Origin of the sequence: Enterobacter sp. SENG-6 (assembly GCF_001605945.1) — a bacterium.
Classification (GTDB): Bacteria; Pseudomonadota; Gammaproteobacteria; order Enterobacterales; family Enterobacteriaceae; genus Enterobacter; species Enterobacter cloacae.
The window spans coordinates 1-115,343 of sequence record NZ_LOMM01000055.1 but is presented as its reverse complement, the minus strand read 5'-3'; the positions used below and the strand labels follow the sequence as shown (position 1 = coordinate 115,343).

Genomic DNA, 115,343 nt, shown 5'->3' with positions numbered 1-115,343 from the left:
TGCCGGTTCTCTCAAGGCAGTCGAGGATTTCCCCGCGCGCGGCCTCTTTGCGCATGCCCCGGTGCAGGGAGAGCACCTCGTAAAGCTGTTTTTCCAGGGTATGCAGCGGGTTGAGTGAGACCATCGGCTCCTGGAAAATCATCGCAATTTTATTGCCGCGGACGCCCCGCAGGGTCTGTTCGTCGGCGTGCAGCAGCGAGCTGCCGTGAAACAGAATATCTCCTTGCGGGTAGCTCACTGGCGGAGACGGGAGCAGGCGCAGAATGGAGAGTGCCGAGACGCTCTTGCCGGAGCCGGATTCCCCCACCAGCGCCAGCGTTTCGCCACGCTGGATCTGCAGCGACAGATCGCTGACCACGGTGCGCGTCTCACCCTGTTTCGAAAAGGCAATCGACAGATTCTCGATACTGAGAAGGGGCTGCGTCATGTTACACCGCCTTGTTGGGATCGAAGGCGTCGCGCACGGCTTCGCCAATAAAAATCAGCAGCGAAAGCAGTACCGCCACGGAAAGAAAGGCTGTAATGCCCAGCCACGGTGCCTGCAGGTTGTTTTTGCCCTGCAGCAACAGCTCGCCGAGCGAGGGGGAACCGAGCGGTAGCCCGAAGCCCAGGAAATCGAGCGAGGTGAGGGTGGTGATGGAACTGCACAAAATAAACGGCAGAAAGGTCAGTGTCGCCACCACGGCGTTCGGCAGCATATGGCGGAAGATGATCCCACGGTCGCTCACGCCCAGTGCCTGCGCGGCACGAATATAGTCAAAATTACGGGTGCGCAGAAATTCTGCGCGCACGACGCCCACCAGCGCCATCCAGCCAAACAATACGGTGATCCCCAGCAGCCACCAGAAGTTTGGCTGCACCACGCTCGACAGCAGGATGATCAGAAACAGCGTTGGCATACCTGACCACACCTCAATCACGCGCTGACCCCAGAGGTCAATTTTACCGCCATAGTAGCCCTGGACGGCACCTGCCACCACGCCCATCACGCTGGAGAAGAGCGTCAGCATCAGCCCAAAGAGGATCGAGATTCGGGTACCGTAGAGGATGCGCGCCAGCACGTCGCCACCGTTGGCATCCGTTCCCAGCCAGTTTTGCGTGGACGGGGGAGAAGGGAAGGGGGTCGTGGTGGCGAAATTGATACTGTTGGCGCCAAAACGGATCGGGGCCCACAGTGCCCAGCCGTGTTGATCAATCTGCTGGCGCAGCCACGGATCCTGATACTCCGCCGGTGTTGCAAACGGGCCGCCAAAGTCACTTTCACTGTAGTTATTAAGCACGGGCACATACCAGCGGTCGTTGAAATGCACCAGCAAGGGTTTATCGTTGGCAATCAGCTCTGAGCACAGGCTTAACACAAACAGGACGGCAAAAATCCATAACGACCAGTAGCCACGACGGTTATGGCGAAAACGGGCCCAGCGGGCCTGATTGACGGGGCTTAAACGCGGCATCATCGGCCCTCAAAATCGATTCGGGGATCGACCAGCGTATAGCTGATATCACTGACGATATTCAGCAGCAGGCCAATCAGGGTAAAAATGTAGAGTGTGCCAAACATCACCGGATAATCCCGCGACACGGTGGCTTCATAGCCCAACAGCCCCAGACCGTTAAGCGAGAACATCACCTCAATAAGCAGCGAGCCGGTAAAAAACATACTGATGAACGTGGCAGGAAATCCGGCAATCACCAGCAGCATGGCGTTGCGGAACACGTGCTTCCACATGATCTGTTTTTCACCCACGCCCTTCGCGCGGGCGGTGACGACATACTGTTTGCGGATTTCATCAAGAAAGGCGTTTTTGGTCAGCATGGTCAGGGCGGCAAATCCGCCAATCACCGTTGCCAGCACCGGCAGCGTGATGTGCCAGAGATAGTCGGTGATTTTCTGATACCACGGCAGGGTGCTGAAATCGGCGGATACCAGCCCCCGCAGCGGGAAGAGATCGAAATAGCTGCCGCCGGCAAAAAAGACAATCAGCAGCACAGCGAACAGAAACGCCGGAATGGCATAGCCGATGATAATGAACGTGCTGCTCCAGATATCAAAACGGCTGCCGTTGTAGACCGCTTTGCGGATCCCAAGCGGAATGGAAACCAGGTAGATAATCAGCGTTCCCCACAGTCCCAGGGTGATCGACACCGGCAGGCTTTGTTTGATCAGGGTTAAGACCGAGGCACTGCGGAACAGGCTATCGCCAAAATCAAACCGGACGTAATCCCACAGCATTTTGAAATAGCGCTCGTGAATCGGTTTATCAAAACCATAGCGATGGGTGATCTCGGCAATCACCTCCGGATCCAGCCCGCGGCCGCCGCGATAATGGCTTTCGCTGATATTCCCCACGCCCGTTCTGGCATGGCTTGCGCCCATTCCTTCTCCGCCAGCGCCGGGCATCCCGCCGCGGGTGCCAAATTCAATGGCCGCAATCGCCTGATCGACCGGCCCACCGGGGGCGATTTGCACAATAAAAAAGTTAATAGTGATGATGGCCCACAGGGTTGGGATGATCAGCAGGAGACGGCGGATTAGATACGCACCCATGATGATTCCTTATCGCCGCTCAGCTGGGAGTCTGGCGGCTTTGTTAACGTCATACCACCAGGTATCGAAGCCCAGCGAATAGATCGGGCGCACGGCAGGCAGCGAAAATTTGTCCCAGCGGGCAAGACGATCTTCACCCATATACCACATGGGCAGCATGTAGTAGTTCCAGGTTAACACTCTGTCGAGGGCGCGTCCTAATGGCAGGAGCTTCTGTTTATCGCCCTGTGCCGCGACGATCTTTGCAATTAGCGCGTCAACGATCGGGCTTTTTACCCCCGGCGCATTGTACGAGGAGTCGATGTAACTGGACGCCCAGGAAATCTGCAGGTCGGAGCTTGGCCAGGGCTGCGCGGGCCACAGGCTCTGCATCATATCGTAATCCCGGCTGCGCTTGCGGTTGGTCAGCTGGGCGATATCCACCTGGCGTATGTTCATTGTGATCCCCAGCCGGGCCAGGTTGTGCTTAAACGGCAAAACCCACTGATCGTTTGCCCCTGACGCGATCAGTAGCTCGAAGCTCAACGGTTTTCCCGTTTGGGCATTGACCCGTTTTTGATTTTTCAGGACCCAACCGGCCTCATCCAGCAGTTTGCTGGCTTTCAGCAAATTGTCACGATCAAAGCCGTTGCCATCGGAGGTGGGGGGATCAAACACGGTGGTAAACACTTCCGGCGGCAATTGTGCTTTGAAGGGGGCCAGCAGCGTCAACTCGTCGGCATTGGGGTAAGCGCGCGCCGCGTATTCGGTATTCTGAAAATAGCTGTTAGCGCGGCTGTAGGCGCCATAAAACAGCGCCTTGTTCATCCACTCAAAGTCAAAGGCCAGGGTAATGGCCTGACGTACCCGGCGGTCGTTAAACACCGGGCGCTGAATATTAAACGCCAGCCAGCGCGTGTCCTGGGCAGAGCTATTTTTGTGCTCGTCCTTGACGATGTAGCCTTTGGCGAAGTTTTTACCGATATAGCGCGTGGCCCAGTTTTTGGCGCTGCTCTCCAGGCGTAAATCGAAGGCTCCGGCCTTAAAGGCCTCAAAAGCCACGTTATCGTCCAGGTAGTAATCATAGCGAAGGGTGTCGAAATTCCAGCGCCCCCGGTTTACCGGCAGGTTGGCGGCCCAGTAGTCTTTTACCCGGGAGTAGACCACATACTGCCCCATGCGCCAGTCGGTGATGCGGTACGGGCCTCCTGCCAGCGGCGGTGTGGAGAGCGGGTCGCTCAGCTTATGGGCTTTCCAGAACGATTCAGGCATTACGGGCAGGGAGAACAGGCTCAGCATATTCTCTTTATTCGGCTCGCTCAGCTCAATGCGCACGGTGAGCGGTGCGATGGCCCTGACCGACGCGCCTTTGTAGACAATACGGAACTGGGGAACGCCTTCAGTCATAAATTTATGAAACGTAAAGGCGACATCGCTTGCCCTGACCGGCGAACCGTCATGAAAACGCGCCCGCGGGTTAAGCGAAATTTCCGCCCAGGCAAAATTATCCGCATACCGCACGTTTTCGGCGATCAGCGGATAGTAGCTTCCGGGCTCATCATCAGAGGTGACAAACAGGGTATCGTAGAGAGATTCTGTGCGCGCCGCGGCCACACCGCGCAGGGCAAAGCGGTTGAAGTTATCGAACGTGCCGGTGGCAGAGAGCGTCACATTCCCGCCTTTCGGCGCGGCAGGGTTGACGTAATCATAATGGGTGAAATTCACCGCGTATTTCGGTTCACCAATCACCGCAAACGCAACGTCTTCTTTGATGGTTTGCGCCTGGCTGGACAGGGCCGTCAGTGCCAACAGCAACAGTATGAAGCGCATAAACATCTCGCGACAGCTCCCTCTTTAACAGACCGGCTCAGTTAAGCTGAATAATAAGTGACGTCACGGGCAATGTGAAATTATTCGCCAGCGTGCGTCAGGTCGGGCCGCCACTCACGGAACTGCTCCAGCGGCATCGGACGGCTAATCCAGTATCCCTGCAGGAAGTTAACGCCATGTTCGCGCAGCCAGGCCGCCTGTTCCGGCGTTTCCACGCCCTCTGCGACGGTGGACATGTTCAGCCGTCTTGCCAGCATCAGTACGGCATCAAGCACCGGTGAGGTGACGGTTTCTGTCCCGATGGCGTTAACAAAACCCCGGTCGATTTTGATGTAATCCATGGTGAAATGTTCAAGATAGATCAGCGCACTGTGGCCGGTTCCAAAATCATCGATCGCTATCTCAAACCCTTCGTTGTGCAGCCATTCGAACAGGTTGTTGGCTTCACGGTGGTTGAGCATGTCGCGCTCGGTAATTTCCAGCACCAGCTGGAAGTGATCCGGCGGCAGTAACTCTTTAAAAGTGCGCATATCATCTTTAAAGCTGTCGGCGTGCAGATGCCCCGGCGCAATGTTGATACCGAGTTTTGCGCCCGGCGGTAGCTGGGTCTGTAATACCGGCGCATCGTGAATGATAAGGTCAAACAGATGCAGCGTGAGCGGAACAATCAGCTGCTGCGCTTCAGCAAAATTGATAAACGCATCAGGGGGGATCTCACCCATGGTGGGGTGCTTCCAGCGCATCAGGACCTCAACCCCCCGCATTTGCAGATCTTTTGCATCCACCACGGGCTGATAGACCACATAAAACTGGCCGCGCTTAATGGCGCTAAGGATCTCTTTGCCGGGATTTACGCGGATGGTGAGGATATAGAAATTCAGCGATCCTGCCGCAATGCCGCACACCAGCCCAAATAAGAGGGCGTAGAGGATTTCGTCGCTTGTCCACTTTTCAGCGTACAGCTTAATGGTCAGCGGCACGGCCTTAAGCGTGGCGGTACGCTCGGGCACGGCATGTAAATCTTGCGCCCTGACCAGGGTACTGGACATGGTGGACAGCGCCATATCACCGATGATGATGGCAATCCCTGCGAAGTCGTCCTGGCGCGCGGTATAAAGCAGGTACGGGGTCAGATTGAGATTAACTGACGTAAACACCCCGCCGTCTTTAACCAGAGGGTTTCGGTACCAGATGGCAATGGCGGGTTTATTCGGCAGCATAGGCGTGCCCGGCAGTAATGCCATATCAATCTTCTTGTTGATGTGCAGCTCAGGTATAAGGGCTTCCATCGGCGTATCCATCGGCCCGGTGGCCGACGAGCAGAAGGCGATTTTGTCCCTGACCAGCAAGAACGCGCGCACATTGAGGCTGAAGGCCGCGCGCGACGTCAGCTCGGCATTGACGTCATGGCAGCTGTTCAGCGTGAGGGGCTGAAGAACATCGATAGAGGTTTTCAACTCTTCGAAATAGCTCTCCATGTAGAGGCTCACATCGGTAATCAGGGTGTCGAACCGGACTTCCCGCTTGTGGTAACTCCAGAAAAATTGCAATGAACCCAAAAGCAGGGCAGTGACCAGACCTGTAATAATACTGAGGAACAGTATCTTGCGATGACTGGAAAAGTAGCGGGTGAACATAGACGTCGTGATTCCTGAATTGCCGCTGGATGTATTCAGTGTAACGGGCAAAAAAAAACACCGCCGAAGCAGTGTCTTTTTTTCATCATATCGCCAGCCAAGGGAAACCCGCGATACAATCATCATATTAACTGCGGGTCAGTACGCGACGCGCTTCGTTGTAGCGCTTCTTCCAGTATGGCTCGTTCATGCTGGAAATGGTCACACCGCTGCTGGTGGAGGCATGCACAAACTGGTCATTACCAATATAGATGCCGACATGTCGACCCGTTGAACCGGCACGGAACAGAACTAAATCACCGGTGCGCAGTTTTGTACGTGAAATCGACTTACCCACTTCCTGCTGTTCGTAAGTTGAACGCGGCAGGTCTAACCCAAACTGCTCACGGAAGGTACGCTGTACAAAGCTGGAACAATCGATACCTTTTTTGGTGCTGCCGCCCAGACGGTAACGCACGCCTTTCCAGTCAGCATACTGGTCCATAATACGGGACTTCACGTCCAGATTACGTACCATATTTTCAAATTCATCCTGAGAAGCTTGCAGTGACGAGGAATCTTCCATTCCCACAACACGCGTCTCAGGATGCATGTTCTTTGCGGTGTTCGATGTACTACATGCAGACAACAGTACCGCAACTGCTATCGCCGGGATCCCCCGCAAGATATATCTCAAAATCGGTTGAGATTTGACCATTTTGTTTATTTTCCCTTGAAGTCCTTAACGACAAATATCGTTATAAAAATGCCAAACGTGACGAGACTAATTATCTGTTCACAATGAGACAATTCTTTCTGGTCACATTTGTGGCGCAGCGCACAAATTTATTCACCAAGGAAATAATTATCTCTATGGGGCAAAACGAGTTCGAGATTAACCGATTGCCAGGGCTATTGCGAGTAAAAAAAGCCTTTTTTTTATAAGAAATTGTGATACAGAAAGTAAAAATCCGACATTGCTTAAAATGCAGTCAGATCCGGCGCTTAATCATGCAATTGATTCATTTTTATCATGAAAGAGATGACGGGAAGATGACAGTGCGAAACGATCGTGGCGGGAGATCTATCAGGGATCGCAATGATCCCTGATAGCGGACGTTAATTTTGGTTAATTATTTGTTTAATGCTTGTTGCTTTTTACCCGGCAGATAGCGATCGAACAGGGCTATTATCCGGTCGCTCAGCGGTGTCATCAGGCACCACGGTAACGCGACCAGCGCAACAGAGAGCGAGCCCACGGCAATATCGGTGAACCAGTGTGCGCCAATCATTACGCGAGGGAAGGCGAAAACCACAAAAATAATCAGGGCTATGGCAAACGCCTTCCTGCCGAAATAGCGCAGCATGACTGCACAAAAAATAAGCAGCATCATGCCGTGATCGCCAGGGAAACTGGCCTTCGAGGCATCTTTCGTTGGAATATGCAGTAGTTCGCTGACGCGATAAATATCGGTAAAGAACAGCGTTGGGCTTGAGCGCTTGACCGGAATAATAGCCGTAGCCAGCTGGTTAATGGCGACAGCCAGCAGCAGCATCATCAGACCAATAATCATAATGCGGCGACGCCCGGTTTTGTCCTCTTTCAGCCAGAAAGAGAGCATCAGGCAGCCCATCGCCACCAGCGAACAGCCGTCAAACGCGCGGTTGTTGGTAATCGCCACCAGCCACAGGAAGGCATCACTCTTCACCAGAGCCTGGTTAAAGAAATGGAAGATGGCAGAATCCAGCGGAAACCAGAAACCGTGATCCACCGGGATATACCAGGAGAAAAAGAGCGCCAGTCCGGCGACATTGAGCAGCAAAATCAGGGGAATTCGAGTTGTCATAACATTCAGCATACAGGGAAATCAGGGGCAACGTTAGCCGCCCGAACTTAAACGAAGCTTCAACAGGCTGGACTGCAGGGCATTCCAGTCGGCGTTAACCGCACTAATTAACTCTATTCGGCTATCCGGGGGCGCAACATTCTGCGTTTCAATAAAGAAATCTTCACCCTGACGGTTGATGCGCACCAGGCCGTCGGGGGTGCGCATAATCCCCTTAACGCGATCGACCGGCGCCAGTCTTGCCCACTCAAGCACGCCTATGGTGTCGAAAACGGTGTCGGCATCAAAGATCCACCCGCAGGCCTGATGACCCTGACCGCTGTTGAGATTACGTCGCCAGCGCTGGTGTTCCGGCAGGCTCAACGCCGCCAGACCCTGCTTTGCGGGATGACTATGCGCATGCTCCGCACTGGCTGGCAGCTCGGTGAGGTTCAGGCGAGGCAGGTCGAGCAGGGCGACATCTATCTTCCCCTGAGTGGTTTGCACCCGCTGACGGTTGCCCCCGAAATGTTGCCACCAGGCATCGAATGCCGCCTGGCTTTCAGCCGTGGCCCGATCTTCTTTATTGGCGACGATAATATCTGCGCAGGCGAGCTGATCGCGGAAGTTGTCGTTGGCCACCGCTTTTTCATCCAGCAGCTGTCGCGGGTCGAGCAGGCAAAGCGTGGCGCGTAAGTCTATCCACGGCTCGTAAACCGGCGCGGTGAGTAAATCAAGAATTTGCTTCGGGTGGCCAAGCCCCGTCGGTTCAATCAGCAGGCGGTCGGGTTTACCCTGACGCAGCAGCGTGTTCAGCCCCACCTGCATGGGCAGGCCATTCACACAGCACATGCATCCGCCCGGGATCTCTTTGATCATGGCGCCGCTGTCAGACAGTAACGCGCCATCAATACCCACTTCGCCGAATTCGTTGACCAGCACGGCCCATTTTTCTGCCGGATCTTTATTGGCCAGCAGGTGGAGAATTGAGGTGGTTTTCCCGCTACCGAGAAAACCGGTAATAAGGTTGGTCCTGGTCACGTGCGCTCCGGTAGATAATTGTGATGATGTAACAATTATCTCTTATCCTGACGAAAAAAGGGCGCAATGAGAAGAGGAAGGGCAAACGGAGCGCATGTCCGTTCGCCTTAAGCGCAATAAACGTTAAAGATTTAACGTTTCGATAACAGCCTGGCGCGCCCCGAGGCGGGCAATACGTTGGTATGCCTGGTTCACCGCCTTGACAAAACCATGGTTTTGCGCGAGATCGTGACCAAAGACTTCGCTCAGCGTCAGCAGAGCGTTTACGCGGTTTGCGTCATTGCTGGCTTCAACCTTCGCACGGATTTTGTCGCTGAGCGGATCGCGGACATCAATCGTATTGCCTTGTTCATCTGTACCGCTGACGTAGCGGATCCAGCCCGCCACGCCCAGCGCCAGCAGGGGCCACGCGCTTTGACGCTCCAGATGAATACGGATCCCATCCAGCATGCGCTGGGGCAGCTTTTGACTGCCGTCCATCGCAATTTGCCAGGTACGGTGCTGCAGTGCCGGGTTGGCAAAACGGTCGAGCAGGCTGTCGGCGTAAGCCGTCAGATCAACGTCGGTGATACGTAGCGTAGGGGCCTGTTCATCCAGCATTAACCGCCGCGCGGCCTGACGAAACGCCTCATCCTCCATACATTCATTAATGTGCGCATACCCGGCGAGATAGCCCAGATACGCCAGGAAGGAGTGGCTGCCGTTCAGCATACGTAATTTCATCTGTTCCCACGGCAGAACGTCCTGCACCATCTGCACGCCTGCCACTTCCCACTCCGGGCGTCCGGCGACAAAGTTATCTTCCACGACCCACTGAATAAAGGGCTCGCAGCTGATGGCGCACGGATCTTCCACACCGAGTTCCTGCGCGACCTCCGCCAGCGAGGCATCGGTGGCGGCGGGCACAATCCTGTCAACCATTGTTCCCGGGAAACTCACATGGGTATCAATCCATCCGGCCAGGTCTTCAGAGCGTTTCTGCGCCATGCCGAGCACGGCATTTTTCACCACGTGGCCGTTATCCGGGATGTTATCGCAGGAAAGCACCGTAAAGGCGGGTAAGCCGCGTTCACGGCGGCGGTGGAGCGCTTCGACGATGATCCCTGGGGCGGAATGGGGCTCCGTCGGGTTTTCCAGATCGTGAACGATCCGGGTGTTTTGCAAATCGAGTTTCCCGGTTGCGGGGTCGATGCAATAGCCTTTCTCAGTAATGGTGAGGGAAACAATTGCCACCTGCGGCTCGCAAAATTTCTCAATGATGGCGGCCAGCGAGTCCAGTTTTGCGTTCAGGCATTCATGCACGGCTCCAGTGATAATCGGCTGCTTGCCCTCCGCGCCTTTCTCCAGCACGGTGAAGAGGTGATCCTGCGCCCGCAGCTGGCTCATCAACACGTCGCCGCTGAACAGGCTGATCTCACAAATGCCCCAGTCGCCTCCTTTGGCATTCAGCACCCGATGGGTTAATAACGCCTGATGCGCACGGTGAAAAGCACCAAAGCCGAAGTGAACGATGCGCGAGCGCAGAAGCGAGCGATCGTAGCGCGGCTGCTGAACATGGGCAGGAAGCGAGGTGGAGGCAATTGTCTTCATGAAATACACACCTGATTAACCATTAATTAACAATGTCAGTGTAAAGTTATATGACAACAAAGAGAATTGGTAAGCCGTAAATATCGCCGTTCTGTGAGTTCGATCAATCAATCTGTGGCGCTGTATTGACCCCCTTCATTAAACATGTATGGTAGTCGTCATCGCAGTAACAAATATTGGTATAACAACTTTGGAGGATGGGCAATGGAACAAACCTGGCGTTGGTACGGGCCGAACGATCCAGTTTCTCTTGATGATGTGCGTCAGGCTGGCGCAACGGGTGTCGTCACGGCGCTGCATCATATTCCGAATGGCCAGGTGTGGCCGGTAGAGGAGATTCAACAGCGTCAGGCGCTGCTGGCAGAAAAAGGCTTAACCTGGTCTGTTGTGGAAAGTATTCCCGTTCACGAAGATATCAAAACCCATTCTGGGGAGTATCAGACCTGGATTGCTAACTATCAGCAGAGCATCCGCAACCTGGCGGCCTGCGGCATCGATACCGTTTGCTATAACTTCATGCCTGTTCTTGACTGGACGCGTACTGACCTTGAGTATCAGCTGCCAGACGGTTCCCGAGCGTTGCGTTTTGATCAGATCGCCTTCGCGGCCTTTGAGTTACACATTCTGAAACGCCCTGGCGCGGAAGCCGATTACACGGCCGACGAGCAGCAGCAGGCGCGCGAATGGTTTAACGCAGCAAGTGAAGCAGACATAGAAAAGCTGACCCGCAATATCATCGCGGGCCTGCCGGGTGCAGAAGAGGGCTACACGCTGGATCAGTTCCGCGCCCGTCTGGCAGAGTACGGCGGCATTGATAAAAATCAGCTGCGCGAAAACATGGCGTACTTCCTGCGCGCGATTGTGCCGGTCGCGGAAGAGGCGGGCGTGCGTCTGGCCGTGCACCCGGACGATCCTCCGCGTCCCATCCTCGGCCTGCCGCGTATCGTCTCAACCATTGAAGATATGCAGTGGCTGAAAGAGACGGTCGATAGCATCTATAACGGCTTTACCATGTGCACGGGCTCGTACGGCGTGCGTGCGGATAATGACCTGGTGCGGATGATTGAAACCTTTGGCGATCGTATTCACTTCACGCATCTGCGTGCGACCTGCCGTGAAGAGAACCCGAAAACCTTCCACGAAGCGGCGCACCTGAGCGGTGATGTGAATATGGTGGCGGTGGTGGATGCCATTCTGGCGGAAGAGGCACGTCGTAAACAGGCTGGCGATTTACGTCCTATCCCGTTCCGCCCGGATCACGGACACCAGATGCTGGACGATCTGCGTAAGAAAACGAACCCGGGCTATTCGGCGATTGGCCGCCTGAAAGGGATGGCAGAAGTGCGCGGCGTAGAGCTGGCGCTGAAGATGACGAAGTATCCTGAGCTTCTGTAAGTGCTGTTGCCCGGTGGCGCTACGCTTACCGGGCCTACAAAAAACCGGCCTGAGAGCCGGTTTTTGTGTTTTTGTAGATCGGGTAAGGCGAAGCCGCCATCCGACAAAAGCCGCACTCAGTCAGCACGACCCATATAGCGTTTTTCTTCGATATGGATGCGGATTTTCTCACCCGCGGACAGGTATTCAGGTACCTGCACCACCAGACCGGTGGTCAGCGTCGCGGGTTTGTTACGCGCACTGGCGGACGCGCCTTTGATACCCGGTGCCGTTTCAACGATTTCCAGATCAACCGTCTGCGGCAGTTCCAGCGCCAGCAGCACGCCGTCCCAGGTCAGAACCTGCATATCCGGCATACCGCCTTCAGGAATGAACAGCAGCTCTTCTTCAATCTGATCTTTGGTGAAGATGTACGGGGTGTAATCTTCTTTATCCATGAATACATATTCGTTGCCGTCGATATAGGAGAAATCAACATAGCGACGGGTCAGAGTGACGGTATCAACGATATCGTCACCTTTGAAACGTTCTTCCACTTTAAGGCCGGTACGTACATCGGCGAAACGCATTTTGTACAGCGTTGCTGCACCACGGGCGCTCGGGGCCTGAATATCGATATCTTTCACAATCAGCAGTTTGCCGTTGTAATTCAGTACCATACCTTTCTTAATTTCGTTCGCTCTTGGCATTGCAGTAATCCTGTCTACGGGAGGTAAAAAATATCGCGCCAAATTACTCGTGCGCGGCCTTTCAGGCAAGCGGAATTCGTGGCTTTTGCTATCAATACATAAAAGGTGTTACTGTGCGCCCGATACCCGACTGCGCGGGTCTTTCACCGATAGAGAGCATTTATGGATTGTCGTCCCGATTGCGGCGCGTGCTGTACCGCACCGTCCATTTCCAGCCCCATTCCAGGAATGCCGGAGGGCAAGCCTGCGAATACCCGCTGCGTTCAGCTCTCTGAAACCAACCTGTGCATGATCTTTGGCTCGCCTCTGCGCCCGAAGGTCTGCTCCGGGCTGCAACCCTCCGCAGAGATGTGCGGCAACACGCGCGCGCAGGCGATGACGTACCTGCTTAATCTGGAAGCACTCACCGCACCTTAAACGTCTTTAATTCTTGTCAGGCACGCTATCGTCAGGGTGCACATCACCAGCGCAATCCAGAACACCGTGTGATAGTTCCAGATTTCAGCCACCACGCCGGCCATTGAGCCTGCGATAATCCAGCCCACGCGGGTGGTATTAGTATAAAGGGTGGTGGCAGAGCCTGCCTGGCCCGGCATCAGATCCTGGAAATAGAGCATGCCAATTCCGGCGAGTATGCCGATATAGATGGCGTTCAGCAGCTGTAAAGCCAGCAGCAGCCCCGGCGTATGAACCGTCAGCATTCCAACATAGAACAGTAGCCCGGCGACGGCGGCGATACGCATCAGAAAACGTTTCCCGAAACGCTTCGCGTAATAGCCAGCAATCAGCATGGTGGGGATTTCAAGCCCGGCCGCGGTCCCCATCATGATGCCAGCAAGCTTCTCGGGCAGATGCAGCTCATCAATAATAAACAGCGGCATATTAATGATATACAGGCTGTTTGTGCCCCACATCAGCGTACAGATAATAAAGAGGAGCAGGGCGTCACGACGGTTACGACGCGGTGCCTCCAGCACGCCTGTTGCCACTTTTGGCTCTTTACGCATCGACGGCAGAAAGAACCACACCATGGCGCCACACACCACAAAGGCCACTGCCGCACTCAGGTACATCACCGTAAAGCCAAACCCCATCGCCAGCGCGTAAGCCAGCGGCGGGCCAATAACCCACGCCAGCGATACTTGCGCACGCAGAATAGAGCTGAACATCACCGCTTCTCGCCCGGTATGGTCGGCATGCTCACGGGCAAGGGCGAACATCTGCGGATTCGCCGTTGAACCGAAACTGCTCAGAAACACCCCGATAAACAGCAGAACAAAATAGTTGCGGTTCCAGGCAAACAGGACGCAGGCGAGCATCCCCAGCAGACAGCAAAAGACGATCAGGCTTTTACGATCGCCTTTTTTATCTGAACGCCCCGCCAGAAACTGGCTCACCAGGATGCCGATAATGGCGCTTCCGGTAAAGAAGAAGCCCACCATCGCCGGACGCGCATGGACTTCATTGGTCAGGAACAGGCTCAGCGTAGGGGTCTGCAGCGCACCGGCGATGCCGGTCAGGAAGGCAACAATTAAAAATGCCGTTGAGGTGAAATCAAAGGGCTTCGGCGAGACGGCGGCGGGCGTGTTATGCATGTTTCACAGTCGGTGAGTTTCCAGGAGACGCGGAGTGTACGTCGCGAGTCAGAAAATAAACAGAGGGTGAGGTCAATTTCGCCACGAATAATCAAAATGGCATTTCATATTCGCGTGCAGCTGACCTTAGCTGAAACTGATTTGCTGACCGTCAGCAAAATTCAGCTGAACGAGAAAGAAATGTGCTGCATCTCTAAATTCTGCAATCAGAAATGTAACTTTCCTTGCAACGTCTTGCAGAAAGCGCAAGACTTTTTGAAACGTTTCAGCGCTATCTTGTTTTAACAAACGGAGCAGGCTAGCGCATTTTTTCTCAGTGAAGCTGAAACGATTCACTTTCAGCAGGAGAGGAGAACCATGTTCCAGTTATCTGTACAGGATATCCACCCGGGCGCTCAGGCCGGGAACAAAGAAGAGGCCATTCGTCAGGTTGCCGCTGCCCTTGTGCAGGCCGGCAATGTGGCTGAAGGCTACGTCAACGGCATGCTGGCGCGTGAGCAGCAGACCTCGACCTTCCTCGGCAATGGCATCGCCATTCCGCACGGCACCACAGACACCCGCGATCAGGTGCTGAAAACCGGCGTTAAGGTTTATCAGTTCCCGCAGGGCGTTGTATGGGGCGAGGGGCAGGTGGCTTACGTGGCCATCGGTATCGCGGCCAGCAGCGACGAGCACTTAGGTTTGCTGCGTCAGCTGACCCATGTGCTGAGCGATGACGCCGTGGCCGAGCAGTTGAAATCTGCCACCACCGCTGAAGAGCTGCGCGCTCTGCTGATGGGCGAAAAACAGAGCGAAGCGCTGAAACTGGATAACGACACGCTGACGCTGGACGTTGCCGCGACCGATCTGGTGACGCTGCAGGCCCTGAACGCCGGACGCCTGAAAGAAGCCGGGGCAGCAGACGCTACCTTTGTTACCCGCGTCATTAACGATAAGCCTCTCAATCTGGGCCAGGGTATCTGGCTGAACGACAGTGCTGAAGGCAACCTGCGGAGCGCTATCGCAGTGAGCCGTGCCGCAAACGCCTTTGACGTAGACGGTGAAAGCGCTGCACTGCTGGTGACCGTCGCCATGACCGATGACCAGCCGGTTGCCGTGCTGAAGCGTCTGGGCGATCTGCTGCTGAACAATAAAGCTGAAAAACTGCTGAACGCGGATGCCGCCACCGTGCTGGCTCTGCTGACCAGTGATGATGCGCTGACGGATGACGTGCTGAGCGCAGAGTTCGTTGTACGTAACGAGCACGGCCTGCATGCCCGTCCGGGCACCATGCTGGTGAATACCATTAAACAATTTGAAAGTGAGATCACCGTGGCTAACCTGGATGGCACGGGCAAAGCGGCCAATGGTCGTAGTCTGATGAAAGTTGTCGCGCTGGGCGTGAAGAAGGGTCACCGTCTGCGTTTCACCGCGCAGGGTGCGGATGCTGAACAGGCGCTGAAAGCGATTGGCGATGCCATCGCGGCGGGTCTGGGGGAGGGCGCATAATGAGCAGACGTGTTGCGACTATTACGCTGAACCCGGCTTATGACCTGGTGGGGTTTTGCCCGGAGATTGAGCGCGGCGAAGTAAACCTCGTGCGTACCACTGGCCTGCATGCTGCAGGCAAAGGGATTAACGTCGCGAAAGTGCTCAAGGATCTCGGTATCGATGTCACCGTGGGGGGATTCCTCGGTAAAGATAACCAGGATGGTTTCCAGCAGCTGTTCAGCGAGCTGGGCATTGCTAACCGTTTCCAGGTTGTTCAGGGCCGTACCCGTATCAACGTCAAACTGACGGAGAAAGACGGGGAAGTGACCGATCTGAACTTCTCTGGCTTTGAAGTGACGCCGTCTGACTGGGAGCGTTTTGTTAACGATTCTCTGACCTGGCTGGGCCAGTTCGACATGGTGTGCGTCAGCGGCAGTCTGCCATCTGGCGTAAGTCCGGAAGCCTTCACCGACTGGATGACGCGCCTGCGCAGCCAGTGCCCGTGCATCATCTTTGACAGCAGCCGTGATGCGCTGGTCGCCGGCCTGAAAGCCTCCCCGTGGCTGGTGAAGCCTAATCGCCGTGAACTGGAGATCTGGGCTGGCCGGAAGCTGCCAGAATTAAAAGATGTGATTGACGCTGCCCATGCGCTGCGCGAGCAGGGTATCGCTCACGTGGTGATTTCGCTTGGTGCAGAAGGGGCGTTGTGGGTTAACGCGTCTGGTGAATGGATCGCCAAACCGCCGTCGGTTGACGTTGTCAGCACCGTTGGCGCAGGGGATTCGATGGTTGGCGGTCTGATCTATGGCCTGCTGATGCGCGAATCCAGTGAACATACTTTACGTCTTGCCACCGCCGTTGCAGCCCTGGCCGTGAGTCAGAGCAATGTCGGCATTACCGATCGTACCCAGTTAGCCGCGATGATGGCGCGCGTTGACTTAAAACCTTTTAACTAACAGCAGGAGAGGAATAATGAAAACGCTGCTGATTATTGACTCCGGTCTCGGACAGGCTCGCGCCTATATGGCGAAGACCCTGCTGGGAGCGGCGGCGAACAAAGCACATCTGGAAATGACCGATAACCCGGGCGACGCTGAACTGGCGATTGTGCTGGGTGATAAGGTCCCGGCTGACAGCGCGCTGAACGGCAAAAAAGTGTGGCTGGGCGATATTAATCGCGCGGTGGCACATCCGGAACTGTTCCTGAGCGAAGCGAAAGGTCATGCGTCTGTCTATAGCGCACCGGCTGCGGCAGCACCGGTTGCTGCCACGGGCCCGAAACGCATTGTGGCGGTGACAGCTTGTCCGACGGGCGTCGCGCATACCTTTATGGCGGCTGAAGCGATTGAAACCGAAGCGAAAAAACGCGGCTGGTGGGTAAAAGTTGAAACCCGTGGCTCGGTGGGTGCGGGCAATGCCATCACCCCGGAAGAAGTGGCGGAAGCCGATCTGGTGATCGTTGCGGCGGATATCGAAGTGGATCTGGCGAAATTCGCGGGTAAACCGATGTACCGCACCTCTACCGGCCTGGCGCTGAAAAAGACCGCGCAGGAGTTTGATAAAGCGCTGGTGGAAGCCCAGCCTTATCAGGCAACCGGTGCGGCTAAACCGGCTACCGAAGGGAAAAAAGAATCCGCGGGCGCCTATCGTCACCTGCTGACCGGTGTGTCTTATATGCTGCCGATGGTGGTAGCGGGCGGTCTGTGTATCGCACTGTCATTCGCGTTTGGTATCACCGCATTTAAAGAAGAAGGGACGCTGGCTGCGGCGTTGATGCAGATTGGTGGTGGCTCCGCGTTTGCACTGATGGTGCCGGTGCTGGCAGGCTTTATCGCCTTCTCCATCGCTGACCGTCCGGGTCTGACGCCGGGTCTTATCGGCGGTATGCTGGCCGTGAGCACCGGTTCCGGCTTTATTGGCGGTATCATTGCCGGTTTCCTGGCGGGTTACGTCGCGAAGCTTATCAGCTCGAAGCTGAAGCTGCCGCAAAGTATGGAAGCCCTGAAACCGATTCTGATCATTCCGCTGATTTCAAGCCTGGTGGTCGGTCTGGCGATGATTTACCTGATTGGTAAGCCGGTGGCGGGTATCCTGGCGGGTCTGACCCACTGGCTGCAAACCATGGGCACGGCAAACGCGGTGCTTTTGGGTGCTATCCTCGGTGGCATGATGTGTACCGACATGGGTGGTCCGGTAAACAAAGCGGCCTATGCATTCGGTGTTGGCCTGCTGAGTACCCAGACCTACGCGCCAATGGCAGCCATTATGGCAGCCGGTATGGTGCCACCGCTGGCGCTCGGCCTGGCAACGATTATTGCGCGTCGTAAATTCGACAAAGCGCAGCAGGAAGGCGGCAAAGCGGCACTGGTACTGGGCCTGTGCTTTATCACCGAAGGGGCGATTCCTTTCGCTGCCCGTGACCCAATGCGTGTTCTGCCTTGCTGTATCGTTGGCGGCGCGGTGACCGGGGCTATCTCAATGGCGATTGGCGCGAAGTTGATGGCACCGCACGGTGGTCTGTTCGTTCTGCTGATCCCAGGTGCTATCACCCCGGTACTGGGTTACCTGCTGGCGATTGTTGCCGGTACGCTGGTGGCGGGGCTCTCTTACGCGGTGCTGAAACGCCCTGAAGCGGAAGCGGTGGCAAAAGCAGCCTAAAAGAGGTGTCGGGTGGCGGTTTCGCCTTACCCGACCTATAAAAAAGCCGGACGCTTAACGCGATCCGGCTTTTTTTATGCCGCCTGTTCAGCAGTCTGCTGTGCCTTCAGCCAGGCGATCTCTTCCGCCCAGATATCCGGATTGATGGTTTCCAGCACCATGGGGATACCATCGAAACGGGCGTCCTGCATGATAAAGCGGAACGCATCATGGCCAATATTACCTTCACCCAGGCTGTGGTGACGGTCTACGCGGCTGCCAAAGGCGCTTTTGGCATCGTTTAAATGCATTCCACGCAGATACTTAAAGCCCACCACGCGTTCGAACTCATCGAAGGTGTTTTTCGTGGCCTCGGTTGTACGCAGATCGTAACCGGCTGCAAACGCGTGACAGGTATCGATACATACGCCCACGCGGGATTTATCTTCCACGCCGTCAATGATGGCGGCCAGATGTTCAAACTTAAAGCCGAGGTTGCTGCCCTGACCGGCGGTATTCTCGATCACCGCGGTAACCCCCTGGGTTTTATCCAGCGTGATGTTAATGGACTCCGCAATGCGTGCCAGGCAGGCCTCTTCGTCTATCTGCATCAGATGGCTACCCGGATGGAAATTCAGCAGCGTCAGCCCAAGCTGCTCGCAGCGCTGGACTTCATCCAGAAACGCTTCGCGGGACTTCTCCAGCGCTTCCTGAACCGGATGGCCGAGGTTGATCAGATAGCTGTCGTGGGGAAGGATTTGACCCGGCCCGTAATGGTACTTCTCACAGGCGGCTTTGAAATCATCTATGACATCAGCGGTAAGCGGCGCGGCGCGCCACTGGCGCTGGTTTTTGGTGAACAGGGCGAAAGCGGTCGCCTCAATTTCGGCGGCGCGAATGGCGGCATTCGCAAGGCCACCGGCAGCGCTGACGTGCGCTCCAACGTATTTCATAAAGGGACTCCTGTTAACCCGAAATGCGTATCATAACGGGTTAACAGGGGAAGGATGTAGTGGTTTATGCCATCAGGCTGTGGACCACGAGGTTAATCGCGCCGCCACCCACAATCAGCCAGATGAAGAGCACCAGCGCCATCAGCAGCGGTTTCGCACCGGCTTTTTTCAGCGCGCTGACGTGCGTGGTCACCCCCAGCGCCGCCATCGCCATCGCCAGCAGCACGGTATCCAGCGTCACCAGCATATCGACCACCGCTTTTGGCAGCAGGTGGAAGGAGTTGAAAATCGCCACCACGATAAACAGGATCGCAAACCACGGTATGGTGATTTTACTCTTCTGATTACCACCCGCGGGCGCAAGCTGTTTCACGCGGGCGGCCAGGATAATCAGGAAGGGTGCCAGCATCATGACGCGCAGCATTTTAGCAATCACCGCAGCGTTTTCTGCTTCCGGGTTAATGGCATGACCCGCCGCCACGACCTGCGCCACTTCATGCATGGTTGAGCCAATGTAGATGCCATAGGTTTCCGGGCTAAACCAGTGGGCAACCAGCGGATACATGGCCGGGTAGAGGAAAATAGCCAGCGTACCGAAGATCACCACGGTCGCGACCGCCACCGTAACTTTGCTGGATTCCGCCTTGACCACAGGTTCGGTTGCCAGTACCGCCGCCGCACCGCAAATACTGCTCCCGGCACCGATCAGCCAGCTGGTCTGTTTATCCAGGCCAAAGATTTTCTGCCCGATAAAGCAGGCCAGTAAAAAGGTGCTGGTCAGGGTCAGGACGTCAATGGCGATACCGCTAATGCCAACATCCGCAATCTGTGAAAATGTGAGGCGAAAGCCGTAAAGAATGATCCCGAGGCGCAGCAAATGCTGCTTGGCAAAAATAACGCCGCCATCACAGGACTTCCAGATGTGCGGGTAAACGGTGTTACCCACGACCATGCCGAGCAGGATCGCCAGCGTTAAGGCGCTAAAACCGGCACCGGCGACGGCGGGAATGCTGCCGCCCCATAATGCCACACCGGTGACGACCGCGCTGAGCGCAAGACCCGGCACGAAGTGCCACAATGTACGATGATGCTGTAAGGTGATTTCTGACATAACCTTCTCCTTTGTCTGGCTAAAGGTTACGGCGCGCTGGTTTAAAAATAAAATTGATTATATACTTATAATCAATCTATATAAGTGGTAAGCAACCATGCACATTACTTTGCGTCAGCTGGAAGTTTTTGCCGAAGTGCTGAAAAGCGGGTCGACGACCCAGGCCTCGCAGATGCTTTCGCTTTCCCAGTCTGCGGTCAGCGCCGCGTTAACCGATCTTGAGGGCCAGTTGGGCGTGCAGCTCTTCGACAGGGTAGGGAAGCGGCTGGTGGTTAACGAACATGGCCGCCTGCTTTATCCCCGCGCGCTGGCGCTGCTGGAACAGGCAACGGAAATTGAACAACTCTTCCGGGAAGAGAACGGTGCCATCCGCGTGTATGCCAGCAGCACCATCGGGAACTATATCTTGCCGGAAGTGATTGCCCGCTATCGCCGGGATTTCCCGACCCTGCCGCTGGAGATGAGCGTGGGGAACAGTCAGGATGTGATCAATGCGGTAATCGATTTTCGCGTGGATATCGGTCTTATCGAAGGGCCGTGCCATAACGTCGATATCATTGCGGAACCCTGGCTGGAAGATGAACTGGTGGTCTTCGCTTCACCCGCCTCGTCGTTATTGCAGGGTGAGGTGACGCTGGAACGTCTGGCGCAGGCGCAGTGGATCCTGCGTGAGCAGGGCTCCGGCACGCGGGAAATTGTTGATTATCTGCTGCTCTCCCATTTGCCGCATTTCCAGCTGGGGATGGAGCTGGGCAACTCAGAGGCGATCAAGCATGCGGTGCGACATGGCCTTGGGATCAGCTGCCTTTCACGACGGGTCATTATTGAACAGCTTGAGGCCGGAACGCTGGTTGAAGTTCCGCTTCCGCTGCCCAAACTGGTGCGCACGTTGTGGTGTATTCACCATCGTCAGAAACATCTTTCCAGCTCGCTGCAGCGTTTTCTGCGCTATTGCGCCATGTAAAAGCGCCCCTCACCCCAATGGGGAGAGGGAAAAATTATGCTTTACTTATAATCCTGGCCGAGTCATGAAGCTCTCTTATAACTCAGTATTTCTGCCGGAAGGAACGCGGATCGTCTGCTACAATCGCGCCTCATTTATTAGATGGACAGCATTTTCACATGGTTTCAGAAACTAAAACCACAGAAGCGCCCGCGCTACGCCGCGAACTCAAGGCGCGTCACCTGACGATGATCGCCATCGGCGGCTCAATCGGTACAGGTCTTTTCGTTGCCTCCGGGGCAACCATTTCGGCAGCTGGCCCGGGTGGGGCACTTTTCTCTTATATCCTGATTGGCCTGATGGTCTACTTCCTGATGACCAGCCTGGGCGAACTGGCCGCGTACATGCCGGTATCCGGTTCGTTTTCGACCTACGGTCAGAAATACGTTGAAGAAGGCTTTGGCTTCGCGCTGGGCTGGAACTACTGGTACAACTGGGCGGTCACCATCGCCGTTGACCTTGTCGCCGCACAGCTGGTTATGACCTGGTGGTTCCCGGACACGCCAGGCTGGATCTGGAGTGCGCTGTTCCTCGCGGTCATCTTCCTGCTGAACTACATCTCCGTTCGCGGCTTTGGCGAAGCGGAATACTGGTTCTCTTTGATCAAAGTGGCAACCGTCATCATCTTTATCGTCGTCGGTGTGGCGATGATCGTTGGTATTTTCAAAGGGGCGGAACCGGCCGGGTGGAGCAACTGGACGATTGGCGATGCGCCGTTTGCCGGTGGTTTCTCGGCGATGATTGGCGTGGCGATGATTGTTGGCTTCTCTTTCCAGGGCACCGAGCTGATTGGTATTGCTGCCGGTGAGTCTGAAAACCCGGAGAAGAACATTCCGCGCGCGGTGCGTCAGGTATTCTGGCGTATTCTGCTGTTCTATGTGTTCGCGATCCTGATTATCAGCCTGATTATCCCGTACACTGACCCAAGCCTGCTGCGAAACGATGTCAAAGACATCAGCGTCAGCCCGTTCACGCTGGTCTTCCAGCATGCCGGTCTGCTCTCTGCGGCGGCGGTGATGAACGCCGTTATCCTGACAGCGGTGCTGTCTGCGGGTAACTCCGGTATGTACGCCTCAACCCGTATGCTCTATACCCTGGCCTGTGACGGTAAAGCGCCGCGTATTTTCGCAAAACTGTCTCGTGGTGGTGTGCCGCGTAACGCACTGTATGCCACAACGGTCATTGCTGGTCTGTGCTTCCTGACCTCCATGTTCGGTAACCAGACGGTCTACCTGTGGCTGCTCAACACCTCTGGTATGACGGGCTTTATTGCCTGGCTGGGGATTGCCATCAGTCACTACCGCTTCCGTCGCGGCTATGTGATGCAGGGACACGATCTGAACAACCTGCCGTACCGTTCCGGGTTCTTCCCGCTGGGGCCGATTTTCGCCTTCATTCTGTGTCTGATTATCACCCTGGGCCAGAACTATGAAGCGTTCCTGGCGGACACCATTGACTGGGGCGCCGTAACGGCCACCTACATTGGTATTCCGCTGTTCCTGGTGATCTGGTTTGGTTACAAGCTGATGAAAGGAACGCACTTCGTTCGCTACAGTGAAATGGAATTCCCTGAACGATTTAACAAATAAACCGCACTTCCTCTCTTTTAGCCCGCTCATTTGAGCGGGCTTTTTTATCTCCACATTATGCAGAACGGATATAATTTTTAACAATTTAATTGATAATAATAATCGTTTGCTTTATCGTTACGTCAAAATAAGCAGACCACCGACCCGCCGGAGATGCGGGCGGAGCAAAAGGCATTGTGGGCAATAATCTTTTGATTTAGTTGTATTTACCTCATGGAGATATGGAATGTTTAGGTTGAATCCCTTCGTCAGGGGAGGACTCTGTGCGTCCGCAATGTCCCTGGCACTGCCTGTCATCGCTGCGGAATCCAGCGACACACTGGTTGTCACGGCGTCAGCGACTGAGCAAAACCTGAAGGACGCACCGGCGAGCATCACCGTCATCACCCAGGAAGACCTGCAGCGTAAACCCGTTCAGAACCTGAAAGATGTGTTGCAGGACGTACCGGGCGTGCAGCTCACTAATGAAGGGGACAACCGTAAAGGGGTAAGTATTCGCGGTCTGGACAGCAGCTATACGCTGATCCTGATCGACGGTAAGCGTGTTAACTCCCGCAACGCCGTCTTCCGCCATAACGATTTCGATCTGAACTGGGTTCCGGTCGATGCGATCGAGCGGATCGAAGTGGTGCGCGGGCCAATGTCCTCGCTCTACGGTTCAGATGCACTGGGCGGCGTGGTGAACATCATCACCAAAAAAATCGGTCAGAAGTGGACGGGCACCCTGAGTGCCGACTCCACCATTCAGGAACACCGCGATCGCGGGGACACCAACAACGGCCAGTTCTACACCAGCGGCCCGCTGGTGGACGGCGTGCTGGGGCTGAAGGCCTACGGCAGCGTGTCTAAGCGTGAAAAAGACAAACAGCAAGAATCGTCTACCACAACGAGCGGTGAAACGCCGCGCATTGAGGGCTTCACCAGCCGCGATGCCAATGTGGAATTCGCCTGGACGCCGACGGAAGATCATGACTTTACCGCAGGCTATGGTTTCGACCGCCAGGATCGTGATTCCGATTCCCTCGATAAAAATCGCCTTGAGCGCCAGAACTACTCCGTGAGCCACAACGGCCGCTGGGGGACAGGCAACAGCGAACTGAAAGTTTACGGCGAGAAGGTGGACAACAAAAACCCGGGTAACAGCCATACCATCACTTCCGAGAGCAACGCCGTTGATGGTAAATACGTGCTGCCGCTGGGTGAAATCAATCAGCTGCTGACCTTCGGCGGCGAATGGCGTCACGACAAACTGAAAGATCCGGTAAACCTGACCGGGGGCTCCGGCAGCGCGACCTCTACCAGCCAGTATGCTCTCTTCCTTGAAGATGAATGGCGGATATTTGAACCGCTGGCGCTGACTACCGGCATCCGTATGGACGACCACGACACCTACGGCGATCACTGGAGTCCGCGAGCGTATCTGGTCTATAACGCGACCGATACCGTCACGGTGAAAGGGGGCTGGGCAACCGCGTTTAAAGCGCCATCCCTGCTGCAACTGAGTCCGGACTGGATCACCGGATCGTGTCGCGGTGCCTGCGAGATTGTCGGTAACCCGAACCTGAAACCGGAAACCAGCGAAAGCTTTGAACTCGGGCTGTACTACAGCGGGGAAGAGGGATGGTTAGAGGGCGTGCAGGCCAGCATTACCACCTTCCAGAACAATGTTGATGACCGTATCAGCATCAGCCGTACGGCGAACGTTAACCAGGCTAAGAGCTACCCGAACTACGTGGGGCTGAATGCTGACGGTGAACCGATCTTCCGCTATTACAACGTCAACAAGGCGCGTATTCGTGGCGTGGAAACCGAGCTGAAGATCCCTGTGGCTGAGGACTGGAAGCTGACGCTGAACTATACCTACAACGACGGGCGTGATATCAGCAACGGCGGCAACAAACCGCTGTCCGAACTGCCGTTCCATACCGCCAACGGTACCGTGGACTGGAAGGCTACGCAGGACTGGTCGTTCTACGTCCAGGGCCACTACACCGGCGAGAAACGTGCGTTAACCAGCGCAGACGCAACGCCAGGCGGCTATGTCATCTGGAATACCGGCGCGGCATGGCAGGCAACGAAAAGCGTGAAGCTGCGCGCGGGCGTGCAGAACCTGCTGGATAAAGATCTGAGCCGCGACGATTACAGCTACACGGAAGATGGCCGCCGCTACTTTGTGGGTGTGGATTATAAGTTCTGATGTGGTTTTCATGCCCGGTGTCGGCTGCGCCTTACCGGGCAAAAAAGACCGCACTTACCCGAACAAATGCTCCGCATGGAAGCGGAGGTGATCCTCAATAAAGGATGCAATGAAATAGTAGCTGTGGTCATATCCGGGCTGAATACGCAGCGTCAGCGGCCAGTCTTTCTGGCGTGCGGCTTCAGCCAGCACGGCGGGCTGTAGTTGCCCGGCCAGGAACTGATCCGCATCACCTTGATCGACAAGCGTCGGGATCGCATTTCCAGGCTGGCTCGCCAGCATCAGGGCGCAGCTGTCCCATTCCTGCCAGCGTTGTACGTCATCGCCCAGATAGTTCGTGAAGGCTTTCTGCCCCCAGGGTACCTGGCTCGGGTTCACTATCGGCGCAAACGCGGAAACGCTGGTGTATCTGCCAGGATTTTTTAGCGCCATGATCAACGCGCCGTGCCCACCCATAGAATGCCCGCTGATGGCACACCGGTTGCTTACTGCAAACTCACGCTGGATCAGGGCTGGCAGCTCGTCGGCAATGTAGTCGTACATGCGGTAATGGCTCGCCCACGGCTGCTCTGTGGCGTTCAGATAGAACCCGGCCCCTTTGCCCAGATCATATCCGGCATCGTCTGCCACCTCATCGCCACGCGGGCTGGTGTCTGGCATCACCAGGGCGATACCCAGCTCGGCCGCCACACGCTGCGCACCCGCTTTGGTGGTGAAATTCTCATCGTTACAGGTTAATCCCGAGAGCCAGAACAGAACCGGGGGCTTAACACCCTCTTCAGTGGGCGGCAGGAAAATGCTGAACGTCATGGCACAGTTCAGGACAGTGGAGTCGTGGCGCCAGCGCTGCTGTCGACCTTCAAAACAACGATGCTCTTCGAGCAGTTCCATGCAGGGCTCCTTAATGCGAATTGCTATTCATTCAACCCATAATACAGAGTTTTCATTTACCTGTGAGCAACTTTCACTTTCGCAAGACAGCGAGATCCTGCATCATAAATTTACTTTTTATTAACAACTGGAGCGGTCATGGCGCTGCGAATTGCGCTCAGTGGATTTGTGGTTCTGGTGGTAGCGATGGGAATCGGGCGCTTCGCGTTTACCCCTCAGGTGCCGCTGATGATTGCCGCCGGGCAACTCACGCTCACCAGCGCAGGTCTGGTGGCGGCGATGAACTATCTGGGCTATCTGGTGGGCGCATGGGATGCGATGCGCGCCCATCGCTTCGTTGAAACCCGCCTCTGGCTGGGTATTACTGGCGCTGTGGCGCTGACGCTGCTTTCCGCCGCAGCGGATAACGCGCTGGTACATGGTCTGCTGCGCTTTGTGATTGGCTGCATGAGCGGCTGGTCGATGGTGCTCATTGCCGCCTGGACCAACGAGCGGCTGGGGCAACTGGGTAAACCGGGTTTGAGCGCGGCCGTGTTTGCCGGGCCGGGCGCAGGTATCGCCCTGAGCGGACTGCTTGCGGTCTATATTCACGCAAAAGCGTTGTCGGCCGGGGCCGCATGGCAGATTTACGGCGTGCTGGCACTGGTGCTTATCGCACTGGTTGCCCGCTATTTACCGCGTGCCGGGCAACTGCATCGGCCGGGCAGCGCGCCTGAACCCCTTATTCTGACGAAAGATCTGAAGTGCCTGGTCTGGAGCTACAGCCTGGCCGGATTTGGCTACATCCTGCCTGCAACATTTTTATCGCAAATGGCGGCCGTGCGTTTTCCCGGCAGCCTGTTTGCACAGTTTGTCTGGCCGATATTTGGCGCTGCCGCTGTTGTGGGCATCGTGCTCAGTATCGTTTTGCGTCACACCTCTACCTCGAACCGCAGGCTGGCTATCGTGCTGTGGTTACAGGGGGCGGGTGTGCTGGCGGCATGGCTACTGCCTGGAATTGGCGGCTTGCTGACGGGCGGCCTGCTGGTCGGCGGCGGATTCCTGTGTGCCGTTCAGCTCTCTTTACTCTACGGGCGCGAGCTGGCACCCGAACATACCCGCTATATGGCGGGGCTGCTGACTACCGGTTATGCCATTGGACAGCTGGTGGGGCCGATGACCTCGGCGTTATCCACCTGGCTTACCCACAAGCTTGAGCCTGCGCTGGGGCTGGCGGGCATTGCGCTGTTCATTGCGGGCGCGCTGGTGTGGAACCGTCAGGCCGAAAGGCAGCAGCAATTGCAATAATTATCGTCGTGAATACTGGATTATGTGCGCGGCCTCACGCACAATGAGCGCACACTTTTGCCACAACGAGGGCAAAAGACGCCACACCTGCAGGAGAAAAGAATGTCATCACTCAGTAAAGAAGCGGCCCTTGTCCACGAAGCCCTGGTTGCGCGCGGTCTTGAAACGCCACTGCGTCCACCCGTTCAGGAAGTGGATAATGAAACCCGTAAACGTCTGATTGCCGGGCACATGACCGAGATCATGCAACTGCTGAATCTCGATCTGAGCGACGACAGTCTGATGGAAACGCCGCATCGCATCGCAAAAATGTATGTCGACGAAATTTTCTCCGGCCTGGACTACGCCAACTTTCCGAAAATCACCGTCATTGAAAACAAAATGAAGGTGGATGAGATGGTGACGGTGCGCGATATCACGCTGACCAGCACCTGCGAGCACCACTTCGTGACCATCGACGGTAAAGCGACCGTGGCTTACATTCCAAAAGATACGGTGATTGGTCTGTCCAAAATCAACCGTATCGTGCAGTTCTTTGCCCAACGCCCACAGGTGCAGGAGCGTCTGACGCAGCAGATCCTGACCGCGCTGCAAACGCTGCTGGGCACCAATAACGTCGCGGTCTCCATTGACGCGGTTCACTACTGCGTGAAGGCGCGCGGTGTACGTGATGCCACCAGTGCGACCACCACCACGTCGCTGGGCGGTCTGTTTAAATCCAGCCAGAACACCCGCCAGGAGTTCCTGCGCGCCGTGCGTCACCACAACTAATCAGACAGGGCAGGGACCATGGAGCGAAACGTCACGCTCGATTTTGTTCGCGGCGTCGCCATTCTCGGTATCCTGCTGCTTAATATCAGCGCCTTCGGTCTGCCGAAGGCCGCTTATCTCAACCCCGCCTGGTATGGCGAGATCACCCGTCGCGATGCCTGGACGTGGGCAATCCTCGATCTCTTTGCTCAGGTGAAATTCCTCACCCTCTTTGCGCTGCTGTTTGGCGCCGGTCTGCAACTCCTGCTCAAACGCGGCACCCGCTGGATCCAGTCACGTCTGACCCTGCTGGTGCTCCTTGGCTTTATTCACGGCCTGTTCTTCTGGGACGGTGATATTCTTCTCGCCTATGGATTAGTCGGGCTGATTTGCTGGCGACTCATCCGTGATGCGCATAGCGTCAAAAGCCTGTTTAACACCGGCGTGATGCTTTATGTCATGGGGCTTGGCGTGCTGCTGTTGCTGGGTATGATCGCCGGCGACGCAACAAGCCGCTCGTGGATACCGGACGCCGCCAACCTGCAGTATGAGCAGTTCTGGAAGCTAAAAGGCGGCGCGGAAGCGATAAGCAATCGCGCGGATATGCTGGGCGATAACCTGCTGGCACTGGGGGCGCAATATGGCTGGCAGCTGGCGGGGATGATGCTGATGGGCGCATCCCTGATGCGCACCGGCTGGCTGAAAGGGGAATTTAGCCTGCGCCACTATCGTCGCACAGGCGTCTTGCTGGTGCTGCTGGGCGTGGCGATCAATCTTCCGGCGGTGATTGCGCAGTGGCATCTACACTGGGATTACCGCTGGTGCGCTTTCCTGCTGCAGGTTCCGCGCGAGCTCGGTGCCCCGTTCCAGACCATCGGCTACGCCGCGCTCATCTATGGCTACTGGCCGCAGCTCTCCCGCCTCTGGATTGTCAGTGCCGTTGCCTGTGTTGGCCGCATGGCGTTAAGCAATTACATTTTGCAGACCCTCATCTGTACCACGCTGTTCTATCGATTTGGCCTGTTTATGAAATTCGACCGCCTTACGCTGGTGGCGTTTGTTCTTCCGGTCTGGACGATAAACCTGGCGTTTTCGGTTATCTGGCTGCGGTATTTCCGCCAGGGGCCGCTGGAGTGGGGGTGGCGTCAGTTAACCGCAAAAGCGTCAGGTGTTTCATTGAATAATACATCCAGATAACGATCTGGATCACAATCATTAACAAAATGGATGTAACCGTTTTCATCTGTGTGAGCTTCTTCACGTAGTCCCCTTTCTCTCGCTGCCAAAATAGCCACCTTGCTAAACACAGGGGGTGTCTGTGAGTTGCTGCAATCCTTTTAAGGATGGTGAATATGATCACCATTCGTGACGTCGCCCGTCAGGCGGGCGTTTCTGTGGCCACCGTCTCTCGCGTGCTGAACAACAGCGCGCTGGTCAGCCCTGAAACCCGTGAAACCGTAATGAAAGCCGTGACCCAACTGGGTTACCGCCCCAATGCTAACGCGCAGGCGCTGGCTACGCAGGTCAGTGACACCATTGGCGTGGTGGTGATGGACGTGTCGGATGCGTTTTTTGGCGCGCTGGTGAAAGCGGTGGATGTTGTCGCCCAGCAGCACCAAAAGTATGTGCTGATCGGCAACAGCTATCATGAAGCAGAAAAAGAGCGCTATGCCATCGAAGTGCTGATCCGCCAGCGTTGTAACGCGCTGATTGTGCATTCAAAAGCCCTGAGTGATGAGGAACTTGCCGGATTTATGGAGCAAATCCCCGGCATGGTGCTCATCAACCGGATTGTGCCCGGCTATGCCCACCGTTGCGTGGGGCTGGATAACGTGAGCGGCGCCATGATGGCCACGCGCATGCTGATTAATAACGGGCACCAGCGAATCGGTTATCTGGCCTCCAGCCACGCGATTGAGGACGACGAACTGCGTCGCGAAGGCTGGCAAAACGCCCTGAAAGAGCATGGCATTGCGCCTGCTGAAAGCTGGGTAGGCACCGGTACCCCGGACATGCAGGGAGGGGAGGCGGCGATGGTCGAGCTGCTGGGCCGTAACCTGCAGCTCTCCGCGGTGTTTGCCTACAACGACAGCATGGCTGCCGGAGCACTGACGGCGTTAAAAGATAACGGCATTGCGGTGCCACAGCATTTGTCGTTGATCGGTTTTGACGATATTCCCATTGCCCGTTACACCGACCCGCAGCTGACAACGGTACGCTATCCCATTGTCTCGATGGCCAAACTGGCGACTGAGCTGGCGTTACAGGGCGCGGCAGGGCTGCTTGATACGGGAGCAACACACTGTTTCATGCCGACATTAGTGCGCCGCCATTCGGTCTCTGCCCGGCAAATTGTGGTTCCGATCACTAACTGATAAAGCCAGCTGATGTAACCGTTTTCAATCTGTGAGTAAATTCACAGTATCTTAACAAGGCGCTGACTATGATGTCAGCGTTTTAGGGGCTGAAACGCTATGTAACAGTGATTATTCACTTTCACTATAGCCAACGTGCCGCAAACAACGAATAAAACGCATTTCTGGAGCGTTACCGAACACGGAAGATAGAAATTTTATAAGTGAACTTCGGCTGTCAGTAACGTTTTATTAACACCTGCCCGCCGATCGTTATTCACAAGAACTACCCTGCATAAAAAAAACCGGAGATACCATGAATAAGAAGGTGTTGACTCTGTCTGCTGTAATGGCAAGCATGCTTTTTGGTGCAGCAGCGCACGCTGCGGATACCCGTATTGGTGTGACTATCTATAAATACGACGACAACTTCATGTCTGTTGTGCGTAAAGCGATCGAGAAAGATGCTAAAGCAGCGCCAGATGTTCAGCTGCTGATGAATGACTCCCAGAACGACCAGTCCAAACAGAACGATCAGATTGACGTCCTGCTGGCAAAAGGCGTGAAGGCACTGGCAATCAACCTGGTTGACCCGGCTGCTGCAGGCACAGTTATCGAGAAAGCGCGCGGCCAGAACGTGCCAATCGTCTTCTTCAACAAAGAACCTTCCCGTAAAGCGCTGGACAGCTATGACAAAGCGTATTACGTCGGTACTGACTCCAAAGAGTCCGGTATTATCCAGGGCGATCTGATCGCGAAACACTGGGCGGCCAACCCGAACTGGGATCTGAACAAAGACGGCCAGATCCAGTTTGTGCTGCTGAAAGGTGAGCCAGGCCACCCGGATGCTGAAGCGCGTACCACTTACGTTGTCAAAGAGCTGAACGACAAAGGCCTGAAAACCCAGCAGCTGGCTTTAGATACCGCGATGTGGGATACCGCTCAGGCGAAAGATAAAATGGACGCGTGGCTGTCTGGTCCTAACGCGAACAAAATTGAAGTGGTTATCGCTAACAACGACGCGATGGCAATGGGTGCGGTAGAAGCCCTGAAAGCACACAACAAATCCTCTATCCCTGTGTTCGGCGTGGATGCGCTGCCAGAAGCGCTGGCACTGGTGAAATCAGGTGCGATGGCCGGTACCGTGCTGAACGATGCCAACAACCAGGCGAAAGCCACCTTCGATCTGGCGAAAAACCTGGCCGACGGTAAAGGTGCGGCTGATGGCACCAACTGGAAAATCGACAATAAAATCGTTCGCGTACCTTACGTGGGCGTAGACCAGTCCAACCTGGCTGAGTTTATCGGTAAATAAGATAGTTAGTTATGTCTCCACAGGGCGCAACATGTTGCGCCCTTTTATAACGCGATATGCGAGGCCAACAAGGTATAATTATGGTCAGCACAACTACTCCGTCGTCCGGTGAATTCTTGTTGGAAATGAACGGCATCAACAAGTCGTTTCCCGGTGTTAAGGCACTCGATAATGTTAATTTAAAAGTTCGGCCTCATTCAATTCATGCCTTAATGGGTGAGAACGGTGCCGGTAAATCAACATTATTAAAATGTCTTTTTGGGATCTATCAAAAAGATTCTGGCAGCATTCTTTTTCAGGGGAAAGAGATCGATTTCCATTCAGCGAAAGAAGCACTGGAAAACGGTATCTCTATGGTTCACCAGGAATTGAACCTGGTACTGCAACGCTCGGTAATGGATAATATGTGGTTGGGACGTTATCCAACCAAAGGTGTTTTTGTCGATCAGGACAAAATGTACCGTGACACCAAAGCCATTTTCGATGAGCTGGATATTGATATCGATCCGCGCGCCCGCGTGGGAACATTATCCGTCTCGCAAATGCAGATGATCGAAATTGCTAAAGCGTTCTCCTATGATGCCAAAATTGTCATCATGGATGAACCGACATCGTCATTAACGGAAAAAGAGGTTAACCACCTTTTTACCATTATTCGTAAGCTAAAAGATCGCGGCTGCGGCATTGTTTATATCTCCCATAAAATGGAAGAGATCTTCCAGCTGTGTGATGAGATAACCATCCTGCGCGACGGTCAGTGGATTGCCACTCAGCCTCTCGAAGGGCTGGACATGGACAAGATCATCGCCATGATGGTGGGCCGTTCCCTGAACCAGCGTTTCCCGGACAAAGAGAACAAGCCGGGTGAGGTGATCCTTGAGGTGCGTAATCTGACCTCGCTGCGTCAGCCCTCTATTCGCGACGTCTCCTTCGACCTGCACAAGGGCGAAATTCTGGGCATTGCAGGCCTGGTCGGGGCAAAACGTACCGATATCGTCGAAACCCTGTTTGGTATTCGCGAGAAAGCCGAAGGCACCATCACGCTGCACGGTAAGAAAATTAACAACCACAACGCCAACGAAGCCATTAATAATGGTTTTGCACTGGTGACGGAAGAGCGGCGTTCGACCGGTATTTATGCCTATCTGGATATTAACTTTAATTCGTTAATTTCTAATATCCGCAACTATAAAAACAAAGTGGGTCTGCTGGATAACTCCCGCATGAAGAGTGATACCCAGTGGGTTATTGACTCTATGCGCGTAAAAACGCCGGGGCATCGTACGCAAATTGGTTCGTTGTCGGGCGGCAACCAGCAAAAAGTCATTATCGGTCGTTGGTTATTAACGCAGCCAGAAATTCTGATGCTGGATGAACCAACCCGCGGTATTGACGTCGGCGCGAAGTTTGAAATTTATCAGCTGATCGCTGAACTGGCGAAAAAGGATAAAGGGATCATTATTATCTCTTCCGAAATGCCGGAATTGTTAGGGATCACAGACCGTATTCTGGTTATGAGCAATGGTCTCGTTGCCGGTATTGTTGACACGAAAACGACAACGCAAAACGAAATTTTGCGTTTAGCGTCTTTGCACCTTTAAGATCAGGGGCTCCTCATGAGTGCGTTAAATAAAAAAAGTTTTCTCACTTATCTGAAAGAAGGCGGTATTTACGTTGTTCTTTTAGTATTGCTGGCCATTATCATTTTCCAGGACCCCACGTTCTTAAGTCTGCTGAACCTGAGTAACATTCTGACTCAGTCTTCCGTGCGTATTATTATCGCGCTGGGCGTGGCGGGGCTCATCGTCACCCAGGGGACTGACCTTTCCGCAGGGCGCCAGGTCGGCCTGGCGGCGGTGATCGCGGCAACCCTGTTGCAGTCGATGGAAAACGCCAACAAGGTGTTCCCGGAAATGGCGACCATGCCCATTTTCGTGGTGATCCTGATTGTCTGCGCCATCGGTGCGGTGATTGGTCTGATTAACGGTATCATCATCGCTTACCTGAACGTGACGCCATTTATCACCACCCTGGGTACGATGATCATCGTTTACGGTATCAACTCCCTGTACTACGACTTCGTCGGTGCATCCCCTATCTCGGGCTTCGACAGCGGCTTCTCGACCTTCACGCAAGGGTTTATTGCGCTGGGCAGCTTCCGCCTGTCGTACATCACTTTCTACGCGTTGATTGCGGTGGCGTTCGTCTGGATCCTGTGGAACAAAACCCGCTTTGGTAAGAACATCTTCGCCATCGGGGGCAACCCGGAAGCAGCGAAAGTGTCCGGCGTTAACGTGGCCCTGAACCTGCTGATGATTTATGCCCTGTCCGGTGTGTTCTATGCCTTCGGCGGGATGCTGGAAGCGGGCCGTATCGGCTCTGCCACCAACAACCTCGGCTTTATGTACGAACTGGATGCGATTGCCGCCTGCGTGGTCGGCGGGGTCTCCTTCAGCGGCGGTGTGGGTACCGTGCTTGGCGTGGTCACCGGTGTGATCATCTTTACGGTCATCAACTATGGTCTGACCTACATCGGCGTGAACCCGTACTGGCAGTACATCATCAAGGGCGCCATTATCATCTTCGCGGTTGCGCTGGACTCACTGAAATACGCGCGTAAGAAATAATTATCAGGCGAATAAATAAAACCCGCTGCCCGTGAACGGCATGCGGGTTTTTTACGTGAAAAGTGAAGCTATAAGCGATTTGGAAATGGGCACCAGTCCGGTTTGAAGCCCAAAGGGTTTAAAGATTTTATTTATAATGTCAGCGGAATAATTACCTCTGCCATTTTCTACATCCGACAATGTTTTCCGGGATACGCTGACCAGCTTTGCATATTCATCCTGCTTCATCCCCAACACTTCGACCCTGAGTCTTTTCAGCGCCTCACCCTGTGTGATTTTACCCAGTAAAATGTCCCGTATGGCTGCATGCAGTACAGCCTGGCGATCAAGAGTACTAATCCGTGTTAAGCCTGGTGAAACGCGTTGCCTCTTTACTACCGATGACTTGTCCGGATCTTCATCCTCATCATGACGTCGTTTTTCATTTACGCTGCGTATCCGGGCTAACGTTTGTAGAAGCTCTGATTCAAACTTATTAGATGTTTTCATAATAAACCCCAACGAGAAAGTTTATTCGGAATATAGCGAAAACCAATCGCGGGCATTTCCATTATCTGGTCGGGAACGCCTCGCGCCTCCAGCCTTTCCGGGAGATCGATGAGCTGGACGGCTGTCTCATGCAGAGCGTCAAGTAAAGTTGTGGGAGGGATCCACTCCGCCAGCGCTTGCGCGATAGCGTTGAAATTATAATCCCCCCCTGATTCACAAGATAATGACCACTTCAGGGTTCGCGGTATCCCCTCTGGATCGGCTTTCATTGGAGCAAAGTCATAAACAGGGGAGAGCATAATGTGATTTTCAGCTTTCACAAAGGCGGTATTTCGCCCATGGTTGTCACTATTCCCAAAAATAATATTTAACAGATCGCGACGTACCCATTCTGTTACAAAACCAGGGATATCAAATTGATAGCCCTGCTGCTGAACCATATGGCTGGAGGTAATTTTATTAATTAACGCGCGCAGCGTTGCCTCATGATCCAGGAGAGTACCGGGTGCTTTTTGTAATAGTGAATACACCGATTCCATACCCAGCCTGATCAGTTGATCCTGCTCATTTCTCACTATGTCGAAACGTGGCAACCACAGCGAAGGATAGTGGCTACCTTCTTCAAGGCGCATTGTGTCCACTGGGATCGTGGAAAAGCCCATCGCGTTAAGCTCATGGTAATAATGAAATTCAGCCCGGAGAATATTACAATCAACTTCTGTTCTGTTTCCGCGTGGATATTTAACCAAATAATAGCGGTCCCGGTTATCCGGTTCGTTTTGCCAGGTATCGATCCATATGGCATCCGTTTCACTACAGCGCAGCAACAGTTTCGGCGCTTCACCCCCAGCGCCGGTTGCACCACCCGCCGCCGCGCCTCTTTCCTGGGCATAATCCAGAAAATCTGCCGCACGATCGATGACGTCCGAAACCGTAAACGTTTTAGTGCGTGCGAATTCATTCCATTCAGGAACGGATTCTTTTATACGCAAATTCCCGACAGGGGACATTGTGCCAAATTTCAACAATAAAAAATTCTGCTGACCAACAGGCAACTCACTGATATCGAGTGCATTTATCCAATAACGGCGACTGGCTCCGGCAGGAATGATATCGTCGATAAATCGCAGCCAGCCCGGTTGACCCTGGTCATCAAAAAAGAGTGATACAGGGTGGTTGACTGAGACCGCGTGAAAATCATCATAGTCAAGAAAATTAATCGCATACTCAGTAAGATAGTCTAACTGTGTGGTGTTCCAGTCATTGTTTTCGCTTCCCGGATATTTGATGAGGGCGATATCCGTCCATGTTTCATTCAGATATGCTTGTACGGTTAACGTCTCCATCTCACCTCCATAAAACAGCAATGAGTAAAATATTACTCATTGTTAATGAAAATGGCAACTAGCGCCACTTATATCACTCATTAGGTATCTGATGACAGAGTAGTGCGTGTTATATCACGCATTATAGAATTTGATTACTTTTTCTTCTGCATGTCCAGCAACTGCTCCGGCGTCACCGCCGGATAACCCTGCGCATCTTCCGGCACTTCATGCATCGCCGGAATTGGCACCAGTGGGCCTAAAAAGCGCGGTTCACGTTTGAAGATATAGAGATCGGCCAGCGCACCAAAGCGAGCGCCAAACTCACGCACGCGCACGCTCAGCATATCTTTTGGCGAGGGCACCGCATAACACTGCGCCTGAATGCCCATGTGCAGCGCGATAAACAGCGCACGTTCGCAGTGGAAGCGCTGGGTGATGATGATGAAGTCGTTGGTGTCGAACACTTTGCGCGTGCGCACGATGGAGTCGAGCGTGCGGAACCCGGCGTAGTCGAGCACGATATCTGCCGGATCAACGCCTGCGGCAATCAGGTCTTTGCGCATGGTGACCGGTTCGTTGTAGCTTTGCAGCGCATTATCGCCGCTTAACAGCAGGTAATTGACCTTGCCGCTGTTGTAGGCGTTGAGCGCGCCCTGAATACGGTAGCGGTAATACTGATTAATGACACCGGTGCGGTAATACTTTGCGGTGCCGAGCACCACACCCACCTGGCGATAGGGCAGGTCCTGCAGGTCATCAAAAATGTAGGGGGCCGTTTTCCAGCTCATCCAGCGGTCGAGACCCAGCACGATCAACAGCAGTATGCCGACCAGGACAGACAGGCTGTAAAAAACGCGCTTTAACATGCAGATGGCTCGTACTGAAGGTGAATTTAACTCAGGCTACTGTACCCGCCTGGTTAGCGCAAGAAACAGCGCATCAACTGAAGGCTTTTTCAGCAAAACGGGCGGGCATGTCTGCCCGCCAGAAGGATCACGCCAGCAATACACGCTCGATTGACGTGCAGCCCAGCGCTTTCAGGGTGGCGGCGGTGGCATCCCATTGAATCAGCGGTGCATCGGCAATTTCTGCCAGAATGGCGCGCTGAATATCCGGGTAGTCATAGCCGTTCAGGCTCAGCAGGTTCAGTGCGCCCTGCAGCGGTGGCAGCGTTGGGTTAAACGCGGCGTTTTCGGCATAGCTGCCACTAAAAATACGCCCATCGCGGCATTGCAGTGCCACGCCGCTCGGGGATTTGCTGTACGGCGTATGGCTCTTGTTGGCAGCGCGAATGGCCGCCTGGGTCAGGTCATCACCGGTCAGCGCGAAACCGTGATCCTGCTCGTCCATCAGCAGGGTTTTGATTTCAAGATCTTTCGGACCAAAGGCGTCAGGCAGGTAGTCGCCCAGCGTATGCGGCGCGCGACCCGGCAGATTGATGCGCAGCTGCAGCCCGCTGTTCAGTTCATTCATAAACTGACGGCAGTGCCCGCACGGGGTGTAGTTCACGGTAATGGCGCTCAGGGCCTTTTCGCCGCGCAGCCAGGCGTGGCTGATGGCGCTCTGTTCCGCATGAACAGTCTGCTGCATGGTTGCGCCCAGGAACTCCATGTTTCCGCCGAAGTACCAGGTTCCGCTGACGCCGCGCGCAATGGCGCCAACGTTAAAGTGGGAAAGATCGGCACGTGCACAGGCGGCAGCCAGCGGCAGCAATGCGAAAGCCAGCGCGTCTTCGTCAAGATCCGTGGCCTGTTTCAGCGTGGTGATCTGCTCAGCGGTGAGCAGGGCGGGGAAATGCTCATCCGCCAGAATCGGGGCCAGAGCTGATTGCAAATTCTCTGCAAGCCGGGCGAAAGCCGCTTGAAAACGTGGATGCATGGCGTTTGCCTCATAAAGGTTAATGGATCGGTAGTGTACGGAGCCGCTGGGGCTTTATATGTGATCCATATCTCATTATGTATGCAACTTATGAAAACAAAATGAAATTTGCGCGACGCATCGCAAATTTTAGCCCATCACCGCCAGAATCACGGGGAAAATGAACGGCGCCATCAGCGAGGTCATGATTCCGCAGATCACCAGTGCCAGCGAGCTGAACGCCCCCTCCTGATAATCCAGCTCCGCACAGCGGGCGGTGCCCAGCGCGTGCGACGCGGTGCCCATCGCCAGACCGCGTGCGGCTTTGGTATGAATGCGCATGACATTGAGCAGGGTATGGCCAAACACGGCGCCCAGTATGCCGACAAAGATCACGCACATGGCGCTGATGGCAGGAATGCCGCCGAGGCTGCCGCCCACGGCCATGGCGATAGGCGTGGTCACCGATTTCGGCAGAATAGAGGCGGCAATTTGCGCAGAGGCCCCCATCAGCAGTGCGACTGAAGTACCGGTGATCATCGCCACCAGGCTCCCCACAAAACAGATGGTAATAATGGATTTCCAGCGGGCGCGGATCTGGTGCAGCTGTTCATATAAAGGAAACGCGAGTGCGACCACGGCGGGTTGCAGCAGGTCGTTTAAAATTTTGCTCCCGGCAAAGTAGCGTTCGTAAGGAATACCGGTAAGCAGCAGAAACGGGATAATCACCACCATCGCCACCAGCAACGGGTTAAGCAGCGGCATCTTGAACCGGGCGGCAAGTTTGCGTGCCGCGAAGAACACCGCCAGGGTTAATGGCAGCGACCACCAGATATTGGCCATCATTGTTTTGTTCCTTTCTGTCCAACCACTTTACGTTCGCCATGTACCAGATGCGAACTCCAGCTCACCACAAGGAAAACCACCAGCGTACTGACCGCGCAGGAGACGACAATCGGGCCGAACTGGGCTTTAAGCAGATCGAAGTACTGCATGACCCCGACGCCAATCGGCACGAACAGCAGCGCCATATAGCGAATAAGAACGAAGCAGCCGGGGTTGACCCACTTAGCGGGCAGAATTTGCAACGCCAGCAGAACAAAGAGGATCAGCATGCCGATAATGCTGCCGGGAATGGTGATAGGAAGCAGGGAAGCGATGAAAATCCCGGCGTACAGGCAGGCGTAAATCAGGACGAATGCGCGCAGATATTGCCAGATAATGTTCAATGATTTTCTCATGGTTACAATCCTTGCTGAAACGAATTCATCATACAATTAAACCCGAAAGTGTGCCATGGATCACATCATGAATTTTGTGCATACCAGACATTCCAGAACAGAACGTCTGGTATCACCGCAATGGAACAGGCTACATTTTAGAGGAAAGGGATAGTGCTGGCGAAGTAACGAGCCAGAGAAATGCTCCGGAGTCAGGTATCACGCCGGGCGGTAAGTTTATCGAGAAAAGAAAACAGCACCTGGTTCATTTCGCGATAATCATGCGAGCGGAGTTTTTCCGCCGTTTCGACAAAACGCAACTCACCTGCACATTGGAGATCGTTCTGCGAATGCTCAATCAGTGACTCAACAACCTCTGGCGTAAGTTCCATATGACACTGAAAACCGTAAACCCGTTCGCCGTATTGTACGATCTGGCGGGGACAGCCCTCGCTGTAAGCGAGAACCTTAGCCTGTGGCGTCAACCCTGGCATGTCGTTATGCCAGTGACCGACCTTCAACTCGTTGCCAAAACCCACAAACAGCGGGTGCGCCTTGCCTGCATCTGTGAGCCTGATGGGAAATTTGCCGATCTCTTTTTCCGGACTATGGCAAAACGCTGCGCCCAGCGCTTCGCCGATAAGCTGCGAGCCCAGACAAACGCCAATTACCGTTATACCCGCCTTTATGGCGCGGCCAATGAGTGCTATTTCCGCCTGCGCATCAAACCATGGGCATTCCTTAAGCGTGGTGGCAGGTGACTGTGGACCTCCCATGATTATAAGCAAGTCTGTGCTCTGCAGATCCTCGGGTAAAGGATCGCCCTGATGAACTCTGCTGTAGCTCAGACTACAGCCGCGACTTTTTCCCCAGATTTCATAAGCGCCTGGCGCTTCGAAATGTTCATGAATAATAAAATGGATGTGCATTGCGTCTCTCTCTGGTTACGTGTACAAGCAGCATCATAAGAGGAAGTGAGGAATGTGAAATGCCAACCGTTATCGATAAAACGCCAATTCACGACGATGCTATCGGATGGTCAAGAGGGGCAATTCGTTATGCGCGTGGCGAAGTGGATCCGCCTCACCAGCATTCGCAGGGGCAACTTTTGTTTGCCATCAAAGGGGTCATGCTGGTCGAAACCGGCAGCAAACGCTGGGTAATACCGCCACAGCGCGCGCTATGGATCCCTCCATTTCAGGAACACACTTATAGCGTGTTATCCACAACGGAGCTCCGTGCGGTCTGGTTTAGCCCCGAGCTAATATCGCAATGCGAGCCTTTTAAGCGTAAAGAAGAGGTTCACGTCATTATGGCGACAGCGTTGTTCAAAGAGCTGATCGCCGGGCTGTTCAGTGCGGAATATCGGCCGACAAGCCAGCGCAGCATGGCCGTTTTGCTGCTCGACATCCTCAGTGAGACACAGCAGATTTCGGCCGAATTGCCGATGCCCGTGGATGAGCGGTTACATCGCGTTGCCTGTGACATCATTGCCAACAATCTCTGGGATCTTTCGCTGGAAAGGCTGGCGGAGCGGGCCGCGATGTCTGAACGCACATTTTCACGCGCGTTTATTAAAGACACTGGCTTTAGCTTCCGTGCCTGGCGACAGCGCGCAAGGATTTGTGCCTCGCTGGACCTGCTCGCAAACGGATACCCGGTTAAGCAGGTGGCATGGATGCTGGGGTTTTCCGGCCCGGCGGCATTTGCGGCGGCGTTTCGTACTATTGTCGGGGCAACGCCGGCTGACTTTCTCCCTGAACAGAAGCGCTTCCCAGCGATATAGAGAGCGGATACTATAGCGCGTCTTTTTTCACAGGTACTGCTATGCGTGTTTTACTGGCCCCAATGGAAGGCGTGCTCGACTCCCTCGTGCGCGAACTTCTGACCGAGGTGAACGATTACGATCTCTGCGTGACGGAGTTTTTGCGCGTGGTCGATATGTTGTTGCCGGTAAAATCGTTTTACAGACTCTGCCCGGAGCTGCACCGCCAGAGCCGGACTACCTCCGGCACGCTGGTGCGTATTCAACTACTGGGCCAGTATCCTGAATGGCTGGCCGAGAACGCCGCCCGCGCCGTCGAGCTCGGCTCTTACGGGGTCGATCTCAACTGTGGCTGCCCGTCGAAGCTGGTGAACGGCAGCGGCGGCGGGGCGACGCTGCTGAAAGATCCTGAGCTGATTTACCGTGGCGCGAAAGCGATGCGTGAAGCCGTGCCTGCCCATTTGCCGGTGACGGTGAAAGTGCGCCTGGGCTGGGACAGCGACGCGCGGCAGTTTGAAATTGCCGATGCGGTGCAGCAGGCCGGGGCTACTGAACTGGTGGTGCATGGCCGCACCAAAGAAGATGGCTACAAAGCCGAGCGCATTAACTGGCAGGCAATTGGTGAGATCCGCAAACGCCTCAGCATTCCGGTGATCGCCAACGGTGAAATCTGGGATTACCAGAGCGCGCAGGCCTGTCTCAAGGCCACCGGCTGCGAGGCGGTGATGATCGGCCGCGGGGCATTGAATGTGCCTAACCTCAGCCGGGTGATTAAATATAACGAGCCGCGTATGCCGTGGGCTGATGTTGTGACGCTGCTGCAAAAATATAGCCGTCTGGAAAAGCAGGGCGACACCGGGCTATATCACGTGGCGCGTATCAAACAGTGGCTCAGCTATTTACGCAAAGAGTACGATGAAGCGCTGGGGTTATTTCAGGAGATTCGGACATTACAGACTTCTGCGGATATTGCGCGGGTGATCCAGGCAAAATAATAAGCGTGTGACCGCAATTATCGCTGTGAAGCGCTGGACCAGACGCATGGGCTGGTTGACCTTTGCCCGGCGCGGTGCCGGGCAAAGGAATCAGAAAATCATCTTGAACACACCCGTTACCACCAGCAGTCCTATCAGAAATATAATTAAAATGACCCACAATAATATTTTCATTCCCTTCTCCTGCGTATGTATGTCAACAGTAAGTGTAGCAGGCAATTTATAATTAAGATGAATTTGTTAATTTGACTTATTCTCGGCATGTATAATTTTCTAATTACAAAAATGTATGACAATTTGCGCATTGCCACGCATTACTAAAAAAAAGAGAGGCATCAGGCGTACTTTGCGCCTTTATTTTTTGGCGTGAATGGCGTAATGAAACGTTTTCTTATTTTATCTCTGAGTGCTCCCTTTGCCGTTATTCTGGCCGGCTGTGCGCCGCAACATGCCACGGTAACTCCCCTTAATACCCAGTCACTCACGGCGTCGGTTAATACGGTGCTGCCTCATCAGGACTGGCCGAAAAATGCATGGTGGAAAGCGTATAACGATCCGCAGCTTGATAAGCTAATTGCCAAAGCATTAAGCGATGCGCCCGATATGCAGATTGCCCGTCAGCGTATTACCCTTGCCGAAGCCCAGGCCAAAGCAGCCCTGGCGGCCGACGGCCCGCAAATTGATTTTTCGGCCGATGCCGAACGTCAGAAAATGTCCGCTGAAGGGCTGATGGGGCCCTTTGCCATAACTGACCCGGCTGCGGGCACCACCGGCCCCTGGTATACCAACGGTACCTTTGGTCTGACTGCGGGCTGGGATCTGGATTTGTGGGGCAAAAATCGCGCCCGGTTGGAGGCCAGGATAGGCAAGGTGAATGCGCAAAAAGCGGAGCTTGAGCAGACCCGCCAACTGCTTGCCAGCAGCGTGGCGCGGCTCTACTGGGACTGGCAAACTCAGGCCGCCGTGGAGGAGGTCCTCACGCAAATCAAATCCCAACAGGACAATATCATCGGTGCCGATCGCGAGCTGTATCAGCACGGGATCACCTCCTCTGTGGCAGGTGTCGAAACCGACATCAGTGCCAGCAAAACCGAAGAGCAGATCGCAGAGGTTCACGGCAAAATGAAAGCCATCGAGGCGCGTCTGAACGCGTTGACTAATACCCCCGCCCTGGCGCTCACACGGCATGCCTTACCGACGGTTGAAGCGTCGTTACCGTCGACGCTGGGGTATGAACTGCTGGCCCGACGGCCGGATCTGCAGGCGGCGCACTGGTATATCGAAGCGTCAATGAGCGAGGTCGATGCTGCCAGAGCGGCGTTTTATCCTGATGTGAATCTGATGGCGTTTTTACAACAGGATGCCCTGCACCTGAGCGATCTGTTCCGTTCTTCAGCTCAGCAAATGGGTGTGACCGCCGGGCTGACTCTGCCCATTTTTGACAGCGGCAGGCTGAACGCGCAGCTGGATATTGCCCAGGCGCAGAACAATCTGTCGGTGGCGAATTACAACAAGGCGGTGGTGGATGCCGTGAACCAGGTGGCGCGCACGGCCAGCGAAGTGGAAATGCTGACGGCGAAAAATCAGCATCAGCAGCAGGTAGAAAAAGATGCAGCGCGCGTGGTGGCGCTGGCGCAGGCACGTTTTAGCGCCGGAATTATTGCCGGCTCGCGCGTCAGTGAAGCCAGAATTCCAGCGCTGAAGGAACATCTCGCCGGATTGATGCTGCAGGGCGAGTATATCGACGCCACGCTACAGCTCACCTCCGCGCTGGGTGGTGGTTATCATCATGGCTAATCAGGGTCATTATCTATACTTACCTCTTTGCCGTTCTTCAGGAGGTGAGTATGACCAAAGTAGCGATTGTTACCGCATCGGATTCCGGGATTGGTAAAACCACGGCCCTGATGCTGGCTGAACGTGGGTTTGATATTGGCGTCACCTGGCACTCTGATGAACAAGGGGCCCGGGATACCTGCCGCGAAGTGGAGGCGCAGGGACGGCGGGCTGAAGCTATCCACCTTGATCTAAGCACCCTCCCACAGGGCGCGCAGGCGATAGAAACGTTAATTGCCCGTTTTGGTCGCCTGGACGTGCTGGTTAACAATGCGGGTGCGATGACCAAAGCGCCCTTCCTGGATATGCCGTTTGACGAGTGGCGAAACATTTTCACCGTCGACGTGGACGGTGCGTTTCTCTGTTCACAGATTGCCGCACGTAAAATGGTGGAGCAGGGGGAAGGAGGGCGAATCGTCAATATCACCTCGGTGCACGAACATACGCCGCTGCCGGAAGCCAGCGCCTATACCGCCGCAAAACATGCGCTGGGAGGATTAACCAAATCGATGGCGCTGGAACTGGTGCAGCACAACATTCTGGTGAATGCCGTTGCGCCGGGGGCGATTGCCACACCGATGAATGATATGGACGAGAGTGAAGTGAAGGAAGGGTCGATGCCAGCGATCCCGCTCGCAAGACCGGGATATACCAAAGAGATCGCCAGTCTGGTGGCGTGGTTATGCGACAGCGACGCCAGCTACACCACAGGGCAGTCGTTTATCGTCGATGGCGGGTTTATGCTGGCGAATCCGCAGTTTAAGCCGGCGGAGTAGGTTCCCCTCACCCCGTGGGAGAGGGTGTGTTAAGTTCCCTCTCCCAGTGGGAGAGGGTTAGGGTGAGGGCAACAGACCGCACTCACTCCTCATCCTGCTTCTTCTCTCTGTGCCGCATCCATAGCCTGACCCCAATCACCGCCATAACCACCAGAATCAGCCACGCCCAGTGCTTCAGATGCTGGTCAAGGTTATGTAGCCACGGGCCAATCACTTCTCCACCCACGTAACCGAGCGTGGTAAAGATCAGCGCCCAGGCGCACGCGCCAATCACGTTCAGCGGCAGGAAAATTTTCGGCGGCAGGCGGCTGGCGCCAATCAATATCGGCCCGATAATCCGAAAGCCGTACATAAAGCGGGTGCCAATCACAAACAGGTAAGGGTGGCGCTGGATCAGCCGCTGCGCGCGGTTAATTTTCTTCTTGTGCTTAGCGAAACGCTTAAGCAGCGTCGGCCCAAAACGCAGCCCCAGAAAGTAGAGCAGCTGATCGCCAATCATCCCGCCCAGCGCAACCGCGGCGACAACCAGCGGGAATTTAAGTAATCCCTGATGCGCGGCGACGCCGCCTAACAGGGTGATGGTTTCACCTTCTGCCACGCTTCCGACAACCAGCGCAGCGTATCCGTATTGTTCAATAACTCCGTTGATATCCATTACGTAAATATCATCTCCTTCAGCGTGCCTCGGTTAATCATATACCCCTTGTGACAACCGCGGGGCAATCAACGGAAATTTCCCACTGTACATAAAATAATCTAAACCCTGCATTATACTTAAGGTATCGATGACGGGCCGACAACAAGGGGGCGCTATGAACCATGTCTGGGGACTTTTTTCCCATCCCGATCGTGAAATGCATGTCATCAAAAGTGAGAACGAAACGGTCTCGCATCATTACACGCACCACGTGCTGCTGATGGCGGCGGTGCCGGTGATATGCGCGTTTATTGGTACAACACAAATCGGCTGGAACTTTGGTGATGGCACCGTAGTACAGCTTTCCTGGTTTACCGGGCTTTATCTTGCCATTCTCTTTTATGGCCTGATGCTCGCAGGGGTGGCGGTTATGGGACGCGTCATTCACTGGATGGCACGTAACTATCCGCAGCGTCCTTCCCTGGCACACTGTATGGTCTTTGCCGGATACGTCGCAACCCCGCTGTTCTTAAGCGGTATTGTTGCGCTCTATCCCCTGGTCTGGCTGTGCGCGCTGATCGGGACCATTGCGCTCTTTTACACCGGCTATCTGCTGTATCTGGGCGTACCTACCTTCCTGAATATCAATAAAGAAGAAGGCCTGAGCTTTTCCAGCTCTACGCTCGCCATCGGCGTGCTGGTACTGGAGGCGTTACTGGCGCTGACGGTGATTCTTTGGGGTTATGGTTACCGTCTCTTCTGAGTTAATTGCATTGCTGGCGTAAATGCCAGCAATGCAGCATCTGTTCACGATTATCCGCTGGCGACAATGCACGGTGACCGCTATGATGCCGAAGCCAGCCTGTGTTTCTCCGTCGACGCAGGCGGTGTACGTCATAACGTGCGTGAATAATTATCAGAAGTCTCACCATGCTGAAATTCCGAGTTTCTTTACTTAGCCTGGCACTGTTGCTGGGGGCGTCCGCTGGCGTGCCAGCTCTCGCCAAAACGCCCGCGGTGACCACCGCTGCTGCTCAACCGCAAATCGCTTCCGGCAGCGCGATGATTGTTGATCTCAACACCAATAAGGTGATCTACGCCAGCCATCCGGATCTGGTGCGCCCGATCGCCTCGATAACCAAATTAATGACCGCGATGGTAGTGCTGGATGCACATCTGCCGCTGGATGAAAAACTGAAAGTGGATATCAGCCACACGCCGGAGATGAAAGGGGTTTACTCCCGCGTGCGCCTGAACAGTGAAATCAGCCGTAAAAACATGCTGTTGCTGGCGCTGATGTCGTCAGAAAACCGCGCCGCGGCGAGCCTCGCCCACCATTATCCGGGCGGCTACGACGCCTTCATTCGAGCGATGAATGCCAAAGCCAAAGCGCTGGGAATGAATAACACCCGTTTTGTTGAGCCGACAGGTCTGTCGATTCACAACGTCTCTACGGCGCGCGATCTGACCAAACTGCTGATTGCCAGCAAACAGTACCCGCTAATTGGGCAGCTCAGTACCACCCGTGAAGAGATGGCGACCTTTGCGAACCCGGCCTATACGCTGCCGTTTCGCAATACGAACCACCTGGTGTACCGCGAGAACTGGAATATTCAGTTAACGAAAACCGGCTTTACTAACGCGGCGGGTCACTGTCTGGTGATGCGTACCGTGTTCAACGGTAAACCGGTGGCGCTGGTGGTGATGGATGCCTTCGGCAAATATACTCACTTCGCCGATGCCAGCCGACTGCGCACCTGGATTGAAACCGGGAAAGTGCAGCCTGTTCCGGCCGCAGCATTGACGTATAAAAAGCAGAAAGCCGAGCAGATGGCGACGGCGCAGAACGATTAGGTAAAAGCAAAACGGTAACTGTGTTACCGTTTTTTATGTTTTCTCCCTCTCCCGGTGGAAGAGGGCGGGGGTGAGGGCACCAGACCGCACTGGGCCTATTCCGGCAGGGTCCAGTCTCCGTCGTTGAGCGGGCGCTGCATAATCACCGTATCCCGCCAGTCGCCTTTTTTGTAGCCCACGCTGCGCAGCTGACCGACCACTTCAAAACCGTGCTTTTTATGCAGCCGCAATGACCCGGCGTTATTATGGCCATCCCCCACAACGGCAATCATCTGACGCCAGGGACCTTGTTCGCAGCGTTCAATCAGCGCGTCCATTAGTGCACTGCCAAAACCGCGTCCGGTGGTGCTGGCATCCACGTAGATTGACTCTTCCAGCGTGAAGCGATACGCGTGTCGTGGACGGTATGGCGTGGCATAGCAATAGCCCACCACAATGCCGCGATACAGCGCCACCAGCCAGGGCAAACCGTTATCGGTCACGTTTTTCAACCGCTTACGCATTTCATCAACGGTGGGGGGGATTTCCTCAAACGACGCACGTCCGTGAAGTACATGCCATGCATAAATAGCCGAAATGGCATGCACATCGTCGGGAAGGGCATCGCGCACTTCCACTTCGGTTACGGATAAAATATCAACAGCCGACATGATGTGCCTGCTCCTCGTCAAAGAATGCCGGAGAAACGTTTCTCCGGCGAGTGCAGGTACTCTAGTACGATTGAGCTGTGCTTAACAATCTCTTAAATATGGCTGTATGAATTAATCAGATGCTTGCGTAATGGCCTGCTCTGCGTTACCGCTCTCTTTCCAGTATTTATTCCGCGTTGTTTTACCAATGCCGGGATTCATACTGTTTGTAGGGTCATTCTCGCGATAAAACTGCTTAAGTGTCTCAGGGGCTTTGTAAAGATGCCCAACGTTGTGTTCCGCAGGATATTGTGCGCCTCGTTCGCGCAGAAGGGCGAGCATCTCCTCTTTCAACGCGTGCGCGTCGACCCCTTTTTTAACGATGTAGTCCTGGTGGAAGACGTAGCACATAAAGTGGCCGTAGTAGAGCTTATGCACCAGCTTGCTGTCGATTTCCGGCGGCAGGTGTTCAAACCACTCGGTATCGTTGCGTCGCAGCGCAATATCCAGCGCCAGAATATCCTCTACTTCTTCTGAATGTACGGCCTGATAACGGATGGCGGCCCCCGCAGCGGCAAAACGGTGCAGGAACGCTTTGCTCCCCTCCTCAGGTGTACAGGCGAAGAAATCTCCCTCGGCGGTTTTGAAGAATTCGCTCAGCCAGTTTTGTGCTTCGGCGATCCCGTCCCCGGCCATTTTCAGCAGCAGGTGATGTTCATACTTGTCGCGCCAGGTTTTCATTCGCTCCGGCAGGTGGGCCGGGAAAACGTTACCCAGCTTCTGCATAAAGCGGTCGGTGAAGTGGGGTTTAAACAGCGGCACTTTCTCCAGCATTGCATCAGTGCGGCCCTTCATGGTGAAGAAGAACGGCATTTTGTCGGTGCCGAGCTTGTCGATCATCAGGAAAGTATCTTTGCCGTAGCGTTCGGCGATGTCGTAAATATCCCGATGCATATACTCGCCCGCCACCGGCAGATGCGTGAATTCGCCCAGAATATGACGACGGATTTCGGTCAGCACGTCAGGCTGATTGGTGCCGATGTAAAACACCTGCTGTTTTTTCTCGGCCGGGAAGGTGTCGAGCCGGACCGCGAAAACGGCCAGTTTGCCCGCGCAGCCGGAGGATTCAAACAGGCGATCCGGATCGGCGTTGTAACGCGCTGGTGTATCCGCGTTGATATCACGTACGCGGGTGATGTAATCGTGATCGTGGGCATGACGGCCATCGTGCTGTACGTCTTCATCTTTCACGCGATCGTCGTCGAGCTTACTCAGGATCTGCTCCGGCGTGACGCCCAGATCGATTCCCAGATGGTTCACCAGCGTCAGCTTGCCGTTTTCATCAATACGGGCATAGAGCGACATTTCGGTATAAGCCGGGCCGCGCTGCACCAGCGAACCGCCGGAATTATTACAAATCCCACCAATGACGGAGGCGCCGATGCAGGATGAACCAATCACCGAATGCGGTTCTCGCCCAAGCGGCTTAAGCGCTTTTTCCAGCGAGTAGAGGGTGGTGCCAGGGAAGGCCAGTACCTGCTCGCCTTTATCGAGCAGGTGAAGTTTGTCGAGGCGCAGGGTGCTGATAATCACGATGTCGCGATCGTAATCGTTGCCGTTCGGCGTCGAACCTTCGGTCAGGCCGGTATTAGCCGCCTGCATTAAAATAATCTTGTCCGCGGCGACGCAGGCGCTCAGGACGCGCCACAGCTCCAGCAGCGTGCCGGGAAAAACCACCGCCAGCGCATCGCCCTGTCCGGAACGAAAGCCCTTACGGTAGCGGGCAGTTTTGGCCGGGTCGGTGAGCAGGTGAGAGTGACCAACCAGGCGCGACAGTTCGTTAATAAAAGTCGTGTTATCGGCAGTTCGAACAGAAGACATCTTCCACTCCTTGTGGTGGGGCAAATTTCTCGCTGTAAAGCATAGCGCGATTAGCTGTTTAGAGGGCGCGTATTTGCGAGAAAAATCAGAGAATAACCCTGCAACGTTCTGAGGGTTTGTGGCACACTGCGCTTTTCGCACGCCCTGGCCGAGATCTTCCGGCGGAAATTGATGAGAGAGTAAAACGACATGAAATGGCTATGTTCTGTAGGTGTCGCCGTCAGCCTGGCACTGCAACCTGCGCTGGCAGATGAACTGTTTGGCAATCACCCGCTTACGCCTGAAGCACGGGACGCGTTTGTCACGGAATTGCTCAAGAAAATGACGGTCGATGAGAAGATCGGCCAGCTGCGTCTTATCAGCGTCGGCCCGGATAACCCGAAAGAGGCGATCCGCGAGATGATTAAAGAGAGCCAGGTAGGGGCGATTTTTAACACCGTGACCCGTCAGGATATCCGCAAAATGCAGGATCAGGTGATGGAACTTAGCCGCCTGAAAATTCCGCTGTTCTTCGCCTATGACGTGGTACACGGACAGCGTACCGTTTTCCCTATCAGCCTCGGTCTGGCCTCCTCCTTTAACCTCGACGCGGTGAAAACCGTCGGGCGCGTCTCGGCATATGAAGCCGCAGACGACGGCCTGAACATGACCTGGGCCCCGATGGTTGACGTCTCCCGCGATCCGCGCTGGGGCCGCGCGTCAGAGGGCTTTGGTGAAGATACTTATTTGACCGCCACGATGGGGAAAACCATGGTGGAAGCGATGCAGGGTAAAAGCCCGGCGGATCGTTATTCGGTCATGACCAGCGTCAAGCACTTCGCCGCCTATGGTGCCGTGGAAGGCGGTAAAGAGTACAACACCGTCGACATGAGCCCGCAGCGCCTGTTTAACGATTACATGCCGCCGTACAAAGCAGGCCTGGATGCCGGTAGCGGCGCGGTGATGGTCGCCCTGAACTCGCTCAACGGCACGCCTGCCACCTCTGACTCCTGGCTGCTGAAAGACGTGCTGCGCGACCAGTGGGGCTTCAAGGGCATCACCGTCTCTGACCATGGCGCCATTAAAGAGCTCATCAAACACGGTACGGCCTCCGACCCGGAAGATGCGGTGCGCGTGGCGCTCAAATCCGGCATCAACATGAGCATGAGCGACGAATATTACAGCAAATACCTGCCGGGGCTGGTGAAGAGCGGCAAGGTGACAATGGCGGAGCTGGACGATGCCACGCGTCACGTGCTGAACGTGAAATATGACATGGGGCTGTTTAACGATCCGTACAGCCACCTGGGTCCGAAAGAGTCAGACCCGGCGGACACCAATGCCGAAAGCCGTCTGCACCGTAAAGAGGCCCGTGAAGTGGCCCGTGAAAGCCTGGTGCTGCTGAAAAACCGCCTCGACACGCTGCCGCTGAAAAAATCCGGCACCATTGCGGTGGTCGGCCCGCTGGCCGACAGCAAGCGCGACGTGATGGGTAGCTGGTCTGCTGCGGGCGTGGCCGATCAGTCCGTGACCGTGCTCACCGGTATTAAAAATGCGGTCGGTGAAAACGCTAAGGTGGTGTACGCCAAAGGGGCGAACGTCACTGATGATAAAGATATCGTGACCTTCCTCAATCAGTATGAAGAGGCGGTGAAGTTGGATCCGCGCTCGCCGAAAGAGATGATTGACGAAGCGGTAAACGCCGCGAAACAGTCTGACGTGGTGGTTGCCGTGGTGGGTGAAGCACAGGGGATGGCACACGAAGCCTCCAGCCGAACGGACATCACGATCCCGCAAAGCCAGCGCGATCTGATCGCCGCCCTGAAAGCCACCGGCAAGCCGCTGGTGCTGGTGCTGATGAACGGTCGTCCACTGGCGCTGGTGAAAGAAGATCAGCAGGCTGACGCTATTCTGGAAACCTGGTTCGCCGGTACGGAAGGGGGCAACGCCATCGCCGACGTGCTGTTTGGCGATTACAACCCGTCGGGCAAACTGCCGATGTCCTTCCCGCGCTCTGTCGGGCAGATCCCGGTGTACTACAGCCACCTGAATACCGGCCGTCCGTATAACGCCGATAAGCCAAACAAGTACACCTCCCGTTACTTCGATGAAGCGAACGGCCCGCTGTATCCGTTTGGTTACGGTTTGAGCTACACCACCTTTAAGGTCTCTGACGTGAAAATGTCGGCCCCGAGCCTGAAGCGTGACGGTAAAGTGACTGCCAGCGTTGACGTGACGAACACCGGTAAACGTGAAGGTGCGACGGTGATCCAGATGTATGTTCAGGATGTGACCGCCTCCATGAGCCGTCCGGTGAAACAGCTGCGCGGCTTTGAGAAGGTCAACCTGAAACCTGGTGAAACCAAAACCATCAGCTTCCCGATCGACGTGGATGCCCTGAAGTTCTGGAACCAGCAGATGAAATACGATGCGGAACCGGGCAAGTTCAATGTCTACATTGGGGTGGATTCCGCCCGCGTGAATAAAGGCGAGTTCGAGCTGCTGTAACCTTTCCCTCCTTTGCATCCCCCGTTCACCGGGGGATGTGTCTTACCTTATGCTAAAAAGGCATTTTGCCGGGTAAATCCGCCGTTTTAAGCTACGCTTTTCTCTCAAGCCTCTGAAAAAGGCAGCAAAAAATGAGGATAGTGGAATGACGATTAAAACGGGGATGGTAGTTTCTGCGGCGTTATTCGCGGCGCTAAGCCTGCCGTTACAGGCGGCAGAACCGGTAAAAGTGGGCTCAAAGATCGACACTGAAGGTGCGCTGCTCGGGAATATTATTTTGCAGGTGCTGGAAAGCCACGGCGTGAAAACCGTGAATAAAGTTCAGCTGGGTACCACCCCCGTGGTACGCGGGGCCATCACCTCCGGCGAGCTGGATATCTACCCGGAATACACCGGCAACGGGGCATTTTTCTTCAAAGATGAAAACGATCCGGCATGGAAAAACGCCAAAGCCGGGTATGAAAAAGTCAAAAAACTCGATGCAGAACAGAACAAGCTGGTCTGGCTGACTCCGGCTCCGGCCAACAACACCTGGACCATCGCGGTGCGTAAAGACGTGGCGGAGAAAGGCAAACTGACGTCACTTGCGGATCTCAGCCGCTATCTGAAAGAGAAGGGCGACTTCAAACTTGCGGCCTCGGCGGAGTTTATCGAGCGTCCGGACGCGCTGCCTGCTTTCGAAAAAGCCTACGACTTCAAGCTCGACCAGGCACAGCTGCTCTCGCTCGCGGGCGGTGACACCGCGGTGACCATCAAGGCGGCGGCGCAGCAGACCTCCGGTGTCAATGCGGCGATGGCCTACGGTACGGACGGCCCGGTCGCGGCGCTTGGTCTGCAGACCTTAACCGATCCAAAAGGCGTTCAGCCTATTTATGCCCCCACGCCGGTGGTGCGTGAGGCGGTGCTGAAAGCCTACCCGGATATCGCCGACTGGCTCAAACCGGTCTTTGAAAAACTGGATGCAAAAACGCTGCAACAGCTCAATGCGAGCATTGCCGTAGAGGGACTGGATGCCAAAAAAGTGGCCGCCGATTTCCTGAAACAACAAGGGCTTGTGAAGTAACAGGACAGGGCTGTGCCAATAAAATGTCATAACCGCGTACTGCTGCTGTTGGCCTGTGTGGCCATTGCGGCGGTCGCGCTACCGTTTGTCAATGTGGCGCCAAACCGCCTGATGTCGGGGGAAGGGCGCGCGCTCTGGCAGGTCTGGCCGTTTACGCCGCTGCTGCTGGTTGTGGCGCTGGGTGCACTGGTTGTGCTCTCGCTCAGCCGTGGGCGGGTTGCACAGTGGCTGACGCTACTCCTCAGTGAAGGCCTCTTCATCACCTTGTTCTGGAGTGCCGGGCTTGCCGCCACGCACATGACCTCGGCGGAAAGTCCACTGGCGCGAACCACCGTGGGCAGTGGCCTGTGGCTGTGGCTGGCGCTGTGTCTGCTGGCCTGCAGCGATGCGATCCGCCGCCTGATCCCGTCGTCTGCCTGGCGCTGGGGGCTCAATGCCCAGATCTGGTGTATTCCGTTGCTGCTGCTGTTCAGCGGTGAGCTGAATAATCTCTCGCTGTTAAAAGAGTACGCCAACCGTCAGGAGGTGTTTGATGATGCGCTGGCGCAACACCTGACGATCCTCTTCGGCACGCTGTTCCCGGCGTTACTGCTGGGGGTACCGCTGGGCATGTGGTGTTATCGTCATCCCTCCCGCCAGGGCGGGGTTTTTGCCGTGCTCAACGTGATCCAGACCATCCCTTCCGTGGCCCTGTTTGGCCTGCTGATTGCGCCGCTGGCGGGGCTGGTGAAGTCATTTCCGGCGTTAGCCTCGGTCGGTATCGCCGGAACCGGATTAACCCCCGCGCTTATTGCCCTGGTGCTGTACGCGCTGCTGCCGCTGGTCCGCGGCGTGGTGGCGGGCTTAAGCCAGGTCGCGCCGGATGTACTGGAGAGCGCCCACGCGATGGGGATGAGCCGGCGACAGTGCTTCTGGCAGATCCAGCTGCCGCTCGCCTTGCCCCTGCTGCTGCGCAGCCTGCGGGTGGTGGCGGTCCAGACCGTCGGGATGGCGGTTATCGCCGCGCTGATTGGCGCAGGCGGTTTTGGCGCGCTGGTGTTCCAGGGGCTGCTGAGCAGCGCGCTGGATCTGGTGTTACTGGGCGTGGTGCCCACGATTGCACTGGCGGTCGTCATCGATGCGCTGTTTGCCTTATGGCTCGCGTTGCTCGGGAGAAGAGCCAATGATTGAATTTCACGATGTCAGTAAAACATTTGCCGGTCGTCCGGCAGCAAGTCACCTGAACCTGAATTTTGCCGAGGGGGCGTTTTCGGTACTGATTGGCACCTCGGGGTCGGGGAAGTCCACCACGCTGAAGATGATCAACCGCCTGGTGGAGCACGACAGCGGTGTAATACGTTTTGCCGGGGAAGAGATCCGCAGTCTGCCGGTGCTGGAGCTGCGTCGTCGCATGGGCTACGCCATCCAGTCCATCGGCCTGTTTCCCCACTGGACGGTCGCGCAGAACATTGCCACCGTGCTGCAGCTGGAAAAATGGTCGCGGGCAAAGAGTGACGAGAGGGTGGACGAGCTTATGTCGCTGCTGGGGTTAGAGCCTGGGCTGCGTGGCCGCTATCCGCATCAGCTTTCAGGTGGACAACAGCAGCGTGTGGGAGTGGCGCGCGCGCTGGCGGCGAACCCGCAGGTATTGCTGATGGATGAGCCTTTTGGCGCGCTCGATCCCGTTACGCGCGGGGCACTGCAGACCGAGATGACCCGCATTCACCGCATCCTTGGCCGGACGATCGTCCTCGTGACCCACGATATTGATGAGGCGCTGCGGCTTGCCGATCATCTGGTGTTGATGGACCACGGGGAAGTGATCCAGCAAGGTACGCCGCTTGAACTGCTGACCCATCCGCAGAACGATTTTGTGCGCGAGTTTTTTGGGCGCAGCGAACTGGGCGTCAGACTGCTCTCCCTGCGAACCGTCAGCGATTATATGCGTCGGCAGGATGTGGCGATGGGCGGTGAACCGTTACAGGAACAGATGAGCCTGCGGGACGCGCTCTCCGCGTTTGTGGCGCGCCAGTGCGAGGTACTGCCGGTTACGGATGCCGCTGGGGCACCGTGCGGCACCCTGCATTTTCGCGATCTGCTGGCCGGGGAGGTGACGCGTGAAGGTCATGCGTGATCCGCTCCTCTGGCTGACGGGGCTTTTTGTTGCCTTACTGTTTCTAATGCCGCACAGTGCGGCGCTGTTCAGCTCGCTTTTTCCCGGCCTGCCGCGCCCCGTCTATCAGCAGGAAAGCTTTATCAATCTCGCCCTGGCGCACCTGTGGCTGGTGGCGCTCTCCAGCGCGATTGCCGTGGTGCTGGGCGTGGGGGCGGGGATTGTGGTCACCCGGCCCTGGGGGAGAGAGTTTCGCCCGCTGGTAGAGACGATTGCGGCTATCGGACAGACATTTCCGCCGGTGGCGGTACTGGCGATTGCGGTGCCGGTGATCGGGTTTGGTCAGCAACCGGCTATCATTGCGCTGATCCTTTACGGCGTGTTGCCTGTTCTTCAGGGGACGCTGGCGGGCATTGCGTCGGTACCGGCATCGGTACTGAGCGTGGCCGAAGGGATGGGCATGAGCAGCGGTCAGCGGCTGTGCAAGGTTGAGCTGCCGCTTGCGGCACCGGTGATTATCGCGGGGATCCGTACGTCGGTGATTATTAACATCGGCACGGCGACCATCGCGTCTACGGTGGGGGCCAATACTCTGGGAACGCCGATCATTATCGGCTTAAGCGGGTTCAATACGGCCTATATCGTTCAGGGTGCGGTACTGGTGGCGCTGGCGGCCATCGTTATCGATCGCCTCTTTGAACGACTGGCCCGGCTTCTCAGCCGACACCGCCACGAACAATAAATGAGTACCCGGCCAGCATCACGCCGCCGATGCCGCTTACGGCCATCAGTACAAAAAGGGTAATTACGGCCAGTTTGGTTGCCTTCATCATCTGCTCCTGTTGTTAACGGAACAATTATACGGTGAAGCGCAGCTGTTAATGAACCATTAAATGCCGTTACGTTTCATCGGGGCCCAGGGCGTAAACCGGATAACCGTGCTCCCGCCATTCCGTCAGCCGCTGTTGCTGCGAGGCGGTGGGCACTTCCCCGCACCAGACCAGCAGAGTCTGGCCGTCGAAGAATTCGGGCCGTAGCTGAGCCAGCGAATGCGCCAGCACCTCCACGCGCCAGCCCTGCTGGGTGGCGATCCAGGCTTCGAGCCACAGCCGCGTGGTATCGTGCACGTTCCAGCCAACAACCAGCGCGTCTTTTCCGCCCTTGTTTCGCGCCGAGGCCAGACAGACGGCGATATAATTGATCAGCACCCCGTCGAGCATACTCAGCAGCGCCTGCAGGGTAGAGTGCTGGCATTGCAGCCGTCGACGAAGCGGGATGAAAAGATGGTTGATTAAGGTTTGCGCCGGATAATCGCGGCCTTGCTCTTTGATCCACGCGCGCAGACGTTGAACGTTGCCCGCCTGCAGAAGCCGGAGCAGGGTTTCCTGCTGTTCGCGCCAGCGGTGTTGGGTATCGGGATCGTCATGGCAGAGCAGCGACTTTACCTTGCTCACCTGCACACCGTTATCTATCCAGCTTTTGATCTCGCGGATCCGATCGATGTCGGCATCATTGAAAAGGCGGTGACCACCGTCCGTGCGCTGCGGTTTGAGTAAACCATACCGTCGCTGCCAAGCCCGTAGCGTGACGGGATTGATATCACAAAGGAGTGCCACTTCACCGATCGTGTAAAGCGCCATATTCGCCCCCTGGCTAACGCGTCCCCAGCTTAACTGTAGACCCAGTTTGTCGAACCAGGAAGAATTGCCTTTTTTTTGTACAAATAATGCGAAGCAACCGTTATGTTCGGCAAAAGATGTGATGACGGACACGATTTACCGCTTTTTTGGACTGCTTCAAAGAAACTTCGGCGCCTTCAGTGTATGTTACGCGTTTTCAGAAGGTGCGGTTCCTGAGTATGTACGAGTTTAATCTGGTGCTGCTGTTGCTTCAGCAGATGTGCGTGTTTCTTGTCATCGCCTGGTTGATGAGTAAGACGCGTCTGTTTATCCCGCTGATGCAAGTCACCGTCCGCCTGCCGCACAAGCTCCTCTGTTATGTGACCTTCTCCATTTTCTGCATCATGGGGACCTATTTTGGCCTCCATATTGAAGACTCGATTGCCAATACGCGCGCCATCGGCGCGGTGATGGGCGGGCTGCTCGGCGGCCCCGTTGTGGGTGGCCTTGTCGGTTTAACCGGTGGGCTGCACCGCTATTCCATGGGCGGGATGACGGCGCTGAGCTGCATGATCTCGACCATCGTGGAAGGGCTGCTTGGTGGCCTGGTGCACAGCTACATGATCAAACGAGGCCGCCCGGATAAAGTCTTCAGCCCGCTTACCGCTGGCGCGATCACCTTTGTGGCCGAAATGGCGCAAATGGCGATCATTCTGCTTATCGCCCGACCTTTTGAGGACGCACTGCATCTGGTGAACAGTATTGCCGCCCCGATGATGGTCACCAACACCGTGGGCGCGGCGCTGTTTATGCGCATTCTGCTCGACAAGCGCGCCATGTTTGAGAAATACACCTCGGCGTTCTCTGCCACGGCACTGAAAGTCGCCGCTTCAACCGAGGGGATCCTGCGTCAGGGCTTTAACGAAGAAAACAGCATGAAGGTGGCGCAGGTGCTCTATCAGGAGCTGGATATTGGTGCCGTTGCGATTACCGATCGTGAAAAGCTGCTGGCCTTTACCGGTACCGGCGACGATCACCACCTTCCCGGCAGACCGATTTCGTCCGCGTATACGCTTCGTGCGATAGAGACCGGTGAGGTAGTCTATGCCGACGGTAACGAAGTGCCTTACCGCTGTTCGCTGCATCCGCAGTGTAAGCTCGGCTCTACGCTGGTTATCCCGCTGCGGGGGGAAAACCAGCGGGTGATGGGAACCATTAAGCTCTACGAAGCGAAGAACCGCTTGTTCAGCTCGATCAACCGGACGTTAGGGGAGGGGATTGCGCAGCTGCTTTCCGCGCAGATCCTGGCGGGGCAATATGAGCGGCAAAAAGCCCTGTTAACGCAGTCGGAGATTAAGCTCCTGCACGCTCAGGTGAACCCGCATTTCCTGTTTAATGCCCTCAACACCCTGAAAGCGGTGATCCGCCGCGACAGCGATCAGGCCGCGCAGCTGGTGCAGTTTCTGTCGACGTTTTTCCGCAAGAACCTGAAACGGCCGTCTGAGATTGTGACCCTGGCCGATGAGATTGAACATGTTAACGCCTACCTGCAGATTGAGCAGGCGCGCTTCCAGTCTCGTCTGCAGGTGTCGTTATCCGTGCCGGATGAGCTGGCGTATCAGCATCTCCCGGCCTTTACGCTGCAGCCTATTGTGGAAAATGCCATTAAACACGGGACATCGCAGCTTCTGGGCACCGGGGAGATCACTATTTCTGCCAGCCGTTTTAATCATCATCTGGTGCTGAATATTGAAGACAATGCCGGGCTTTACGTCCCGTCCGCTTCCGGCGGGCTGGGGATGAGCCTGGTGGATAAACGCCTGCGCGCTCACTTTGGGGATGGATGTGGCATTACCGTGGCCTGTGAGCCGGACCGATTTACCCGTATTACGTTACGATTGCCGCTGGAGGAGACCGCATGTTAAGAGTGCTGATAGTCGATGATGAACCGTTGGCACGGGAAAACCTGCGCGTGCTGTTGCAGGAGCAGAGTGACATTGAGATTGTGGGAGAGTGCGCCAATGCCATTGAAGCCATTGGTGCTGTGCATAAACTGCGCCCGGATGTGCTATTCCTCGACATCCAGATGCCCCGTATCAGCGGGCTGGAGATGGTCGGCATGCTTGATCCGGAGCATCGCCCGTATATCGTGTTTCTGACGGCGTTTGACGAATATGCCGTGAAGGCATTTGAAGAACACGCGTTCGATTACCTGCTGAAGCCGATTGAAGAGAAGCGGCTCGAAAAGACCCTGACGCGTTTACGCCAGGAGCGTACGGTACAGGACGTCACGCTGCTGCCGGAAAACCAGCAGCCGCTGAAGTTTATCCCGTGTACCGGGCATAGCCGGATTTACCTGCTGCAAATGGATGATGTGGCATTTGTCAGCAGCCGCCTGAGCGGGGTGTTTGTCACCAGCGCCGAGGGCAGTGAAGGCTTCACCGAGCTGACGCTGCGCACGCTGGAAAGCCGCACGCCGCTTGTCCGCTGCCATCGGCAGTATCTGGTTAACATGGCGCACCTGAAAGAGATCCGTCTGGAAGATAACGGTCAGGCAGAGCTGGTACTGCGGGCCGGTCAAACGGTACCCGTCAGTCGTCGCTACCTGAAAAGTTTGAAAGAGGCGATTGGGCTGTAAAACTGGTACACTGCGCGCCATTGCATCATCGACAGTTAAAGGCACTCATGCTTAGTAATGATATTCTTCGTAGCCTGCGCTACACCCTGAAAGCAAACAACAACGACATGGTGCGCATTCTTGCGCTGTCTGCCATGGAATCCACCTCTGCTGGTTTTGACACCTGGATGACCAAAGAGGACGAAGAGGGGTTTGTTCGCTGCCCTGACATTATCCTGTCAGGCTTCCTGAACGGTCTGATCTACGATAAGCGTGGCAAAGATGATTCTGCACCTGAACTGGCGCTGGAGCGTCGGGTGGACAACAACACGGTGCTGAAAAAGCTGCGTATCGCGTTCTCGCTGAAAACGGATGATATTGTGGCGATCATGACGGAGCAAAAATACCGCGTATCCGTGCCGGAAGTGACCGCCATGATGCGTGCGCCGGGCCACAAAAATTACCGCGAGTGCGGCGACCAGTTTCTGCGTAATTTCCTGCGCGGGCTGACCCACCGGGTGCATAATACGAAGGCGTGATTGCGGAATGGGTGCGGCCTGATGCCCTCATCCCGGCCCTCTCCCTGTGCGAGAGGGAGAACAAAAAAAGCCGGAGATAATCTCCGGCTTTTTTGTTATTTCACCTGCTGACCCGGCTTCGCGCCTTCGTCAGGGCTTAACAGGAAGATATCTTTCCCGCCAGGGCCTGCGGCCATCACCATCCCCTCAGAGATGCCGAAGCGCATTTTACGCGGTGCCAGGTTCGCGACCATGACGGTCTGACGGCCAATCAGTACCTGCGGATCAGGATAGGCAGAACGGATGCCGGAGAAGACGTTACGCTTCTCACCGCCCAGATCCAGCGTCAGGCGCAGCAGCTTGTCAGAGCCTTCCACGAATTCCGCGTTTTCAATCAGCGCCACGCGCAGGTCAACTTTAGCGAAATCGTCAAAGGTGATGGTCTCCTGAATCGGATCGTCAGCCAGCGGGCCGGTCACCGGTGCGGCAGCTGCTTTCACCTCTTCTTTCGAGGCTTCCACCAGGGCTTCAACCTGCTTCATTTCGATGCGATTGTAGAGCGCCTTGAAGGTATTCACCTTGTGGCCAAGCAGCGGTTGCTGAATCGCATCCCAGCTCAGTTCGGTGTTCAGGAACGCTTCTGCACGCGCTGCCAGCTGCGGCAGTACAGGCTTCAGCCAGGTCATAAGCACGCGGAACATGTTCAGACCCATGGTGCAGATCGCCTGCAGGTCAGCGTCGCGGCCTTCCTGTTTCGCGACAACCCACGGGGCCTGCTCGTCCACATAGCGGTTGGCAACATCGGCCAGCGCCATGATTTCACGAATTGCTTTACCGAATTCACGGCTTTCCCAGGCTTCGCCAACCGCAGCGGCGGCATCGGTGAAGGTTTTATACAGCTCAGGATCGGCCAGCTCGGCAGAAAGCACGCCGTCAAAACGCTTGGCGATAAAGCCCGCGTTTCGGGACGCCAGGTTCACCACCTTGTTCACGATGTCCGCGTTCACGCGTTGCACGAAATCTTCCAGGTTCAGGTCGATATCGTCGATGCGGGAAGAGAGCTTCGCCGCGTAATAATAACGCAGGCTGTCCGCATCAAAGTGGTTCAGCCAGGTGCTGGCTTTGATAAACGTCCCACGCGATTTGGACATCTTCGCGCCGTTCACCGTCACGTAGCCGTGAACAAACAGGTTGGTTGGCTTGCGGAAGTTGCTGCCTTCCAGCATTGCCGGCCAGAACAGGCTGTGGAAGTAAACGATGTCTTTGCCGATGAAGTGATACAGCTCGGCGGTGGAATCTTTCTTCCAGTATTCCTCGAAGCTGACGGTGTCGCCACGCTTGTCGCACAGGTTCTTGAAGGAGCCCATGTAGCCGATTGGCGCGTCCAGCCAGACGTAGAAATATTTGCCCGGTGCATTTGGAATTTCGAAACCAAAGTAGGGCGCATCGCGGGAAATATCCCACTGCTGCAGGCCGGATTCGAACCACTCCTGCATTTTGTTCGCTACCTGCTCCTGCAACGCGCCGCTGCGGGTCCACGCCTGCAGCATTTCGCTAAAGGATGGCAGGTCGAAGAAGAAGTGCTCGGAGTCACGCATCACAGGCGTGGCGCCGGAGACCACCGATTTCGGGTCGATCAGCTCTGTCGGGCTATAGGTAGCGCCGCACACTTCGCAGTTATCGCCGTACTGATCCGGTGATTTACATTTCGGGCAGGTGCCTTTGACGAAACGGTCCGGCAGGAACATGCCTTTTTCCGGATCGTACAGCTGAGAGATAGTGCGGTTTTTAATAAAACCGTTCTCTTTCAGACGGGTGTAGATAAGCGTTGACAGCTCTCGGTTCTCCTCGCTGTGCGTGGAGTGGTAGTTGTCATAGCTGATGTCAAAGCCAGCAAAATCGGTCTGATGCTCCTGACTCATTTCGGCAATCATCTGCTCCGGGGAAACTCCCAGCTGCTGGGCTTTCAGCATGATCGGCGTGCCGTGGGCATCGTCCGCGCAGATGAAGTTAACCTCGTGGCCGCGCATTCGCTGGTAACGGACCCAGACATCAGCCTGGATATGCTCCAGCATGTGGCCGAGGTGGATTGAGCCGTTGGCGTACGGCAGTGCGCACGTTACCAGAATTTTTTTCGCGACTTGAGTCATAGTAGGCATTACTTCTTTTAACTGTGAAAAGGGTTTTTGATATTACCAAAAGGGGCATTATTAAGTAAGCACAAACCACGGCCTTTCAGGTAAACTTGTTCATCTAAGGTCTTATTCACAAGAACAAAGGAGTCGGGATGAGTTCGCAATCCCAGGCCAAATCACCGGAAGCCTTACGAGCAATGGTCGCCGGGACGCTGGCTAACTTTCAGCATCCAACCCTGAAGCACAATCTCACTACGCTGAAAGCGTTGCACCATGTCGCATGGCTGGACGATACGCTGCATATTGAGCTGCAGATGCCGTTCGTCTGGACCAGCGCCTTCGACGCGCTGAAAGAGCAAACCAGCTCAGAGCTGCTGCGCATTACCGGTGCAAAAGCGATTGACTGGAAGCTGAGCCACAGTATCGCCACCCTCAAGCGGGTGAAAAACCAGCCCGGCGTTAACGGTGTGAAAAACATCATCGCCGTCAGCTCCGGCAAGGGCGGGGTGGGGAAATCGTCTACCGCCGTCAACCTGGCGCTCGCGCTGGCGGCCGAAGGGGCGAAGGTTGGTATTCTGGATGCGGATATCTACGGGCCGTCAATTCCCAACATGCTGGGCGCAGAAAACCAGCGTCCAACCTCGCCAGATGGAACCCACATGGCGCCAATCATGGCGCACGGTCTGGCAACGAATTCCATCGGTTATCTGGTGACTGATGACAATGCGATGGTCTGGCGTGGTCCAATGGCCAGCAAAGCGCTGATGCAGATGCTGCAGGAGACCCTGTGGCCGGATCTGGATTATCTGGTGCTGGATATGCCGCCGGGTACCGGTGATATCCAGCTGACGCTGGCGCAGAACATCCCCGTCACCGGGGCAGTTGTCGTCACTACGCCGCAGGATATCGCGCTGATCGACGCCAAAAAAGGCATCGTGATGTTTGAGAAAGTCGAGGTGCCTGTGCTCGGTATCGTCGAGAACATGAGCATGCACATCTGCAGCAACTGTGGTCATCACGAGCCTATCTTCGGCACCGGCGGTGCAGAAAAACTGGCGGCGCAGTATCACACCCAGCTGTTGGGACAGATGCCGCTGCACATCACGCTGCGTGAAGATCTGGATAGCGGGAAACCGACGGTCATCAACCGCCCGGACAGTGAGTTTGCGGAGTTGTACCGTCAGCTGGCGGGGCGCGTTGCGGCGCAGCTTTACTGGCAGGGGGAAGTCATTCCTGGCGAAATCGCCTTCCGCGCGGTGTAATTCTTCTGCGCTTGAGTGCCGGGTGGCGCTTCGCTTACCCGGCCTACAAATGGCACCATCATGTAGGTCGGGTAAGGCGAAGCCGCCACCCGACATTAACGCAATCGGTAATGCATCAGATAGTACTCTCCCTCCGGAGAATCCCCCGTTGCCTCGATGTGCCAGCCATGACGCTGATAAAACGCGATAGCCCGTTCGTTTCTCACCAGGCACTTTAACGCCCCCGTACTGGTAAACGTTTTTTGTACCTGTTCCAGCAGCAAACGGCCAACACCCAGGCTCTGATACTGCGGATCAACGAACAGATTGTGCAGAAAGTTATCATTCGTCCAGACTGACGCAAAGCCCACACGATGGCCGTTCTGTACAGCAACCCAAATCACTTCGTCTCGGGTTGCCTCGTCAAAATCTTCGAGTTGCCATTCTGCACCGTTCAGCCACGGCCACGCCTCGCGGCGGGCATGCAGGTAAAGGGTGCGCAGGAAAGGACGATCGCTCTCCTGCCACGGCCGAATATGGACGGTATCAGCGATGATAGAAGATATCTCCGTTATAGGCTTTATAGATCTTACCGTCGGCATCGCCGATCAGGACATAGTTCTCGCCCATATAGGTCCAGTGCGTACCCGCATCCGGCGCCGGGAGGTTACGCAGTTGATACTGTTTGATGGTGTATTCAGGGGTTTGATACAGCGCCGGAGCCGTGTCGCCAATTTTGAACTTCGTGAAATCAGCAATGAACTCTTGTTCTTCATAAGCTTTGATGCCGCCAGATGCTGACGCCGTTTGCGGGGCTGCCGAAGCCGCGCTCGCAAGAGACATTACTACACCCAGAAGCAGCCATGTACGCTTAGCCATTTTTTCTCCAGTTATACCGTTACTGATACGCTCAGCCTGCTGTGTTGACGATATGGCAGACAGCCTATTTTAAGTATCCCAGCAGAGCCTGTTAGAAAAAAAATGTAACAAAAGTGGACGGTTTTGTGTAGATCAAACGGTTAATACTATTTTGTTTATGAATATTATTTCCTAGGACTTATTCAGAACGGAAATATTTTTTTTAATTAATTCTGAAAATATAAGTTTACTCTAAATTTGTGACCTGAAATGCATGCATTTCATTTGAAGACGATTTAAACTTCTAAAAGCGGAGCGGTTTAATTCTCAATTCTACGTGGTTCCGGTCCTTCAGTTCATTCTACACATCATTCAGTGATGTGTAATTTTACGTAATTGCTTGAAAAACAGCATGTTGAAAAAGTAGGCGATTCTTCCGGAATGGCCTGTTATGCGTTTTTTGCGCTCATGAATGAAATATTAATTCTAATGAAAAACACAACCACATTATCTGTAATATTCTTAGCGATAAGTCAGTTGACGGGCTGCGTATTTTCTCCCGGGCAAACATTAAGCTCAGCGGGAAAAAACGTCATTACGTCGGGTGATGAAAATAATAATTTAGATAAGCGCGTGGATCTCTATCCTGTTACCCCTTCATTGATTGAGAAATTGCGCCCTGCCGTCACCAAATCTCAGTCTAATCCTAAGCTCGATGAGCAGGTCAGAAACTGGGAGTACCGCATTGGAACCGGTGATATTTTGACCGTAACCGTCTGGGATCACCCTGAACTGACAACACCGGCCGGACAGTATCGCAGTGCCAGTGACACCGGCAACTGGGTCAACGCCGACGGTACGCTCTTCTATCCCTATGTCGGCAAACTCCCGGTGGCAGGAAAAACGGTCTCTGAAGTCAGGGAAGAGATCGCCAAACGGCTGGATAGCGTGATCGAAAGCCCGCAGGTGGACGTCAGCGTGGCTGCCTTCCGCTCGCAAAAAGCCTATGTCACTGGCGAAGTCGTCAAATCTGGCCAGCAAGCAATCACCAATATTCCCCTGACGGTCATGGATGCCGTCAACGCGGCAGGCGGGCTTTCTGCCGATGCGGACTGGCGCAATGTGGTTCTCACTCACGAGGGGAAAGATTCGCGCCTCTCTCTGTATGCGCTGATGCAGCACGGCGACCTGACGCAAAATAAGCTGCTCTATCCGGGCGATATTCTTTTTGTGCCTCGTAATGACGCCCTGAAAGTCTTCGTGATGGGGGAGGTGATCAAGCAGAGCACGCTCAAGATGGACAGGAGCGGAATGACCCTTGCTGAAGCGCTGAGCAATGCGGGCGGCCTGAATCAGGATATGGCCGATGCGACGGGCATTTTTGTTATTCGCTCCATTGCCAAAGGCAACGACGCGGGAAAAATTGCCAACATTTATCAGCTTAACGCGCAGGATGCCTCCGCAATGGTGTTGGGCACCGAATTCCAGCTTGAGCCGTACGACATTGTCTACGTCACCACGGCACCGCTGTCACGCTGGAATCGCGTCATTACGCAGCTCGTGCCGACCATCAGTGGCGTTCATGACCTGACCGAAACGGTCCGTTACATCAGATCGTGGCCGCAATAATGTTTGATTCCATCTTAGTGGTCTGCACCGGCAATATTTGTCGCTCGCCGATTGGCGAGCGGCTGTTGCGCCAGCTGCTACCGGGAAAACGGATAACCTCGGCAGGTATCTATGGGCTGGAGGGCAGCCCGGCGGATGTCAGCGCTCAGGACGTGGCTAGGCGACATGGGATCTCACTTGAGGGACATCGCGCGCGCAAACTGACCCCGCAGATCATGCGGGAATCGGATCTGATTCTGGTGATGGAACCTGCCCATCTTCGCTTTATCTCTGACATGGCCCCGGAAATTCGCGGCAAATCGCTGCTTTTTGGGCAATGGCTGGGGCCGCAGGACATCCCCGATCCCTATTGTAAAAGTCGTGAAGCGTTCGATTATGTTTTCGGTCTGCTGGGCAAAGCCAGTCAGGAATGGGCTCATCGTTTGAGTCAACAAGGAATGAAGCGTTAATGTCGTCTTACACAACAGACAGTTACGGTGCGGCAGCACCGGAGAATCATGAAATCGATCTCATTAGCCTGCTCGGCGAGGTGATCGATCACCGTGCAGTCATTTTATCGATAACTTTCCTGTTCACCCTGCTGGCGGGGCTGTATGCCTTTCTGGCCACGCCCGTTTATCGCGCTGATGCCTTAATCCAGGTAGAAGGAAAGCAGGATAACAGCCTGCTCAAAAATTTAAGGCAGTTTGGGAGTGAGATGTCTCCCGATGTCGAACCTGAAATTCTTCTGCTTAAATCGCGGATGATCCTGGGCGCAACCGTCGATGAATTAGGCCTAACGCAGCACGTGACGCAGCGTACGTTCCCGGTAGTGGGACGTCTGTGGGCACGATTGCAGGGCCGTAAACCGGCGACGGTTGCCCTTGGCTGGCTGCAACTTCCCCCTGTCGAAGGCAAACCTCGCACCCTTGTGCTCACTGTGCTGGAAAAAGGGGCATACCGGCTGGAGGGGGATAACTTTTATGCCGAGGGCAGGGAAGGGAAACCGCTGGAAAAAGCCGGCGTTTCACTGTTGGTGGTGAAAATGAATGCGCCAACGGGCACGCAATTCACGGTGCAAAACAGCACCCGTCTGGAAGCTATCAATACGCTCAGCACCCAATTTAGCGTCGTTGAATCGGCAAAGCAGAGTGGGGTGCTGACGCTCACGCTGACCGGAAACGATCCTGAGCGCATTGCGCATGTGCTTGACCGGATTGCCAACAACTATCTGCAGCAAAACATTGCGCGCCAGGAAGCACAGGATGCCCGCAGTCTTGCATTTTTGCAGAAGCAATTGCCTAAAATCAGAAGCGAACTGGATCTGGCTGAAGAGCGGCTGAATCAGTATCGCAAACAGCGTGATTCGGTGGATCTCTCCCTGGAAGCGAAATCGGTTCTCGAGCAGATTGTGAATATCGAAAACCAGCTCAACGAGCTGACGTTTCGTGAGGCGGAGATTTCTCAGCTGTTCAAGAAAGATCACCCGAACTACCGCGCCTTGCGTGAAAAGCGTCAGACGCTTGAGCAGGAGAAGGTCCGCCTTAATCAGCGTGTCGCCGCCATGCCATCGACTCAGCAGGACATTTTGCGCCTCAGTCGGGATGTGGAGTCAGGCCGCACCATCTATTTGCAGCTCCTCACCCGTCAGCAGGAGCTGAACATTTCGCGCTCCAGCGCCATTGGTAACGTGCGAATTATCGACAGCGCGGTGACGCAACCCGATCCCATCAAACCGCGAAAGCTGGTGGTCATCGTCTTAGGCATCCTGTTGGGGCTGATATGCTCGATGGGGCTGGTCCTGGTCCGCATGGCGCTCAGACGCGGCATCAACACCTCCGAGCAACTGGAAGGGCTTGGCGTACAGGTGATGGCCACCTTGCCCCGTTCCCTGTGGCTGTGGAAAAAAACCAACCTGCGTAAAAAACGTGTTTTTGGCTCACGCTGGAGACACAAGGTTGTCGATGTCCCTTTCCTGCCGGTTGATCGGCCTGCGGATGTTTTTGTCGAGGCCGTGCGGGGGCTGCGCACCAGCCTGCATTTCACCTTGCAGGATGCCGCTAACCGGATCGTGATGATTTCTGGCCCAACGCAGGACTGCGGTAAAACCCTTGTCAGCACCTCGCTGGCCGCGATTGAGGCGCAGGCCGGGCTCAGGGTGTTATTCATCGATGCGGATATGCGCGAAGGCTATGTACACAACATCTTCGATCTGAAAAACCATACCGGGCTTTCTGACGTGCTTGACGGAAAATGTCATTTCCAGGCGGCGATTCAGCGCTATGAGAAAGGCAACATTGATGTGCTGACCTGCGGGCCGGTTCCGTTACGCCCCTCTGAACTGCTGATGAGCGAACGCTTCAGGGCGTTAATGACCTGGGCAGACGAGCATTATGATCTTGTGATCCTCGATACCCCGCCGGTGCTGGCCGTAACGGACGCCTCAGTGGCTGCTCCGGTGGCCGCCACCTCGCTGCTGGTGGCCCGCTATGGTAAAACCAGCCTCAAAGAGATGGAGAACAGCATTAAGCGTTTGCAGCAAACGGGGGCGCATATCAACGGCACCGTGCTGAATGATGTAGTGAAATCAGCAGCGCTGTATTACCGTGCAGGCTATGGCCATTACGAGTATGGCCAACGCCCGACACGGCAACCACGCAAGGATTAGTGCTTCACCAGCGTGGCAAAGTAATACACCAGCGGAATGGCGAGGATCCAAAGACCAACGGGGATTTCTCGCCATTTTCCTGCAATCGCTTTAATGACGATGTAAAACAGCAGCCCTCCCGCAATCCCTGTCCCGAAGCTGTTGGCAATCAGCGTAATCATTACCATCATCAGCACCGGCAGCCCGTCGGTGAAGTTTGCCAGATCCACCTTACGCAGGCCGCTGAACATATTCAGGCCGATCAGGATCAGGGCAGGGGCGGTGGCTTCTTTTGGGATCATGAGCGCAACGGGCGTAAACAGCAGCATCAGCAGGAACATGACCGCAGCGGCCAGCGCCGTCATGCCGGTTTTACCCCCTGCTTCTGCGGCCGCGGAGGATTCAATCAGCGCCGTGGCGGCAGGAATGCCCACCCACGGGCCAATCGCGGCGGCAATCGAGTCCACCATAAACGGGCGATTAATGTTTGCCATATTGCCCTCTTCATCCAGCAGCCCGGCTTCACCTCCCACCGCCAGCGTGGTGCCCATGGTGGAGAAAAACTCCGATGCGAAAAAGACAAACAGGAACGGCAGGAAGGCAATATTCAGCGCGCCCAGCATGTCGATATGGCTCAGCACCGGCGTCAGTGAGTGAGGCATATCAATAAAGCTGGCTGGAAGGTGGGTCACCCCCATCGGAATGCCCACGAGGGTGGCAAACAAAATGGCCCACAAAATGGCGCCCGGAATGCGACGCGCCTGCAGGGCAATGGCGAGGAACAGACCGCTGAGCGCCACCAGCGCGCCTGGGGAGAGAAAATCACCCAGCATCAGCGCGTTCGTTTTTGCGTTAGCCAGCACCAGCCCGGCATTGCGAAAGCCCAGTACGGCGACAAAAAGACCGATAGAGGCCGTCAGTCCCAGTTTGATGGACTGCGGTACGGAGCGGGTCACAACCTCTCGCAGGCCAAAACGGGTGAGCAGGAAGAACAAAATTCCCGACCAGCAGGCAATGCCCAGACCAATTTGCCAGCCGATGCCTTCACTGCCTGCCAGCGTTACCCCAACCAGCACTGAGCCACCAATGCCGGGCCCGACAATAAACGGCAGGTTGGCGTAAAACGCCATCAGCAGCGTACCGGCCACAAACACCAAAATGGTGCCGGTGGTCGCCGCGCCTTTGTCCATCCCGCCCACGGCCAACAGCCCCGGGATGACCACCAGCAAATAGGCGGCGGCGAGAAAACCGGTGAGACCGGCCAGACACTCTGTGCGCACAGTACTGCCGCGCGTATGCAGTGAAAAACGACGTTCAAGCCAGTTCCCTGGTGCTGGCGAATTAACGGTATTGTCGGCCATTATCCGGCTCTCCTTCGGTATTATTGTGTGGTGTCCGGGGTTTCCCGGTAAGAAATCAGCGGATCGACAATCTGGCGCGTGCTGCCATCGGTCAGTCCAAGATCGGTTAAATGCGGCCCGGCGTTGCAGGCAAGGCACGTCCCTTCAATGGCTTTAAATACTCTGTATGGCGGCTCCCAGTCGGCAATCTGGCTGCTGCGTTCACGCAGTTCACGAAACTGGCGCGCCAGTTCCGCAGGGGCGAGTTCTGACAACATCCCCGCAATGGGCATCGCCACATGGGCGATCACGTCCCCGTTCTGGACCAGCGCCATCCCGCCACCGCTTTGGATCAGCGTGTTGGCGGCCAGTGCCATGTCATCAGGATTGCGTCCCAGTACCACCAGGTTGTGTGAATCGTGGGAGTAGCTGGTGGCAATGGCCCCCCGCAGCTCTCCCCAGCCTTCCAGCAGGGCGATTTGCGGTTTTGCCGCATGGCGCGCGTGGCGGTGCTGAACCCAAATCAGGCTAAAACCAGCCGGTATCTCAACGCGTCCGTCACGTACCCGGGCGTCGGTTTCTCCCCAGCGGGTAAAACGTGCGCCGCTGATATGACGCAGGCGCGCCACACCGTGGTTTGCGTTGTCGATGCGCATGTAAAAATCTCTGGCGGTCAGCGACGACAGGCGCACGGTATCCCGGGGCAGCGTCAGGGGCGTATCAACAATCGGCTCGATCATCGCTCCGTCACGGGCAATGCATTTTCCGGCGACGTACACCCGGCGAGCCGTCAGTTTATCCAGTGAATCGAACACCACCAGATCCGCACGACGACCCGCGGCAATCAGCCCGAGATCGTTACGCTGCAGGCGCAGGGAAGCATTCAGGGTGGCAAACCGCAGCGCGTCCGTCGCCGGAAGGCCATGTTCAATCAGCAGGTTGAGCAGGGCGATGATGCCGCCTTTTTCCATCAGGATGTCCGGTGGGACATCATCAGTGCAGACCGTGATTTGTGACGACAGATGCGGCAGCGTTTTCAGCGCGCTGACGATATCAGGCAGCAGATAAGGATGCGAGCCGCGGATCTCCAGCGTCAGCCCGGCGCGTAATTTTTCCAGCGCATCGTCGGCGGAGGTGAGTTCATGATCGGAGGTGACGCCCGCCGCCAGATACGCCTGTAAATCCGCGCCGCTCAGACCACGCGCGTGACCTTCAATCAGCTTCCCACTTTCCAGCCCGGCCTGCAGGATCTCCAGCATACGCTGACTGCCATTCAGCACCCCGTGCATGTCCATCACTTCCGCCACGCCGCGCACTTCGGGCCAGCCAAGCAGGGTATTCATCTCTTCGCCCGCAAAGTCTGCGCCGGACATCTCCAGCCCCGGTGTGGAAGGAACGCTCGATGGCGCCGCGACCATTACCTGCAGTGGCAGGTTGCGGCTCGCCTCAATGGCAAAGCGGACGCCCTCAATGCCCAGCACGTTTGCCAGCTCGTGCGGATCCCAGAACACCGCAGTGGTGCCCTGCGCCAGTACGATCTCTGCGTAGCGGGCGGGCAGCAGGTGCGAGCTTTCAAGGTGAACATGCGTGTCCATTAGCCCCGGAGAGAGAAACTGGTTATTCAGGTCATGCGTCTCAAGCGCATCGTTGCGGCTGCCGCGTGGATGGACGCTGGCGATAAGCGAGCCGACGATGCCCACATCCACGTCGCGGATCTCACCGGTTGCCATATCAACAACTCGGGTATGCGTAAGCAACAGGTCAAACGGCGTTTCGCCTCGTGCAGCCTTCACGGCGCGGCGTCGGGTTTCGGCAGTCATGCAATTAACAGTTCCAGCATTGAAATATTGACGTTACTCTATGCACCCGGCAAACGTTTGCCCAGCTGATAAAATTTATCGCCCGATAACCCCGGGTTATTCTGTGACGCGTGTAATGGATAATGATGACGGAACCCTGGCAGCGCTTGCCTGCGCTCTCCCTTCGGCAGCTACAGTATTTTGTCACTCTGGCGCAGCTGCGTCATTTTACGGATACCGCCAGTAAACTGGCCATCAGCCAGCCGGCGCTCAGCAGCGCCCTGCGGCAAATCGAAACCGTGCTCGGCGGTAAACTGGTTAACCGTACCGCGTCGGCGGTCACGCTGACCGAGCTGGGTCACGCCATTCTGCCACACGCCCAGCGGGTACTCAGCGTGGCGCAGCTGGCGTTTGATGATATGCAGCAGATTGTGCAGGCCGGCGGCGACGGCACGGTGCGGATCGGTCTGGTGCCTTCAGTCAGTTCGCTACTGTTTCCGCTGCTGCCGCAGACGCTGGCGCAGGCTTTTCCGCGCCTGCGGGTGGAGTTTCACGACCAGACCAACGATGCGCTGGTGGCGCAACTGCTGAAAGGGCAGATTGATTTTGGCATCGGGGCACTGGACAACTCGGTACCCGAACAGCTGGACGTGTTCCCGCTGCAGGAGGATCCGTTTGTGGCCGTGTTGCACTGCGACGATCCGCTCGCCGCGTCGGCACATGTTCCCTGGAAACAGCTGGTGGGCCGGGATATTGCCGTTTTCTCAAAAGGCAATATTCAGCGGCTGGTCAATGCGTTTGCCGAAAGCCACCGTCTGTCCCTGCAGACCCGTTATCAGGTGGACTATATCGAGACATTATACGGGCTGGTGCGCTCGAAGCTTGCCGTGGGGATATTGCCTCAGCTTTATACCACCCACCTGCAGGACCCGCAGCTTAAGGTGGTTCACCTTCAGCAACCGGCCCTGGCGCGCACGGTGGCGCTGATGCGTGCCCCGCAGGCGCTGCCTCCGCTCATTGAATCCTGCTTTACCCTGATGGTTAATACCTTACGCACCAGGTAGGGCGACACTTCTTTACAGCGAAACGGCGCGCAGCTCGCTAAGATGACTTTCGTTAAATCACGAGGTCATAATGGAAAACCGCAAATTCAGCCAACTGCGCCGCTGGGCGCGGGAAGGGATCATACTCGTACTGCTGGCGCTGGCCGTGATGTGGGGTGTGGATCAGTACCGCAAGCCGACATTACCCGCCACGTTTAGCGCTACCCCAATGCAGGGCATTGATGGCTCAGTACATGACATTGCCGCACTCAGTCAGGATCGGCCGCTGCTGATTTACGTCTGGGCGACCTGGTGCAGCATCTGCCGTTATACCACGCCTGCGGTCAATAGGCTGGCAGAAGAGGGCGGTAACGTGGTGAGTATTGCCATGCGCTCTGGTGATGACGCTAAGCTTGCGCGCTGGGTCGAAAAGAAACAGCTGAAAATGCCGGTGATTAATGACGAAAACGGTGCGCTGTCACAGCAATGGCAGGTTAGCGTAGCACCGACGCTGGTGCTGGTCTCTAAAGGCAATGTCGTCAGTACAACAACGGGCTGGACAAGCTACTGGGGATTAAAAGTCAGGATGTGGTGGGCAGGGTTATAAAAATAGCCCCTCTTCCGGTGGAAGAGGGGCTGTGTATTACTTCGCCAGAACTTCCTGCGCAGTACGCTCAACCAGAGACAGCAGGGTTTTGATATCCTCCAGCGTCACGGTTGGGTTCAGCAGCGTCAGCTTCAGACAGGTCACGCCGTTATGCTCGGTCACGCCGACGTTTGCACGGCCGGACTCCAGCAGCGCATCACCAATTTTCTGGTTCAGCAGGGCGATACCAGCATCATCTGCCTGCACCTCGCCACGGAAGCGGAACAGCACGCTTGCCAGCTGTGGCTGCATAACCAGTTCCAGAGCGGGCTGCTCTTTCACATAAGCTGCAACCTGCTGTGCCAGCGTCACGCCGTGATCGATAATCGCCGCGTATTGCTCCTGACCCAGCGCTTCCAGGCTCATCCACAGCTTCAGTGCGTCGAAACGGCGTGTGGTCTGCAGCGATTTGGAAACCAGGTTCGGCACGCCGGCTTCTTCGTCGAACTCAGAGTTCAGGTAAGCCGCCTGATAGCGCATCAGTTCATAGTGGCGCGCTTCCTTCAGCAGGAATGCACCGCAGCTGATGGTCTGGAAGAACTGTTTGTGGAAGTCCAGAGTAACGGAATCCACCAGTTCAATGCCGTCCAGGTAGTGACGATACTGCTCAGACATCAGCAGTGCGCCGCCCCAGGCCGCATCAACGTGTACCCAGATATTCTGTTTCGCCGCCAGTTCAGCAATGGCACGCAGCGGGTCAATAGCACCGGCATCGGTGGTTCCGGCTGTCGCGACAATCGCCAGGATCTGTTCGCCGTTGGCGTTGCACTGCTCGATTTTCGCCGCCAGATCGGTCAGATCCATGCGAGAGAATTCGTCAGTTTTCACCTGCACGACGGACTGATAACCCAGCCCCATCAGCGCCATGTTTTTCTGCACGGAGAAGTGCGCGTTTTCGGAGCACAGTACGCGGATCTTACGCAGATCGCCCGTCAGACCATCCTGCTGGACAGAGTGGCCCAGACGTGCGAAGAACGCATCACGTGCCAGCATCAGACCCATCAGGTTGCTCTGGGTGCCGCCGCTGGTGAAGACACCCGCGTCGCCAGCCTGATAACCCACGCGGGTACGCAGCCATTCGATCAGTTTGATCTCAATAATGGTTGCGGACGGGCTTTGATCCCAGGAGTCCATGCTCTGGTTAGTGGCGTTAATCAGCACTTCCGCCGCCTGGCTAACGACCAGGCTTGGGCAGTGCAGGTGCGCCACACACTGCGGGTGATGAACGGACAAACTGTCTTTCAGGAAAAACTCCACGGCGCGTTCAATCGCCGCTTCGTTGCCCAGCCCTTTCGGGTTGAAATCCAGCTTAATGCGGTCGCGCAGTTCCGCGACCGTTTTGCCCTGATACATCTCAGGCTGTTTCAGCCACTGCATCACAGCCTGAGTGCTTTGTTCAATCGCCTGCTGGTAAGCTTCAATGCTCTGCGCAGAGGAGAACAAAATTGGGTTTGAATCAGACATCGTAATCAACAACTCCGGTTACGCCGGGCGAACGCCCGCAGCAAGCAGTGCCTGCTCGAATTTATCCAGGAAGACTTTCAGCTCATCATCGCTGATCAGCAGAGAAGGCAGCAGACGCAGAACGATACCGTTACGACCACCGCGCTCCAGAATCAGACCGGCTTCGAAGCACTTCTTCTGAATCAGTGCAGACAGCTCGCCATCACCCGGGAAGCAACCCATGTGGTCAGCGGCTTCGTGTGGTTTAACGATCTCAATACCGATCATCATGCCCAGACCGCGAACGTGGCCGATAACCGGATAGCGTTTCGCCATCTCGTTCAGCTGGCCTTTCAGCCATTCGCCCTGTGCAGCCACTTTGCCAGCGATGTTCTGGTCTTTCAGGATCTTCAGCGTCGTCAGACCGGTTGCCATCGCCAGCTGGTTGCCGCGGAAGGTGCCGGTGTGGTGACCTGGTGCCCATGCATCGAACTGCTTTTTGATACCCAGCACAGCCAGTGGCAGACCGCCACCAACGGCTTTAGACATCACGATGATGTCTGGCTCAATACCAGCGTGTTCGAACGCGAAGAATTTACCGGTACGGGCAAAGCCTGCCTGAACTTCGTCCAGGATCAGCAGAATGCCGTGTTCCTGAGTCACTTTACGGATGCGCTGCAGCCACTCAACCGGAGCCGGGTTCACGCCGCCTTCACCCTGAACGGCTTCCAGGATTACCGCAGCAGGTTTACGCACGCCGCTTTCAACGTCGTTGATCAGGTTTTCGAAGTAGTAGGTCAGCGCTTTCACGCCCGCTTCACCGCCGATACCCAGTGGGCAACGGTACTGGTGTGGGTAAGGCATGAACTGCACTTCTGGCATCATACCGTCTACCGCTTCTTTCGGAGACAGGTTACCGGTCACGGACAGTGCACCGTGAGTCATACCGTGGTAACCCCCCGAGAAGCTGATGATACCGCTACGGCCGGTGACTTTTTTCGCCAGCTTCAGCGCCGCTTCCACGGCGTCAGCACCGGATGGACCGGTGAACTGCAGGCAGTACTCTTTGCCCTGACCAGGCAGCAGAGAGAGCAGGTATTCGGAAAACGCGTCTTTCAGAGGCGTAGTCAGATCCAGAGTATGTAACGGCAAGCCGCTGGTAATGACATTTTGGATGCTTTTCAGCACATCAGGGTGGTTATGGCCAAGCGCGAGGGTGCCTGCGCCTGCTAAACAGTCAAGGTATTCTTTATTATCTGCATCGGTGATCCACACGCCTTCTGCTTTAGTGATGGCTAAAGGCAGTTTGCGCGGATAACTCCTGACGTTAGATTCAAACTCGGCCTGACGGGCCAGATAGGTTTCGTTGCTTTTGTGGGCATCTACGGTGTCAATACGGACTTTATCCGTCATCATATCACTCCTACAACCGCCGCTTCGTTATGAGCCACGATTGAATAAAAAGTTAAAAAACAGATGGGGGCCTGAAAAAAACGCCGCCAATATAGAGCCTTTTGCCACGGGGCTCAATGGTTAATTTGTTTACTGTTTTGTGACATGGGGCACAGGGGACGGAATATCCCCGTTTTGAGAAAGAAAATTATGCGTTATGGCAAATAAAAACAGCCGGTTACGTGCTAACTGCCCGGAGGGTAAAATCATAAAAAAGAGTGTGACAAATCGTGCCATTTTTCCCTGAAAGGGAGGTTGACCGCCTCCTTAGCCTGCTTATTACTGCGACAGGGCTAAAAAGCGGTGGTCATCATCGATGCGTAATGGAATTCCGCATTAAAAATGGACTTTCAACGCGCGTGGTTTCCCGATGGGTTTCACCGTGAATAATATGCAGGGCACTGAGGCGACCAATTTCATAATGCGGCAGTTGAACCGTTGAAAGAGGCGGAAGAAAGAGTTCTCCAATGCCCACCATATTGTCATAGCCGATCACCGCGATATCTTCAGGGATGCGAATCCCTTGCGCCAGCAGGGTCTGGTAAACCATCAATGCGATACGATCGTTGCCGCAGATAACCGAGTCGAACTGGGGAAGACCATTCTGAATGTGCGCCTGCAGAACTGACGGAATGTCGCGATAGTGCTCGTCCCCAAACGCCATATAACTATGATCCAGACGGTCCGGGTCGAGCCCCGCTTCACGGCATGCACGTTCCAGCCCGTGACGGCGTCGGGTTGTGGCCAGATGATCTGCGGGTAAATGCAGGCACAGGGGCTGTCGATAGCCTGCGGCGAGTAACGCCTGTACGGCGGCGTACTGCCCCTGTTCATCATCAGGAATATAGCTGGCGACCTTTTCATCGATACTTTCGCAGTTGGCCAGCACGCAGGGAAGGGTAAGGAGCTTGGCCGGGAGAGGAACCTGACGTAATCCCATTGTGGTGTAAATAATGCCGTCCGGGCGGTGAGAGAGCAGCAGATCGACGATTGCCTCCGGGTTGTCATCGGTAAACATATTCATGACGAAACTGTTCCAGCCGTGCATCCGGGCCGTCTCTTCAATGGACAGCGTAATCTCCACCGAGAAAGGTGTCGTCACCGTATCGAGTGCCAGCACGCCTATGGTTTTTGGCGAGGCATGCGCGCCGCGTACTTTCTTGGCGGAAAGATCGGGTACGTAGCTGGTCTGCTCAATAGCCTGCTGTACGCGTGCCAACGTTTCCGGTTTAAGGCGCTCCGGGTTGTTAAGCGCACGTGAGACGGTCATCAGCGATACGTTAGCCAGCTTTGCGACGTCCTTCAGGGAAGCCATTTTCTTACTCCGTTAATGTCACGTGTTAAAGAGTATACAACTAAGTTACTGATGTAAAAGGAAAGTGGGTGTGTGAGTGGAGCCAGACAAATATCAATGATGAATAGTTGATCGCGATCTCACTTCTGTAATGTTAACGTTAACTTTCGTGATTAACATCATGAATCTGATCCAAACCGCATGAGTAGCGCTCAATGTTAACGTTATCATTTTGTCATTACTCCAACATGAGAATGTCATGATGAAAACGCATCACTCTCACAGCTACCCCTTATTGAGCGCATTACTGTTTTTCTTTTTTGTCACCTGGTCTTCTTCCGGCTCTTTGCTTTCCATCTGGCTCCACCAAGAGGTGGGCTTAAAAGCGGGCGACACCGGCATTATCTATGCCGTGCTTTCTGTCTCCGCGCTTTTCGCTCAAATCTGCTATGGATTCATTCAGGACAAACTTGGTCTGCGCAAGAACCTGCTCTGGTTTCTGACCAGCCTGCTCATTCTTTCTGGTCCGGCCTTTTTGCTGTTTGGTTATCTGCTGCAGATTAACGTTTTACTCGGCAGTATTTTCGGCGGGATTTATATCGGCCTGACGTTTAACGGTGGGATAGGGGTACTGGAGTCCTATACCGAGCGTGTCGCCCGCCAGAGCCAGTTTGAGTTCGGCAAGGCGAGGATGTGGGGATCGCTTGGCTGGGCGGTGGCAACCTTTTTCGCGGGACTTCTGTTTAACATTAATCCGAAGCTGAACTTCGCTGTCGCAAGCTCTGCAGGACTGCTGTTTTTTGTTTTGCTGGCGCGTCTCAGGGTCTCTTCCGCCCCGCACGCCATGCAGGAAGCGGTGTCAGGCGGTAAAGTCACGCTGGAAGATGCATTGCGTCTGCTGACGCTGCCGCGGTTCTGGGCGCTGGTATTTTTTGTTATCGGCACCTGTATTTATGGCGTTTACGACCAGCAGTTCCCGGTCTATTTCTCCTCCCAGTTCCCGACGTTACAGGAAGGAAACGCCATGTATGGCTATCTCAACTCCTTCCAGGTTTTCCTTGAGGCGGCGGGCATGTTCTGCGCGCCATGGCTGGTGAATCGCCTTGGCGCAAAGAATGGCCTGATTTTTGCGGGAATGGTGATGGCGATGCGTATGGTGGCTTCGGGGCTGGTTGAGGGGCCGGTACTGATCTCCATTACCAAGCTATTGCACGCGGTCGAACTGCCCGTTTTGCTGGTCTCAATTTTTAAATACAACAGCTTACATTTTGATAAACGGCTCTCTTCCACCCTCTATCTGGTGGGCTTTGCCTGTACCAGCTCAGTGATCGCCTCGGTCCTGTCGCCGCTGGCGGGTTACAGCTATGAGAAATACGGCTTCGCCCAGTCCTATCTCATTATGGGGCTGTTAGTTTTCAGCACCACGTTTATCTCCATCTTCCTGTTGCGCTCGGGTAAATCCTCTTCTGACCCGCTCATGCCGCAACCTTCCACCATCTGATCGAAAGAGTAGAGAAATGACGTATTCAATTACTAAAGCAGAGCAGGAACTTCAGTCCAGACGCGAAGGGCTCAATCTGCGCTGGTATCCGCGTTACCACCTCGCTGCGCGCGCTGGCTGGATGAACGACCCAAATGGCCTGGTCTGGTTTGACGGCTGGTATCACGCTTTTTACCAGCATCATCCGTACTCCACCCAGTGGGGGCCTATGCACTGGGGCCATGCGCGCAGCAAGGATTTAGTTCACTGGGAGCATCTCCCCGTTGCGCTGGCGCCAGAAGGGCCTGAAGACAAGGATGGCTGTTTTTCCGGATCGGCGGTGGTGGATGGCGATACGCTGGCGCTGATTTACACCGGACATAAATTCCACGGCGATCCTGATGATGAGGCGAATCTCTACCAGGTGCAATGTCTGGCGACCAGCAGTGACGGCATTCATTTTGTCCGGCAGGGAATGATCGTTGATACCCCGCCAGGCCTGCATCACTTCCGCGACCCGAAGGTGTGGCGTGAAGGGGAGAGCTGGTACATGGTTGTCGGTGCGCGGGACGGTGAGACGGGCCAGGTGCGCGTTTATCGTTCTGCAGATCTGCGCCAGTGGCAGGATATGGGCGTGCTGGCGGTGGCTGAAAAAGAGATGGGCTACATGTGGGAATGCCCGGACTTTTTCATGCTCAATGGCAAACGCGTGCTGATGTTTTCGCCTCAGGGGATGGCCGCTGAAGGATTCAAAAATCGTAATCTTTTCCAGAGCGGCTATCTGTTGGGCGAGTGGCAGCCCGGGCAGCCTTTTGTGCGGGAAGGTGAGTTTGTGGAGATGGATCGCGGGCATGATTTCTATGCGCCACAAAGTTTCCTCACGCCTGATGGTCGCCGCATCATTATCGGCTGGCTGGACATGTGGGAATCCTCCCAGCCGGAACAGGAGGACGGCTGGGCAGGCATGCTCTCTTTACCGCGCGAACTGACGCTTAGTGCGGATAACCGTCTGCAAATGCGACCGGCCAGAGAGGTCGAAGGCCTCCGGCGAGCGTGGTTCCCCTGGCCGGTCAGTACGCTGACTCATCAGCAGATGGCTCTGGTGGAACGCTGCGACGCGATGGAGGTTATTCTGCAGTGGGATTGTGCCAATAGCAGTGCCGAGCAGTACGGCATGAGTCTGGGAGAGGGGCTGCGCGTCTACGTGGATGCTCAAATGCAGCGTCTGGTTCTTGAGCGAAACTATCCGCAGTATGGCCTGTGCGGGACACGAAGCGTCGCGCTGAACCTGGATAATACGCTTAATCTGCGTCTGTTCTTCGACAGTTCATCCGTGGAAGTTTTTGTCAATGAAGGCGACGCGTGTTTAAGCAGCCGAATTTATCCTGAGGCAGGGCGAAGGGAAATAAACGTATTTGCCTGGGGTGGCTCAGCGTTATTATTCGAAGCCGGAGCCTGGCAGCTGGAGTGACGACTTCCCGTTCATTCGCATGGTGAGTTTGCAATAAAGGGGCATTCACCCCTTTATTGTTGCCGGTTTAGATCATCATTTTGACAGCTGGCTGTTCACAACAATTCCCTTTTCAACCACCAGCGTTAAGGTATATCCCTGTTTATGCCATTTACCGTTGTTTGGTTTCCATCCTTGCCCCAGCAGGAATGCCGCACCGTCATCGATGGTACCGTTCATTACCGCTTCGGCCTCGCGGGAGAGCTGTTTTAAATCACGCGATTGACTTTTATCTGAATTTGCAGTGCATTCGCCGTTAGCTTCCTCAACCTGCGTACATCCTGAATGAGCAAGCTCTTTTCTGTGCTTATGCGTCATTTGTGCATGTTGCACCGCATAAGCCGCATTCGCAAAAGCCGCATTCATCGACGCGTTGCTGATCGCTGCCTGGCGTTGTGATTCTGCGAGATAACAGGTGTCTTTAGAAATGCCTTCATTAAGACACTCCTGCATCCTTGACGCCTTTGTTGCACATCCACCGAGAAAATACGCTATGCCGAGTATGACTACAGTAAATATCTTTTTTTTCATTACGCCAATGTCTCGATTTTAATATATGCTGTGATGATAATAACTGTCATTAAAATAACTATCACCGCTAATGACCAGTAAATGATTTTAATTTTACACCCCAGTAGATCATTTAATTGCGCTCTTGCTTTGATATAAACAAAGCATGTCATTGCAAGAGCAGATATCTAAATTATTTCAGGAATTTAAACGCAACTTGTGATTAATGGTTTTACTCTATGTGGTTGTTTTTAATTACCAGCCAAGCCCTATACCCGCCCCTACAGCATAATCGTTATTCGTTGTGGTGGTGACACCCGCTTTCACAATGGCATGTTCACCCGCATGGAAGGACGCGCCTACCGCAACGGCGCTTTCGTCATGAAAAGTCCCGGCACCCGCACTCACCATAAACGTTTGATCCCGCTCGACTTGCGGCATTGAAGCGATAGCAACGGCACCGGCGATTCCACTACGGGACTCTTTTTTATTATCGTCCACGTCGTCTTTAAAGCTTTTAAACTGTGCGTTAGAACTTTTTTGCTGCTGAATAAGCATTTGTCGGGCCGCGTTGAGCTCCTGTGCTTGCCCGGCTGTTTGCGTAGTCAGCGTATTGATCTGTTTAACGGCGGCTGTATCAGTGACATTACGGGTGATAATCGTCGTCACGCCGTCTTTGCCCGGACGGCCATCACGACCATTAATGACCTGGTTGTGTTGACCGTCTAAATGTGTTGCCTGCGCGGTTTTCAACGCCGTTGCAGAATCATCAACAGAGGTTTGTATTGGGTCAACCGCAATTTGTTTCACGAGAGTTTTCTGCGGCGGCAGAACAGGCGTGGGCGCCTGACCAGGCTCAATATGCTGCCCGTCCAGGTGAGGGGCTAATAATACTGGCTGTGGTGCAACCGGTGTTTGTTGCGTCGGCAGGGTAATAACAGGTGTGGCAGTAAATTGCTCATTCTTTGCGGAAATATATGCGTCCCCCCAACTGGATGTAACCGGCGAGGTAGAGGCAAGAACTGCTGTGCCAGGAACAGAAGTTAAAATAAAAACAGATACGGCGGTTTTAATACATTTCATTTCCAAACTCTCATCAATAAAATTATTTCGCTATCCTGGCGGGAGGATATAACGTCTTGTTATATTTAATTTAAAAAAGGAGGTTACGGTGATTTTTTCTAAATCACTTTTTTTGTAACGCGCAGCAACTATCCCGGATATTCACGTTTTATTTATTGATCTTCATCAATACTGGCACGCATGGCTAAAAAGGGGAGTTTGAGAGCGGATTGATCTACTCATTATAAAACAAGGAGTTAATTTTTATGGGGATTGACGGGCGTTCTTGGGTAAAACTAAGAATACATTAATCTTGCTTATCTGTTTTCGTCAAAAAATTACATTATTACGCCTGTTTAATTAATTTATTTAAAGCGTCTTTTGGTTTTCCTTTCTATTGATTTCGTTATTTGTTTTGAATGAAACTTTTATGATTGCCTCTGCAAAATATTTTCCACATGAAAAAATATCATGTTGTAACGGTTTAAAAACAACGAATTTATCGTGTTTAGGTAACAATGATTTAATTATCGCGAAACGTATAGCTAAAAAATACAGGAATGATCTCCCTACGATAAGCTGCGGCCACATGCTGCATGCGACTGGCCTTGTAGAAACCCCTTGCACCGTGGCCTTCGCTACGGTTACACTAAATTCAAGCAAATGTTTGCATCTAACTATTTGTTTTAAAAGTATTTTGACTCGGGGTGCCCTTCTTCGTTGAAGGCTGAGAAATACCCGTATTACCTGATCTGGATAATGCCAGCGTAGGGAAGTCAGATGCCTCCCCTGGTCATCGCTTCTTCACGCAAGGCAGGAGCGAACCTATGCAGCCTGACCTGCTCGATTTACACGTTTTACATCACTTCCGAACCCGTTCCCCGCTCACGCACTGTATGACCAATGATGTCGTGCAAACCTTTACGGCCAACGTTCTGCTGGCGCTTGGCGCTTCTCCGGCAATGGTGATTGAAGCCGAAGAGGCCGAGCAGTTTGCCGGGATGGCCGATGCGCTGCTGATTAACGTCGGTACCCTCACCACCCCCCGCGCCCAGTCGATGCGTCGGGCTATTGAGAGCGCGGTGGCGGCAGGCAAGCCCTGGACGCTCGACCCGGTTGCGGTGGGCGCCCTGGCGTTCCGTACCCGCTTTTGTCATCAAATCCTTGCCCTGAAACCAGCCGCCATTCGCGGCAATGCGTCGGAAATTCTCGCCCTTGCGGGGATGAGCGCTGGGGGACGCGGTGTGGATACCACCGACACCGCCGCTGCCGCGCTGCCCGCCGCGCAGGCGCTGGCTCGCCAGACCAATGCCATTGTGGCAGTGACGGGGGAGGTGGATTACGTCACCGACGGCCAGCGCACCCGAACGGTTGTGGGCGGCGATCCGTTAATGACCCGCGTGGTGGGCACCGGGTGTGCGCTCTCGGCGGTGGTGGCGGCGAGTTGTTCCCTGCCGGGGGAGCGGCTGGATAATGTTGCCGCTGCCTGCGGATGGATGAAGCGTGCCGGAACGATCGCCGTTGCGCAGTCTCACGGGCCGGGCAGCTTTGCCAGCGCGTTCCTTGATGCGCTGCACAACCTGGAGGCACAGGCATGAAACGAATTAATGCTCTGACGATTGCCGGTACCGATCCAAGCGGCGGTGCAGGTATCCAGGCCGACCTGAAAACGTTCTCGGCTCTTGGCGCTTACGGCTGCTCGGTGATCACCGCGCTGGTGGCGCAAAACACCCGTGGCGTGCAGTCGGTCTACCGTATCGAACCTGATTTTGTCGGTGCACAGCTGGACTCGGTATTCAGCGATGTGCGCATCGACACCACCAAAATTGGGATGCTGGCAGAAACGGATATCGTCGAAGCGGTGGCCGAGCGGCTGCAACGTTATCAGGTGCAAAATGTGGTGCTGGATACGGTGATGCTGGCTAAAAGCGGCGACCCGCTGCTCTCTGCCTCTGCTGTTGAGACATTGCGCAAGAAACTGCTGCCGCAGGTGGCGCTGATTACGCCAAATCTGCCGGAAGCGGCCGCACTGTTAGACGCGCCACACGCGCAGAACGAACGTGAGATGAAAGAGCAGGGGAACGCCCTGCTGGCGATGGGGTGTGGCGCGGTGCTAATGAAAGGCGGCCATCTCGATGACGATGAAAGCCCGGACTGGCTCTTTACCCGCGACGGTGAACTGCGTTTCACGGCCCCGCGCGTGCATACCAAAAATACCCACGGTACGGGGTGCACGCTCTCTGCCGCGCTGGCGGCGCTGCGTCCACGGCACAACAGCTGGGACGATACGGTACGCGAGGCCAAAACGTGGCTCTCGGCCGCGCTGGCAAAAGCCGATACTCTGGAAGTGGGTCACGGTATTGGGCCGGTTCATCATTTTCATGCATGGTGGTAAGCCAGTATACTGGCAGGAAACACCACGCCTGAGAAAACAGAGATGGAACAAGCGCATACCCGGTTAATCGCTCAACTGAATGAACGGATCGCCGCGCCCGACAACATGCCGCTGTATCTGAAATTTGCCGAAACGGTAAAAAATGCGGTACGCAGCGGAGTGCTGGAGCACGGGAATATTCTGCCCGGCGAGCGCGATCTGAGCCAGTTAACCGGGGTGTCGCGCATTACCGTGCGCAAAGCGATGCAGGCGCTGGAAGAAGAGGGCGTGGTAACGCGCGCCCGGGGGTACGGGACACAGATCAATAACATTTTTGAATATTCGCTCAAGGAAGCGCGCGGGTTTTCCCAGCAGGTGGTGCTGCGTGGTAAAAAACCTAACACGCTGTGGGTGAATAAACGGGTGGTGAAGTGTCCGGAAGAGGTGGCCAGCCAGCTGTCGGTACCCCCGGACAGCGAGGTATTCTTGCTTAAGCGCATTCGTTATGTTGACGATGACGCGGTGTCGATTGAGGAGTCCTGGGTTCCGGTTGAGTTAATTCATGACCCGGACGCAATTGGCATCTCGCTGTACGACTACTTCCGTAGCCAGAATATCTTTCCGCAACGCACCCGCTCCCGGGTCAGCGCCCGGATGCCGGACAGCGAGTTTCAGGCGCATATCAGTATGGATGACAAAATACCGGTACTGGTGATCAAGCAGGTTGCGCTTGACCAGCAGCACCGGCCGATTGAGTACAGCATCAGCTACTGTCGCAGCGACCTATACGTCTTTGTGTGCGAGGAGTAAGGCCTCGCGCGTCGGCGCGCAATCCCCGCCGCGGTGGCTGACCACCCAGGCCGCCACCGCATTTCCCAGCGTCACGGCATCCGCCAGACGCCATCCTGCCGCCAGACCGGCAAGCGTACCGCCCGCATGGCTGTCGCCTGCGCCAATGGTATCGACGACGGTGGCGGGAAACGCTGGAACATAACCCGATGCGTCGCCTTCATACCAGGCTGCGCCATCTTTGTCGTGACGAATAATTAGCGCGGCGCCATAACGGTGCTGCCACTGCACGCCTAAAGTATCAACGTCCATGCCAGCGCGCTCCGCGGCAATCTGCGCCTCCTGACGATTGAGCGACACGATAGGTTTCAGGGCCATGATCCGCGCCATGAGCGCGTCGGGAATATCGGCAATGCGGGGGCCAAAATCGATAAACGCGGTGACGTTTTCCAGCGACTCCAGCCAGCGTGTAAGCAGTTCGCCCGATGGCGATGCCAGTTGATAGCCGGACAAATACACCAGGCTACCCGGTGGGACGTTCAGCCCATCCAGCCAGTGCGGCTGCCACTGGTTCTCCACGCCGCTAAACGACATAAAGGTGCGTTCGCCGTCAGGCTCTACCAGCGCCAGACACCAGCCGTTATCGCCCGCTTCGGCCTCCACGGCGCTGTGCAGATCCTGTCTTGCCATGGCGTTACGGATGATCTCCGCCCATATGCCGTGGCCGACGGGCAGGGCGTTTTGCGCCGCAATGCCGAGCCGCTTCAGGGCGATGGCAATATTCAGCGCACAGCCGCCGATATTCACCCCTTGTTGTTTCAGCTCGATATCGCATCCGCGCCAGGGCAGGGCGTACGCGTCGGCGATCACGTCGATGACCGCCGCGCCCAGCACCGTGACCGGGCGTGTGGCCTGTAATGTTTCAAGACGTTGGGCTAACGTACTCATACGCCCTCCCTTTGCTCCCGGTAGTGCAGCAGTTTTTCGCAATAGTAGTCAAAATCGAGCCGGTTTTCGGTATCGAGTTCACCCTTCAGCGCCGGGTCAATCGCCTGCACGCCGTGCAGTGCCCCGCAGATGGCCGTTGCCATCGCCCCGATGGTGTCTGTATCTCCGCCGAGGTTGGCGCACAAAATCGCGCAGCGGTTAGGGTCCGTGCCGGCCAGCTCCACCATCGCAATCGCCGCCGGAACGGACTCAATGGTGCTGGTGCCCGCGCCAATAAGCTGGTAAATCTGCTCGCTGGCGGAGTCGATGCCGTGTGCTTCCCGCACAGTCTTAAGCGCCAGTTCAATACGAGCCGCCAGCGAGGCGCTGAAGGTGGTGGTATTCGCCTCCTGTGCGTAGCGGGCAATGCCGGGCAGGGCATCGACGATGTTCTGCCAGCGCTCACCGTCGATGGCGCGCGAAACCGCCCAGGCAATCACCACGGCTCCGGCGATGGCGAGGTCCGATTTATGCGTCGGGCTGGAGGCCAGCGCGACCTGCCCGACAAAATGTTCCAGCCGCGTCGCCGGTAGCAGGCAGCCCAGCGGGGAAGCCCGCATCGCTGCCCCGTTGGTCACGCCGTTGTTGTCCAGTTCACTGACGGGTTTGCCGTCGCGGATGGCGTTAAGCGCGATTTTTGAGGTGGGACCCAGCACGTTTTTATTAAAGGCATCGAAATCCAGCGCCCAGTTCAGGATGTGTTTGCCGATGACATCCGCGTCAATCTCCCCGTCGCATTCGATAATCGCATCGGCCAGGCACAGCGCCATCGAAGTATCATCGGTAAACTCCGCGTGCTTAAAATAGCAGGCCGCGTTATTCTCTGCCGGGCCGGGTAAGAAGCGGTCGATCCAGCCGAAGTGCGCTTTTACGCGCTTTCTTGGCCACAGCTCGGAGGGCATACCCATCGCATCCCCTAACGCCTGCCCGTAAAGAGCACCGAGAATACGTTCTTGTTTCATTTAACTTCCCCTTGTGTCAGCGCAGCATCGCCATCAACCACCTCAATTGCGGTGATCTCTTTGTCCGATTCGCGGAAAAACAGCATAAACAGCACGGCGATCACGGCAATCATGATCGCACCGAATGTCCACATTCCGGCCCAGTTGAAGGTCAGCCCATTCACCGGCTCTTTGTAAGCGAACATTTTTTCCATCATCACGCCGCCCAGGCGGTAACCCAGCAGGCTACCAAATCCCTGACAGCACAGCGTAATCAGGCCTTGCGCAGCCGTACGCATATGCGCCGGCGCTTTTTTATCCACGTAGATATATGCGGTTACATAGTAGAAGTCGTAGCTCACCCCGTGCAGCAGAATGCCGAGGAACAGCAACGCATAGGTGAAGTATTGTTCCGCGCCACCGTAAACAAAGAAACCGTAGCGGATGGCGGCCGTGAGCAGGCCCAGCAGTAAGACCTTCTTAATACCAAAGCGTTTTGTGAAGAACGGCAGTGCCAGCATAAAGAAGATTTCAGAGAACTGGCCGAGCGTCATCCAGCCGGTGGCGTTTTTCATCCCCACTTCGGTGAGATAGCCGTTGGCGAAGATGTAATAGAAGGCCAGCGGCATCGCGAACAGGAAAGAGCAGAAGAAGAACACCAGGAAGTTTTTGTCGCGCAGCAGGATCAGCGCGTCCAGACCGAGCATCACTTTGAAATCCAGCTTGCCGGTACTTTTCGGCGGCGTATTCGGCAGGAACAGGGCAAACACGCCCAGCAGGGCAGAGCTGGCTGCGGTCATCAGCAGCGGAATATTGGTATCAGAGATATCGCTATAGCCCAGCATCTGCGGCAGGAACCCGCATGCCAGACCGGAGGCGATCCAGCCGATAGTGCCCATCACGCGAATACGCGGGAAATCGGCTTCCACGTCATCGACGTTGGCGAAGGCAATACTGTTGGTCAGCGCAATGGTGGGCATATAGGTGAGAGAGTAGGCCAGCAGCAGCGGGAAGAAGGTGCTGAACTGGGTTTGCTGTGCGGCGAAGTACATCAGAATGGCACCGGCAAACATCAGCACAGCCAGCACTTTCTGAGCGGCAAAGAAGCGGTCGGTCAGCGAGCCGACGAGAATAGGCGACAGGATCGCCGCAATGGCCGTACAGGCATAGGACCAGCCAATCTCCCCGGCGGTAAAGCCGCTTTTACTCAGCCACAGCCACAGCGGCACAAACCACGCTCCCCAGATAAACCATTCAACAAACATCATGAATGACAGTTGGACTTTCGTTTTCATTGTTTAATCCTGCATGTCAGTGAGAGTACGCCTTTAACATACCATTCAATAATACCTTTTAAATACCTTTGTGGTGATTTTTTGATCAATGTAACAGTTTTGTTGTACACGAATCGAGCCAGCAGATTGTGCTGAAAAAAAATGCAAATGCTGGAAAATCTGTTAAGTCGGTACCAGGCTTAGTCTGCCCATAAAAATGTGGGTCTGGATAAACACTCACCGACATGACGTCGGAATTACGGGAGCATCGCTATGACTGATATTGCGCAGTTGCTTGGCAAAGACGCCGACAGCCTTTTACAGCATCGTTGTATGACCATTCCAGCCGACCAGCTTTATCTGCCCGGCCACGACTACGTTGACCGCGTGATGGTGGATAACAACCGTCCACCGGCCGTGCTGCGAAATATGCAGACGCTCTATAATACCGGGCGGCTGGGCGGTACCGGGTATCTCTCGATTCTGCCGGTTGACCAGGGCGTTGAGCACTCGGCAGGCGCCTCCTTTGCAGCCAATCCGCTCTACTTTGATCCGAAGAACATTGTTGAGCTGGCGATTGAAGCGGGCTGTAACTGTGTGGCCTCTACCTATGGCGTGCTGGCGTCTGTTTCACGGCGTTATGCCCACCGCATTCCTTTCCTCGTTAAACTGAACCACAACGAGACGCTCAGCTACCCAACCGAATATGACCAGACCCTCTACGCCAGCGTGGAGCAGGCGTTCAATATGGGCGCAGTAGCGGTTGGGGCAACGATCTACTTCGGCTCTGAGCAGTCCCGTCGTCAGATTGAAGAGATTTCCGCTGCCTTTGAACGCGCACATGAGCTCGGGATGGTGACCGTGCTGTGGGCGTACCTGCGTAACTCCGCATTTAAAAAAGACGGGGTGGATTACCACGTCTCAGCTGACCTGACCGGTCAGGCGAACCACCTGGCCGCAACCATTGGCGCTGACATCGTGAAGCAGAAAATGGCCGAGAATAACGGCGGCTATAAGGCGGTGAACTTCGGTTATACCGATGACCGTGTCTACAGCAAGCTGACCAGCGATAACCCGATCGACCTGGTGCGCTACCAGCTGGCGAACTGCTACATGGGACGCGCCGGGCTGATTAACTCCGGCGGTGCGGCGGGTGGAGATACTGACCTGTCTGACGCGGTGCGCACGGCGGTTATCAACAAACGCGCAGGCGGTATGGGGCTGATCCTCGGCCGCAAAGCGTTTAAAAAATCGATGGCGGATGGCGTGAAGCTCATCAATGCGGTTCAGGATGTCTATCTGGACAGCAAAGTGACGATCGCCTGACGCCTCACTCTCCCTCTCCCTTTGGGAGAGGGCTGGGGTGAGGGGATTAGCGCAAAAGCACACAATCCGGCGGCAACCGGCACTGCAGCGCGCCGGGCAATACCTCTATGCGGAAATGCTCCCCGCTCAACGGTTCCCCATCCAGATTAAACGTCATCCCGTGCGGGGCATTCACTTCGAACCACGCGGATTTTCCGGCAATAATGTTTGGGCTCTCTTCGGGCTGCGTCAGCGTGGTAAATAGCGCGGGCAGCAGGCCGTCGCCGGTGAAAATACGCAGCTGAAGCTGACCGTCATTAATCAGCGCCTCCGGGCAAAGCTGCTGCCCGCCGCCTGCCTGACGACCGTTGCCAATGCCAATCACCAGCGCGTCTCCCTGCCACTGGAAATCCTCGCCGCGAATTTCACAGCGGTCCGGCTTGAGGGTGTCCATGCGCATCAGACCGTGGATCAGATAAGAGACACCGCCCAGCGCCGCTTTGAGTTTTTCCGGCGTTTCGCTGGTGATCCGCGTGCCGAACCCGCCCGTCGCCATGTTGATAAAGCAGGTTTTGTCATTCACCTGCGCAATGTCCACGGCGGTAGCTTTGCCAAGGATCGCCAGTTGCAGGGCTTTACTCAACTCCTCCGGAATGCCAGCGCTGGTGGCAAAATCATTGGCGGTACCGAGCGGTAAAATGCCCATCACCGGACGGTCTTCGCTGGGCAGGTCGACAAGCGCAGAGGCGATCTCATTGATGGTGCCGTCGCCGCCGCCGGAGATAATGGTTTCGACACCCAACGTCAGGCCTTCATGGATATACCGTGCCGCGTCGCCTTTTTCCCACGTGACCCGTACATGGATCCGCGCCCCGTCTTCCCGCAAATCAGTGATTGCCTGACGCAGCAGATCGTTGCCTGCACTTTTACCATTGAGAATCAATAAACTGTCTGGATAGGTTGCCATCCTCGCTGCTCCCTTTTTTAGCGTTAGTAAGAGTGTATAGCAGTGCGGAAAAAAGCGGGTAAGAACAGGATGAAAGGGAAAAATAAGGCCGCGTAAGCGGGGCCGTTATACCGCCAAACGAAGCCGTAGCGCTTACATAGCATGCTCCTGTCACTTGCGGTTATCGTTTGAGCCCTGACATTTGCTTTGCCTCAATTTTCAATTGCTTACGCCAGACACGGTTATGTAGCGTTAGCGCAATGGAACGGTAAAAAATCGATGTATTCATCCACATGATGTTCAGACAGAAAAATCCTAGACCCAATAAAGAGGTTATTTGCGGCGTGTAATTGTCAACGGGGCCGAATAAAAGCGAAATCCATGTCGAGAGGAAATAAACGATGCTCATCAAGCCTGTCAGCGTAATGACAAAAATATGCAGTTTATATCCAGACAAAGAACCCCTTGTCGTCATAAACATCGTGCTCATCACTGCCAGACAAGGTAGATTGAAGTAAAAACGTCCATTATGATGACCCCACAAGTTAGCCTAAAAGGAAATCATGACAATGAGCGTTGGATTAATTACAGACGCGCCAGGACGTTTCTACACCTTCCAGTCAACATTGCCCGCCGGTGAATATTTCGAATTTCGCCCCCGCAACCCTCCACTGAACTCAAAACCCATTGTTGATGACGAAAGCGGGATGTGTATTGGTTATTCTGTCGCACAGGCTCCCGGTTTATGGCAGATTTACGATGCCGACGGCATGTTTGTCAGGCTGGAAGAAGCGCCATTAGAAGCCCCACTGATTGACCCAACAGACCTCGCTTTAATTGCCTTTGGTGCATTTCGTCTTTTTCGGGCAGGTAAGGCGTTACTGGAGAGTGGTGTCAAAACCGCCGTAACGGTGAGGCTCAGTGAGGCTACCATCAGTCTCTTGCGTGGCCGCCTTAAATTAGGCTTATCAGCGCGCGCCCTCAGGATGAGCGAGTCATCGGCAAAACACATGCTGACCCCAGGTCGTTATGTGCCGTTACAGATTCAGGAAAAGGCCATTCGCTATGGTACCAGAACGCCAGACCCACTAAAAAAGCCTGGGCTTTTCCGGTACGAAGCGCGTATGTATAAGCTTGTGGAAGACAGGCAAAATAAAGGCACTTATATTTATAAGTCTTATCGTCTTGAGGTTTTGGTCAGAGAAACTGACTGGACTATCATGCATTTTCAGTACATGCCGTAAGGGGGGATCATGATAGACATCACAAGCGGTGACAGACACCTTAAATTAACGCCTTATGAAAGGCTGACTGAGCCCGAAGAGCCAGCTTATAGCCGTATTATGGTATGGGTTGAATTCTCAATCCCTGCCTTAAAAACAGCGTTTGCTGCAGAGTTTTTTGTCGGACAGTTAGAGCAGTTCAGGCATGATATCCATGGCTTCCATCAGTCCTTAAAAACAGGGGCGAAATTTAAGGATATTAATTTAACCTCGGCATTTGAGCAGGTTATGCTTAAGTTTCATCAGGCACATTTTGCGGGGGCTGTTGGCGTCAGCATGGTACTGAAGCCTGAAAACCATGCTGACAGTATTACGCTTGAGGATTCCTTCGATATTGATGAAAGCTATTTTCCAGACCTGCTCTCAGGTCTGGACGACATCATTTCATGGCAGAATTGACGCCTGAATGAATCCATAAAACCGGCACTCAATATGCCGGTTTTTTTATGCCCTTTTTCGCAATTTTCCCGTGTTTAAGTCGCGCATGTCTCGGTTTGGGTCTCCTGATGCCCAGGCAGCAATAGCGACCCGTTATCTCGTATCTTACGAAACAGGGTGCTGGTTTATTAGCGCTGAGTTTGTGGGGAGCTTTCTGCGCAAATGCGGTGCTTATAATGATGTGGTGAATATGTGAGCAAGAGTAAGAACAAATGGTTTTATTAAAGCGAAAAAAATAAGCCCACGTAAGGGAGATTACGCGGGCTAAGGAGGTGGTTCCTGGTACAGCTAGCATTTATGGGTTATGTTTTTCAGCGCTGGGGATAATACCCGTATTGAACGAAGCGGTATGTGATCCGATTCTAAGAATTTTCCCGGCGCGAAAAAATTTCCCTGGTTGACTATTTACTATGCGGATTTCGGGTGCTTTCACCGTTGAAATTACGCATCAGCAGGGCAAACTCCAGCTCCACCTCTTCCGGTACCGGCAGCCAGACGGTATGGCCATTGCCCGGCGCAACCTCAATCGCTTCGCCTTTGCCGTTCTCCAGGTGTTCCAGCGTGAAGTTCATGTTGCCCTGTGGGGTCATCAGCTCCAGGCTGTCGCCTTTGGTGAACTTGTTTTTCACCGCCACGGCGGCCAGCGCACCTTTGCGCTCGCCGGTAAAATCGCCGACAAACTGCTGACGCTCGGACACGGAGTAGCCGTGCTCGTAGTTCTGATAGTCGTCATGGGTATGACGACGCAGGAAACCTTCGGTATAGCCGCGGTGCGCCAGACCTTCTAGGGTTTCCAGCAGGCTGGTGTCGAACGGTTTACCGGCTGCCGCGTCGTCAATCGCTTTGCGGTACACCTGTGCGGTACGCGCGCAGTAGTAATAGGATTTGGTGCGGCCCTCAATTTTCAGGGAGTGCACGCCCATCTGGGTCAGACGTTCAACGTGGGCGACGGCGCGCAGATCTTTTGAGTTCATGATGTACGTGCCATGCTCGTCTTCAAAGGCGGTCATGTACTCGCCCGGACGTTTGGCCTCTTCAATCATAAACACGCTGTCGGTTGGCGCGCCGATGCCCAGCGTAGGCTCAACGTTCGTAACCGGGATTGGCTCATGCTTGTGGACGATATTACCGATATCGTCCTCTTTGCCTTCCTGGACATTATATTCCCAGCGGCAGGCGTTGGTGCAGGTGCCCTGGTTCGGGTCGCGCTTGTTGATGTAACCGGAGAGCAGGCAACGCCCGGAGTAGGCCATGCACAGCGCACCGTGAACGAAAATTTCGATTTCCATATCCGGCACCTGGGTGCGGATCTCTTCAATCTCGTCGAGGGAAAGTTCACGCGACAGAATGACGCGGGTCAGCCCCATCTGTTTCCAGAATTTGACCGTCGCCCAGTTCACGGCGTTAGCCTGCACGGAGAGGTGAATATCCATCTCCGGGAAGTTCTCCCGAACCAGCATGATTAAACCCGGATCCGACATGATCAGCGCGTCCGGCCCCATATCCACCACCGGCTTCAGGTCACGGATGAACGTCTTCAGCTTGGCGTTGTGCGGCGCGATGTTGACTACCACGTAGAATTTTTTGCCCAGGGCATGCGCTTCGTTGATGCCGAGCTGCAGATTCTCGTGGTTGAATTCGTTGTTGCGCACGCGCAGCGAATAGCGCGGCTGGCCCGCGTAGACGGCGTCGGCACCATAGGCGAAAGCGTAACGCATATTTTGCAGCGTTCCCGCCGGGGAAAGGAGTTCCGGTTTAAACATGTTTATTCTCGTTCTGATGACAGGTCAGATCCGCGTGCACCAGGTGCAGCGGTAAGGGGAGATCCCCCACTTTAAGGGCGGGCATTGTAGCGCTGCGGGGCAGGGAGGTAAAGCTTTGCCCCTCACCCCTTTGGGGAGAGGGTGAGGGGGCGTTTAGCTATGCAATCCTGCACGCATCCGCTTCCCAGCGGTATCCCACGCCATACACCGCGCGAATAAATGACTGTTCGGCGTCGAGCGCCTCCAGCTTACGGCGCAGGTTTTTGATGTGGCTGTCGATGGTGCGGTCCGTCACCACGCGGTAATCGTCATACAGGTGGTTGAGCAGCTGCTCGCGAGAGAACACTTTCCCCGGCTCGTGGGAAAGTGTTTTCAGCAGGCGGAACTCAGCAGGCGTGAGATCGAGAAGCTTGCTGCGCCAGCTGGCCTGGAAGCGGCTCTCATCAACAATCAGCGGGCTTTCGGCGTCCAGCACCTGAAGCTCGCGCTGCGGCTTACAGCGACGCAGAATGGTTTTCACGCGGGCGACCACTTCACGCGGGCTGTAGGGTTTGCAGATGTAATCGTCCGCGCCAATTTCGAGTCCCAGCAGTCGGTCGATCTCTTCGATTTTTGCCGTCACCATGACGATCGGCACGTCAGAGAAGCGACGAATTTCCCGGCACAGGGTCAGGCCGTCGGTGCCGGGGAGCATCAGGTCCAGCAGGATCAGATCCGGCGGCGTCTGGCGCACGTACGGTAACACCTGATCGCCATGGCTGATAAGCGACGGGGCGTAGCTGGCCGCACGTAAATAGTCGATCAGTAACTGCCCAAGCTTAGGCTCGTCTTCCACAATCAAAATGCGTGGCGTGTTTTCGTCAATCGGTAATTCGGTCATGCTTCTCTCGATAAATCCCGTTCCAGCGGTAACTCTACTGTAATGCTAACCCCGCCAAAAGGCGAATGGGCGGCACGCAGGGTGCCATTGTGCGCCTCGACGATATTAACGCAAATCGCCAGTCCCAGCCCGGAGCCGCCGCTGGCACGGTTGCGGGAGCCTTCGGTGCGATAAAAACGTTCAAACAGTTTTTCCAGCTGCGCATCCTGCACGCCGGGAGCGGAGTCGGCAAAGGTGAGGGCGAAGCGGCCGTTTTCCTGTCTGCCGGAGATGTGCAGTCCGCCACCGCTGTCGGTGTAGCGCAGGCTGTTTTCCAGCAGGTTGTTGAAGAGCTGCATCAGACGATCTTTATCGCCAAACACCACCGCGCTGTCCGGCAGGGAGAGGTCAATGGTCAGGTTGCGGCTGGCAAAACGTTCGCGGAAAGCCCCACTGATAACCTCCAGAATGTTGATCACGTCCACCGGTGCTTTCTGGTAGGCCAGCGCCCCTTCGTCTGACATGGAGAGCTGGTGCAGATCGTCTACCAGTTTGGTCAGCGTACCCACTTCCGCCTGCAGCGAAGCCACGGATTCGGGCGTGAACTTGCGCACGCCATCCTGAATGGCCTCCAGTTCGCCGCGCAGCACTGCCAGCGGGGTGCGCAGCTCGTGCGAAATATCGGCCATAAAATCGCGCCGCATCTGCTGGTTTTTCTCCAGCGTACTGGCGAGCTGGTTAAAATCCTGTGCCAGCTTGCCCAGCTCATCCTGGCTGCGCGTGTCCACGCGGGTGGAAAAATCCCCGGCGGCCAGTTTATGCGTGCCTTCCACCAGCCTTTTCACCGGGGCGAGCAGGCCCCGCGCCAGCGGGAAGGTGGCAAGCGCGGCCAGCAGCGTGGAGAGGATGACGATCAGCCAACTGGCCCGGCGCTGCTGACGATCGAAGTTGATATCGGTGTTGCGCGTCAGGCGTTCCACTGGCGAGGCGATAACCCAGCCGACGGTGGCGTTATTCACTTTGATTGCCCGCCGGGTGCCGTCCGGGGGGATGGGCGCACGAGGGCCAACCAGCGTGCGCATATCCTGGTCGATCACCCAGAACTGGGTGCGCCAGCCGTGGGGCGGCATGCCCGGGCCGGGGCGGTCATCGCCGCTATCGTGCTCCAGCGAGCGCAGGATCTGGAAGATAAAACGGTCATTGTTGCGCAAAAAACGCCAGTTCCCGTGCTGGGCATACTGCTCGCTCAGTGCATCGCTCAAACCCTGCAGGCGCTGCTCATTACCATGCTTAATGTAATCGATAAAACCGCGCTCAAAGCTGAGCCGTACGGCCCAGTGCATGGTGATCAGCAGGACAATACAGGTGGCAAAAATTGCCAGAAAGAGCTTACCGGTAATGCCCGGACGCCAGAATTTCATGATCCACTCCTTTTACTGCGCCGGATAACGACGTTCTTACGGGTATCATCCGGCACACGGGCGAAGATGAAAGCGGGCAGGGCGATGATAACCGCCATGCTGAGATACGTGTATAAAAAGACCTGATGCGCCACCGGCGTGTCGACGCTGAGATGGTGCTGACCGTACATGCCGAGCAGTAAACCGGCAATGGTGACCCCCACGCTCATGGAGAGCTGCATGATCATCGACAGCAAACTGTTGCCGCTGCTTGCCAGTTCGTCCGGCAGATCCTTCAGCGTCAGGGTGTTCATCGACGAGAAGCGCATGGAGTTAATAATGCCCTGGCAGAACAGCACCAGCGGCAGGGCGTAGTACCAGCCCATCAGCGCTACGGCCATAAACAGCAGGCTGACCAGTGCCAGCCCCAGCGTGGCGGTGACCAGCACGTGGCGATAGCCAAAGCGGTTAACCACCTGCACCACAATGCGCTTCATTCCCATGCTGCCCAGCACCATCGGGATCATCATCAGCCCCGCGTGAAACGGTGAAAAGCCCATACCGATTTGCAGGAACACGGGTGTCATAAACGGCAGCATGCCGCTGCCCACGCGCCCCGCAAAACTTCCGAACAGGCCAAGCCGGTAGGTAGGGTTTTTAAACAGCGTCAGGCTGAACAGCGCCCGGTCGTTTCCTCTGGCATGCCACAGATACCACAGAATGGCGCTCATCCCGATAACGATCAGAATGGCGAGCGTCAGTGAGGAGATTCCCAGCCCTTTTTGCCCGTCGAGAGCGAGGGTCAGCGTCGCCATACCGGTGGCGAGCAACAGAAAACCGATTACATCAAAGCGCCGCGTCTGCAGGGTGTAGTTGGGCATCAATGCCAGGGTGGCGATAGCGCCAATAATGCCCACCGGCAGGTTGATGAGGAAAATCCAGTGCCAGGAGGCATATTCCACGAGTATGCCGCCCAGCGCCGGACCAAGCAGCGGACCCACCTGGCCTGGTAAGGTCACAAAAGTCATTGCCGCCATATACTGCTCGCGCGGGACGATTTTCATCACCGTCAGTCGCCCGACTGGCACCATCATGGCTCCGCCAACGCCCTGCAGAACGCGTGCCATGATCAACTGATCCAGCGTATTCGCCATCGCGCAACACAGCGACCCCGCGGTAAACAGCACGATAGCGGTGAAGAAGATATTGCGCACCCCCACTTTGTCCGCCAGCCAGCCGCTGGCAGGGAGCATCACGGCAACGGTCAGCACATAGGAGACAATCACCATATGCATGTGCAGCGGGCTCTCCCCCAGGCTTTTTGCCATTGAGGGGAGGGCGGTGTTGACGATGGTGGTATCCAGCGACTGCATAAAAAAGCCGAAGGCCACTATCCATAATTGCCAGCGAACGTTACTGGGAAGATCAGTCATTTACCCGGTCACCGTGGTTCTGTTTTTACGTGAAAAACGCAGCCGCAGGCGGTCAAAGAACAGATAGACCACCGGCGTGGTGTAGAGCGTCAGGAGCTGACTCATCACCAGCCCACCGACAATAGTGATCCCCAGCGGCTGGCGCAGCTCTGAACCATCGCCACCGGAGATCACCAGCGGCAGCGCGCCAAACAGCGCCGCCAGCGTGGTCATCATGATCGGACGAAAACGCAGCAGGCAGGCCTGGAAAATCGCCTCTTCTGGCGTCAGGTTGCCGTTACGCTGAGCCTCCAGCGCAAAGTCCACCATCATGATGGCGTTTTTCTTCACAATACCAATTAACAGCATGATCCCGATTAAGGCGATGAGGCTAAAGGGCGCGCCAAACAGCTCCAGCGCCAGCAACGCCCCCACGCCTGCCGACGGCAGCGTCGAGAGAATGGTCAGCGGATGAACATAGCTCTCATACAGCACGCCAAGCACGATATAGACCGTGGCAATGGCCGCCAGAATCAAAATCACCTGCGAATTCATCGTCTCCTGGAAGACCTGCGCGGTCCCGGCAAAACTGCCGCGCACGGTCGAGGGCACGCCGAGCTGGGTCATGGCACGGTCGATGGCCTCGCTGGCCTCGGAAAGCGACGAACCGGTGGGCAGGTTAAAGGAGATCGTGGACGCTGCCGACAGCCCCTGATGGTTCACAGAGAGCGGCGCGTTAGCGGGCCGCCAGCTGGCGAAGTAAGAGAGCGGTATCGCTTTACCGTCGTTGTTAATGACAAACATTTTATCCAGCGCGCTGATGTCCTGGGTATAGCGCGGGTCCACTTCCATCACCACCTTGTACTGGTTCATTGGCTGATAGATGGTGGAAATCTCGCGCTGGCCAAAGGCGTTGTTCAGCAGACTGTTGGCGGCTTCAACGTTAATGCCCAGCCGCGACATGGTTTCACGATCGTAGGTCAACGCCATCTCTGCCCCGTTGTCCTGCTGATCGGAGTTCACGTCCGCCAGCTGCGGCAGGGCGGCCAGCGCTTTACGGATTTTGGGCTCCCACTCGCGCAGCGCGGCCAGATCGTCAGAGAGCAGGGTGTACTGGTAGCTGGCGTTCGCCTGACGTCCGCCCACGCGGATATCCTGAACGGCCATCAAAAACAGGTTGGCGCCTGGCTCTTTGGCGAGCTTCATTCGCAGCCGGTCTATCACCTGCTGCGCCGTTTCATTGCGCTCGCCGCGCGGCTTAAGGGTGATAAACATCATCCCGCTGTTAACGCGTGACCCGCCGGTAAAGCCGGTGACGTTATCCACCGCCTTGTCTTCGCGGATGATCTTCATAAAATCCTGCAGTTTGCCGCGCATCGCCTGGAAGGAAATACTCTGGTCAGCCTGGATGCCGCCCATCAGCACGCCGGTGTCCTGCTCCGGGAAGAAGGTTTTCGGGATGGAGATATACAGCCAGACGTTGAGCGCGATGGTGCCGACAAGCACCAGACCAACCAGCCGCGTATGGTTGAGCACCCACTTCAGCGATTTTCCGTACCCTTCCTGCATTGCCAACAGGAAACGGCCAAACCCTTTGCGACGCGGCTGCGAGTGCGGTTTGCTGCGCTTAAGCATCCAGCCGCACATCATTGGCGTGAGCGTTAGCGAGATAATCAGCGAGATGCCGATAGCCACTGAAAGGGTGACGGCAAATTCGCGCAGCAGTCGCCCCGGCAGCCCGCCCATCAGCAGCAGCGGCAGGAATACCGCCACCAGCGACAGGCTCATGGAGAGCACCGTAAAGCCCACTTCGCGCGTGCCCTGCAGGGCGGCCTGCAGTGGTTTTACCCCGGCTTCCAGATGGCGGGAAATATTCTCCAGCACCACGATGGCGTCATCCACCACAAAGCCGGTGGCGATGGTCAGCGCCATCAGCGACAGGTTGTTCAGGCTAAAGCCGCACAGGTACATGGCGGCGAAGGTACCAATCAGCGACACCGGTACCGCAACGGCGGGAATAAGCGTTGCGCGGCCCGAGCGCAGAAACAGGAACACCACCAGGATCACCAGCCCGACGGAGATCACCAGCGTCTGTTCCACCTCTTCAAGCGAGGCGCGAATGGTCGGCGAACGATCCTGGGCAATCTGCAGATCAATAGCGGCCGGAATGGTCTTCTGTAACTCCGGCAGACGCGCGCGAATGCTGTTTACCGTTTCAATAATATTGGCTTCCGGCAGCTTGCGGATCATCAGCAAGATGGCCGGTTTGGCGTTGGTCATCCCGGCGTTGCGCACGTCCTGCACCGAGTCGGTGACGCTGGCTACGTCGCTTAAACGTACCGCCGCGCCGTTATTGTAGTGGATGATGAGCGGCTGATATTCGGCGGCGGTTTTGAGCTCGTCGTTGGTCTGGATCTGCCAGCGGTGGCTGTTGCTCTCTATCGCCCCCTGCGGCCTGCGCACGTTGGCGCTGCTGATGGCGGAGCGCACGTCATCCAGCGACACGCCCTGGTTAAACAGCGCCTGCGGGTTCAGGCCGACGCGCACGGCGGGCAGGGAGCTACCGCCAACGCTCACGTCACCCACGCCGTTTATTTGTGAGATCGTCTGCGCCAGTTGGGTCGACGCAAAGTCGTAGAGCTGCCCCTGGGAATAGGTGTCCGAGGTCAGCGTCAGGATCATGATCGGCGCGTCGGACGGGTTGGCTTTACGGTAGGTCGGGCGGCTTGGCATTCCGCTCGGCAGCAGGCTTTGCGCGGCGTTGATCGCCGCCTGCACGTCGCGCGCCGCACCGTTAATATCCCGGTCGAAGCTGAACTCCAGAATGATGCGCGTGCTGCCGAGCGAGCTGCTGGAGGTCATCTCGTTGACCCCCGCAATTCGCCCGAGCGAGCGTTCCAGTGGCGTGGCAACCGACGAGGCCATGGTCTCTGGCGACGCGCCCGGCAGCGATGCGCTGACCATGATCACCGGAAAATCCACCTGCGGCAGGGGGGCCACCGGCAGCAGGCGGAAGCCCAGCACGCCGCACAGCGTAATGGCGAGCGAGATTAAAATCGTCGCCACCGGGCGGTAAATGAAGAGGGCGAAAAACTTCACTTACGCCTCCTCTTCACGTTTCGGGAAGCGGCTTTTGGTCCACAGGGCCAGTTGGTCAAACAGCAGGTAAATCACCGGCGTGGTGAACAGCGTCAGCACCTGGCTCACCAGCAGACCACCCACCATGCCGATACCCAGCGGACGGCGCAACTCGGCACCGACGCCGGTGCTGAGCATCAGCGGCAGGGCGCCCAGCAGGGCGGCGAGCGTGGTCATCAGAATCGGACGAAAACGCAACAGACAGGCCTGGAAGATGGCGTCTCGCGGCGACATGCCCTGCTCGCGCTCGGCGGCAAGGGCGAAGTCGATCATCATGATGGCGTTTTTCTTCACGATCCCGATAAGCAGAATGATGCCGATAATGGCGATGACGTCCAGTTCGCTGCCCGCCAGCATCAGGGCCAGTAGCGCACCCACCCCGGCGGTCGGCAGGGTAGAGAGGATGGTGATTGGGTGGATAAAGCTTTCGTACAGCACCCCGAGGACGATGTACATCGCCACCACCGCAGCCACGATCAGCCAGATGGTATTGCCCAGCGCAGCCTGGAACGCCAGGGTGCTGCCCTGGAACTGGGTCTGAATATCAGACGGGAAGTTGAGTTCTTTCTCCGCGCCCAGAATGGCCTCGACCGCTTCACCCAGCGAATAGTTGTCCGGTACGTTGAACGAGATGGTGGTGGACGGGAACTGATCGAGATGGTTAATCGACAACGGCGTATAACGCTCCTCCACGCTGGCTATGGCGCTTAACGGCACAATACCACCGTCTTTGCTGGTCAGGCGCACCGAGTCCAGCGCGGCCAGGCCGGGCGTGTTATCGGTGTTGTGTTCCAGCACCACGCGATACTGATTCGCCTGGGTATAAATGGTGGAGATGAGGCGCTGACCAAAGGCGTTATAGAGCGCGTTGTCCACGTCGGACATGGTGATGCCCAGCCGGCTGGCAGTATCGCGATTGACATTCACATATGCCGCCAGCCCTTTGTCCTGCCAGTCGCTGCTGACGTCAGAAAGCTGCGGCAGCGCCTTGAGTTTGTTGACCAGTTGCGGTACCCACGTGCTCAGCGCATCAAGGCTGGTGGCCTGAAGCGTGAACTGGTACTGCGTGCGGCTGACCTGGGTATCGATGGTCAAATCCTGAATTGGCTGCAGGTAAAGTTCAATCCCCGGCACGCGCGCCACGGCAGTTTGCAGCCGCTCAATAACGGCGTTGACCCGATCGTCGCGGTCGTCCAGCGGCTTGAGGTTGATCTGCAGACGCGCACTGTTCAGCGACGGGTTGGTGCCATCGACGCCCACATACGCGGTCAGGCTTTCCACCGCCGGATCTTTCATGATGATGTCAGAGACCTGCTGCTGACGCTGCGCCATACTGGCGAAGGAGACCGACTGGGGCGCCTGAAGCGTGCCCTGAATAATGCCGTTGTCCTGGATGGGGAAAAAGCCTTTCGGGATAACGATCCACAGCATGACGCTGAGTGCCAGCGTGCCGAGCGCCACGCCGAGCGTCGCCCACGGGTGGTTAAGCACTTTTGCCAGCACCCGGCCGTAAGCGGCAATGATCCGTTCGAACATCCGCTCAGAGGCACGAGAGAAGCGGTTTTGCTTGCGCAGGGATTCATGGCTCAGCATGCGGGCGCACATCATTGGCGTCAGGGTCAGCGACACCACGGCAGAGATCAGAATGGCGACCGCCAGCGTGACGGCAAACTCGCGGAACAGTCGCCCGACGATATCGCCCATAAACAGCAGCGGGATCAGCACCGCAATCAGCGAGAAGGTCAGCGAGATAATGGTAAATCCGATCTCGCCCGCACCTTTCAGCGCAGCGGCCAGCGGTTTTTCGCCTTTCTCGATATAGCGCGAGATGTTCTCGATCACAACGATGGCATCATCCACCACGAAGCCGGTGGCGATGGTGAGCGCCATCAGCGTCAGGTTGTTGATCGAAAAATCGAGGAACACCATCACGGCAAATGTTCCCACCAGCGAGAGCGGCACGGCAACGGCGGGAATGATGGTTGCCGGTACGTTGCGCAGGAACAGATAGATGATCATCACCACCAGCGCAATCGCCAGCATTAGCTCAAACTGGGTATCGGTAACCGACGCGCGAATGTTGGTGGTACGGTCGGAAAGCACCTTCACAGTGACCGATTTGGGCAGGCTTTCAATAAGCTGCGGGAGCATGGTGCGAATGCTGTCGGCGGTTTCAATGATGTTAGCGCCCGGTTGGCGCTGCACGTTCATCACAATCGCCTGCTGTTTGTTGGCCCACGCACCCAGCCAGCTGTTTTCCGCGCCTTGCTCAACGGTGGCGACGTCACCCAGACGTACCGGCGCACCGTTCTGGTAGGCAATAATCAGCTGACGGTACTCATCGGCAGACTGCATCTGATCGTTGGCCGAGAGCGTCACGGCGCGGGTGGGGCCGTCCAGCGAGCCTTTCGCCGAGTTGACGTTGGCGTTGCTGATGGCGGTGCGGATGGTTTCGCTGGTCAGCCCCAGCGCAGCGATGGCCTGCGCGTTAAGCTTCACGCGCACCGCCGGGCGTTGTCCGCCCGCCAGCGTTACCAGCCCGACGCCGGAGACCTGGGAGATTTTCTGCGCCACGCGGGTTTCGACCATGTCTTCCACCTGGGTCATTGGCATGGCGGAAGAGGTGACAGCAAGGGTCATGATCGGCGGATCCGCCGGGTTTACTTTGCTGTAGACCGGCGGGTTAGGCAGGTCTGACGGCAGCAGGTTGGTGGCGGCGTTGATCGCAGCCTGCACCTCCTGCTCGGCCACGTCCAGTGACAGCGAGAGCTGGAACTGCAGCGTTACCACCGATGCCCCACCGGAGCTTTGCGATGACATCTGTTTCAGGCCCGACATCTGACCAAACTGGCGTTCCAGCGGAGCGGTAATGGCGGAGGTCACCACATCCGGGCTGGCGCCAGGATAGAGGGTAACGACCTGAATGGTGGGGTAATCCACTTCCGGCAGCGCCGAGACGGGCAGGAAGCGATAGCCAATAATCCCGGCGAGCAGGATCGCCACCATCAGCAGCGTGGTGGCAACAGGGCGCAGAATAAACAGGCGTGATGGCCCACCTGTTGCGCCTGGCGGCATGACCTGCATCAGGAGTTCGCTCCCTGTTTCGCGGGTTCAACCACTTCGACTTTGGCGCCTTCGGTCAGACGATCGATACCGTCCGTCACCACGCGGTCGCCCGCAGAGAGTCCGGCGCTGATCACAACCGTCTGGCTGTCCTGAATCCCGGTTTTCACCAGGTGCTTGCTGACTTTATTGTCGCTGTTCAGCACCCAGACGAAGTTACCTTCGTTGCCCATCTGCAGCGCGGCGGTGGGGATCACCACCGCGTTTTCTTCCGTCGCCACCAGCATACGTGCGTTTACAAACTGATTCGGGAAGAGGGCGTCGTCCTGGTTGTTAAAGCGCGCTTTCAGCTTGATGGTGCCGGTGGTGGTGTCGATCTGGTTATCCAGGCTAAGCAAAGAACCTTCGCTCAATTTCTGCTTGTTGGTACGGTCCCAGGCTTCCACCACCAGCCCCTTTCCGGCTTTCTGCGCCTGCACCACCGTCGCAATTTCGCTTTCCGGCAGGGTGAAGACTAAATCAATCGGGTGGGTCTGGGTTATGACCACGATGCCCGTGGTATCACCGCTTGAGATCTGGTTGCCGATATCGACCTGCTTGAGGCCAACGCGTCCGTCAATTGGCGCGGTGATGCGGCTCCAGTCGAGCTGCAGCTGTGCGCTGGCCACCGCGGCCTCGTCAGCTTTGATGGTGCCCTGGGTTTCGCTGACCAGCGATTGCTGCGTGTCCAGCTCCTGACGAGAGACCAGGTTGGTTTTCACCAGCTGCTGGTAGCGCGCCAGATCGCGCCGGGCGTTAGCGAGCGTGGCTTTGTCTTTGGCAAGCTGCCCCTGAGCCTGGGCAAGGGCGACTTTGAACTGGCTTGGGTCGATCTCGGCCAGTAAATCGCCAGCTTTCACCTGCTGACCTTCCTGGAAGTGGATCGCCATGAGTTGACCGTCAACGCGGCTGCGTACCGTAACGGTGTTGGCGGCGGTAATGGTCCCCAGGCCTGTGAGATAGCGAGGAACGGCTTTATTCACCGCGGTGGCCGCCTGAACCGGTGCCAGCGCGCCGCCGCGCATACCGTGACGACCCCCGCCCGCAGGGCGTTTTGACTGACTGCTGGCCCCTGCCGGAGTAGAAGGCTCGGCGGATTGAGTGTGCCAGTACCAGGCGGCGGCAAGGACCACCATAATGATGCCAGCGGCGATTGCCCAGCGGAATTTATGACTGCCTTTCATCGTTATACGTTCTCATCCTGAAACACTTCGGGGAATGATACTAGTTTAGTCAGGTCAGTCGGCAGAAAAATGGAGGAAATATGGAAGACTGTCGGGAATTGTCTGAATGGCGGAGAGGGCAATGTGACACCGTGTGCACGGGTATAAGATGCTATCTCATCGCTTTGAGTGAAAGCGGCGAAGAACAGCAACACGTTGTGATAAATGCGCGAAATAAACCGTATCATTCGAATACCAGGATTTTTATATTATTCGCGGAATATTCTTATTTTTATGAATAACCACAAAAATAATGAATTTCTCGTGCGTTATTACTTTTAGGTTGCGTATAAGAATTTTCCTTGATTTATTTATTTGCGTTAGGAATATTTCATTTTTTACTAAAATGGGTTGTTTTTGTAGCATTTTTTTAACAAGTTTTTTCTTTTCTGAGGGTTTTCATAGTTTATTGATTTGAAATGTTTTTTAATCCTTTGAATCTTTTTTTTAATTTTGATTTGCATCAAAAAGCAAGAATGGATGCAAATTCTTTAATGTGATTATTTTTTAGATTTAAAAACTTAACTATGAATTTTTATGGTTTTAAGTTCTAATCTGTAGGCATTTACTTATCTTCCAGACAAGAAAATTCCTAATGATGTTGAGGATTTGATAATTTCATGCTGTTGCTGTTAACAATATCTCGGAACATAATTTTTCGGCGCGGCAATTCTCGCTCGCAATTAAATGGAGCTTCCCGGTTACTTATTATGAAAAGTGCCAGGTTGCGCGTTTGTTCTTAGGAGAAGAAAATGAAAAAATTATTACTGGTGGCCTCTCTGGTTTCTGTTTTCGCAGCAGCAAATGCAATGGCTGATGTTACTGCATCTGCCACTGCGTCATGGGATGCTACAGCAACAAAAGATACAACTAGCATGCTGGTTGTTACTCCGCTGAACTCCCTGACATTCCAGTATGCGGAAGGTCTGAATGCTTTTAATACTCAGGATGGTGCTTTTGACATTACGATCCAGGGACAGGAAAGTGCAACCGACTTTGAACTGACTGCACAGGTCATTAGCAATACCCTAACCAATGCAAGCGGCGATGCATCTACTCTGGATGTCGGTGTTGCCTGGAACGGTAATGCACTTTCTAGTTCTGCTGAAACCGTTCTGGTTAATGCATCATCAACTTCTGGTCTGGAAAGTCTGATGGCTGACGGTGCTTATAACGGTGCTGAACGCGTGAGCGATCAGTCCAGCTTTAAGTTCTCTATCGCCTCTGCGACGTCTGATGGTTCAACAGCTGTCACTGACTATTCTGCTTTGCCTGATGGCTACTGGACAGGCGATGTGAAAGTACAGTTCAACGCGACCTGGACCACGCCTGCGTAATGAATGAAAAAATTCGGGAGATTTTTCTCCCGAATTTCTTAGGAATGTACTGATGAATAAATATTTACCCTTTGCCATATTGGCGGGGATCGCTACGTCTTTTTCCAGTTGGGCAATTAATGTGGGTGATATCACGTCGATAATGACTTCCGAGCAGAGTTCATTATCGAAAGAGATTATCAACACGACGAATTCCGCACGCTATGTCAGCGTTACGGTGAAACGACTCTCATCACCGTTGCCTGATGGCACCGAAATAAGCATTAATCCAGGCGAATTACTGTCTACACCCGCCAGCCTTATTCTTCCAGGCGACGCGAAAGATGTTTTCCGCTTTTTCTATAAAGGGCCAGAGGATGATAAAGAACGCTATTATCGCCTGCAATGGATTGATGAACCTGTGAGCGAAAGCGCAGCAACGAAAGCGGGCAAAGCCGCGACGGCAACGGCTTCAGCGGAAATTGGGACTATTTTAGTTGTAGCTCCGCGTAATGAGCGCTTCAACTACAGTCGTCAGGACGATTTGATCATCAACACAGGCAATGTCTCTTTCCGCGTGATTGCCTATGGCGTGTGTAAGGATCCCACTCAGGACCAGGGGCGGGGATGCCGGGAACGCTATTACGTTATGCCTGGAACCAAAATAAGGCTTCAAAAAAGCGATGTATCAAACAGCCGCACTCGTATTGGCATTTGGCATGGCAAGCAATTTATTACAGTGAAGTAATGCACGACGCCATTACCGGTGCCAATAATAAAATGCTGAAGTGTAAGGATGCATATGTCATTTAAATATTTTATTGGAGGGAGTGTATTTCTCTCTTTAGCGTTAACACCAGGGGCCGTTCATTCCGCCCCCGTTAAAATTGGTCATTATGTCATTCCTGGTACTTTTGCGCGCTCTCTGGAGCAAGGGATGACAGTTCCGGTGTTTATTCGGTATCAAGAGACGGACGAAAAAAGCCAGCAAAAAATTGCTGATGCGGTGATCTCATTGGTTGACGGGAATATTACAGTCAAATCGATAATGGTTTCTGACTTGCCTAACAATGCTGTGCTGGCGGATAAAACGCGCGAGATGGTAGAAAAAATAGGCAATGTGAAATTTAAGGACAACACCGCTATTGCCCTTACGCCTGAAGCACGTCTTCAACTGAACATTTCATCGTTCCACCTGGAGATGATCGTCAGCAGGGACGCGTTGACCGAGGCTGTTGTGGCGCGCAGCTCCTTGTTAGGTCCGTCAAGCGTTGACCGGTTAACTAACGTGCTCAATTACAGTTTTGGTACCTATTACAATGATTATCAAAACGGCAAAAGTTCCCGCAGCTATTTAACGCTGGATAATACAACGTCACTTCGTGAGCACCATTTTAATATTAATGGTTCGGTATATGGTATTGGTGAAAGTAATGGTTCCAGCAACGTTTATCGGGCGATGTACGAGCGCGATTACGAAGGTTATCGCCTGGCATTAGGAATGCTTGATACGTGGAATGTCCAGTCTATTGCCAGTCTTAACGCCTTAAACGGCGGAAAAATCTACGGTGCAAGCTACGGAAATAAAGGCAGCACCGTTGTCGAAAATACCTCCCTTTCGCTGACCCCGATTACGGTCTTTTTACCGGCAGCAGGGGAGGTGCATGTATTTCGTGACGGACGCCTGCTGAGCGTTCAGAACTTTAACATGGGCAGCTACGAAATTGACACCAGCCGTTTCCCTTACGGGGTGTACGACGTTACGGTGGATATTGTCGTCAATGGGCGCACGGTCAATACCCGCATGAGTCGCGTAAATAAAATCTTCTCACGCCAGCAGGCGGCGGGGCTGCATGAGATCTCATGGCAGGTTTTTGGCGGCTCGCTTGATTACGATCGCGTCAGTTATAAGCGCAATCATTACCGTGACTTAGGCAGTGAACAGAGCTGGATTGGAGGGGGCGCGGCTTCTCTGACGCTGGCGGTGCTTTCCGGCCTGAATATGAAGTCAACGCTTTACGGTTTTGATTCCAATGCGGTTAACGAAACTGATATCACGTTAAATGTGAACGAATACGTGAGTGTGGGTGCGCAAACGATGCTGGCAAATGATGGAACCTGGCGAAATGTCAGCAATGTGAATGTCAGCGCACCCGGTGGATTTGGCTCAGTGTGGGCCTCTCGGGAAGACAGCAAAATTGGTGACCGTTTGCCGGTGCAAGAACGTGATAACTACTCCATTGGCGGCACGATCAACCTGGGAAGCGTTATTCCACACGGAGGATCGCTAACGCTAAGCCAGACGGAAAACCGCTATTCAGGCAATAAGTATCGCAACATAGATTACAGCACAACACTTTATGCCGGACGGTATGCCACTGTCGGTCTGCGGGCGGGTGTACAGCGCTACTTCTATAACAACACGAATGATGACGGTCGTCAGGAGCGTTATGTCAGCCTGGACTTCTCGTTACCACTGGTTTCCTGGTTAAGTGTGGGCGCATCGCGCGATCGTTACGGTGCGACGCAGGGCAATATCAGCGCTCGTAAACAGTTTAAAGATGGCCCAATCACCTCAGCAGGCGTTTCTGCCTCGACGCGCCTGAGCGGAGAGCAGAATTACGGCAACGATTATTCCGTCAATGGCAATGTCAGTTACAGCACCCAATATAACGCCGGGACGGTCTCTGTCACTCGTTCAGCAGATAACTCGACTAACATGAACTTCTCTTCTCTCGGGGCAATAGCCTGGGCTGGCGGTGATGTTGGTCTGAGTAATGAGCGACAACGCTCGGGGATCATTGTTAAAACGGGTCTGGCAGGCGATGGAAAACTGGCAGCAAAAGTCAATAACCGCAATTACCTGCTGAGCAGTAAATCGACCTTTATTGCGCTCCCTCCGTATGCGCAATACAAACTGGAAATTATGAACGACCGGAACTCCGAAGACAGCTTCGATATTGTTTCCGGACGCAAACACGCGATGAACTTGTATCCAGGGAATGTGAGCGTTGTTGCACCGGAAGTGAAAAGTATGGTGACCGTATTTGGTCGCGTCCGCTATCCCGATGGGCAACTGGCGGTGAACACAGATATCCATAATCACATAGGCAAAACTCGGACTGACGGGAAAGGTGAGTTTGCGATCGATATCGATAAAAAGTATCCCATCATTACCCTGGTATCAGCTAATGGAAGTATCTGTGAAGCCGATTTGGATCTGGATAAAGCCAGGGGGGCCGCGTGGGTGGGTGATGTTAAATGTGCACTGCAATCGACAATGGCGCAGAGGTAATTCTATGAAAAAAAGTGCAAATATTATTATTCCTTTACTCATTGTCGGTGCCTTAACACCCTTTACAGCGAAAGCGTTGACGGCGACATCCTCCGGATCTGTCAGTAATAATTTTATGTTTATCGAAAATGCCATTGATGGTGAGTACTTTATTACTCCTTCCTCGCTTGATCCACGTTTCAGCGGGTCGAATACCTGGGTGAAATATGGAACTTCCCAGGTAAGTCTAGGCTATTTAGGCTACGTAGGTTGGACGGCACCGGCGAATAACTATCAGGATATGTGGATTGATAATTCCCCAATCGATGGACCGTTTAGCGGTATTCGTTGCTACAGTGGAACGCAGTGCCCAACGACAGGGTATATTACGGGTCAGGGAACGGACAGCAACGGTTTCTACCATGCTCAGGTCGGGTCTGTCGCCGGTGTGGTCGGCGGGGCATATGGGTTTGCCTCCCTGAGTGACTCTGCCTACGAATATTTCCGCAATATGGCCACCGGAAGTAGCGAAACATATGTTTTCAATCGCTGTTATACCTCGGTCAATTATGATTACGCGGCAGGCGAGCGCTGCAAAGATGAGTCCTCAGGACGCTGGAACTACGTAAACTACACGTTAACCAAACGCGGCCATCTGGCACTGGAATCGACCAGCGCCTTCCAGGAGCTGTGGATTGCCAGCGACGGCACGCCGAGTATTACCAATGATTCAGGTGCCTGTGAGTTGGGCGTCGTCAGTAACGTGAGCGGTGTTATCTGCAAAATGGTCAGCTATAATCTTCAGCAGACAGCTAACCTGACGGCATCATTGACGTTCAGGGCGTATGTAGATTCAACAGCGCTTGGATTTACCCCTGCAGCGGCCACCGTGCGGTATTCCGGTAATGGCTCCACATGGTATAACTTCAGTGCATCGACGGCGTATTACAACGTGTTCACCACCAGCGGTGAATATGTGTACCTCTTTTTGTCGCAGACATTTCTCAAAAATCTGGTCAATGCGGGCGTCAGTATTACGAATAGCCAGCCGTTTACCTTTGCGTTTACTAATGCTCTAACACCTGAGTCAGGTTATTACCAGTTCACGCCTTCGTTACAGCTTAATATCGTACCTAAGGAGTATGGGATAAGTATTATTTCATCTAATAATACAACGTCTGCTAGCGGTAGCGGCACTATTGGCGAGGATACGCCAATAAGAATGGATTATACCGTTACTGTTTCAGGCCCTCGCCAGGCTGACAGCATTACCGCGCAAGTTATTGGCGATAGCACAACGTTAAATGACACGCCGTACTGCCTGTTTACGTCCGCACAAGGTGGAGTAAGTGTGCCGATACCGGCCTATCTTGAGTATAACAACCAGTCAGGTAGTGTGACTCAGGCAAGAAATAGCTGTGGTGAAGCGGCCATAAGCCTGAATGATGCTCTGTGGCAACAAACGCCCTGGGACGCCAACAACACTGATGACGGGAGTTACTTCAATACCCGTTTATCACTGCTCTTTCCGATGGACGATTCTCGCTCTGCTTTAACGGTATCAGGTTCTGACTGGGAAGGCGTGGTCAGCGCCAGTGGGGAGATAAAAGTCATGGCGAACTGGGTAGGGGTGACAAAATGACCGGATGGCGTGTGGCTATGATCGTTACTGGTTTGGCTCTCCTGGCGTTATTTAGCCTGCCCGCACGCGCCTTGTATCTTGATTCAACCATTTTTGACATGGCGGCGGATAAATCCTTTATCAGCAAACGTGTTTTTAATGACAGCCACAAGCAGAATATTTACAGCATTTCGGCGGTGAAAATTGATAAGCCCGGGCCTGGCGGGGAGCGTCGCCAGGCTATCGAAGAGGGCGAATTACTGTTTGCACCGCTTAATTTCTCGCTTGCACCGGATGCAGGAGAGTTTTTCAAGATTTTCTATCGTGGTCCGCAGGATGACAAGGAGCGCTACTACCGTGTGCAGTTTACTGAAATGCCCATCACCCTTTTCCCGGAGCGCAACAGGGGTAAAAAGAGCGAAGCGATACCAGCTATCGCACTGGAAACCATTCTGGTTGTTCGGCCACGAAAAATGAATTTGCATTATATGCTGGATGAGCAGAAAGGGGTTCTTGAAAATACAGGAAATACCTTTTTTAAAATCATTGTTCAAAAGGGGTGCAATTCGACCGATGATGAAGCGACCATTCGCTATATTCTACCGGGAGAAACGTACCGAAGCCCCGAACTGAAAGCACAAAATAAAAAATTTATAGTGGCTTTGCAAAAGTATATCCCTGTTGGTAGTGGATGTTTTACACATGCCTCATAAAATTGGAACAAACTATTCTTGTATTGCTAACTATCTGGTGTGAATATATTCTGTATCGTATGTGAATCTCGTCAAAGATAAAAATAAGAGTTTATCTGGATGAAAAAAATAATTAACGGTCAGGTTTTATACGATTCAGAGCAGAGGGTATTAAGTGTGCAAGGTGAAAGGATTATCCTCTCTGCACCAACCTCAAGGTTACTGGAACTTTTTATTGATAATAACTATAAGCAAGTAAACCGGGAACTGATCATCGAAGAGGTCTGGGGAAAACATGGCATGATACCCTCAGGGCATAGCCTTAATAAAAGCGTGAGCATATTGCGCAAAGCTTTTTCATCGTTAGGCTTGAACAATATAATCGTCACGATCCCGCGCGAAGGGTTCCTTTTTCAGGCCCGGGTCAGCAGCGTGAATGATGATATCAAGAGTAAAAGAATAACGACCATCCAGTTAGATATTGTTGATAAGGCTTTGCAGTATAGACGGTGGCCGCAGCTTATCCTATGGTGTGTTTTCACTTTTACTGTCTGTGCAGTTATGGTTTTTTTTCTCATATTAATGTTTCGCAATAACGATGGGGTTGTACATATATTGAAATCCGGCTCGTGTGATTTTTACACCACAGATGATAATTCATCAGTGAAGTTATCCCGATTTTTGAATTCACCAAATTGGCAAAAACACAGTTCCATTTGTGAAGGAAGAGATAAAGTCATCATATTTTATGATGACAATAACTTATCGGCAGGTAATAAACTGAAAGAGTATTTCTTTAGCGTGTGTAAAATGGAGCAAAAAGGAACGGTGCATGAGTGCGAAAATTATCTTTATTAGTATGTTCGCTGCGGTCATGGTGATATTTCTTTTTTTGCTTAATTGCCCTCGTATTCCATCGGCTTTTGTGTGTACGGCTAAAAGCCATGTTTTTCTCCATACTCAAAAAGAGGGGGTGAGCATTGAAGGTGAGGTTTTGTTAGTTTTGAGGATTTCCTCTGCAGAGGAAGGTGCTTTCTCACAAGTTGGGGTGCTGGATGTTAACGGTAAACATTATGCTATTAATCGCTCCACTACGTTGAGCTTCCTTAGAGAAGACAGTGATGGTTATTTGCGTACGCAACGCATTGCGGTGGTAAAAAATGATAACGATGACTTGCCTGATGAAATAACCAACCTGCTCATGTCTAAGCAACAACTCTTTTATTACAAGATCATACATATCACCGATAACGTTTATGGGGTCAGGGATCTACGGCGCACGCTGATGGTCTGTCGAGCAAAGTAACGTGACAATGAGACTTCTCTTTGGCGTGATTCTCTTCGTGTTGTGAGTTTCACAGACATTAGTTCTGTAATTTTTCTTTTTATTCTTATTTTATTTTGTCTGGTTCTGAATGTAAGTGCATTAATTTGTACTGTATTAGGATAAGGAAAATTTCTGTATCTGCTGCGGAAATATTCTTATCATTGTGGAAAAAATATGATCTTAACGGAGGGAGGGACCATTAAGATTAACCATTTCTTGTTCTTGTTTTATTAAGGCGGATATTGTCTACCGGGCATTGGATGTTTTGCGAAAACCAAAGCAAATATAATCTTTCTCTCTGTACGATAGAAGGAAGCGATTTTCAATTAAACTTTTACGGTGATAATTATGAACACGAAAAAGGTCTTTCTGCTCAGTTACGACATTTATCTTTTCTCAGGAATAAGATCATTTCTGCCTAATCTGGTACTCGTTGATTCTGGAACGTTTGTTTCTGATTCAGACATTTTAATGCCACAGTACAACAGCTGTTTGTTAATCATTGATAACAGAGTGCCATTTTGTATAATACAAAAATGGCTGCAAAGAAATAGCAGCCAGTTTATCTATGTTAACAGTGTTGTTCTCACGATGAGTAAAAGTAAATGTATCAATCGAGGCTGTGAAAATAGTGAGTCTGTTAACGCTAAAGTAAGCTGTAATAGCCTTATTTCTGTTCTAAAGACTAAATTGATGTCAAATGTGCAGGGGGGCGCTCCGTCAACATTGGGCTACGTTGATAGATTCCATTTAAGTGATTTTGAACAAGAGATGATTTACGCCTCTTTCACTAAAATGGGGCTGGAAGAATTTTGCAAGGCAAATTCTTTAACGCCAAAATCGCTCTATCGTTATCGAGATAAAATAACTCATCGCCTGAGTTTTGATAACTTTAATGAGACTATAATTTATCTTTCCAGAAATGGTTTTTTGGCAGAACGATGGGGGGCACATGACAACAAGACAAGCCAAACAATGACAGAGGGTATATTTGATAGCAACGAAGCTAATAGATTAACTCTGGCTTTGAAAAATGATGAGATTGTGCCTTATTTTCAACCCATCGTCGGAAGTAAAGGAGAACTGCGTGGCGTTGAGGTGCTGGCGCGGTGGCCTTCAGGCCACAACTATGCCATTTCTCAACGTGAGTTCATCCCGCTGGCGGAAAGTAGTGGTCAAATAAACGATCTGACAAGTTATCTGATGAATAAGGTCGCGAGTCATTTAAATCACGATATTACCTGGCAGGGACAGTCTTTTTTTGTGGCGTTTAACGTGAGCCCCTCAAATTTGAGTAACCCTGTTTTCTATTGGGAATGCCTCAATTTTTTGGAATTAACGGAATCACTGCCAATAAAATTGATGATTGAGATTACTGAAAACCAGACACTGGTAGTCACGCCTGCAATAAAAGAGTTAATCCGTTCGTTACGTAACCGGGGTGTCCTCTTTGCTCTGGATGATTTTGGAACGGGATACGCCAATCTGTGTTGTCTGAATGAACTCGAGCTGGACGTGATTAAGATTGATAAGATCTTTATCAAAGGGATCCATGCAGAAGATCAGACGCTGCCGATGCTGGAATCGATCATTAATCTGGCTGGCATTCTGGGGTTACGTACTGTTGCAGAGGGCGTGGAGTATGCCTGTCAACGCGAATGGCTTATCGCCCATAAGGTTGATTTCCTGCAGGGGTATTATTTCATGCCACCTATGGCACTGGCTGAATTTCATCGCTATATGCAGCAGTATGGCTCCGCAGCAATAGGGTCGGCACTGTTGCAAAGTTAGCGATGAGGCAGCGTTTTGTCTTATTCAAAGGCCTTACATTTCAAAAACTCTGCTTACCAGGCGC

At 54.6% G+C, this 115,343-nt stretch carries 99 protein-coding genes and 1 riboswitch (1 of these 100 running past the window's edge); of the genes, 51 read left to right on the top strand and 48 right to left on the bottom strand.

Annotated features, from left to right (window positions below; all coding sequences use genetic code 11):
• From yejF to AX755_RS19860, 9 genes are all read right to left on the bottom strand, one after another.
• Window positions 1–427 carry the beginning of a microcin C ABC transporter ATP-binding protein YejF gene (gene yejF, locus AX755_RS19900; protein WP_062857300.1) on the bottom strand. Its footprint begins 1,163 nt before the window's first position, so only the first 427 of its 1,590 coding nucleotides appear in the window; its start codon is at window positions 425–427; its stop codon lies beyond the left edge, outside the window.
• Between the two features lies 1 nt (window position 428).
• The gene (locus AX755_RS19895) at window positions 429–1,454 is read right to left on the bottom strand and encodes an ABC transporter permease (protein WP_014832713.1); all 1,026 of its coding nucleotides are present in this window, start codon (window positions 1,452–1,454) and stop codon (window positions 429–431) included.
• Window positions 1,454–2,548: a microcin C ABC transporter permease YejB gene (locus AX755_RS19890; protein ID WP_062857299.1), complete on the bottom strand. Its 1,095-nt coding sequence runs from the start codon at window positions 2,546–2,548 to the stop codon at window positions 1,454–1,456. Before AX755_RS19890 ends, AX755_RS19895 begins: the two co-directional genes overlap by 1 nt.
• Before the next feature lie 9 nt (window positions 2,549–2,557).
• On the bottom strand, window positions 2,558–4,363 hold the full coding sequence (locus AX755_RS19885; RefSeq protein ID WP_062857298.1) for an extracellular solute-binding protein: 1,806 nt from the start codon (window positions 4,361–4,363) through the stop codon (window positions 2,558–2,560).
• 74 nt (window positions 4,364–4,437) lie between these two features.
• Window positions 4,438–5,994, bottom strand: a complete 1,557-nt coding sequence (locus AX755_RS19880) for a cyclic di-GMP phosphodiesterase (protein WP_062857297.1) — start codon at window positions 5,992–5,994, stop codon at window positions 4,438–4,440.
• 127 nt (window positions 5,995–6,121) lie between these two features.
• A complete protein-coding gene (mepS, locus tag AX755_RS19875) occupies window positions 6,122–6,691 on the bottom strand; it encodes a bifunctional murein DD-endopeptidase/murein LD-carboxypeptidase (RefSeq protein ID WP_023619753.1) in 570 nt (189 codons plus the stop codon).
• A 415-nt stretch (window positions 6,692–7,106) separates the two neighbouring features.
• Window positions 7,107–7,820, bottom strand: coding sequence for a phosphatase PAP2 family protein (locus tag AX755_RS19870; protein WP_029883087.1), 714 nt, complete (start codon window positions 7,818–7,820; stop codon window positions 7,107–7,109).
• Between the two features lie 33 nt (window positions 7,821–7,853).
• On the bottom strand, window positions 7,854–8,840 hold the full coding sequence (locus tag AX755_RS19865; protein ID WP_023619754.1) for a CobW family GTP-binding protein: 987 nt from the start codon (window positions 8,838–8,840) through the stop codon (window positions 7,854–7,856).
• Window positions 8,841–8,963: 123 nt separating this feature from the next.
• Complete coding sequence (locus AX755_RS19860; RefSeq protein ID WP_062857296.1) at window positions 8,964–10,430, bottom strand: mannitol dehydrogenase family protein; 1,467 nt, start codon at window positions 10,428–10,430, stop codon at window positions 8,964–8,966.
• A 204-nt stretch (window positions 10,431–10,634) separates the two neighbouring features.
• On the opposite strand from AX755_RS19860, the gene uxuA reads away from it, so the two are divergent.
• The gene (gene uxuA, locus AX755_RS19855) at window positions 10,635–11,825 is read left to right on the top strand and encodes a mannonate dehydratase (RefSeq protein ID WP_029883084.1); all 1,191 of its coding nucleotides are present in this window, start codon (window positions 10,635–10,637) and stop codon (window positions 11,823–11,825) included.
• 116 nt (window positions 11,826–11,941) lie between these two features.
• Here uxuA and yeiP read toward each other — a convergent pair whose 3' ends face one another.
• Complete coding sequence (gene yeiP, locus AX755_RS19850; RefSeq protein ID WP_008500940.1) at window positions 11,942–12,514, bottom strand: elongation factor P-like protein YeiP; 573 nt, start codon at window positions 12,512–12,514, stop codon at window positions 11,942–11,944.
• A 162-nt stretch (window positions 12,515–12,676) separates the two neighbouring features.
• Here yeiP and AX755_RS19845 point away from each other — a divergent pair, with 162 nt between their 5' ends.
• Window positions 12,677–12,931 (top strand): YkgJ family cysteine cluster protein, encoded by a 255-nt coding sequence (locus tag AX755_RS19845; RefSeq protein ID WP_038420213.1) that lies wholly within the window; start codon window positions 12,677–12,679, stop codon window positions 12,929–12,931.
• Here the strand turns inward: AX755_RS19845 and setB are convergent.
• Window positions 12,928–14,109: a sugar efflux transporter SetB gene (gene setB, locus AX755_RS19840; RefSeq protein WP_062857295.1), complete on the bottom strand. Its 1,182-nt coding sequence runs from the start codon at window positions 14,107–14,109 to the stop codon at window positions 12,928–12,930. The two genes, AX755_RS19845 and setB, sit on opposite strands and share 4 nt — an antisense overlap.
• A 357-nt stretch (window positions 14,110–14,466) precedes the next feature.
• Between setB and fruB the strand changes: the two genes are divergently transcribed.
• Genes fruB through fruA form a run of 3 tightly spaced genes read left to right on the top strand, consistent with a single transcriptional unit; the run spans window position 14,467 to window position 18,237 of the window.
• Window positions 14,467–15,597 carry a fused PTS fructose transporter subunit IIA/HPr protein gene (fruB, locus tag AX755_RS19830; RefSeq protein WP_020690121.1) on the top strand — a complete coding sequence of 377 codons (1,131 nt, stop codon included), beginning with the start codon at window positions 14,467–14,469 and terminating at the stop codon, window positions 15,595–15,597.
• Entirely contained in the window at window positions 15,597–16,535 is a 939-nt protein-coding gene (gene fruK, locus AX755_RS19825; protein ID WP_014170919.1) for a 1-phosphofructokinase, read from the top strand. Before fruB ends, fruK begins: the two co-directional genes overlap by 1 nt.
• A gap of 16 nt (window positions 16,536–16,551) precedes the next feature.
• Window positions 16,552–18,237, top strand: a complete 1,686-nt coding sequence (fruA, locus tag AX755_RS19820; protein WP_023619758.1) for a PTS fructose transporter subunit IIBC — start codon at window positions 16,552–16,554, stop codon at window positions 18,235–18,237.
• A 74-nt stretch (window positions 18,238–18,311) separates the two neighbouring features.
• Here fruA and nfo read toward each other — a convergent pair whose 3' ends face one another.
• Both nfo and AX755_RS19810 read right to left on the bottom strand, forming a co-directional pair.
• Window positions 18,312–19,169 carry a deoxyribonuclease IV gene (nfo, locus tag AX755_RS19815; RefSeq protein ID WP_013097964.1) on the bottom strand — a complete coding sequence of 286 codons (858 nt, stop codon included), beginning with the start codon at window positions 19,167–19,169 and terminating at the stop codon, window positions 18,312–18,314.
• Between the two features lie 64 nt (window positions 19,170–19,233).
• Complete coding sequence (locus AX755_RS19810) at window positions 19,234–20,280, bottom strand: YeiH family protein (protein ID WP_013097963.1); 1,047 nt, start codon at window positions 20,278–20,280, stop codon at window positions 19,234–19,236.
• A gap of 97 nt (window positions 20,281–20,377) precedes the next feature.
• Between AX755_RS19810 and yieE the strand changes: the two genes are divergently transcribed.
• The 3 genes from yieE to cirA all read left to right on the top strand — a co-directional run bounded on the left by yieE (window position 20,378) and on the right by cirA (window position 25,069).
• Window positions 20,378–21,244, top strand: a complete 867-nt coding sequence (gene yieE, locus AX755_RS19805) for a DNA-binding transcriptional regulator YeiE (protein ID WP_029883079.1) — start codon at window positions 20,378–20,380, stop codon at window positions 21,242–21,244.
• A gap of 158 nt (window positions 21,245–21,402) precedes the next feature.
• Window positions 21,403–22,872 carry an amino acid permease gene (locus AX755_RS19800; protein WP_013097961.1) on the top strand — a complete coding sequence of 490 codons (1,470 nt, stop codon included), beginning with the start codon at window positions 21,403–21,405 and terminating at the stop codon, window positions 22,870–22,872.
• A gap of 226 nt (window positions 22,873–23,098) precedes the next feature.
• Window positions 23,099–25,069, top strand: coding sequence for a catecholate siderophore receptor CirA (cirA, locus tag AX755_RS19795; protein ID WP_062857294.1), 1,971 nt, complete (start codon window positions 23,099–23,101; stop codon window positions 25,067–25,069).
• 54 nt (window positions 25,070–25,123) lie between these two features.
• On the opposite strand, the gene fghA is transcribed toward cirA, so the two are convergent.
• The gene (gene fghA, locus AX755_RS19790) at window positions 25,124–25,960 is read right to left on the bottom strand and encodes an S-formylglutathione hydrolase (RefSeq protein ID WP_062857293.1); all 837 of its coding nucleotides are present in this window, start codon (window positions 25,958–25,960) and stop codon (window positions 25,124–25,126) included.
• 138 nt (window positions 25,961–26,098) lie between these two features.
• Here fghA and AX755_RS19785 point away from each other — a divergent pair, with 138 nt between their 5' ends.
• From AX755_RS19785 to mglC, 7 genes are all read left to right on the top strand, one after another.
• Window positions 26,099–27,247: a YbfB/YjiJ family MFS transporter gene (locus tag AX755_RS19785; RefSeq protein WP_013097958.1), complete on the top strand. Its 1,149-nt coding sequence runs from the start codon at window positions 26,099–26,101 to the stop codon at window positions 27,245–27,247.
• A 102-nt stretch (window positions 27,248–27,349) separates the two neighbouring features.
• On the top strand, window positions 27,350–28,018 hold the full coding sequence (gene folE, locus AX755_RS19780; protein ID WP_013097957.1) for a GTP cyclohydrolase I FolE: 669 nt from the start codon (window positions 27,350–27,352) through the stop codon (window positions 28,016–28,018).
• Between the two features lie 18 nt (window positions 28,019–28,036).
• Window positions 28,037–29,194 carry a DUF418 domain-containing protein YeiB gene (gene yeiB, locus AX755_RS19775; RefSeq protein ID WP_029883075.1) on the top strand — a complete coding sequence of 386 codons (1,158 nt, stop codon included), beginning with the start codon at window positions 28,037–28,039 and terminating at the stop codon, window positions 29,192–29,194.
• Window positions 29,195–29,349: 155 nt separating this feature from the next.
• Window positions 29,350–30,372 carry an HTH-type transcriptional regulator GalS gene (gene galS / locus AX755_RS19770; RefSeq protein WP_020690130.1) on the top strand — a complete coding sequence of 341 codons (1,023 nt, stop codon included), beginning with the start codon at window positions 29,350–29,352 and terminating at the stop codon, window positions 30,370–30,372.
• A 295-nt stretch (window positions 30,373–30,667) separates the two neighbouring features.
• Window positions 30,668–31,666, top strand: a complete 999-nt coding sequence (gene mglB / locus AX755_RS19765; RefSeq protein ID WP_014832691.1) for a galactose/glucose ABC transporter substrate-binding protein MglB — start codon at window positions 30,668–30,670, stop codon at window positions 31,664–31,666.
• A gap of 80 nt (window positions 31,667–31,746) precedes the next feature.
• The gene (gene mglA, locus AX755_RS19760) at window positions 31,747–33,267 is read left to right on the top strand and encodes a galactose/methyl galactoside ABC transporter ATP-binding protein MglA (RefSeq protein ID WP_029883073.1); all 1,521 of its coding nucleotides are present in this window, start codon (window positions 31,747–31,749) and stop codon (window positions 33,265–33,267) included.
• Window positions 33,268–33,282: 15 nt separating this feature from the next.
• Window positions 33,283–34,293: a galactose/methyl galactoside ABC transporter permease MglC gene (gene mglC, locus AX755_RS19755; protein WP_013097952.1), complete on the top strand. Its 1,011-nt coding sequence runs from the start codon at window positions 33,283–33,285 to the stop codon at window positions 34,291–34,293.
• A gap of 51 nt (window positions 34,294–34,344) precedes the next feature.
• Here mglC and AX755_RS19750 read toward each other — a convergent pair whose 3' ends face one another.
• The 7 genes from AX755_RS19750 to AX755_RS19720 form a co-directional block, all read right to left on the bottom strand.
• Complete coding sequence (locus AX755_RS19750) at window positions 34,345–34,782, bottom strand: helix-turn-helix transcriptional regulator (protein ID WP_062857292.1); 438 nt, start codon at window positions 34,780–34,782, stop codon at window positions 34,345–34,347.
• The gene (locus AX755_RS19745; protein WP_062857291.1) at window positions 34,779–36,128 is read right to left on the bottom strand and encodes a type II toxin-antitoxin system HipA family toxin; all 1,350 of its coding nucleotides are present in this window, start codon (window positions 36,126–36,128) and stop codon (window positions 34,779–34,781) included. Before AX755_RS19745 ends, AX755_RS19750 begins: the two co-directional genes overlap by 4 nt.
• Before the next feature lie 134 nt (window positions 36,129–36,262).
• Complete coding sequence (gene sanA / locus AX755_RS19740; RefSeq protein WP_023619764.1) at window positions 36,263–36,976, bottom strand: outer membrane permeability protein SanA; 714 nt, start codon at window positions 36,974–36,976, stop codon at window positions 36,263–36,265.
• Window positions 36,977–37,103: 127 nt separating this feature from the next.
• Window positions 37,104–37,988: a cytidine deaminase gene (cdd, locus tag AX755_RS19735; RefSeq protein ID WP_029883070.1), complete on the bottom strand. Its 885-nt coding sequence runs from the start codon at window positions 37,986–37,988 to the stop codon at window positions 37,104–37,106.
• Between the two features lie 129 nt (window positions 37,989–38,117).
• A complete protein-coding gene (locus AX755_RS19730) occupies window positions 38,118–38,813 on the bottom strand; it encodes a CidB/LrgB family autolysis modulator (protein ID WP_013097948.1) in 696 nt (231 codons plus the stop codon).
• Window positions 38,810–39,208, bottom strand: a complete 399-nt coding sequence (locus AX755_RS19725) for a CidA/LrgA family protein (protein WP_023619766.1) — start codon at window positions 39,206–39,208, stop codon at window positions 38,810–38,812. The genes AX755_RS19730 and AX755_RS19725 overlap by 4 nt, the downstream gene beginning before the upstream one ends.
• 191 nt (window positions 39,209–39,399) lie before the next feature.
• Window positions 39,400–40,116 (bottom strand): type 1 glutamine amidotransferase, encoded by a 717-nt coding sequence (locus tag AX755_RS19720; RefSeq protein WP_062857290.1) that lies wholly within the window; start codon window positions 40,114–40,116, stop codon window positions 39,400–39,402.
• 59 nt (window positions 40,117–40,175) lie between these two features.
• Between AX755_RS19720 and AX755_RS19715 the strand changes: the two genes are divergently transcribed.
• Window positions 40,176–40,973: an AraC family transcriptional regulator gene (locus tag AX755_RS19715; protein WP_062857289.1), complete on the top strand. Its 798-nt coding sequence runs from the start codon at window positions 40,176–40,178 to the stop codon at window positions 40,971–40,973.
• Between the two features lie 41 nt (window positions 40,974–41,014).
• Window positions 41,015–41,947, top strand: coding sequence for a tRNA dihydrouridine(16) synthase DusC (dusC, locus tag AX755_RS19710; protein WP_013097946.1), 933 nt, complete (start codon window positions 41,015–41,017; stop codon window positions 41,945–41,947).
• A gap of 90 nt (window positions 41,948–42,037) precedes the next feature.
• On the opposite strand, the gene yohP is transcribed toward dusC, so the two are convergent.
• Window positions 42,038–42,121, bottom strand: coding sequence for a small membrane protein YohP (yohP, locus tag AX755_RS26135; protein WP_015572324.1), 84 nt, complete (start codon window positions 42,119–42,121; stop codon window positions 42,038–42,040).
• Between the two features lie 204 nt (window positions 42,122–42,325).
• Between yohP and mdtQ the strand changes: the two genes are divergently transcribed.
• Together mdtQ and AX755_RS19700 are read left to right on the top strand one after the other, a co-directional pair.
• Window positions 42,326–43,744: a multidrug resistance outer membrane protein MdtQ gene (gene mdtQ, locus AX755_RS19705; RefSeq protein WP_062857288.1), complete on the top strand. Its 1,419-nt coding sequence runs from the start codon at window positions 42,326–42,328 to the stop codon at window positions 43,742–43,744.
• Between the two features lie 50 nt (window positions 43,745–43,794).
• Window positions 43,795–44,559: an SDR family oxidoreductase gene (locus tag AX755_RS19700; RefSeq protein ID WP_072207501.1), complete on the top strand. Its 765-nt coding sequence runs from the start codon at window positions 43,795–43,797 to the stop codon at window positions 44,557–44,559.
• An 82-nt stretch (window positions 44,560–44,641) separates the two neighbouring features.
• Here the strand turns inward: AX755_RS19700 and AX755_RS19695 are convergent, their stop codons facing one another.
• The gene (locus AX755_RS19695; RefSeq protein ID WP_040022448.1) at window positions 44,642–45,214 is read right to left on the bottom strand and encodes a DedA family protein; all 573 of its coding nucleotides are present in this window, start codon (window positions 45,212–45,214) and stop codon (window positions 44,642–44,644) included.
• 157 nt (window positions 45,215–45,371) lie between these two features.
• Here AX755_RS19695 and AX755_RS19690 point away from each other — a divergent pair, with 157 nt between their 5' ends.
• Both AX755_RS19690 and pbpG read left to right on the top strand, forming a co-directional pair.
• Window positions 45,372–45,959, top strand: coding sequence for a Yip1 family protein (locus AX755_RS19690; RefSeq protein WP_013097942.1), 588 nt, complete (start codon window positions 45,372–45,374; stop codon window positions 45,957–45,959).
• A gap of 167 nt (window positions 45,960–46,126) precedes the next feature.
• Window positions 46,127–47,050 carry a D-alanyl-D-alanine endopeptidase gene (gene pbpG / locus AX755_RS19685; protein WP_013097940.1) on the top strand — a complete coding sequence of 308 codons (924 nt, stop codon included), beginning with the start codon at window positions 46,127–46,129 and terminating at the stop codon, window positions 47,048–47,050.
• Between the two features lie 95 nt (window positions 47,051–47,145).
• Here the strand turns inward: pbpG and AX755_RS19680 are convergent, their stop codons facing one another.
• A complete protein-coding gene (locus AX755_RS19680) occupies window positions 47,146–47,700 on the bottom strand; it encodes a GNAT family N-acetyltransferase (RefSeq protein WP_020690140.1) in 555 nt (184 codons plus the stop codon).
• Window positions 47,701–47,811: 111 nt separating this feature from the next.
• The gene (dld, locus tag AX755_RS19675; protein ID WP_040022463.1) at window positions 47,812–49,560 is read right to left on the bottom strand and encodes a D-lactate dehydrogenase; all 1,749 of its coding nucleotides are present in this window, start codon (window positions 49,558–49,560) and stop codon (window positions 47,812–47,814) included.
• A 189-nt stretch (window positions 49,561–49,749) separates the two neighbouring features.
• On the opposite strand from dld, the gene bglX reads away from it, so the two are divergent.
• From bglX to AX755_RS19650, 5 genes are all read left to right on the top strand, one after another.
• On the top strand, window positions 49,750–52,047 hold the full coding sequence (bglX, locus tag AX755_RS19670) for a beta-glucosidase BglX (RefSeq protein WP_062857287.1): 2,298 nt from the start codon (window positions 49,750–49,752) through the stop codon (window positions 52,045–52,047).
• Window positions 52,048–52,192: 145 nt separating this feature from the next.
• Window positions 52,193–53,110 carry a glycine betaine ABC transporter substrate-binding protein OsmF gene (gene osmF / locus AX755_RS19665; RefSeq protein ID WP_013097936.1) on the top strand — a complete coding sequence of 306 codons (918 nt, stop codon included), beginning with the start codon at window positions 52,193–52,195 and terminating at the stop codon, window positions 53,108–53,110.
• Window positions 53,111–53,122: 12 nt separating this feature from the next.
• Window positions 53,123–54,280, top strand: coding sequence for an ABC transporter permease (locus AX755_RS19660; RefSeq protein ID WP_062857286.1), 1,158 nt, complete (start codon window positions 53,123–53,125; stop codon window positions 54,278–54,280).
• A complete protein-coding gene (locus AX755_RS19655; protein ID WP_020690144.1) occupies window positions 54,273–55,223 on the top strand; it encodes an ABC transporter ATP-binding protein in 951 nt (316 codons plus the stop codon). The genes AX755_RS19660 and AX755_RS19655 overlap by 8 nt, the downstream gene beginning before the upstream one ends.
• Complete coding sequence (locus AX755_RS19650) at window positions 55,207–55,944, top strand: ABC transporter permease (protein ID WP_029881768.1); 738 nt, start codon at window positions 55,207–55,209, stop codon at window positions 55,942–55,944. The genes AX755_RS19655 and AX755_RS19650 overlap by 17 nt, the downstream gene beginning before the upstream one ends.
• On the opposite strand, the gene AX755_RS24910 is transcribed toward AX755_RS19650, so the two are convergent.
• Together AX755_RS24910 and mlrA are read right to left on the bottom strand one after the other, a co-directional pair.
• Window positions 55,919–56,032: a protein YohO gene (locus AX755_RS24910; protein ID WP_010433613.1), complete on the bottom strand. Its 114-nt coding sequence runs from the start codon at window positions 56,030–56,032 to the stop codon at window positions 55,919–55,921. The genes AX755_RS19650 and AX755_RS24910 overlap by 26 nt on opposite strands.
• A gap of 69 nt (window positions 56,033–56,101) precedes the next feature.
• The gene (mlrA, locus tag AX755_RS19645; protein WP_029881769.1) at window positions 56,102–56,842 is read right to left on the bottom strand and encodes an HTH-type transcriptional regulator MlrA; all 741 of its coding nucleotides are present in this window, start codon (window positions 56,840–56,842) and stop codon (window positions 56,102–56,104) included.
• 218 nt (window positions 56,843–57,060) lie between these two features.
• On the opposite strand from mlrA, the gene AX755_RS19640 reads away from it, so the two are divergent.
• The 3 genes from AX755_RS19640 to AX755_RS19630 are packed head-to-tail and all read left to right on the top strand — an operon-like array spanning window position 57,061 to window position 59,977.
• Window positions 57,061–58,746, top strand: a complete 1,686-nt coding sequence (locus AX755_RS19640; RefSeq protein WP_013097931.1) for a sensor histidine kinase — start codon at window positions 57,061–57,063, stop codon at window positions 58,744–58,746.
• Window positions 58,740–59,459: a two-component system response regulator BtsR gene (btsR, locus tag AX755_RS19635; protein WP_057071273.1), complete on the top strand. Its 720-nt coding sequence runs from the start codon at window positions 58,740–58,742 to the stop codon at window positions 59,457–59,459. The genes AX755_RS19640 and btsR overlap by 7 nt, the downstream gene beginning before the upstream one ends.
• 47 nt (window positions 59,460–59,506) lie before the next feature.
• Window positions 59,507–59,977, top strand: a complete 471-nt coding sequence (locus AX755_RS19630) for a DUF1456 family protein (RefSeq protein WP_020690148.1) — start codon at window positions 59,507–59,509, stop codon at window positions 59,975–59,977.
• 95 nt (window positions 59,978–60,072) lie between these two features.
• Here the strand turns inward: AX755_RS19630 and metG are convergent, their stop codons facing one another.
• On the bottom strand, window positions 60,073–62,106 hold the full coding sequence (metG, locus tag AX755_RS19625; RefSeq protein ID WP_038420180.1) for a methionine--tRNA ligase: 2,034 nt from the start codon (window positions 62,104–62,106) through the stop codon (window positions 60,073–60,075).
• Window positions 62,107–62,243: 137 nt separating this feature from the next.
• Between metG and apbC the strand changes: the two genes are divergently transcribed.
• Window positions 62,244–63,353, top strand: coding sequence for an iron-sulfur cluster carrier protein ApbC (apbC, locus tag AX755_RS19620; protein ID WP_013097927.1), 1,110 nt, complete (start codon window positions 62,244–62,246; stop codon window positions 63,351–63,353).
• A 95-nt stretch (window positions 63,354–63,448) separates the two neighbouring features.
• Here apbC and AX755_RS19615 read toward each other — a convergent pair whose 3' ends face one another.
• Both AX755_RS19615 and AX755_RS19610 read right to left on the bottom strand, forming a co-directional pair.
• The gene (locus tag AX755_RS19615) at window positions 63,449–63,934 is read right to left on the bottom strand and encodes a GNAT family N-acetyltransferase (RefSeq protein WP_028028119.1); all 486 of its coding nucleotides are present in this window, start codon (window positions 63,932–63,934) and stop codon (window positions 63,449–63,451) included.
• Complete coding sequence (locus AX755_RS19610; RefSeq protein WP_013097925.1) at window positions 63,879–64,211, bottom strand: RcnB family protein; 333 nt, start codon at window positions 64,209–64,211, stop codon at window positions 63,879–63,881. Before AX755_RS19610 ends, AX755_RS19615 begins: the two co-directional genes overlap by 56 nt.
• Window positions 64,212–64,679: 468 nt before the next feature.
• On the opposite strand from AX755_RS19610, the gene AX755_RS19605 reads away from it, so the two are divergent.
• Genes AX755_RS19605 through etk form a run of 3 tightly spaced genes read left to right on the top strand, consistent with a single transcriptional unit; the run spans window position 64,680 to window position 68,466 of the window.
• On the top strand, window positions 64,680–65,819 hold the full coding sequence (locus AX755_RS19605) for a polysaccharide export protein (protein WP_023622076.1): 1,140 nt from the start codon (window positions 64,680–64,682) through the stop codon (window positions 65,817–65,819).
• On the top strand, window positions 65,819–66,268 hold the full coding sequence (locus tag AX755_RS19600; protein ID WP_013097923.1) for an arsenate reductase/protein-tyrosine-phosphatase family protein: 450 nt from the start codon (window positions 65,819–65,821) through the stop codon (window positions 66,266–66,268). Before AX755_RS19605 ends, AX755_RS19600 begins: the two co-directional genes overlap by 1 nt.
• On the top strand, window positions 66,268–68,466 hold the full coding sequence (gene etk / locus AX755_RS19595; RefSeq protein WP_062857285.1) for a tyrosine-protein kinase: 2,199 nt from the start codon (window positions 66,268–66,270) through the stop codon (window positions 68,464–68,466). The genes AX755_RS19600 and etk overlap by 1 nt, the downstream gene beginning before the upstream one ends.
• Here the strand turns inward: etk and AX755_RS19590 are convergent.
• Both AX755_RS19590 and AX755_RS19585 read right to left on the bottom strand, forming a co-directional pair.
• Complete coding sequence (locus AX755_RS19590) at window positions 68,463–69,806, bottom strand: NCS2 family permease (protein ID WP_062857284.1); 1,344 nt, start codon at window positions 69,804–69,806, stop codon at window positions 68,463–68,465. The two genes, etk and AX755_RS19590, sit on opposite strands and share 4 nt — an antisense overlap.
• A 20-nt stretch (window positions 69,807–69,826) precedes the next feature.
• Window positions 69,827–71,605 (bottom strand): adenine deaminase, encoded by a 1,779-nt coding sequence (locus AX755_RS19585; protein WP_062857283.1) that lies wholly within the window; start codon window positions 71,603–71,605, stop codon window positions 69,827–69,829.
• 122 nt (window positions 71,606–71,727) lie between these two features.
• On the opposite strand from AX755_RS19585, the gene AX755_RS19580 reads away from it, so the two are divergent.
• Together AX755_RS19580 and AX755_RS19575 are read left to right on the top strand one after the other, a co-directional pair.
• Complete coding sequence (locus AX755_RS19580; protein ID WP_181033776.1) at window positions 71,728–72,648, top strand: LysR family transcriptional regulator; 921 nt, start codon at window positions 71,728–71,730, stop codon at window positions 72,646–72,648.
• Between the two features lie 70 nt (window positions 72,649–72,718).
• Window positions 72,719–73,234 carry a protein disulfide oxidoreductase gene (locus tag AX755_RS19575; RefSeq protein WP_062857281.1) on the top strand — a complete coding sequence of 172 codons (516 nt, stop codon included), beginning with the start codon at window positions 72,719–72,721 and terminating at the stop codon, window positions 73,232–73,234.
• Window positions 73,235–73,270: 36 nt separating this feature from the next.
• Here AX755_RS19575 and AX755_RS19570 read toward each other — a convergent pair whose 3' ends face one another.
• The 3 genes from AX755_RS19570 to AX755_RS19560 all read right to left on the bottom strand — a co-directional run bounded on the left by AX755_RS19570 (window position 73,271) and on the right by AX755_RS19560 (window position 77,483).
• Window positions 73,271–74,737, bottom strand: a complete 1,467-nt coding sequence (locus AX755_RS19570) for a pyridoxal phosphate-dependent decarboxylase family protein (RefSeq protein WP_020690159.1) — start codon at window positions 74,735–74,737, stop codon at window positions 73,271–73,273.
• An 18-nt stretch (window positions 74,738–74,755) separates the two neighbouring features.
• Window positions 74,756–76,132 carry a diaminobutyrate--2-oxoglutarate transaminase gene (locus tag AX755_RS19565; protein ID WP_013097916.1) on the bottom strand — a complete coding sequence of 459 codons (1,377 nt, stop codon included), beginning with the start codon at window positions 76,130–76,132 and terminating at the stop codon, window positions 74,756–74,758.
• A 346-nt stretch (window positions 76,133–76,478) separates the two neighbouring features.
• Window positions 76,479–77,483 (bottom strand): LacI family DNA-binding transcriptional regulator, encoded by a 1,005-nt coding sequence (locus AX755_RS19560; RefSeq protein ID WP_062857280.1) that lies wholly within the window; start codon window positions 77,481–77,483, stop codon window positions 76,479–76,481.
• Window positions 77,484–77,721: 238 nt separating this feature from the next.
• Here AX755_RS19560 and AX755_RS19555 point away from each other — a divergent pair, with 238 nt between their 5' ends.
• Both AX755_RS19555 and AX755_RS19550 read left to right on the top strand, forming a co-directional pair.
• On the top strand, window positions 77,722–78,963 hold the full coding sequence (locus AX755_RS19555) for an MFS transporter (RefSeq protein ID WP_020690161.1): 1,242 nt from the start codon (window positions 77,722–77,724) through the stop codon (window positions 78,961–78,963).
• Between the two features lie 16 nt (window positions 78,964–78,979).
• The gene (locus AX755_RS19550) at window positions 78,980–80,413 is read left to right on the top strand and encodes a glycoside hydrolase family 32 protein (protein ID WP_062857279.1); all 1,434 of its coding nucleotides are present in this window, start codon (window positions 78,980–78,982) and stop codon (window positions 80,411–80,413) included.
• A gap of 75 nt (window positions 80,414–80,488) precedes the next feature.
• On the opposite strand, the gene AX755_RS25615 is transcribed toward AX755_RS19550, so the two are convergent.
• Window positions 80,489–80,983, bottom strand: a complete 495-nt coding sequence (locus tag AX755_RS25615) for a hypothetical protein (RefSeq protein WP_181033775.1) — start codon at window positions 80,981–80,983, stop codon at window positions 80,489–80,491.
• 234 nt (window positions 80,984–81,217) lie between these two features.
• Entirely contained in the window at window positions 81,218–82,045 is an 828-nt protein-coding gene (locus AX755_RS25200; protein ID WP_082824532.1) for a YadA C-terminal domain-containing protein, read from the bottom strand.
• Between the two features lie 672 nt (window positions 82,046–82,717).
• Window positions 82,718–82,815: riboswitch (TPP riboswitch) on the top strand.
• Window positions 82,816–82,851: 36 nt separating this feature from the next.
• Here AX755_RS25200 and thiM point away from each other — a divergent pair.
• Genes thiM through AX755_RS19520 form a run of 3 tightly spaced genes read left to right on the top strand, consistent with a single transcriptional unit; the run spans window position 82,852 to window position 85,208 of the window.
• Window positions 82,852–83,622, top strand: a complete 771-nt coding sequence (thiM, locus tag AX755_RS19530) for a hydroxyethylthiazole kinase (protein WP_038420165.1) — start codon at window positions 82,852–82,854, stop codon at window positions 83,620–83,622.
• The gene (thiD, locus tag AX755_RS19525; RefSeq protein ID WP_038420163.1) at window positions 83,619–84,419 is read left to right on the top strand and encodes a bifunctional hydroxymethylpyrimidine kinase/phosphomethylpyrimidine kinase; all 801 of its coding nucleotides are present in this window, start codon (window positions 83,619–83,621) and stop codon (window positions 84,417–84,419) included. The genes thiM and thiD overlap by 4 nt, the downstream gene beginning before the upstream one ends.
• A 42-nt stretch (window positions 84,420–84,461) precedes the next feature.
• The gene (locus tag AX755_RS19520) at window positions 84,462–85,208 is read left to right on the top strand and encodes a GntR family transcriptional regulator (RefSeq protein ID WP_013097911.1); all 747 of its coding nucleotides are present in this window, start codon (window positions 84,462–84,464) and stop codon (window positions 85,206–85,208) included.
• Here AX755_RS19520 and AX755_RS19515 read toward each other — a convergent pair.
• From AX755_RS19515 to AX755_RS19505, 3 genes are read right to left on the bottom strand one after another with little or no spacing between them, the layout of a single operon-like run.
• Complete coding sequence (locus AX755_RS19515) at window positions 85,182–86,135, bottom strand: PfkB family carbohydrate kinase (RefSeq protein ID WP_062857277.1); 954 nt, start codon at window positions 86,133–86,135, stop codon at window positions 85,182–85,184. The genes AX755_RS19520 and AX755_RS19515 overlap by 27 nt on opposite strands.
• Window positions 86,132–87,136 carry an ADP-ribosylglycohydrolase family protein gene (locus AX755_RS19510; RefSeq protein ID WP_062857276.1) on the bottom strand — a complete coding sequence of 335 codons (1,005 nt, stop codon included), beginning with the start codon at window positions 87,134–87,136 and terminating at the stop codon, window positions 86,132–86,134. The genes AX755_RS19515 and AX755_RS19510 overlap by 4 nt, the downstream gene beginning before the upstream one ends.
• Complete coding sequence (locus AX755_RS19505) at window positions 87,133–88,410, bottom strand: nucleoside permease (RefSeq protein WP_013097908.1); 1,278 nt, start codon at window positions 88,408–88,410, stop codon at window positions 87,133–87,135. The genes AX755_RS19510 and AX755_RS19505 overlap by 4 nt, the downstream gene beginning before the upstream one ends.
• Before the next feature lie 252 nt (window positions 88,411–88,662).
• Here AX755_RS19505 and fbaB point away from each other — a divergent pair, with 252 nt between their 5' ends.
• Window positions 88,663–89,715, top strand: coding sequence for a class I fructose-bisphosphate aldolase (gene fbaB / locus AX755_RS19500; protein ID WP_008500869.1), 1,053 nt, complete (start codon window positions 88,663–88,665; stop codon window positions 89,713–89,715).
• A 46-nt stretch (window positions 89,716–89,761) separates the two neighbouring features.
• Here the strand turns inward: fbaB and yegS are convergent, their stop codons facing one another.
• On the bottom strand, window positions 89,762–90,661 hold the full coding sequence (yegS, locus tag AX755_RS19495) for a lipid kinase YegS (protein ID WP_038420159.1): 900 nt from the start codon (window positions 90,659–90,661) through the stop codon (window positions 89,762–89,764).
• Window positions 90,662–91,203: 542 nt separating this feature from the next.
• Here yegS and AX755_RS19485 point away from each other — a divergent pair.
• Both AX755_RS19485 and AX755_RS19480 read left to right on the top strand, forming a co-directional pair.
• A complete protein-coding gene (locus AX755_RS19485; RefSeq protein ID WP_231883370.1) occupies window positions 91,204–91,884 on the top strand; it encodes a hypothetical protein in 681 nt (226 codons plus the stop codon).
• A gap of 9 nt (window positions 91,885–91,893) precedes the next feature.
• Window positions 91,894–92,322, top strand: coding sequence for a WapI family immunity protein (locus tag AX755_RS19480; protein ID WP_224085087.1), 429 nt, complete (start codon window positions 91,894–91,896; stop codon window positions 92,320–92,322).
• Window positions 92,323–92,762: 440 nt separating this feature from the next.
• Here the strand turns inward: AX755_RS19480 and trhP are convergent, their stop codons facing one another.
• The 7 genes from trhP to AX755_RS19445 form a co-directional block, all read right to left on the bottom strand.
• Window positions 92,763–94,124: a prephenate-dependent tRNA uridine(34) hydroxylase TrhP gene (gene trhP, locus AX755_RS19475; RefSeq protein WP_040022494.1), complete on the bottom strand. Its 1,362-nt coding sequence runs from the start codon at window positions 94,122–94,124 to the stop codon at window positions 92,763–92,765.
• 157 nt (window positions 94,125–94,281) lie between these two features.
• Window positions 94,282–95,004 carry a two-component system response regulator BaeR gene (gene baeR / locus AX755_RS19470; protein WP_013097904.1) on the bottom strand — a complete coding sequence of 241 codons (723 nt, stop codon included), beginning with the start codon at window positions 95,002–95,004 and terminating at the stop codon, window positions 94,282–94,284.
• On the bottom strand, window positions 95,001–96,404 hold the full coding sequence (baeS, locus tag AX755_RS19465) for a two-component system sensor histidine kinase BaeS (protein WP_020690175.1): 1,404 nt from the start codon (window positions 96,402–96,404) through the stop codon (window positions 95,001–95,003). The genes baeR and baeS overlap by 4 nt, the downstream gene beginning before the upstream one ends.
• Window positions 96,401–97,816, bottom strand: coding sequence for an MFS transporter (locus tag AX755_RS19460; protein WP_062857275.1), 1,416 nt, complete (start codon window positions 97,814–97,816; stop codon window positions 96,401–96,403). Before AX755_RS19460 ends, baeS begins: the two co-directional genes overlap by 4 nt.
• Window positions 97,817–100,894, bottom strand: a complete 3,078-nt coding sequence (gene mdtC, locus AX755_RS19455) for a multidrug efflux RND transporter permease subunit MdtC (RefSeq protein WP_013097901.1) — start codon at window positions 100,892–100,894, stop codon at window positions 97,817–97,819.
• Entirely contained in the window at window positions 100,895–104,017 is a 3,123-nt protein-coding gene (locus AX755_RS19450) for an MdtB/MuxB family multidrug efflux RND transporter permease subunit (protein WP_040022498.1), read from the bottom strand.
• Complete coding sequence (locus AX755_RS19445; protein WP_062857274.1) at window positions 104,017–105,219, bottom strand: MdtA/MuxA family multidrug efflux RND transporter periplasmic adaptor subunit; 1,203 nt, start codon at window positions 105,217–105,219, stop codon at window positions 104,017–104,019. Before AX755_RS19445 ends, AX755_RS19450 begins: the two co-directional genes overlap by 1 nt.
• Before the next feature lie 791 nt (window positions 105,220–106,010).
• On the opposite strand from AX755_RS19445, the gene ecpA reads away from it, so the two are divergent.
• From ecpA to AX755_RS19400, 8 genes are all read left to right on the top strand, one after another.
• Window positions 106,011–106,595, top strand: coding sequence for a common pilus major fimbrillin subunit EcpA (gene ecpA, locus AX755_RS19435; RefSeq protein ID WP_013097898.1), 585 nt, complete (start codon window positions 106,011–106,013; stop codon window positions 106,593–106,595).
• Window positions 106,596–106,647: 52 nt separating this feature from the next.
• On the top strand, window positions 106,648–107,322 hold the full coding sequence (locus AX755_RS19430) for a hypothetical protein (RefSeq protein WP_038420149.1): 675 nt from the start codon (window positions 106,648–106,650) through the stop codon (window positions 107,320–107,322).
• A 54-nt stretch (window positions 107,323–107,376) separates the two neighbouring features.
• The gene (locus AX755_RS19425) at window positions 107,377–109,869 is read left to right on the top strand and encodes a TcfC E-set like domain-containing protein (RefSeq protein WP_062857273.1); all 2,493 of its coding nucleotides are present in this window, start codon (window positions 107,377–107,379) and stop codon (window positions 109,867–109,869) included.
• Window positions 109,870–109,873: 4 nt separating this feature from the next.
• A complete protein-coding gene (locus tag AX755_RS19420; RefSeq protein WP_062857272.1) occupies window positions 109,874–111,490 on the top strand; it encodes a hypothetical protein in 1,617 nt (538 codons plus the stop codon).
• Between the two features lie 17 nt (window positions 111,491–111,507).
• The gene (locus AX755_RS19415) at window positions 111,508–112,182 is read left to right on the top strand and encodes a hypothetical protein (protein ID WP_013097894.1); all 675 of its coding nucleotides are present in this window, start codon (window positions 111,508–111,510) and stop codon (window positions 112,180–112,182) included.
• A 99-nt stretch (window positions 112,183–112,281) separates the two neighbouring features.
• Entirely contained in the window at window positions 112,282–113,019 is a 738-nt protein-coding gene (locus AX755_RS19410; protein ID WP_062857271.1) for a winged helix-turn-helix domain-containing protein, read from the top strand.
• Complete coding sequence (locus tag AX755_RS19405; RefSeq protein WP_023621796.1) at window positions 112,994–113,467, top strand: hypothetical protein; 474 nt, start codon at window positions 112,994–112,996, stop codon at window positions 113,465–113,467. The genes AX755_RS19410 and AX755_RS19405 overlap by 26 nt, the downstream gene beginning before the upstream one ends.
• 369 nt (window positions 113,468–113,836) lie before the next feature.
• Complete coding sequence (locus tag AX755_RS19400) at window positions 113,837–115,279, top strand: EAL domain-containing protein (RefSeq protein ID WP_062857270.1); 1,443 nt, start codon at window positions 113,837–113,839, stop codon at window positions 115,277–115,279.
• Window positions 115,280–115,343 lie beyond the last annotated feature (64 nt).

Excerpts from the sequence above, each read along its gene's own strand:
- AX755_RS19895 (WP_014832713.1), bottom strand. The coding sequence starts at position 1,454 with ATGCCGCGTTTAAGCCCCGTCAATCAGGCCCGCTGGGCCCGTTTTCGC.
- AX755_RS19890 (WP_062857299.1), bottom strand. The coding sequence starts at position 2,548 with ATGGGTGCGTATCTAATCCGCCGTCTCCTGCTGATCATCCCAACCCTG.
- AX755_RS19885 (WP_062857298.1), bottom strand. The coding sequence starts at position 4,363 with ATGTTTATGCGCTTCATACTGTTGCTGTTGGCACTGACGGCCCTGTCC.
- AX755_RS19880 (WP_062857297.1), bottom strand. The coding sequence starts at position 5,994 with ATGTTCACCCGCTACTTTTCCAGTCATCGCAAGATACTGTTCCTCAGT.
- mepS (WP_023619753.1), bottom strand. The coding sequence starts at position 6,691 with ATGGTCAAATCTCAACCGATTTTGAGATATATCTTGCGGGGGATCCCG.
- AX755_RS19870 (WP_029883087.1), bottom strand. The coding sequence starts at position 7,820 with ATGACAACTCGAATTCCCCTGATTTTGCTGCTCAATGTCGCCGGACTG.
- AX755_RS19860 (WP_062857296.1), bottom strand. The coding sequence starts at position 10,430 with ATGAAGACAATTGCCTCCACCTCGCTTCCTGCCCATGTTCAGCAGCCG.
- uxuA (WP_029883084.1), top strand. The coding sequence starts at position 10,635 with ATGGAACAAACCTGGCGTTGGTACGGGCCGAACGATCCAGTTTCTCTT.
- yeiP (WP_008500940.1), bottom strand. The coding sequence starts at position 12,514 with ATGCCAAGAGCGAACGAAATTAAGAAAGGTATGGTACTGAATTACAAC.
- AX755_RS19845 (WP_038420213.1), top strand. The coding sequence starts at position 12,677 with ATGGATTGTCGTCCCGATTGCGGCGCGTGCTGTACCGCACCGTCCATT.
- setB (WP_062857295.1), bottom strand. The coding sequence starts at position 14,109 with ATGCATAACACGCCCGCCGCCGTCTCGCCGAAGCCCTTTGATTTCACC.
- fruB (WP_020690121.1), top strand. The coding sequence starts at position 14,467 with ATGTTCCAGTTATCTGTACAGGATATCCACCCGGGCGCTCAGGCCGGG.
- fruK (WP_014170919.1), top strand. The coding sequence starts at position 15,597 with ATGAGCAGACGTGTTGCGACTATTACGCTGAACCCGGCTTATGACCTG.
- fruA (WP_023619758.1), top strand. The coding sequence starts at position 16,552 with ATGAAAACGCTGCTGATTATTGACTCCGGTCTCGGACAGGCTCGCGCC.
- nfo (WP_013097964.1), bottom strand. The coding sequence starts at position 19,169 with ATGAAATACGTTGGAGCGCACGTCAGCGCTGCCGGTGGCCTTGCGAAT.
- AX755_RS19810 (WP_013097963.1), bottom strand. The coding sequence starts at position 20,280 with ATGTCAGAAATCACCTTACAGCATCATCGTACATTGTGGCACTTCGTG.
- yieE (WP_029883079.1), top strand. The coding sequence starts at position 20,378 with ATGCACATTACTTTGCGTCAGCTGGAAGTTTTTGCCGAAGTGCTGAAA.
- AX755_RS19800 (WP_013097961.1), top strand. The coding sequence starts at position 21,403 with ATGGTTTCAGAAACTAAAACCACAGAAGCGCCCGCGCTACGCCGCGAA.
- cirA (WP_062857294.1), top strand. The coding sequence starts at position 23,099 with ATGTTTAGGTTGAATCCCTTCGTCAGGGGAGGACTCTGTGCGTCCGCA.
- fghA (WP_062857293.1), bottom strand. The coding sequence starts at position 25,960 with ATGGAACTGCTCGAAGAGCATCGTTGTTTTGAAGGTCGACAGCAGCGC.
- AX755_RS19785 (WP_013097958.1), top strand. The coding sequence starts at position 26,099 with ATGGCGCTGCGAATTGCGCTCAGTGGATTTGTGGTTCTGGTGGTAGCG.
- folE (WP_013097957.1), top strand. The coding sequence starts at position 27,350 with ATGTCATCACTCAGTAAAGAAGCGGCCCTTGTCCACGAAGCCCTGGTT.
- yeiB (WP_029883075.1), top strand. The coding sequence starts at position 28,037 with ATGGAGCGAAACGTCACGCTCGATTTTGTTCGCGGCGTCGCCATTCTC.
- galS (WP_020690130.1), top strand. The coding sequence starts at position 29,350 with ATGATCACCATTCGTGACGTCGCCCGTCAGGCGGGCGTTTCTGTGGCC.
- mglB (WP_014832691.1), top strand. The coding sequence starts at position 30,668 with ATGAATAAGAAGGTGTTGACTCTGTCTGCTGTAATGGCAAGCATGCTT.
- mglA (WP_029883073.1), top strand. The coding sequence starts at position 31,747 with ATGGTCAGCACAACTACTCCGTCGTCCGGTGAATTCTTGTTGGAAATG.
- mglC (WP_013097952.1), top strand. The coding sequence starts at position 33,283 with ATGAGTGCGTTAAATAAAAAAAGTTTTCTCACTTATCTGAAAGAAGGC.
- AX755_RS19750 (WP_062857292.1), bottom strand. The coding sequence starts at position 34,782 with ATGAAAACATCTAATAAGTTTGAATCAGAGCTTCTACAAACGTTAGCC.
- AX755_RS19745 (WP_062857291.1), bottom strand. The coding sequence starts at position 36,128 with ATGGAGACGTTAACCGTACAAGCATATCTGAATGAAACATGGACGGAT.
- sanA (WP_023619764.1), bottom strand. The coding sequence starts at position 36,976 with ATGTTAAAGCGCGTTTTTTACAGCCTGTCTGTCCTGGTCGGCATACTG.
- cdd (WP_029883070.1), bottom strand. The coding sequence starts at position 37,988 with ATGCATCCACGTTTTCAAGCGGCTTTCGCCCGGCTTGCAGAGAATTTG.
- AX755_RS19730 (WP_013097948.1), bottom strand. The coding sequence starts at position 38,813 with ATGATGGCCAATATCTGGTGGTCGCTGCCATTAACCCTGGCGGTGTTC.
- AX755_RS19725 (WP_023619766.1), bottom strand. The coding sequence starts at position 39,208 with ATGAGAAAATCATTGAACATTATCTGGCAATATCTGCGCGCATTCGTC.
- AX755_RS19720 (WP_062857290.1), bottom strand. The coding sequence starts at position 40,116 with ATGCACATCCATTTTATTATTCATGAACATTTCGAAGCGCCAGGCGCT.
- AX755_RS19715 (WP_062857289.1), top strand. The coding sequence starts at position 40,176 with ATGCCAACCGTTATCGATAAAACGCCAATTCACGACGATGCTATCGGA.
- dusC (WP_013097946.1), top strand. The coding sequence starts at position 41,015 with ATGCGTGTTTTACTGGCCCCAATGGAAGGCGTGCTCGACTCCCTCGTG.
- yohP (WP_015572324.1), bottom strand. The coding sequence starts at position 42,121 with ATGAAAATATTATTGTGGGTCATTTTAATTATATTTCTGATAGGACTG.
- mdtQ (WP_062857288.1), top strand. The coding sequence starts at position 42,326 with ATGAAACGTTTTCTTATTTTATCTCTGAGTGCTCCCTTTGCCGTTATT.
- AX755_RS19700 (WP_072207501.1), top strand. The coding sequence starts at position 43,795 with ATGACCAAAGTAGCGATTGTTACCGCATCGGATTCCGGGATTGGTAAA.
- AX755_RS19695 (WP_040022448.1), bottom strand. The coding sequence starts at position 45,214 with ATGGATATCAACGGAGTTATTGAACAATACGGATACGCTGCGCTGGTT.
- AX755_RS19690 (WP_013097942.1), top strand. The coding sequence starts at position 45,372 with ATGAACCATGTCTGGGGACTTTTTTCCCATCCCGATCGTGAAATGCAT.
- pbpG (WP_013097940.1), top strand. The coding sequence starts at position 46,127 with ATGCTGAAATTCCGAGTTTCTTTACTTAGCCTGGCACTGTTGCTGGGG.
- AX755_RS19680 (WP_020690140.1), bottom strand. The coding sequence starts at position 47,700 with ATGTCGGCTGTTGATATTTTATCCGTAACCGAAGTGGAAGTGCGCGAT.
- dld (WP_040022463.1), bottom strand. The coding sequence starts at position 49,560 with ATGTCTTCTGTTCGAACTGCCGATAACACGACTTTTATTAACGAACTG.
- bglX (WP_062857287.1), top strand. The coding sequence starts at position 49,750 with ATGAAATGGCTATGTTCTGTAGGTGTCGCCGTCAGCCTGGCACTGCAA.
- osmF (WP_013097936.1), top strand. The coding sequence starts at position 52,193 with ATGACGATTAAAACGGGGATGGTAGTTTCTGCGGCGTTATTCGCGGCG.
- AX755_RS19655 (WP_020690144.1), top strand. The coding sequence starts at position 54,273 with ATGATTGAATTTCACGATGTCAGTAAAACATTTGCCGGTCGTCCGGCA.
- AX755_RS24910 (WP_010433613.1), bottom strand. The coding sequence starts at position 56,032 with ATGAAGGCAACCAAACTGGCCGTAATTACCCTTTTTGTACTGATGGCC.
- mlrA (WP_029881769.1), bottom strand. The coding sequence starts at position 56,842 with ATGGCGCTTTACACGATCGGTGAAGTGGCACTCCTTTGTGATATCAAT.
- AX755_RS19640 (WP_013097931.1), top strand. The coding sequence starts at position 57,061 with ATGTACGAGTTTAATCTGGTGCTGCTGTTGCTTCAGCAGATGTGCGTG.
- btsR (WP_057071273.1), top strand. The coding sequence starts at position 58,740 with ATGTTAAGAGTGCTGATAGTCGATGATGAACCGTTGGCACGGGAAAAC.
- AX755_RS19630 (WP_020690148.1), top strand. The coding sequence starts at position 59,507 with ATGCTTAGTAATGATATTCTTCGTAGCCTGCGCTACACCCTGAAAGCA.
- metG (WP_038420180.1), bottom strand. The coding sequence starts at position 62,106 with ATGACTCAAGTCGCGAAAAAAATTCTGGTAACGTGCGCACTGCCGTAC.
- apbC (WP_013097927.1), top strand. The coding sequence starts at position 62,244 with ATGAGTTCGCAATCCCAGGCCAAATCACCGGAAGCCTTACGAGCAATG.
- AX755_RS19615 (WP_028028119.1), bottom strand. The coding sequence starts at position 63,934 with ATGCCGACGGTAAGATCTATAAAGCCTATAACGGAGATATCTTCTATC.
- AX755_RS19610 (WP_013097925.1), bottom strand. The coding sequence starts at position 64,211 with ATGGCTAAGCGTACATGGCTGCTTCTGGGTGTAGTAATGTCTCTTGCG.
- AX755_RS19605 (WP_023622076.1), top strand. The coding sequence starts at position 64,680 with ATGAAAAACACAACCACATTATCTGTAATATTCTTAGCGATAAGTCAG.
- AX755_RS19600 (WP_013097923.1), top strand. The coding sequence starts at position 65,819 with ATGTTTGATTCCATCTTAGTGGTCTGCACCGGCAATATTTGTCGCTCG.
- etk (WP_062857285.1), top strand. The coding sequence starts at position 66,268 with ATGTCGTCTTACACAACAGACAGTTACGGTGCGGCAGCACCGGAGAAT.
- AX755_RS19590 (WP_062857284.1), bottom strand. The coding sequence starts at position 69,806 with ATGGCCGACAATACCGTTAATTCGCCAGCACCAGGGAACTGGCTTGAA.
- AX755_RS19585 (WP_062857283.1), bottom strand. The coding sequence starts at position 71,605 with ATGACTGCCGAAACCCGACGCCGCGCCGTGAAGGCTGCACGAGGCGAA.
- AX755_RS19580 (WP_181033776.1), top strand. The coding sequence starts at position 71,728 with ATGATGACGGAACCCTGGCAGCGCTTGCCTGCGCTCTCCCTTCGGCAG.
- AX755_RS19575 (WP_062857281.1), top strand. The coding sequence starts at position 72,719 with ATGGAAAACCGCAAATTCAGCCAACTGCGCCGCTGGGCGCGGGAAGGG.
- AX755_RS19570 (WP_020690159.1), bottom strand. The coding sequence starts at position 74,737 with ATGTCTGATTCAAACCCAATTTTGTTCTCCTCTGCGCAGAGCATTGAA.
- AX755_RS19565 (WP_013097916.1), bottom strand. The coding sequence starts at position 76,132 with ATGATGACGGATAAAGTCCGTATTGACACCGTAGATGCCCACAAAAGC.
- AX755_RS19560 (WP_062857280.1), bottom strand. The coding sequence starts at position 77,483 with ATGGCTTCCCTGAAGGACGTCGCAAAGCTGGCTAACGTATCGCTGATG.
- AX755_RS19555 (WP_020690161.1), top strand. The coding sequence starts at position 77,722 with ATGATGAAAACGCATCACTCTCACAGCTACCCCTTATTGAGCGCATTA.
- AX755_RS19550 (WP_062857279.1), top strand. The coding sequence starts at position 78,980 with ATGACGTATTCAATTACTAAAGCAGAGCAGGAACTTCAGTCCAGACGC.
- AX755_RS25615 (WP_181033775.1), bottom strand. The coding sequence starts at position 80,983 with ATGAAAAAAAAGATATTTACTGTAGTCATACTCGGCATAGCGTATTTT.
- AX755_RS25200 (WP_082824532.1), bottom strand. The coding sequence starts at position 82,045 with ATGAAATGTATTAAAACCGCCGTATCTGTTTTTATTTTAACTTCTGTT.
- thiM (WP_038420165.1), top strand. The coding sequence starts at position 82,852 with ATGCAGCCTGACCTGCTCGATTTACACGTTTTACATCACTTCCGAACC.
- thiD (WP_038420163.1), top strand. The coding sequence starts at position 83,619 with ATGAAACGAATTAATGCTCTGACGATTGCCGGTACCGATCCAAGCGGC.
- AX755_RS19520 (WP_013097911.1), top strand. The coding sequence starts at position 84,462 with ATGGAACAAGCGCATACCCGGTTAATCGCTCAACTGAATGAACGGATC.
- AX755_RS19515 (WP_062857277.1), bottom strand. The coding sequence starts at position 86,135 with ATGAGTACGTTAGCCCAACGTCTTGAAACATTACAGGCCACACGCCCG.
- AX755_RS19510 (WP_062857276.1), bottom strand. The coding sequence starts at position 87,136 with ATGAAACAAGAACGTATTCTCGGTGCTCTTTACGGGCAGGCGTTAGGG.
- AX755_RS19505 (WP_013097908.1), bottom strand. The coding sequence starts at position 88,410 with ATGAAAACGAAAGTCCAACTGTCATTCATGATGTTTGTTGAATGGTTT.
- fbaB (WP_008500869.1), top strand. The coding sequence starts at position 88,663 with ATGACTGATATTGCGCAGTTGCTTGGCAAAGACGCCGACAGCCTTTTA.
- yegS (WP_038420159.1), bottom strand. The coding sequence starts at position 90,661 with ATGGCAACCTATCCAGACAGTTTATTGATTCTCAATGGTAAAAGTGCA.
- AX755_RS19485 (WP_231883370.1), top strand. The coding sequence starts at position 91,204 with ATGACAATGAGCGTTGGATTAATTACAGACGCGCCAGGACGTTTCTAC.
- AX755_RS19480 (WP_224085087.1), top strand. The coding sequence starts at position 91,894 with ATGATAGACATCACAAGCGGTGACAGACACCTTAAATTAACGCCTTAT.
- trhP (WP_040022494.1), bottom strand. The coding sequence starts at position 94,124 with ATGTTTAAACCGGAACTCCTTTCCCCGGCGGGAACGCTGCAAAATATG.
- baeR (WP_013097904.1), bottom strand. The coding sequence starts at position 95,004 with ATGACCGAATTACCGATTGACGAAAACACGCCACGCATTTTGATTGTG.
- baeS (WP_020690175.1), bottom strand. The coding sequence starts at position 96,404 with ATGAAATTCTGGCGTCCGGGCATTACCGGTAAGCTCTTTCTGGCAATT.
- AX755_RS19460 (WP_062857275.1), bottom strand. The coding sequence starts at position 97,816 with ATGACTGATCTTCCCAGTAACGTTCGCTGGCAATTATGGATAGTGGCC.
- AX755_RS19450 (WP_040022498.1), bottom strand. The coding sequence starts at position 104,017 with ATGCAGGTCATGCCGCCAGGCGCAACAGGTGGGCCATCACGCCTGTTT.
- AX755_RS19445 (WP_062857274.1), bottom strand. The coding sequence starts at position 105,219 with ATGAAAGGCAGTCATAAATTCCGCTGGGCAATCGCCGCTGGCATCATT.
- ecpA (WP_013097898.1), top strand. The coding sequence starts at position 106,011 with ATGAAAAAATTATTACTGGTGGCCTCTCTGGTTTCTGTTTTCGCAGCA.
- AX755_RS19430 (WP_038420149.1), top strand. The coding sequence starts at position 106,648 with ATGAATAAATATTTACCCTTTGCCATATTGGCGGGGATCGCTACGTCT.
- AX755_RS19425 (WP_062857273.1), top strand. The coding sequence starts at position 107,377 with ATGTCATTTAAATATTTTATTGGAGGGAGTGTATTTCTCTCTTTAGCG.
- AX755_RS19420 (WP_062857272.1), top strand. The coding sequence starts at position 109,874 with ATGAAAAAAAGTGCAAATATTATTATTCCTTTACTCATTGTCGGTGCC.
- AX755_RS19415 (WP_013097894.1), top strand. The coding sequence starts at position 111,508 with ATGATCGTTACTGGTTTGGCTCTCCTGGCGTTATTTAGCCTGCCCGCA.
- AX755_RS19410 (WP_062857271.1), top strand. The coding sequence starts at position 112,282 with ATGAAAAAAATAATTAACGGTCAGGTTTTATACGATTCAGAGCAGAGG.
- AX755_RS19405 (WP_023621796.1), top strand. The coding sequence starts at position 112,994 with ATGAGTGCGAAAATTATCTTTATTAGTATGTTCGCTGCGGTCATGGTG.
- AX755_RS19400 (WP_062857270.1), top strand. The coding sequence starts at position 113,837 with ATGAACACGAAAAAGGTCTTTCTGCTCAGTTACGACATTTATCTTTTC.